The sequence below is a fragment of the Agromyces kandeliae genome (assembly GCF_009674665.1).
In the GTDB taxonomy this organism is placed as follows: Bacteria; Actinomycetota; Actinomycetes; order Actinomycetales; family Microbacteriaceae; genus Agromyces; species Agromyces kandeliae.
In genome coordinates, this window is the sequence record NZ_WKJD01000006.1 from 170,410 (window position 1) to 285,752 (window position 115,343).

Sequence of the window (115,343 nt, forward strand, 5' to 3'; positions counted from 1 at the left end):
CCGGGTCCTGGCGCGGCGCCCCGACGAGATGATCGAGTACGCCTCGGGCGTCTTCCGATCGGCGACGACGCTGCCCGAGATCGTCGCTCCGCCGCTCGTCGTCGCGGTCGTCGTCGCCGTGATCGGGCTGGTCGGCCGGCTCGTCATGCGACGGAGGCGGGCGTCGAGGTCCACCCCCGAACCGTCTGCACGTGCCGACGACACGTCTCGGTCCGTGCCGGAGGGCGACGGAGCATCCGACCCGCGCCCGTCGAACTCGGACTGACGGGCCCCCGCGTCAGTCGGCGTCGGGCCGCGCGCCGGCCGCGTCCGCCCACGCCTCGTCGGCCGGCCCGTCCTCGTCGCCGACGCGACCCGCCGCCCCGCGGCGCGGATGCGCCGGGTCTGCGAGGTCGATGACGATGGATGCGACCGTCCTCGGGTCGCTCGACGCATACGCGATGCGGTCCGCGGCATCCGCGGGCTCGCCGTCGACCGCGATCGCGATGTCCCACTCGTCGCGCAGGCGCTCCCGCAGCAGGAACCGGCCGTCCAGGACGAGGATCGCGTCGGCGGGGCCCGTGCGCCACCTCGGCTCGACCCAGGCGTCCCTCGCGAGGTCGAACCCGCGCGTCACGAACGCCGTCGACCCGGCCATGCGGAACGGCTCGACGAGCGTGCGCAGCAGGAGCGACTCGTCGATGCCGTAGCGCCAGTAGCGCTCGGGCGTGTCGGGCCCGTACTCCGCCTGGGCGTCGCGCGACCGGTGGAAGTCCTCCACGCTCGCCCGGAAGACCGAGCGGTCGCGCTCCCTCAGCACGTCGGCCAGGTCGTCGCCGAGCTGCGTCTTCCCGCTCCGGAGCGGACCGTCGATCGCGACGATCACCCGCCCGCGGCCCGTGCGGGCGAGGAACTCGTCGGCGACCTCGCGGAGGAACGCCACACGAGGCGTGGTGACCAGGCGCATGCTCCGAGCGTACGTCGCCCGCCTCGACCGCGTCGACCGACCGGCCGCCGTACGCTGGACGGATGCCGACCCTCGCCCGACCCACGGACGCCGCGCCGGCCGACGCGATCGCCGAGGCGGTGAACCGGTGGTTCGCCGGGGCCGCCCGGCCGCTGCCCTGGCGCGCCGCGGACGTCTCGCCGTGGGCGGTGCTCGTCAGCGAGTTCATGCTCCAGCAGACCCAGGTCGCGCGCGTGCAGCCGCGCTGGGAGGAGTGGATGCGCCGCTGGCCGACGCCCGCGGACCTCGCAGCCGCGCCGCCGTCGGAGGCCGTGCGGATGTGGGATCGACTCGGGTACCCGCGCCGCGCGCTGTGGCTGCACCGCGCCGCCACCGAGATCGTGGAACGCCACGGCGGCGACGTGCCTCGGGATCTCGATGCGCTCCTCGCGCTGCAGGGCATCGGGCCGTACACGGCGCGCGCGATCGCGGCCTTCGCGTTCGGCGAGCGGCACCCCGTCGTCGACACCAACACGCGCCGCGTGATCGCCCGCGCGGTCGACGGCATCGCCGAGGCCGGACCGCCGGCGACGAGGCGCGACCTCGACGCGATGGACGCACTCCTGCCCGACGACCACGCCGCGGCGCGCGTGTTCAACGCCGGCGCCATGGAGCTCGGAGCCACCGTGTGCACCGCACGGGCGCCGCGATGCGACGACTGCCCGATCGCCCCGCACTGCGCGTGGCGGGCGGCGAGCTACCCCGCCTACGACGGACCTCGACGCGCGCGGCAGGCCCGCTTCGCCGGCAGCGACCGCGAGGCACGAGGACTGGTGATGCGCGAGCTGCGCGCCGCCCATCGTCCCGTCCCCCACGGCGAGCTCGCACGCGTCGTCGCGGATCCGGATCGGCTGGCGCGGGCCGTCGACGGACTCGTCGCCGATGGCCTGGCGGCGCGCGTCGACGGCGGGCTCGCGCTGCCCGAGGCCTGACCGGTCGACCGGACCGCTCGCCGTCGGGGCCGCGTTCGCGGACGTGCCGCTACGCGTCGTCCAGACCGAGCAGCTCGAAGGCCTCGACCGGGGCCTGACGGCCCTTCACCTGGAGTGCGCCGAGGGGCCGGAGGACGGCCGATCCGCCGAGGCGCCTGGCCGTCTCCGCGCCGATCGCGACCCCGCCCACGGGAGCCGACCCCTCGAGCCGGGAGGCCACGTTCACGGCGTCGCCGATGACGGTGTACGTGCGGCCGCCACCCGTGCCGAGGATGCCGACGTTCGCCACTCCCGAGTTCACGCCGACCCTGAACCGCGGCCAGTCCGGATGCTCGTCCTGCACCGCGACCGCGGCCTGCTGGAGCGCGAGCGCCGCGCCCGCCGCCCGCCGAGCGTGCGACGAGCCGGTCGCGCCATCCTCGAACACGACCATGACCGCGTCGCCGATCAGCCGGTCCACGCGGCCACCGAACCGCTCCACGAGGGGCGGGATCACATCGGTGAAGTAGGCGTTGAGCGTCGCGGTGACCTCTGCCGGGTCGTGCGCCTCCGAGAAGCTCGTGAAGCCGGCGAGGTCGGCGAAGAGCACCGACACCTCGCGCTCCCCCGCGGCGGTGTCGCGCGTGTAGAGGCCCGACCAGCGCTCCTCGCGCCACGACCGCTGCGCCGCGACCACGATGAGGACGAAGGCGGCGAGCATGAGCACGTGCCACTCCCACCACGACAGGTGCCAGTTGCGGCCGAACACGACCGCGATCTCGGCCTCGGCGAGGAGGGTGAACGCCGCGGCGAACGCGAGCGGCAGCGGCGAGGCGGCGTGCCGCGGCATCCGGAGGTACCTGATGACCGCGAAGGCGTAGCAGGCGAGGCCGACGATCGCGAGCACGACGAACGGGCCCGTCATGCGCTCGGGCGGCGGGGCGGCGAGCGGTCCGGCCTCGAGCAGCGATGCGACCGCCCAGAGCAGCATCACCCCGACGAGCGCGGCCACGAGCCACGGCGCCAGCCGCAGCACCCGGGCGCCGTGCGCCCCGTCGAGGTCGGCGCTCGACCAGGCGGCGAACACCGCGGCGATCGTGAGGCCGACCGGCGTTGCGAGGGCGAACCCCGTGTTGCTGCCCGACAGGAGCACGCCCGGCGTGGCGAGCGCGTGGAGGGCGAGGAATCCCGCCGCGGCGAGGAACGACAGCGACACGAGCACCAGGCGCGCGTCGTGTCGCAGCCGTGCCGCGGCGGCGACCGCCCAGGCGAGCGCCGCATTGATGGCGCCGGCGGCGAGCACGAGCCAGAAGTGCGTCGGCTGGTGCTCCCACTCGAGGTCGAGCGTGGGCCGGGCGATCAGGAGGGCGAGGCCCGCGAGCGGGATCGCGAGGATCACGGTCGTCCACGCGACGCGCCCGGCGGTCGGCGGCGGTGCCGTCGGACCGGTGCCGGGCGCGAGGTCGGTCACGGCCCGGACGCCCCCGCGCCGGGTCGCGCCGCCGGCTCGGCCGTGCCGGCCTCAGGGGATGCGGGCGCCTGCGAGGGTGCGGGCGCCGGCGGGACCGCGGGCAGCTTCGCCGCGACCGGCGTCGCCGTGGCCGGCGGCTCGACCGCACCGGTCTCGACCTCCGCGATGCGCCGGTGCACCGACGACACCACGACCGAGCCCTCCCCCACCGCCGAGGCGACGCGCTTGACCGAACCGCGACGTGCGTCGCCGACGGCGAACACGCCGGGCACGCTCGTCTCGTGCGGGAACGGCTCGCGCTCGAGGGGCCAGTTCGCCCGTTCCCCCTCGGCGACGACCTCCGGCCCCGTGAGCACGTATCCCCAGCGGTCGCGCAGGATCTCGGGCGGCAGCCACTCGGTGCGCGGCGCCGCGCCGATCAGCACGAAGAGCCCGCCGCACTCCACGTCGCGCTCCTCCCCCGTGTCGCGATCCCGCACGCGGATCCGCTCCAGCACGCCGTCGCCGCCCCCGCCGACGACCTGGGCGCGCGTCCGCACGGCGACGCCCTGCGCGACGAGCTGGTCGATGAGGTACTGCGACATGCTGGCCGCCAGCCCGGTGCCGCGCACGAGGACCGTGACGGATGCCGCGTACCGGGCCAGGTGCAGCGCCGCCTGTCCGGCGGAGTTGCCGCCGCCGATGATCGTGACGTGTCGTCCCACCATGCCCTGCGCCTCGATCGCGGAGGCGCCGTAGTAGACGCCGGCGCCCTCGAACGGCTTCAGCTCGTCGACGTCGAGGCGTCGGTACGACACGCCGGTCGCGAGCACGATCGACGAGCAGCGGATGCAGTCCTCCGGCGCGACGCGCACCCGGAATCCGTCGCCGTCGCGCTCGATCCCGACCGCCTCGCGCGCGTGCGCGAAGCGCGCGCCGAACACCCATGCCTGCTGGTACGCCCGCTGGGCGAGCTCCGAGCCCGAGATGCCGCGCGAGAAGCCGAGGTAGTTGCGGATCAGGGAGCTCGAGCCGGCCTGCCCTCCGATCGACTCCCGCTCCACCACGAGGACGTCCAGTCCTTCCGAGGCCGCGTAGACCGCCGCGGCGAGTCCCCCGGGCCCGGCGCCGACCACGACCACGTCGGCCTCCCCGTCGAGCGTCGTGGTGAGCCCGTAGGCGGCCGCCAGCTCGGCGTTGCCCGGGTCGCGCAGCACCCGGCCGTCGAGGAGCAGCACGACGGGCACGTCCGGCACCTCGTCCTCGACGCCGACCGCCGCCAGCCGTTCGCGCGCGGCATCCGAGTCGGGCTCGAGCCACTCGTGCGGAATGCCGCCGCGGGCGAGGAGGCTCCGAAGCTCGTGCGTGCGCGGCAGTCCGGCCTTCCCGATCACCGCGACCTCCCTGGGCCGCAGTCCGATCGAGCGCTCCCACTCGAGCAGGAACTCGGTGATCGTGCGGTGGAAGTACTCGTCGGGCGAGTGCCACGGGCGGATCACGTAGTACTCCAGCTCGGCGGCGGCCATGAGCGAGAGGATCTCCTCGCGCACGGCGGCATCGCCCCACTGCCCCCACTCGATGAGCCGTCCGCGGCGGACGTCGGGGAACCGGCGTCGGGCGTGGGAGAACACGGTCCGCCCGTCGAGGTCGCCCGCGCGGTCGGCGAGGATCAGCGCGAGCTGGCCGCCTCCGTCGGCGAGTTCGTCGATGCGGGCGGCGGCCTCCTGCTCGTCGTTCGCGGCGACGACGGCGTAGTCGACTCGGTAGCGGCGCTCGAGCTCGGTCACGACGGAGGTGCGCGCGCCGACGTCCCGTGCGACCACGAGGATGACCGGTCGTGCGGCGCTCGTCATGCGATCTCCTCCCGTCGGCACGCCGGGACCACCCATTCGGGTCGTCGACCGGGTACCGCCGACGCCCGAAGTGTACCCGGGCGCCGCGGCCCACGACAGGGCCGTGGGGCCATCGGCGTGGCGCGCGGACGCCGGATGCCCCGGGGCGTCGGCCCCGGGGCATCCGTCTCGCAGCTCGGCGGCGCCGTGGCCGCGCGGGGCGGCCGACCGTCGATCGTGATCGCGCAGGCGATCGCGACGCGATCAGCGCGCCGCGGACTCCTCGTCGACCTCGTCCTCGTCCTCGTCGAGGTCGCGCGGGCTGAGGTACGGGTCCGCGTCGCCGGCGTACTGGGCGCCGGCCGCGAGCGCCGAGGTCTCGGCGTCGCGCTCGCGCGCCTCGCGGAGCAGTTCCTCGATGTGCTGGGCGTTCTCGGGGATCGCGTCCGCGATGAACTCGAGCGTCGGGGTGAGCCGGGCCGTGATGTTGCGTCCGACCTCGCTGCGCAGCATGCCGGTGGCGGCCTTCAGTGCGAGCGCCGAGTCGCGGCGCTCCTCGTCGGTGCCGTACACGGTGTAGAAGATGCTGGCGTGCTGGAGGTCGCCCGTGACACGGACGTCGGTGATCGTGACGAACCCGAGGCGCGGGTCGCGGAGGCCCTTGTCGAGGCGACGCGCCACGATCTCCTTGATGCGGTCGGCCAGCTTCCTGGCCCGCTGCGGATCGGCCATGATGGCCTGCCTTTCCGTTCCGCTCCGGATGCCGCGACTGCGGCGTCGCCCGGTGCGGTTCCTTCGGTTCTGGTGGAGGGGTCGGGGCCCCGCTCATCGCGTCGACGAACGGGGCCCCGCACCGAGGGCCTAGGCCCGCGGCTTCTCGCGCATCTCGATGGTCTCGATCTCGTCGCCGACCTGGATGTCGTTGTACTTGCCGAGGCCGATGCCCGCCTCGAAGTCCGTGCGGACCTCGGTGACGTCGTCCTTGAACCGGCGGAGCGACTCGATCGCGAGGTTGTCGCCGACCACGACGCCGTCGCGGATGACGCGCGCCTTGGCGTTGCGCGTGATCGTTCCCGACCGCACGATGACACCGGCGATGTTGCCGAACTTCGAGGAGCGGAACACCTCGCGGATCTCGGCCACACCCGACTGCACCTCTTCGAACTCGGGCTTGAGCATGCCCTTGAGCGAGTTCTCGATGTCGTCGATCGCGTTGTAGATGACGTTGTAGAAGCGCACGTCGACGCCCTCGCGGGCGGCGCGCTCGCGCGCCTTCACGTCGGGGCGGACGTTGAACCCGATCACGATCGCGTTGTCGATCGTGGCGAGGTCGATGTCGCTCTCGGTGACGGCACCCACACCGCGGTGGAGGATGCGCAGCTGGACCGAGTCGTCGACGTCGATCTTCATCAGCGACTCCTCGAGCGCCTCGACGGCACCCGACACGTCGCCCTTGATGATGAGGTTGAGCGCCTCGACCTTGCCCTCTTCCAGCGCACGCGTGAAGTCCTCGAGCGAGATGCGCTTGCGGGCCTTGGCCAGCTGCGCGTTGCGCTCCGCGGCCTCGCGCTTCTCGGCGATCTGGCGTGCGGTGCGGTCCTCCTCGGTGACGAGGAAGGTGTCGCCGGCGCGCGGGACGCTCGAGAGGCCCTGGACCTGGACCGGACGCGACGGGGTCGCCGCGGCGACCGAGTCGCCGTTCTCGTCGGTCATCGCACGGACGCGGCCGTAGGCCGTTCCCGCGACGATCGCGTCGCCGACCTTCAGCGTGCCCGACTGGATGAGCACGGTCGCCACGGCGCCACGCCCCTTGTCGAGCTTGGCCTCGATGGCCACGCCTCGCGCGTCCTTGTCGGGGTTGGCGCGCAGGTCGAGACCGGCGTCGGCGGTGAGGAGCACCGCGTCGAGCAGGTCCTGGATGCCGATGTTCTCGCGTGCCGAGACGTCGACGAACAGGACGTCGCCGCCGTACTCCTCGGCCACGAGCCCGAACTCGGTGAGCTGCTGGCGCACCTTGGCCGGGTTGGCGTCGGGCTTGTCGATCTTGTTCACCGCGACCACGATCGGCACGTTCGCCGACTGCGCGTGGTTCAGCGCCTCGACCGTCTGGGGCATGATGCCGTCGTCGGCCGCGACCACGAGGATCGCGATGTCGGTCACCTGCGCACCACGGGCACGCATGGCGGTGAACGCCTCGTGACCCGGGGTGTCGATGAAGGTGATGGCGCGGTCGATCCCGTCGTGCTCGGTGTGCACCTGGTACGCACCGATGTGCTGGGTGATGCCGCCGGCCTCGCCCGCGACGACGTTCGCGTTGCGGATGGCGTCGAGCAGTCGCGTCTTACCGTGGTCGACGTGGCCCATGACGGTCACGACCGGCGGACGCGCCTGCAGGTCCTCGTCGGACTCCTCCGCCTCCTCGGCGTCGAGGTCGATGTCGAAGCCCTCGAGGAGCTCCTTGTCCTCGTCCTCGGGGGAGACGACCTGGATCTTGTAGCCGAGCTCGGCGCCGAGCACCTCGAAGGTGGCCTCGTCGAGCGACTCCGTCGCCGTCGCCATCTCACCGAGGTGGAACAGCACGGTGACGAGCGAACCGGGGTTCGCGTCGATCTTGTCTGCGAAGTCGGAGATCGAGGCACCGCGGCGCAGGCGGATGACGGTGTTGCCGTCGCCGCGCGGGACGCTCACGCCGCCGAGCGACGGGGCCTCCCGCATCTCGAATTCCTGCCGCTTCGTCCGCTTGGACTTGCGGGCCTTGCTCTTGCCGCCGCCGCGACCGAAGGCACCCGCGGTGCCGCCGCCGGGGCCGCGACCACGGCCGCCGCCACCGCCGGGGCGCGGACCGCCGAAGCCGCCACCGGGCGCTCCGCCCGGACGGAAGCCGCCGCCGGCGCCGCCGGGACGCGGACCGCCGCCACCGCCGCCGCCGGGGCGCTGGAAGCCGCCGGGACGACCGCCGCCGCCACCGCCCGGACGCGGCGCGCCGGGGCGCGGCGAACCGGGACGCGGGGGCTGGGGCCGCGGGATGTTGCCGGGGGTCGGGCGCTGGCCCATGCCCTGGGAGCTCGAGAACGGGTTGTTGCCCGGACGCGGCTGGCTCGGGCGCTGGCCCATGCCCTGAGAGCTCGAGTAGGGGTTGTTGCCCGGACGCGGTGCACCGGGGCGGGGTCCGCCCGGGCGCGGTGCGCTCTGGCCGGGCTTCGGCGCACCCGGGCGCGCGACGTCGGCCTGCTTCGGCGCACCGGGCTTCGGCGCGGAACCGGGGCGCGGCGCCGACGGCGCAGCAGTCTCGGCGGACGCCGCCGGGGCGGGAGCCTTCTCGGGCGTCGACTTCTCCGCGGCCGCGGCCGCGGCCCTCTTCTCGGCCTCGGCCTGGCGCTCGGCGACGCTCATGGGAGCGTCGGCCGGCGGCGCGGCCGCGGGCTTCGGCGCCGGCTTGGGGCCGGGCTTCGCGCCGGCGGGCTTGGGTGCCGCGGCCGGCTTGCTCGCCGCGCCGGCGCCCTCGAGGGCGGCCCGGAGGCGACGTGCGACGGGGGGTTCGATCGAGGACGACGGGCCCTTGACGTATTCGCCCATCTCCTTCAGCTTCTCGAGCGCGACCTTGCTGTCGACGCCGAGTTCACTGGCGATCTCGTGTACGCGTGGTTTGGCAGCCACTTCTCTCCTGTTCCGGGTCCGACCCCGGGACAGGGGCGGACCATCAATGGCGGACGGGTCTCATTTCGAGCCGCTCATGAGTTGTCCATTAGCCGTTCAGCCTGTTCTCTACATCGGAAGTGTCCAGCTCGCCGCTCACGCGAAGCGCGCGCCCGAAGGCGCGCCGTCGCTGGGCGAGTCGGAAGCACTCGAGCGTCGGATGCAGCCATGCGCCACGCCCGGGGAGCACCGCCGACGTATCGGCGAGGACTCTGGTGTGCTGGGCGACGACCCTCAGAAGCGAGGACCGCGGGGCGCGCGAACGGCATCCGATGCACGTTCTGACCGGATCCATCTTACACCTCCACGCTGGGCGTCTTCCGACCGCCGCCCGGGCGGTCGGCGAGCCTCACGCCTGGTCGAGGATCGAATCCGGCTGGATGTCGATCTTCGCGCCCGTGAGCTTGGCCGCGAGGCGGGCGTTCTGGCCCTCCTTGCCGATGGCCAGCGAGAGCTGGTAGTCGGGCACCAGGGCTCGCACGGCACGGGTGCCCTCGTCGATCACGAAGGAGCTCGTCACCTTCGCCGGCGACAGCGCCGATGCGACGAACGTCGAGAGGTCCTCGTTCCAGTCGACGATGTCGATCTTCTCGCTGCCGAGCTCGGCGGTGACCGCGCGGACGCGCTGCCCGAGCTCGCCGATGCAGGCGCCCTTCGCGTTGACGCCGGGCTGGTTCGCGCGGACCGCGATCTTCGTCCGGTGTCCGGCCTCGCGCGCGAGCGAGACGATCTCGACGACGCCGGAGGCGATCTCCGGCACCTCGAGGGCGAAGAGCTTGCGGACGAGGGCGGGATGCGTGCGCGAGACCGTGATCGACGGCCCCTTCGCACCCTTGGCGACGCTCGTGACGTAGACGCGGATGCGCTGGCCGTGCGGGTACTCCTCACCGGGCACCTGCTCCTCGGGCGGCAGGATCGCCTCGACGGTGCCGAGGTCGATGTGCACCATGCGAGGGTTGGGGCCCTGCTGGATGACGCCCGCGACGATGTCGCCCTCGCGCCCGCGGAACTCGCCGAGGACGGCGTCGTCGGCGATGTCGCGCAGGCGCTGGTTGATGACCTGCTTCGCGGCGAAGGCGGCGATGCGGCCGAAGTCGCTCGGGGAGTCCTCGGCCTCGCCGACGACGTTCCCCTCCTCGTCGTACTCGGGGACGAAGACCGAGACGTGACCGGTCTTCCGGTCGAGGTGCGCGCGTGCGCCCTTCGGGTTCGCGTGGCCGTGCTGGCCGGGGTTGGTGTGCTTGAGGTAGGCCATCAGGATCGCCTGCTCGATGATCTGCACCAGTTCGTCGAACGGGATCTCCTTCTCGCGCTCCATCATGCGGAGCACGCTGAGGTCGATGTCCATTACGGCCTCCTCTATTCAGCTCTCGGTCCGCCTCCCCCTCTCGGGCGGAACACTCAAGCGTAGCGGATGACACGGGCTCCGTCCGAACGCGCCGACGACGTCGTCATCGCCGCGACCACGCCGATCGAACCGGGTTCCCGAGGTTCCCTCGCAGCGACTGCCATGCTTGCGGGATGGACGCGCTCAACGACCTCGTGCTCGCTGCGGGCGACACGCTCTGGACCTGGATCGTGCTGCCCGTCGTGGTGCTGCTCGGCCTCTACTTCACGGTGCGCTCCGGCGTCGTGCAGTTCCGCCTCATCCCCGAGATGTTCCGGACCCTCACGGACAAGACCCCGCGCGACGAGTCGGGCGAGCCGCAGTCGGTCTCCGCGTTCCAGGCGTTCACGATCTCCGCGGCATCGCGCGTGGGCGTCGGCAACATCGCGGGCGTCGGCACCGCGATCGCGATCGGCGGGCCCGGTGCGATCTTCTGGATGTGGCTCATGGCCTTCATCGGCGGCGCGTCGGCCTTCGTGGAGTCGAGCCTCGGCCAGCTGTTCAAGGTGCGCGACAAGGACGGATTCCGCGGCGGCCCCGCGTACTACATCGAGCGGGGGCTCAAGGCCCGCTGGGCCGGCATCCTCTTCGCGGTCATCCTCATCGTCTGCTTCCCGTTCGCGTTCTCGTCGCTGCAGGCGAACACGATCAGCGCGTCGCTGACGGGCGCGGTCGCGCCCGACGGCGGCGGCGAGTGGATCGCGTGGGTCGCCGGAGCGGTCCTCGCCGTGCTCACCGGGCTCGTCGTGTTCGGCGGCGTCCGCCGCATCGCCCACGTCACGCAGGCCGTCGTGCCCGCCATGGCGCTGCTCTACCTGCTCGTCGGGCTCATCATCGTCGCGATGAACATCACCCGGCTGCCCGAGGTGTTCGCCTCGATCTTCACGGAGGCGTTCGGCTTCAACGAGGTCGTCGGCGCGACGCTCGGCACGATCATCCTCACGGGCGTCAAGCGCGGCATGTTCTCGAACGAGGCGGGCCTCGGCTCGGCCCCGAACGCCGGCGCGAGCGCCGCGGTCACCCACCCGGTCAAGCAGGGACTCGTGCAGACGCTCGGCGTCTACTTCGACACGTTCCTCGTGTGCACGATCACCGCGTTCATCATCCTCGTCTCGAACCCCGACCTCGCAGGCGCGGAACGCGGCATCGGCCTCACGCAGGACGCGATGGTCGCCAACCTCGGGCCGTGGGCGAGCATCCTGCTCACGATCGTCGTGTTCCTGCTCGCGTTCAGCTCGATCCTCGGGAACTACTACTACGGCGAGTCGAACATCGAGTTCATCTCGCCGAAGCCGTGGCTGCTCACGACCTACCGCTCGCTCGTCGTCGTGGCGATCTTCGTCGGCTCGGTCGCCGCATCCGACCTCGTCTGGAACACCGCCGACGGGGTCATGGGCCTCATGGCGATCGTGAACCTCATCGCCATCGCGCTGCTCTCGGGCATCGCGTTCCGCCTCCTCCGCGACTACACGAGCCAGCGACGGCACGGGCGCGATCCCGTGTTCACGCGCGACCTGCTCCCGGATGTCTCCGGCATCGAGTGCTGGGTCGACGAGCGCTCGGTCACCGGCCCGATCGACGTGTCGACCGCGACGCACCAGGCCGACAAGCACCGCGACCACCTGCACCACGAGGACTGAGCCGCACAGCGGCGCGGCTCACTCGGGCGTCGGCGGCGAGTTCACCCAGACCAGCTCGGCACCCTCGTCGGCGGTGTTCGCGACGCGGTGCGGCGTACTGCTCGCGAACACGATGCTGTCGCCCGTGCCGAGTTCGTAGGCCTCGTCGCCGAGTTCGACGTGGACGTGGCCGCGCGTCACGAGGATGACCTCCTCGGAGTCGCCGTGGCGGTACTGCCGCGGCCCCGTCGACCCCCCGGGCTCGATCGTGACGGCGTACATCTCGACGTGCCCGTGCGGCGGCTCGGTGAGGAACCACTTCACCATGCCGCCGCTCGCGGAGAACCTGCGGCGATGCCGGGCGCGGACGACCCGCCCCGCGGGCACCGGCCCCGGGGCGACGAGGTCGCCGAGCGACACGCCGAGCGCGTCCGCGAGACGCCGGAGCGTCGCGACGCTCGCGTTCGCGCGGCCGGTCTCGAGCTGGCTGAGGAATCCCGAGGTGACCCCGACCTGCGCGCCGAGGGCGCGCTGCGACATCCGCCTCGCCGTCCGGTACCGCCGGACCTGCTCGCCGACGCCCTCATCGCCCACCGCCATCACCCCCGCGGCCCGGCCGGGTGTTGACGCCGGGCATGGATTGCTGCTCAATGGCACTACGCAACATGTTAAGCAGCACTCCTCCCCCACTTCACCGGATTGCGAGGCTCTCATCATGGCAGGACGAATGGGCACCACCCCCGCGTCGGCGCGCATCGGACGCATCATCCGTGCGCACGCCGAATCCGATCGCACGGGCGTTCCCGTCGAGGACGTGCTCGGCCGCGCGGACGACGGCCCTCCCGGCCTCTCGAGGCGCACGCTGCTCCGGGGCGGGGCGGCGATCGGCGCGGGCGCCGCACTCGCCATGGCGGGCCCCGCCCACGCTGCGAGCGCCGCGAAACCCGCCGCACCACGTGTCGCCATCGTCGGCGCCGGACTCGCCGGCGTTCGCGCCGCGCACTGGCTCTGGCGGGTCAAGGGCATCGCCTCGACCGTCTACGAGGCGGACACCCGCGCCGGCGGCCGCTGCTGGTCGCTCCGCGACCACTTCTCGAACGGGTTCGTCGTCGAGCACGGCGGGGCGCTCATCAACACCGACCACAACGCGACGCGCAACCTCGCCTCGAACCTCGGCCTGAGCCTCGACGTCGTCGCCGGCGGCAGCTACCGGGGCTGGGAGGACAAGTACTGGATCGACGGCGTCGACTACCCCTACGACGACGCGAACGAGGACTGGGGCGCCGTCTACCAGGCCTTCAAGGCCGACCTCGCGGCCGCGCCGTACTGCCAGACCTACGACGTGCAGACGGCGGCGGGGGTCGCGCTCGACAACATGACCGTCGACGAGTGGCTGGAGCAGAAGGTCCCGGGCGGCCTCGCGAGCCCGTTCGCCAAGCTCATGCAGTCGAACGTCATGGCCGAGTACGGCCTCGAACCACACGAGCAGTCCGCACTCAACCTCGTCTACCTGCTCGGCTGGAACTCGCAGAACAGCCTCGCGCCCGTGAACGGCGCGGACGAGAAGTACTCGGTGCGCGGCGGCAACGACCTGCTGGTCTCGCGGATGATCGACCAGCTCCCGGCCGGGACGGTGCAGTACGGCCGGGAGCTCGTGGCGGTCGCGCAGCTCGCGAACGGCACGGTCCGGCTCGGCTTCCGCTCGGGCAACTCGACCGTCGACGTGGTCGCCGATCGCGCGATCCTGGCGCTGCCGTTCACGACGCTCAAGGACTGCGACCTCTCGCAGTCCGGATTCTCGGCGTTGAAGCGCCGCGCGATCGCCGAGGTCGGCCTCGGCTCGAACGCGAAGATCCACGTCGAGCTCTCGCGCCGCCCCTGGGTCGAGCAGGGCTACGGCGGCGCGGCCTACACGAACAAGGAGGGCTTCCAGTGCGGTTGGGACGACACGGCCGACCAGCCGCTGCCCGCGGGAGTGTTCAACTTCTTCCCCGCCGGCGACCAGGTCGAGGCCTGGAAGGGGGACCCGTTCGGCGTCGCACCGGCGGGGCAGGTGGACGACTACCTGGCGCAGCTCGAGCCGATCTTCCCCGGCGTCACCGCCGCGTACACCGGTCGCTCGTACCGCGACTTCTGGCGGGCCAACCCGTGGTCCAAGGGCGCGTACACGTGCCAGCGGCCGGGCCAGTACACCGAGCTCTTCGGCGTGGCCGCTGTGCCCGAGGGCAACGTGCACTTCGCGGGCGAGCACACGAGCGTGTACTACTTCGGATTCCTGAACGGCGCCGTCGAGTCCGGCGAGCGCGCCGCGAAGGCGGTCGCGCTCTCGTGAACCGGCGAGTGCGACCGGTCAGGGCGCGTCGGGGCAGGTGCGCCGGTACGGCTCATCCCCGAAGTGGTCCGCCCATTCGGTCCTGGTGAGCTGGCGCGACGCGAGCGCGCACGCCGCGTCGCGCATCCCCTCGACGTCGCGGGCGGCGATCCCTCCGTCCGGGCGCCAACGCCGGATCGTGGCGGGATCGCGCGTCACCGTCACGATCTCGGAAGCACCGGCGACCCGATCCATCGTGGACGTCCACGACGGGAGCGGCTCCAGGATCCGGCGGAGCGGCTGCCCGGTGTCGAGGTCGTACGACCAGATCCCGTCGACGCGGCTGCAGAGGAAGCCCGATGCCGGAGGGACGAGGACCGTCCGGCATCGGAGGTCCGTCCGGACCCAGTTCACGTCACCCGATGGCACGCGGATCCGCGCCGCCCGGTCGGAGGACATCACCAGCAGTCCGCCGCTCCCGTCCGACGCCAGGAGGAGCGAGGTCATCGAGGCGTTCCCCTCGACGGGAAGGTCGATGACGTCGGTGAGCGCGAGCGTCTCGGTGTCGTAGGCACGGAGGTGGTCGCGGGCGCCGCCGTACAGTCGGTCGTCGACGAGCGCCAGCCGTTGGAGGCCGAGCCCGTGCTCGGACGCCGCAGCGGCCTCGGGAGGGCGGATGAGGCGGCCGGTCGACAGCTCGATCATCGCCGGCTCGCCGGCGCCCCGCAGGAGCAGGTAGGCGGCGCTGCCGTCACGGGCGAGCACCGGGCGATCGGCGAGGTCCACGCCCAGCGTCGTCGCCTCGAGCGCGAACCCGCTCGACCGCAGCGGCACCCCGACGAGGTCGCTCACGCAGCAGGACTCGGGCTCGGGCGACGAGGGGCGACGGGTGTGGATCAGCGCCGTCGATCCGTCCTCGCTGACGATCACCTGGCGGAACGGGGCCGCGGAGCGGCTCGCGCTGCGAGCCGCCTCGCCCCCGAGGGAGGTCAGGTCCACGTCCAGTTCGCGCAGGACCTCCCCGGTGGCGAGGTCGAGGATCATCGTGACGGGGCCGGCGCCGGCCTCACCGCCCTCCGCGGCCGGATCGACGGCGACGAGGGCCGTTCGGGTTCCGGGGACGACCGCCGCGGCGACGCTCACGGCATCGGGGAATCGCACCGTGCGCACCAGCCCGTCCGCGTTGCCGAGGGCCCCTTCCAGCGCGACCGCTGCACGCGGGTCCTCGGGCCAGCGCCGGTGGATCTCCGCGGCCACGAGCGCCGCGACCTCCCGGTCCGTCGCCGCACTCGAGGCCGTCGAGGTGAGCGCTTCGATGCGGACCTCCTCGGCGGCGGCCTCGGCGTCCGCACTCCGGACGACCGCCACGCCCGAGGCGATGACGGCGATCACCGCGAGGATCGCCGACACGGCGAGTGCGACGCGAAGCCTGCGATTGCTCGCTCGCTCCCGTTCCGCGCGCTCCGCCAGTTCGCGCATCTCATCGCGGTGCGCGGCGAGCGACGCCGCGACGTAGTCGGACTCGGCGCTCGTGAGCCCGGGAGCGGCGCGCTCCCGCCATTCCACGGTCGCCTGCAGGCTCGCACCGCGCATGAGCTCGTCGTCGGGTCGTCCGGCCGCGTCCCACGCGGCTGCGGCGGCTTCGGTCCGGCGCAGCATCCGGGCGTCCCCGGCATCCTCGTCGAGCCATGCGTCCAGCCGCGGCCAGGCGCGGCCCACGGCCTCGTGGGCGATGATCGCGGAGTCGCGGTCGATCGTGACCAGCCTCGCCGCGACGAGGGACTCGACGACGGCGCGACGCGTGGCCCCGTCGGCGAGCGTCTCCAGCGGCACGCGGCGTCGGACGGTCGCGCCCTCGGGGGTGCGCTCGACGAGTCGCATCATGAGTGAGCGGCAGACCTCCCGCCCCTCGGTGCCGAGGGCGCCGTACACCCGCTCCGCCGAACGGGCGATCGCGCCGGCGATCCCGCCGACGGCGTCGTATCCCTCGAGGGTGAGGGTCGCGCCGTCACGGCGGTCCCACGTCGCCGCCAGTGCATGCGACAGGGCCGGGAGGATGGCGGAGCGATGCCCGGCGTCGCGCAGGATCACCTCGACCAACCCCGTCTCGAGCGAGAGCCCCGCGGCCTCCGCAGGCCCCGTGCACGCGAGCCTGAGTCCGTCCTCGTCCATCGGGGCGAGGACGTAGACGTCCTGTCCGAGCGCCGCGCCGATCACCGGGACCGCGCTGGCCCGGTCGAGGAAGTCCGAGCGGAGCGTGAGGACCATGCTGCCGCCGGCATCGAGCCACGAGCGGATGGGCGCGCCGAGCTCGCGCAGCTCGTCGTCCGGCAGCTCGAGCAGTTCCTCCGCCTGGTCCACCGCGAGCGTGGCGGGCTCGCCCGACACCGTGTCCCGGAGGTCGGCCAGGCCCGACTCGTCGGGAGTGATGACGACCACGCGACGCCCCTGGTCGCGCAACCGCGGCACCACGCCCGCGCGCAGCACCGAGGACTTGCCGGAGCCGCTCGGGCCGACGATGGTCACGACCGCCAGCGGCCGGACGCGGGCGATGATCGCACCGATGTCGCGATCGCGTCCGAAGAACAGCGCCGCGTCGTCGACGTCGTAGGCGGCGAGTCCGCGGTACGGGCACGAGTCGTCCGCGCCGTCCGGCAGCCCGCCCGTGGGTCCTGCGTCCGGCTCGAGTGCGGGATCGTGGCGGAGGATGTCGACCTCGAGGCCGCGGAGCTCGCCGCCGAGGTCGAGTCCGAGCTCCTCGACGATCCGCACGCGCGCGGATCGGAGGACTCCGACCGCTTCCGCCTGGCGCCCGGCACGGTAGTTCGCGAGGGCGAGGACGGCCCAACGGTGCTCGCGCAACGGCGCCTCCCCGACCATCCGCTCGGCATCCGGGATGACCGCCGCGTCCTCGCCCAGCCGGAGTCGCGCGTCGAGCAACTCCTCCTCGGCGTCGGCGCGGATCTCGGCCAGGCGCGCCGCCTCGACGCGCGCGGGCGGCCAGTCGGGGACGTCCGGGTAGGGGTCGCCTCGCCACAGGTCGAGCGCGCGGCGATAGGCGGCAGCGGCGCGGTCGTGCGCGCCCTCCAACCCGAATCGCCGCGCACGGGACACCTCGCGCTCGAACGTCACGACGTCGACCGCGTCGTCCGGAATGCCCAGTCGGTAGCGGCCGCCGACCGTGAGCACGGCGTCCCTGCCGAGACGGGAGCGGATCCTCGCGATCGCGTTCTGCACCTGCTGCGTCCAGGTCTTCGGGAGCCGCTCTCCCCAGCACGCGTCGGCCAGCTCGTCCGGCGACACCGGCCGCGCGCGCCGCACGACGAGGGCGGACAGGATGATCCGCTCCCTCGGACTGAGCGCCGGCCCGCCGGTGTCGAGGGGACCGAGCACGCACACGGTCATGATGGCAGTGTGGGTCGGTGCGACCGACACGTCAACGGGGTCCGGTCACCGCTCGAGGACGGTGATCGCGACCATCGGCGGCGGGAAGGGACCGGGCCGCATCTCGAGCGCGACGACGAAGTCGTCATCGGCGAAGCCCCAGCGCTCGCCCTCGTCGCCGCCGCGGAGCGGGCCGTTCCAGACCTGCGGAACGATCTCGCCGATCCGCTCGGCCAGCTGCTCCGCCTGCTGCTCGGGTTCGTCGGTCTCGATGATCAGGTCCCAGACCCCGGGAGCCACGCTGGAGTAGACGAGTTCCCCGTCCGGAAGCGGGAACTGCGCGGGGAAGTCGTCGGCGACGCCGTCGATCTCCTCGACGTACTCGCCCTCCTCGCCGTAGGCCTCCCAGATCGGGTCGTCCCATTCCGCCTCGGCGGCGGCCTCCGATCCGGCGGTGGCGGTCGCCGCGGGCTGGCCGCCCTGGCCCCCGGAGGCGCACCCGGTGAGCAGCAGCGCGGCCGCCGTCGCCACTCCTGCGATCCGCCGGTGCACGGCCCTGCGATCAGTGGTCGCTTCGAACATCATTCTCTCCACCTCTCGGACTCTGCACGGGCGGCGTGCGATCGTCGCCCTCGGTCGGGGAACGCGGTGCGTTCTCCCCTCTCGTGCTCCGAGGCTGCATCAGGGCGCTATCCGTTCGCTATCCGGGCGGGTCGCACGGGTATCCGGCGGCCGCTCAGGGCCGATCCCTCAGGTAGGCGAGGCTCGCCGCGACGCGGCGGTGCGTGTCGGGCCCGGGCTGCAGCTCGAGCTTCTGGAAGATCGCGTTGACGTGCTTCTCCACAGCCGAGAGCGACACGTGCAGTTCGCGTGCGATCGCGGGGTTGCTGCGGCCGGCCGCGACGAGCGCGAGCACCGCGGACTCGCGGTCGGTGAGGCGATCGAGTCGCGCGTCGGGGCCCACGGCGCCGGCGGTGCGCGGCTCCGGTGCGGCGGCCCCCGCCTGCTCGGTCGGCAGCGCGCGCGACGCGGCCTCGAGCCGCGCGGCGATCGACTGGAGTTCCCGTCGCAGTCGACGGGCCTCCGCATCCGCATCGGCGTCGTCGTCCACGCGGGCACCGGCGATCAGGCCGACCGGCACGAGCGGCGAGGAGGCGAGGAACAGGGCCGTCGTGAGTCCCGTCGCGGTCGACTGGAACGCGGCGCCGACCGCGACGACCGCGGCCATCGCGGCGAGCGCCGCGAGCGGCCAGGCGAGCCGACGACGCAACGCCCGGTCGCCCCGCACGAGCCGGACCAGGCCGACGACGACGGATGCCGCCGGCAGCAGGAACACGATCGCGCTCGCGGCGGCGATCCAGACGGGCAGGACCTCGGCGACCGGTCCGAGCATCGTGGTGCCGTCGAGGACCGCCGGGGTCGGTCCGGCGAACGCGGCGAGCACGGGGACGGCCACGCCGGCGCCGAGGACGACGAGCGACCACGAGGGAGCGGGACCGTCGGGGTAGCCGGCGGCGAGGGGCACGAGCAGGCCGAAGCCGGCGACGAAGGCGACCTGGGAGACGAGATGCCAGGCGAGGCCCGGTCCGGGATCGGCCAGCGCGAGTGCCGAGGCGGCCAGGGCCACGAGGTGCAGCCCCCCGATCCCGGCGACGGCGGTGCATGTGAACGCGCTCCCTCGCCAGATCGGGCCGAGGAACCCGGCGAGCACGAACATCACGGGGACGATGAGCGTGGGGCCGGTCTCGGCGAGCGGGAGCGGTGACGCGACCATCACCGCGACCAGCGCGGCGCCGGCCGTCGCGGCGAGCACGACCGCACCGATCGCCGACCGCATCCGAGGCATGCCCGCAGTATCCCACCGATCGGCCACGCACGATCGTGCGGTCGACCGCAGCGGTCGTGCGGTCCACCGCACTGCGCTCGCACGGCGGGCCGCGAAAGGCTGACGTCGCCGGGAACGACCCGGATCAGCCGACCCGCCGCGTGGTTCGCGGTCACGAGAGGGGAACGACCATGTCCACTGCCCAGACCGACCTCGGAGGCATTGCCGGCGCAGGATCGGACGCCCGTGCGGTGTCCGCCCCCGATCATCGCGTGCGGCGCGGCGCGCGCGTCCGGACCGGGCAGGGGATCCTCGTCGCCCTGTTCGCCGTCGCCGCGGTGTTCGCCCTGTCGGTCCTGTTCGCCGACGACCCGTTCCCGGCATCGGCGACCGTGCTCATCGCCTCCTTCGGCGCCCTTTCGGCCGTGCTCGGCGTCATCGCGGTGATCGGCGGGCTCGGCTCGCGGGTCGTCCGCATCGGCCTCTGGGCGTTCCCGCTCTTCTTCGTCTGGCACGTCGCCGCGCTCGGCACCTGGATCCCCGACGCAACGTTCGCGGTCGCCTCGGCCGTCGGCGTCGCGCTCGTCTCCGGACCGCCTGCGCACCGACCCCGCCGAGCATGACGCGGGGGGGGTGACGGATGCCGCGGCATCCGTCACCGCCCCCTGGTCGGGCTGCTCAGCCCTTCCAGACCTGCACGACCGACGGCCGCGGCGCGGCGACCCGGTCGCCCGAGTGCGTCGCGACGTAGTCCGGGAAGTAGGACGTCTGCGCGCCGACCGCGCCGTTCTCGCCGGGGTGCTGCACCGCGACGAACACGAGGCCCTCGCGGTCGTGGATCACGGGACCGCACGTCTCGGCCTCGCGCGGGACCGCGAGGAACTGCTGCACGTTGCCCCGCTGGTCGCCCTCGAGCGGCACGCGGAACAGGCCGTCGTTGTAGCCGATCGTGCTCGGGGCGCCGTCGGTCGAGATCCAGAGGTTGCCCTCGGAGTCGAACGCGACGTTGTCCGGGCACGAGATGGGCGAGACGAGTTCCTTCGGGAAGCCCGCGAAGTAGGTGTAGTCGGTGACGGCGGGGTCGCCGCAGAGCAGCAGGATGCTCCAGCCGAACGTCTCGCCGGCCTGGCCCGACGTCTCGGTGAGCTCGACGACGTGGCCGAACCGGTTGCCCGTGATCGGGTTGACCTCGTCGAGCGTGGCGACCGTACGGCGGCTGTTGTTCGTCAGTGCGAGGTACACCTTGCCGGTGATCGGGTTCGGCTCGACGTCCTCGGGGCGGTCCATCTTCGTGGCGCCCACGAGGTCGGCAGCGAGGCGCGTGTAGACGAGGACCTGCTCGGTGGTCATGCCGGGAACGACGCTCTCGCCGTCGCGGGTGAGCGCGATCCACTCGCCGGTGCCGTCGAACGCGCCGTCGGAGGGGATGGCGCCGGTGCCCGTGATCTCGGCCGCCGGCGAATTCCCCGAGAAGCGCGCGACGAACAGGTCGCCCTCGCTGAGCAGGGTCATGTTCTTCCGACGCGCGCCCGTCGAGGTCGCCGCGGTGTAGCGACCCTTCGAGACGAACTTGTACAGGTAGTCGTTCCGCTCGTCGTCGCCCATGTACGCGACGACGCGGCCGTCCTCGGCGATCGTCACGTTGGCGCCCTCGTGCTTGAAGCGGCCCATCGCGGTGTGCTTCTTCGGCGTGGACGTGGGGTCGCTCGGGTCGATCTCGACGACGTAGCCGAAGCGGTTCGGCTCGTTGACGTAGCGCGCGTCGTGCGCGTCGAAGCGCTCGTCGTACTGCTCCCAGCCGGTCTCCGTCGCCGTCGTCGAGCTGCCGCTGTAGCGCCGCTGCTCGGCGGTGTCGGCGGCCCAGGCGAAGTAGCCGTTGAAGTTCTCCTCGCCCGAGAGCACGGTGCCCCACGGCGTCGTGCCGCCCGCGCAGTTGCCGAGGGTGCCCTTCACCCAGCGGCCCTCGGGATCGGCGGCCGTCCTGACGAGGTCCGAGCCGGCGGCCGGGCCGGTCAGCTCGAAGACGGACTCGACCGTGATCCGGCGGCTGCGCGCGCCGTCGACGACGTACTCCCACGGGTCGCCGACCCGGCGTCGCCTGACCTCGACGACGGCCATGCCCATCGCCGCCTTGTAGATCTCGCCGCGGCGGCGACGCTCCTCGGGGTCGGTCGTCGGGGGGAACATGAGGTCGGGGTTCACGTACTCGTGGTTGGTGACGAGCACGCCCGTCTTCCCGCTCGGGTCGGCGATGATGTCGAGGTAGTCGTTGTTGTACCCGAACTGCCCGGCCTGGGCATCGGCCGTCTGGTGATCGAAGTCGAACGCGGGAACCGACGAGAACAGCGGGTCGCCCCAGCGGATGATCGGCTGCCAGCGGTAGCCGGCCGGAACGGTGAACGCGTCGACGGTCCGGTCCACGGGCGCGATGGGGGTGAACGCGAGTCCTGCGGTGCCGGGCTTCGCCGCGAACGCGGGACCTGCGGTGCCGCCGGCGGCACCGCCGACCACGAGGCCGACCGCGCCCGCGACGCCGAGGCCGAGCACCGAGCGTCGCGAGATGGCCTGCGACGCGATGTCTCTGAAGTGGGCGTTGGAGGAGGTGTTGCACTCGGGGCCGAGGCACGCGTCGGCGCACTTGAGCCGGCAGGTCACCGGCGACCGCTTGCCGATCGCATGCGAGACCGGAGTGAGACGGAGTTCGGGGATGGTCATGGAGGCTCCTCGTTCAGTGCGCGGCCGCCCGCGCGTCGGGCCGGAGGGACGCGCCGAGCCTGTCGGGTCGGCATGACCGGCGATCGACGCGGCGGCGTCCACCGGGTGAACGACGGGGGACGCAGCGGGAGCCGCGACGCCCGGGCTCGCGCGGGCGACTACCACTCCCGATCCGCCGCGCGCAAGCACGGGCGGCGACCTCCCGCGCGCGGCCCTGCCGTGACTACGCTGTGCGGATGACGACGGATTCCGGAAAGGCCGCGGCGAGCGCGGCGCAGAACTCCCGTGCATTCCGAATCGCCGCGCGCGTCGGCTACGTGGTGCTCGGCATCGTGCACGTGGTCATCGGGGCGATCGCGATCTCGGTCGCGCAGGGAGCCGGCGGCGAGGCGGACCAGAGCGGCGCGATGCAGCAGGTGGCCGGCCTGCCCTTCGGCCTGCTGCTCCTCTGGCTGATCGCGCTCGGACTGTTCGCGCTCGCGATCTGGCAGGTCACGGAGGCGTTCCTCGAGCGCGATCCGGACACGAAGAAGAAGTGGGGCCACCGGATCAAGTACGTCGGGACGGCGGTCGCGTACGTGTCGATCGGCGCCACCTCGCTCGTGTACGCGCTCGGCGGCCGTTCCGACTCCGACCAGTCGTCGCAGACGCTGACCGCGCAGCTCCTCGCGGCGCCGGGGGGCGTCGTCCTCCTCGTCGTCGTCGGACTCGTCATCGTCGGCATCGGCATCGCGTTCGTCTACCGCGGAGCGACGCAGCGCTTCGCGAAGCACCTGTCCATGCCGGCCGACCCGGTCCGCAAGGGAGTACTCACCCTCGGCACCGTGGGCTACGTCGCCAAGGGCATCGCGGTCGGCGTCGTCGGCGTCCTCTGGCTCGTCGCCTCGCTGACGCAGGACGCGGAGAAGGCCGGCGGGCTCGATGCGGCGTTGAAGAGCCTCGCCGACCTGCCCTTCGGGACGATCCTGCTCTGGCTGGTCGGAGCCGGCCTGATCGTGTACGGGGCCTACTGCTTCGCCAGGGCGCGCTACGCGCGCATGTGAGGCGGCCGCACAGCGCGCGAGGGCCGGTGCGGAGCATCCGCACCGGCCCTCGCCGCGTCAGCCGCGGACGCTCAGCGTCCGAGCGCCGCGCGCACGCCGTCGATCGGGACGCTCGTGCGATCGCCCGTCGCGCGGTCCCAGATCTCGACGACGCCGTCGGCGACCCCGCGACCGGCGATCACGATCTTCGGCACGCCGATGAGCTCCGCGTCGGCGAACTTCACGCCGGGCGAGAGCTTCGGGCGGTCGTCGAACAGCACGTCGAGCCCGCCGGCCTCGAGGTCGCCGACGATGCGCTCTGCGGCCTCGAAGGCCGCCTGGTCCTTGCCGGTCGCGAGGACGTGCACGTCGAAGGGCGCGACCGACTCCGGCCAGACGAGGCCCTTGTCGTCGTTGTGGAGCTCGGCGATGATCGCGAGGATGCGGGTCACCCCGATGCCGTACGAGCCCATCGTCACGGTCGCGAGCTTGCCGTTCTCGTCGAGCACCTTGAGCCCGAGCGCCTCGGCGTACTTGCGGCCGAGCTGGAAGACGTGGCCGATCTCCATGCCGCGCGCGAGCTCGACGGGACCCGAGCCGTCGGGCGCCGGGTCGCCCGCGCGCACGTTCGCCGCCTCGATCGTGCCGTCGGCGACGAAGTCGCGACCGGCGACGAGGCCGAAGACGTGCTTCTCGTCGAGGTTGGCGCCCGTGATCCACTCGGTGCCGTCGACGATGCGCGGGTCGACGAGGTAGCGGATGCCGGTCGACGACTCAGCGCCGAGCACGGCGCCCTCGGGCGACCACGGGCCGATGTAGCCCTTCACGAGACCGGGGTGCTTCGCGAAGTCCGCCTCGGTGGCGGCCTCGACCTCGGCCGGGGCGAACGCGACCTCGACGCGCTTGGCATCGACGTCGCGGTCGCCCGGGATGCCGACGACGACGATCTCGCGCGTGTGGTCGGGGTGCGTGAGCGCGAGCACGACGTTCTTCAGCGTGTCGGCCGCGGTCCAGTCGCGACCGTCGGGCCGCGGGTACTCGAGGTTCGCGAGGTCGACGAGCGTGGCGATCGTCGGGGTGTTGGGCGAGTCGAGCACCTCGGCCGCGGGCAGGCCGTCGAACGGGATCGGCTCGGGCACCACGGTCGTGAAGGCCTCGACGTTCGCCGCGTAGCCGCCGGCCGACCGGACGAACGTGTCCTCGCCGACGGGGGTCGGGTGCAGGAACTCCTCGCTCTTGGAGCCGCCCATGGCGCCGGCATCCGCCTTCACGATGACGTAGTCGAGTCCGAGCCGGCTGAAGATGCGCTCGTACGCGTCGCGCTGGGCCTGGTACGACGCGTCGAGCCCGGCGTCGCTCACATCGAACGAGTACGCGTCCTTCATCGTGAACTCGCGCCCGCGGAGCAGGCCCGCACGGGGTCGCGCCTCGTCGCGGTACTTGTCCTGGATCTGGTAGATCGTGAGGGGGAGCTCCTTGTACGACGAGTACAGGTCCTTCACGAGCAGGGTGAAGACCTCCTCGTGCGTCGGCGCGAGGAGGTAGTCGGCCTCCTTGCGGTCCTTGAGGCGGAACAGCGCGTCGCCGTACTCGGTCCAGCGCCCGGTCTGCTCGTAGGGCTCCCGCGGCAGCAGCGCCGGGAAGTGCACCTCATGTGCGCCCGCAGCCTCCATCTCGTCGCGGACGACCCGCTCGATCTTCGCCTTGACCCGCAGGCCCAGCGGCAGCCACGCGAACACCCCCGGCGCCTGGCGCCGGATGTAGCCGGCGCGCACGAGCAGCTTGTGGCTCGCGACCTCGGCGTCGGCGGGGTCTTCGCGGAGCGTGCGGAGGAAGAAGTTCGTCAGGCGTGTGGGCACCCGACGATTCTATGCAGGGCGGATGCCGCGGACCGACGACCGGGTGGCCGAGGCCATCCGGCGGGTCACACGTTCCCGTCGAGGTCCTCCTCGTCCTCCATCGCGAACTCGTTCAGCTCGGTCTCCGTCGCGTCGGCGTCGTCCGCCTCGTCACCGGTCGACGCCTGCGCCTCCTCGGTGCCCTCGTGCAGGGTGCCCGTCCCGTCCGGGTATCCCGCCTCGTCCGGGTACTCGTAGCCGTCTCCGCTCATCGCCGTGCTCCCCACTGGCGCCTCCGGCGCCGTCGGGCTCGACGGTAGCGGAGCAGCGGCCGGCCCGACAGGGCCTTGCGACGATTCCGCCTGCTCCCTAGGGCGTGACGACGGTCGGCGAGCCGACCGGTGCGTCGGCGCCCATCTCGCCGGCGATGCGGTTCGCCTCGGCGATGAGGGTCTGGACGATCTCGCCCTCGGGCACGGTCTTGATGACCTCGCCCTTGACGAAGATCTGCCCCTTGCCGTTGCCGGATGCCACGCCGAGGTCGGCCTCGCGCGCCTCGCCCGGCCCGTTCACGACGCAGCCCATGACGGCGACCCGCAGCGGGACGCTCATGCCCTCGAGGCCGTCGGTGACGTCGTTGGCGAGCTTGTAGACATCCACCTGCGCGCGGCCGCACGACGGGCACGAGACGATCTCGAGCTTGCGCTCGCGGAGGTTCAGCGACTGCAGGATCTGCAGGCCGACCTTGACCTCCTCGACCGGCGGCGCCGACAGCGACACGCGGATGGTGTCGCCGATGCCCTCGGACAGCAGGATGCCGAAGGCCGTCGCCGACTTGATCGTGCCCTGGAAGGCGGGTCCCGCCTCGGTGACGCCGAGGTGCAGCGGCCAGTCGCCTCGCTCGGCGAGCATGCGGTAGGCCTTCACCATGACGATCGGGTCGTTGTGCTTGACCGAGATCTTGAAGTCGTGGAAGTCGTGCTCCTCGAAGAGGCTCGCCTCCCACACGGCCGACTCCACGAGCGCCTCGGGCGTGGCCTTGCCGTACTTCTGCAGCAGGCGCGGGTCGAGCGAGCCCGCGTTCACGCCGATGCGGATGGAGACGTCGGCCTCCTTCGCGCGGCGGGCGATCTCGCCGACCTGGTCGTCGAACTTGCGGATGTTGCCCGGGTTCACGCGCACGGCGGCGCAGCCGGCGTCGATCGCCGCGTACACGTAGTTCGGCTGGAAGTGGATGTCTGCGATGACCGGGATCTGGCTCTTCTTCGCGATGATCGGCAGCGCCTCGGCGTCGTCGCGGCTCGGCACCGCGACGCGCACGATGTCGCAGCCCGAGGCCGTCAGCTCGGCGATCTGCTGGAGGGTCGCGTTGATGTTCGGCGTGGGCGTCGTCGTCATCGACTGCACGCTCACGGGGGCGTCGCCGCCGACGAGCACCTTGCCCACCTTGATCTGCCGGGACTTGCGCCGGGGCGCGAGGACTTCGGGGACCTTGGGCATTCCGAGATTCACTGCAGGCACGTCTGCCAGTCTATGGCGGCCCCACTGGGCAGGGCCTCAATCGAACGGATGCCTCGACGGCCCCGGTCGATGGACGGCACGTGCGCGCAGCTAGGCGCACTCCTCCGTGGCGGGGACCGGTGCGCCGACCCTCGCGACGCGCGCGTCATCCGCCGTCGGACGGAAGTCCACCGCGATCGGGATCGAATACGCCCCTCCGTCGACGTTCACGCCCGTCAGCTCGACGAAGTCCACGTAGGGTCCGGAGCATCCCGTCGGGTTGGTCACGAGGCCCGGCTCGGAGAGGAGGTCGGACCACGGATCGCCCGCCTGGATCCCCTGCTGAGTCGTGAGCTCGACGCCGACGGCACTCGGACCCGTGAACTCGATCAGGAAGCGCGGATTGGTGATCGAGTACCCGACCGGCTCCCATCGGTCCACGTGGCGCTGCTCCCAGAGGACCAGCCCTTCCCAGCGGTACGAGGTGTTCGGCGGGAAGTGGCTGTTGCCCTCATGGTCCTCAGTGCTCGGGGTGGTCCCGAGCAGCTCCGAGAAGGCGCTCACGACCTCGGCCGGATCGTCGAGGTATCCGAACTCATCGACGACGGCACCCGTGGCGTCGCGCAGCTCGACCCACTCCGGACGCGCCACGATCGCGCTGATGGTTCCGTCGGGCTGGCCCGGGTCGCTCGAGGTCGGCGTCGAGGTCGCGGCATCCGCCGTCGGCGACGGCGGCGCCGTCGCCTGGGGCGGGGCTGCGGTGCATGCGCCGAGGAGCGCGGCGATGGGCACGAGCACCGCGCCGGCGATCGCGACGCGCAGGCCCCGGCGCGGCATCCGGGGCAGCGTGGCACCGCGCACGGGCGTTTCACCGGTCGCGAACGGTTCGGCGGGATTGCGCCTGGTCAACGGATCTCCTTCTGGCAGGGCGGTGGGGAACCGTCGATCACAGCCTGCCAGTCGCCGACCCTGGCGGTGTCGAAGGAGACATCACGGATCGGTATCGTTCCCCGCTTCCTCTTCGCTCGTCCGACGGATGCGACGACCGAGCTCGAGGTTGCGGCGGTGCCGCTCGGCGGCCTTCTCGATGCTGCGCGTGCCACGGGGCGGCATCCTGAGCCGCTCCTCGGCGGGGATCCCCGCCTGCAGCTGGCGGGTGCGTTCGAGCTCCGCGTTGAACTCGGCGCCGAGCAGCAGCGCGGCGTTCGTGATCCAGAGCCACAGCAGGAACACGACGATGCCCGCGAGCGATCCGTACGTGCGGTCGTAGTTGGAGAAGTTCGCGACGTAGAGCGCGAACCCGCCCGACGCGAGCAGCATGAGCACGATCGCGATCACGGCGCCGAGGCTGATCCAGCGGAACTTCGGCTGACGGGCGTTCGGCGTCGCGTAGTACAGCAGGGCGACCACCAGCACCACGACCGACGCGAGCAGGGGCCACTTCGCGACGTCCCACACCGCGCGCGGCGTCTCGCCGATGCCCAGCGCGTCACCGATGGCATCCGCGACCGGACCGGAGACGACGAGGATCACGGCGACGATCGTCACCAGCACGATGGCCCCGACGGTGATGAGGAGCTGGAACGACCGCAGTTTCCAGAACGGCCGACCTTCCTCGATCTCGAGGATGCGGTTCATGGCCCGCGTGAAGGCCGCGACGTACCCCGACGCCGACCACAGGGCGAGGGCCAGGCCCGTGAGGAAGCCGATGGTCGCCGCACGCGAACCCGCGAAGGCGCGCAGCGGCTCCTCGACGACCTCGAGCACCGGACCGGGCGCGACCTGCTGGGCGAGGCCGAGGATCTCCTGTATGGCACCGCCCTGCCCGATCAGCGCGAGCAGCGACGTGACCGCCAACAGCCCCGGGAACACCGACAGCGTGCCCCAGAACGTCAGCGCGGCCGCCGTATCGAGGCATTCGTCGTCGATGAACTCGCGGAACACGCGGCGCGCCAGGTACTTCCAGGCGCGCCGCGTGATCTGGAAGGGCGACGAGGGCTTGCGCGGATCCCTCGGATCCGCGAGGGGCACGTCCGGGTCGACTGGTGCGTCCTGCATGGCCTGGTCCTCCCTCACGGTTCGCGCTTCCATCCTGCGGCGGAACCACCCGTGATGGGAGGGGGTGGCGGCGAGCCTCCTCCTCGATCCCCGTCGCGATCCGTCGGCGACCGTAGGCCATTCGGGCGGTGGCGGAGTCGGGTTCGTGGTGGCCGCGAGCTGAAGCGGAGAAGCGAGATCGCTTCGTGATTCCGGGTGCTCGGCGCGATGCCCGGTCCCTGCCATGCTGAGGCCGACGGTTCCCCACCGCCCTACGAAAGGAATCCCGTTGACCCGACACCCTCGCCGTACCGGGCTGCCCGACCTGGTCCTCGCCGCCGGACTCGGCATCGTGCTGTCCGGGTGCGCGACGGCCGGCGAGCCGGAGCCGCAGCCCTCCGTCGATCCGCCGGCCGCGTCCGCGGCATCGACGTCGATCGCGGATCCGCTCGCGTCCGTCACCGCCGTGGTCATCCGCCCGCAGGGCCTCGATCTCGTCGACGACGGCGGAACGGCCGTGGCCACGCTCTCCTACGACGACGAGACCGTCCAGATCGTCGAGATCCTCTCGTCCGTGTTCGGCAGCGACGCCCGAGTCGAGGAGGACCCCGGAGCCTGCTGCGAGGCGGGCCGGGTGACCGACTACGTGTGGGACGGCTTCCGCGTCATCGACGACCACATGGGCCACTTCTCCGACGACGCGGAGCGCAACTGGATCGACGACGACGGCCCTGACGTCCACGACATGAACGTCCGCGTCGCCGCCGACTCGGCGGCCGTCGGCGAGGTCGCGGTGATCGCCGGAGACGGGTTCGCGATCGGCGACGACCTCGACGTGCTCGAGGGGCGAGTGGACCACCCGGGAGGTCCGGACTGGGTGCAGATCCCCCTCGAGACGGGTCCCGTGCTCGGTGCGGAGGTGATCGACGACACGCCGAACGCCTACTCGGTCATCGTGCAGGTGGCCGGCCCGGGCGCCGAGCCGCAGCTCGTCGCGCCGGTCAACCTCGGCGCGCACGCGATCTGATCGCGCGGTATGCGGGGGTGCGCCCATCGGCGCGCCCCCGCGTCCCGGCCCGGTGACGATCCGCGCTCAGGCGGGCGCGCTGCCCTCCGCCGTGATCTGCGCGACGAGCTCGGCGACGAACCGCTCGGGCTCCTCGAGGTGCGGGGAATGACCGCTCGCCTCGAACACGGCCTCGCGATACACGCCGCCGCGCTCGGCGTAGCGGTCGAGCACGTCGCGGGTCTGGGCGACCATCGGCTGCGCCGGCGCCGTCTCCTCGCCCGGCCAGCCGGGGATCACGCCCATCGCGCCCAGGTTGTTCAGGTCGAACAGCGACGCGTCCGAGACGATCACGTCGTTCGCGCCGCGCACCCAGAGGATGCGCGGCTTGTCGTCGAGGTCGACGATGCCGCTCGCGTCGAAGTGCGTCGGCGCCATGGTGTTGAGCACCCCGCGCGTGCCGGGCGCGAAGCCCGGCCAGTGCTCCGTGGCGGTCGCGTCGCCCGGGTAGTGGTCCTCGCCGATGGCCGTGGTCAGCATGGATTCGACCCAGAGGTCGTCGTGCTCCGAGGCGAAGCCGGGCGTGACGTACGTGCCGAGGTAGACCGAGCGGGGCGAGGCGGGGGCGTCGGCGCTCCGATCGCCGCCCTGGAGCCGCGCGATGAAGTCCGGGTTCGCTCCCCCGCCGCCGGCGCCCGCCGCGTCCGGGTTGAGCAGGCGGCCCGCGGCATCCGTCGCCCCGAAGCCGTACGGCGACACGGGGTTCACGAGCGTGACGGATGCCACGGGCAGCTCGTGCTCGAGGAGCGCCTGCATCACGACCCCGCCGCCCATGCTCCAGCCGACGAGGTGCACCTGGTCGAGCCCGAGCGCGTCGACGACGGCCGCGACGTCCTCGGCGTAGTCGCCGAGGCCCCGCGTCGCGTCGACCGGGCGGACCTCGCTGCCGCCGAATCCGCGCAGGTCGACGGCGAGCGCGCGGACGTCCGCCGGGAGGGCGAGCATCGTCGGCTGCCAGAAGAGCGACGACGACACGTTGCCGTGCACGAAGAGCACGGTCGCCCGCGGGGCGTCGGCGTCCGCGGCGGGACGTTCGAGCACCTGCGCGGTGTAGCGCGGCGTCGCGAGCTCGTGCGCGACGATGCCGGGGAGGATGTGGTCCATGTGGCGCTCCTTCGGGCCGTTCGGGGTGGTGCGGGTGGTGCGGTGGGTCTACGTGGCGAGCGCCGTGACGCCCGAGGTGTCGAGTGCGGGCTGGGTCTTCTCGACGACCTCGTCGACGGTGACGCCGGGCGCGAGCTCGACGAGCTTCAGCCCGTCGGGGGTCACGTCGATCACCGCGAGGTCGGTGATGATGCGGTCGACGACGCCCTTGCCGGTCAGCGGCAGCGAGCACGAGTCGACGATCTTCGGCGAGCCGTCCTTGGCGACGTGCTCCATGAGCACGATGCGCTTGCGCGCCCCGTGCACGAGGTCCATCGCGCCGCCAGGGCCCTTGACCATCTTCCCGGGGATCATCCAGTTGGCGAGGTCGCCGTGCCTCGACACCTGCATGGCGCCGAGGATGGCGGCGTCCACCTTGCCGCCGCGGATCATGCCGAAGCTCGTCGCGGAGTCGAAGTAGGCCGCGCCGGGAAGCACGGTCACGGTCTCCTTGCCGGCGTTGATCAGGTCGGGGTCGACCTGGTCCTCGGTCGGGTACGGGCCGACGCCGAGGATCCCGTTCTCGGACTGCAGCACGACGGTGACGCCGTCGGGCACGTAGTTCGGGACGAGGGTCGGCAGGCCGATGCCGAGGTTCACGTACGAGCCGTCGGCCAGCTCCTTCGCCGCGCGTGCGGCCATCTCGAGCCTGGTGAGCGCCATCTCAGTTCCCCTCTCGGACGGTGCGGCGTTCGATCCGCTTCTCGACGCCGGTGCCGACCTCGACGATGCGGTCGACGAAGATGCCGGGCAGGTGCACGGCGTCGGCGTCGATCTCGCCGGGCTCGACGAGCTCCTCGACCTCGGCGATGCAGATCCGGCCGGCCATCGCGCAGAGCGGCGAGAAGTTGCGGGCCGACTTGTCGAAGACGAGGTTGCCGTGCCGGTCGCCCTTCAGCGCGTGGACGAGCGCGAAGTCCGTCGTGATCGCCTCCTCGAGCACGAACTCGTGCTCCTCGCCGCGCATCGTGAAGGTCTGCACGGGCTTCGGCTTCGACGCGATCGCGATGGAGCCGTCGGCGGCGTACTTCTGCGGCAGGCCGCCCTCGGCGACCTGCGTGCCGACGCCCGTCTGCGTGAAGAACCCGGCGATGCCGGCGCCGCCCGCGCGGAGCTTCTCGGCGAGCGTGCCCTGCGGGGTCAGCTCGAGCTCGAGCTCGCCCGAGAGGTACCGCCGCTCGAACTCCTTGTTCTCGCCGACGTACGACGAGGTCATCTTGCGGATGAGCCCGGCTCCGAGCAGGACCCCGAGGCCCCAGTCGTCGACGCCGCAGTTGTTCGAGACGACCGACAGGTCGCCGACGCGGCGCTCCAGGAGGGCCTGGATCAGCACCATGGGGATGCCGCAGAGCCCGAACCCGCCGACGGCGAGCGACGCGCCGTCCGGGATGTCGGCGACCGCCTCAGCGGCCGATCCGACGGTCTTGTCCAGTGTCATCGTGTGACCTCCTCGTCAACGCGTCCCGACGGATGCCGCGGCGTCCGCCTCGGCCAGCCGCGGCGCGACGACCTCGGCGACCCGGGCGGCGCCCGCATCCGTCATGACGATGGTGTAGTGGTTGAGCTCCGCGACCTCGGTGACGCGGAGCGCCGGCATCCGTTCTGCGGTCGCCGCCACCCGTTCGGCAGGGTACAGCGCCTCGGGCTGGTCGAGCATCCCGCGCTCGGCGCGGAGGAAGTCGACGGGGGCGGGAAGTCCGAGCAGGTCCCCGAGGTAGCCGTCGCCGCCGTCGAGCTCGAGCACGTTCTGGGCGACCGCCTCGGAGCGCGACGAGCTGCGCAGCTCGGGCTCCGAGCCGACCAGGTCGTACGCGACGTAGTCGGCGACGCGCTCATCCCACGCCGGGCCGATCGCCGGGTGCGCCTTCCAGAAGTCGGCGTACGCGTCGTGGTCGGCGAACCGCATCTCCAGCCGGGCGATCGCGGGGCCGAGCACGGCGGCGGCCACCTCCTCGGGGTCGAGGCCCTCGGGGTGCGGGATCGGCAGGCCGCCGTCGACGAGCACGACCCCGGCGACGCGGTCGGGGTGCGCCGCCGCGAATCGGACGGTCACGAACGCACCCATCGAGTGCCCGACGACGAACGCCCGCTCGATGCCGAGGGCATCGAGCACGCGAAGCTGGTCGTCGGCATGGTCGCGGAGCGACCACGGTCCCGGGAGGTCGGCCGAGCGGCCGCGCCCCCGCAGGTCGGGTGCCACGATGCGCCGGTCGGGCAGCGCCGCGGCGACGTGGTGCCACGCGCGGTGGCTCGCCGTGATGCCGTGGATGGCGAGCATGGGCACGCCTGCGGCATCCGCCCGCCACTGCCCGCCGGCGAGGTCGCCGCCCCTGACCGGCACGGCGAAGGGATCGGGTCCGGTCATCGCGCGCTCCATCCGCCGTCCATCGTGTAGCTCGCGCCGGTCACCATGCGGGCGTCGTCGCTCGCGAGCCAGCGCACGAGGCTCGCCACCTCGGCGGGCTCCACGAGGCGCTTGATCGCCGACTCGGTGAGCATGACCTGCTCGACGACGTCCTCCTCGGGGATCCCGTGCACCTTCGCCTGGTCGGCGATCTGCTTCTCGACGAGCGGGGTGCGCACGTAGCCCGGATTCACGCAGTTCGACGTGACGCCGTGCGGCCCGCCCTCGAGCGCCGTCACCTTCGAGAGGCCCTCGAGGCCGTGCTTCGCGGCGACGTACGCCGACTTGTACGGCGAGGCTCGGAGGCCGTGCACGCTCGAGAGGTTGATGACCCGGCCCCAGCCGCGCTCGTACATGCCGGGCAGGGCGGCTCGGATGAGCAGGAACGGCGCCTCGAGCATGATGCGCAGGATCAGCGAGAAGCGTTCGGGCTCGAACTCCTCGATCGGGCGCACGTGCTGGATACCCGCGTTGTTGACCAGGATGTCGGCGTCGAGGGCGAGGTCGGCGAGCGCCCCGGTGTCCCCGAGGTCGACCTGCCAGGCCTCGCCGCCGATGCGCTCGGCCGCCGCGGTCGCCGCCTCGCCGTTGAGGTCGGCGATCGTCACGTGCGCGCCGGCCTCGGCGAACGCCTCGGCGCACGCGAGCCCGATGCCGCTCGCTCCCCCGGTGACGATCGCGCGTCGTCCGGCCAGTGCGGTCGATCCGGACGGTCCGGTCATGAGTCCTCCCCTTCGCCGCGGCGGTCGCCCCGTCCCAGGGCGCCGCCGATGAATCGCATCATCTCGTCGAGCACGTGCTCGGGGACCGCGTCGGTGCCCGAGGCGGTCGGATCGGCGTCGGCGCCGGGCCCGCCCGCGCCGTTGCCCCAGAGCACCCAGCGCATGCCGATCATCTCGCCGATGCCCATGAGCGCCCACGCGGCGACGGTCGGGTCGATGTCCGAGATCTCGCCGTCCAGTTGCGCCTGGCGCAGGCCGTCGATGTAGCCCTCGACGATGCGCGTGTAGTGCAGGCGCAGCGCACCCGGCGAGACGAACTCCGCCTCGCGCACCACCCGGTAGAGCGCCGGATGCTCGGCGGTGAACCGGAAGAACGCCGCGAATCCCTCGCGCTCGGCCTCGAGCCGGGTCGTCGCGCCGCGCGCGCCCTCGCTCATCGCCTGCCGCACCCGGTGGTTCAGGTCCTCGACGAGCTCGTCGAACACGTCGAGCTTGGAATCGAAGTACAGGTAGAACGTGCCCTGGCCGACGCCCGCCCGCTCGGTGATGCGCGAGACGGACGACTCGGTGTACCCGTGCTCGGCGAAGACGTGCTCGGCGGCCTCCAGGATCCGCCGCCGGGTCTGCTCGCCGCGCGCGGTGCGCGGTGCGGCGCTCATGCGTCGGCCCCCTCGGACTCGGCCTCGCGGAGGCGGACCGCGCGCTCCGCGAGCACCCTCCGCAGCGTCTTCGCGGCAGTGGAGCGCGGGATCTCGTCGATGAAGCGGATGTCGCGCGGGACCTTGTAGCCCGCGAGCGAGGACCGCGCGAACTCCGCCAGCTCGGCGGCATCCGTGATCGCACCCGGTCGGAGCACCACCCACGCCGAACCGACCTCGCCCCAGCGCGCGTCGGGCACGCCGACCACCGCGACATCGGCGACCGCGGGGTGCGCGATCAGCACCGACTCGACCTCGGCGGGCGAGACGCCCTCCCCGCCCGAGATGTAGACGTCGGTCAGCCGGTCGATGATCGTGAAGTAGCCGTCCTCGTCGCGGCGCACGAGGTCGCCCGTGTGCAGCCGGCCGTCGCGGAGCGCCGCGGCCGTGGCGTCCGGGTCGCGGAAGTACCCCGCGAACACGCCCGGCCCCGAGACCAGCAGCTCTCCCTCGGCCGCCCCGTCGAGGAGCTCGCCCGTCGCCGGGTCGGCGACGTCGACGTCGACGTGCGCGTACGGCAGGCCTGCCGAGCCGACACGCTCGCGCGCCTCGCGGTCGGGCAGGCAGAGCACGTTCGGCGACGCCTCCGTGAGGCCGTAGCCCTGGGTGAGGGCGACCCCGCGCGCGTGCCACGTGCGCAGCAGTGCCGGCGGCATGGGCGCACCGCCGACGACGGCGTGGCCGAGCCTCGAGAGGTCGGTGTGCGCGAAGTCGGGATGCTGCGCCAGGAACAGGTAGTTGGCGGGAACGCCCATCATGGTCGTGATCCCGCGCTCGGCGACGAGCCGCAGCACCCGTCCCGGGTCGAAGGTCCGCTCGAGCACCACGGTCGCGCCCGACCACCACGCGAGCAGCGGCTGGATGTTCCATCCGCCGACGTGGAACTGGGGCATGACCGCGAGCACGACGTCGTGCTCGGCGATCGCGATCGTCTTCGAGAGCGACAGGTTCGTCCAGAAGCAGTTCGCGTGGGTGAGCATGGCGCCCTTGGGGCGCGAGGTCGTCCCCGAGGTGAAGACGATGAGCAGGGTGTCGTCGTCGCGGACCTCGGTGCGGGTCGCCGGAGCGTCGCTCCGGGCGCCGGGGTGGGGCACCCGCTGCTCGACGCCGTGCGCACCGAGCGCCGCGACCGGGATGCGCCGGGCGAGCCGGGCGAGCGTCGCCCGCGAGAGCGTCTGGAACTCGTCCTCGACGAGGAGGATCACCGGATCGGCGATCTCGAGCTGCTCCGAGAGCTCGCGCGGCGACAGGCGCCACGAGAGCGGCACGAGCACGAGCCCCGCCTTGGCGCACGCGAAGAACAGCACGACGTGGTCGGCACTGTTGCCGGTGATGGTCGCGACGCGGTCGCCGATCGCGTAGCCCACCGCCCGGAAGGCCGCGGCCAGCCGCTCCGCGCGCTCGTCGAGCTCGCGATAGGAGATCGCGACGCCGCGGTCGTCGATCGCGATCGCGTCGGGCGTCGTGCGGGCGCGGTCCGAGGTCCAGCGGCCCAGGGTGCAGGCTCCGTCAGGCATCGACCGTCTCCTCCGGTTCGGCCGGGTGCTGCTTGCGGCCCGTGGCGATGCGGGCGGGCAGCCCGGCGATGCCCCCCGGGAGGAACAGCACCACGAGGACGAACAGCGTCCCCAGGATGAAGAGCGGCTCGGACAGCGGGACCCGGAGGATGTCGGGCAGGGCGGCGATCGCGTCCGACCCGGCGAGCGCCGTGAGGCGCTGGTCGAGCAGTGTGTAGACGATACCGCCCACGATCGCGCCCCACCGGGCGCCCACTCCGCCGAGCACGACGATGACCAGGAGCGTCAACGTGAAGTCGGCCGTCGCGATCCGCGGCGCCGCCCCGGACTGGAGCAGGAGGTAGCCCATGCCCGCGACCGATGCGAGGACGGAGGCCGCGATGAACACGAGGAGCTTCACGTTGTACGGGCGTATTCCGATGACGCGGACGCGGAGCTCGTTCTCGCGGATCGCCTCGGCGACATGGCCCGCGCGACTCTTCTCGACCCACAGCACGATGAGGTACACGAGCACGAGGATGCCGAGTGCGACCCAGTAGAGGTTGCGGGTGTCCACGACGCCGACGAGCTCGGGCGGGACGTGCGCGGTGTCGAGGGCGAGCCCCTCGTCGCCTCCCGTCGCGCTGCCGGGATTGCGGCGGATCAGCACCGACCCGGCCTGGGCGAACGCGAGCGTCACCATCGCGAACGAGATCCCGGTGACCCGCAGCGCGAGCGCCCCGACGGTCGCGGCGAGCACGAACCCGAGCACGAGCGTCGCCGCGATCGCGACGGTGAAGACCAGGGCGCTCGGCCATTCCGCCGGTCCGAAGGCCTCGAGCGTCATCGCGAGCCCGTAGGCGCCTGCGGCGAAGAACAGCGCGTGACCGAACGAGAGGAGGCCGGCCAGGCCGAACATCATGCGGTAGGTGAGCGCCAGCGCCGCGATCAGCAGTGCGAACGCGAGCAGCTGGAGCGTGCCCGGCGTGTAGGTCGGCCCCGGAAGGACGCCCGGGACGTCGATCGCGAGCAGCGGGAGGATCGCGAGTGCGACGACGAGCAGGATGCCGCCGATGACGAGGCGGAGCGACTTGGCGGTCATGCGGCCTTCCCCATGAGTCCACGCGGGCGGATGAGCAGGACGGCGGCGAGGAGCACGACGACGACGAGGTCGCCGGTGCCGCCGAGGTAGAAGTTCGCGAACTGCTGCAGCACCGCCACGAGCACCGAGGCGATCGCGGCGCCCGTGAGCGAGCCGAGTCCGCCGATGACGGTGACGATGAACGCGAAGATGAGCAGCACCGATCCGAGGTGCGCCGAGACGTACCCGTAGTAGACGGATGCCAGGACCCCGCCGAGCCCGGCGGCGGCACCGCCGATCGCGAACACGAGCGTGAACGAGCGGCGGACGTCGATGCCGAGGGCCGTCACCATGTGCCGGTTCTCGACGCCGGCCCTGATGATGAGGCCGTACCGGGTCCTGCGGAGGAACAGCACGATGCCGCCGAGCACGAGCACCGCGCACGCGATGAGCAGGAACCGGTCGTTCGGGATGCGGGCGCCGAGGATCTCGGTGGTCTGGGTGAGCCACGCCGGTCGGTCGGTGTAGATCGGGTCGGTGCCCCAGATCCCCTCGAACAGCGCGACGGCGGCCAGCGAGATCCCGACCGTGACGAGGGCCTGCTCGATGTGCCGCTCGTAGAGGCGGCGGATGATGAGCACCTCGGTCAGCACCGCGACCGTCGCGCCGACGAGGATGCCGACGAGCGCGGAGATCGCGAGCCCGGTCCAGGTGCCGTCGGAGATCCGGCGACCGGCCTCCCAGCCGAGGAAGGCGGCGATCGTGAGGAACGCGCCGTGCGCGAAGTTCAGCACGCCCATGAGGCCGTAGATGAGCGAGAGCCCGCTCGCGACCAGGAAGTAGAGGGCGCCGAGGCCGAGACCGGTGATGAGCAGGAGGACCAGGGTGTCCATCACGCGGCCTCCCGTTCGTCGTGCACGCCGAGGAAGCGCTGCACGCGGTCGTGGTCGTCGAGGAGTTCCTCGGCGGAGCCCGTGAAGACGACCCGGCCCGAGGAGAGCACCACCACGCGTTCGGCGAGGCGGCGCACGACGAGCAGGTTCTGCTCGACGAGGAGGATCGGGGCCGTGCGCGCGGCCTCGGCGAGTGCATCGGCGACCTCGTCGACGATGCGCGGGGCGAGTCCCTTGGTCGGCTCGTCGACGAGCAGCAACCGGTTCTCGTTCACGAGTGCGCGAGCGAGCGAGACCATCTGCTGCTGGCCGCCGGAGAGCGTGCCCGCGCGCTGCTCGCGTCGGGCCTCGAGGTCGGGGAAGAGGGATGCCACGAGCTCGCGCCGCGGCGAGCGGTCGCGCTCGGCCAGGCGCAGGTTCTCGGCCACGGTGAGCGAGCCGAAGACCTCGCGGTCCTCCGGCACGTACGCGACGCCGCGCTGCACGATGCGGTGCGTGGGCGCCCGGTCGATGCGCTCACCGGCCAGGCGCACCTCGCCGCTGCGGTCGATCAGGCCGAGGATCGACTTGATCGTCGACGTCTTCCCGACGCCGTTGCGGCCGAGGAGCGCCGTGACGCCGGTCGCCGGGACGTCGAACGAGACGTCCTCGACGACCTGCTGGCCGGCGATGCGGCCGTAGAGGTTCCGGACGCTCAGGATGGGTTCGTCCGCGACGGGCCCGCTCATGCGGCGGACCCGAGGTAGGCGGATTGGACGGTGGGGTTCGCCATGACGGCCTCCGGGGAGTCGGCGGCGAGCAGTTCGCCGTGGTGCATGACGGCGACCCGGTCGGCGAGACCGAGGACGACGTCCATGTGGTGCTCGACCATGAGCACGGTGCGACCGCCGCGATGGAGCCCGCGGATCACCTCGGTGAGCGCCGGGACGTCGGCCGAGCCGACGCCCGCCATGGGCTCGTCGAGGAGGATCACGCGCGGCTCCATCGCGATGAGCATCGCGATCTCGACCTTCCGCTTCTCGCCGTGCGAGAGCCCCGAGGCGCCGGCGCCGGCGCGCTGCGCCATGCCGACCTCCTCGAGGGCGGCGAGGGCTCGCCGGGTCGCGGCATCCGTGCGCCGCGGGGTGCGGAACACGGATGCCGCGCGGCCCTCGCGCACCTGGGCGGCCAGCCGCACGTTCTCGAGCACGTCGAGCGCCGGGAAGAGGCTCGAGGTCTGGAACGTGCGGCCGAGGCCGGCCGCGGCGCGGCGGTGCACCGGCTGGGTGGTCACGTCGGCGCCCGCGAGGCGCACTGCGCCCTCCGTGGGTCGCAGGACACCGGAGACGATGTTGAAGAGCGTCGTCTTGCCGGCGCCGTTCGGGCCGATGACGCCGAGCATCTCGCCCTCGGGCACGCTGAGCGACACGTCCTTGAGGATGTGGGCTCCGCCGATCCGGAGGGTGACGTGCTCGAGTTCGAGCGCCGCGTGGTCGGTCATGATCGCGTGTGCTTTCCGTTCCTGGTCGGTTCGGGTGGGTGGTGCGCTCAGCCGACGACCGGCGGGGCGACGGTCTCGGCGTCGATCGTCTCGATGAGCTCGGGGGCCCATCCGTCGGCGCCCTCGACGAGCCTGACCTGGTACATGGGCTGGATGAGCGCGTGGTCCTCGGCGCGCACGGTGACCTCGCCCTTGACCGACTCGAAGGTCCATCCCTCGAGCGCCTCGATCATGGCGTCGACGTCGTCGCCGCCCTCTCGGACGGCCTGCACGATCATCTGCGCGGCCACGAAGCCGTCGACCGAGAACAGGTCCGGAACGGCGCCGGCCTCCTCGAGGCGGGTGATCATCTCGTCCTCGATGTCGGTGCCCGCGGCACCGCCGAAGTAATGGTTGAGGAACGAGATGTCGCCGGAGGCGTCGCCGTAGGCCTGGTAGGTGGCGACGTCGCCGAGGCCGGTGACCACGGGGGCGCTCTCGAACACGCCCTGCTGCTGCAGCGCGGTCCACATGGCACCCGACGAGGCGCCGGCCCACGCGACGAAGACGAGGTCGGCGTCGGCGTCGATCAGCTGCTGGGCGAACGGCGTGAACTCGGTCGCGTCCTCGGCGACGAGCACGCCCTGCACGTCGGCGCCCTGGCCGCCGAGCACGGCCTCCACGCCGGCGAGGTTGCCCTGGCCGAACGCGGTGTCCTGGGCGAAGACGACGACCTTCTTGCCGGCGGGGTCGCCGATGAAGGTGCCCGCGGTCGCGACGTCCTGGTACGTCTGGCGGCCCGAGCGGAACGTGTACTCGTTGACACCGGTGATCGCGTCGGCCGCGGCGGGTCCGGAGACGTAGAGGATCTCGTTCTGCTCGGCCTGCTCGGCGAGCGAGAGCGCGATGCCGGAGGCGACCGTGCCGGCGAGCACCTTGGTGCCCTGGCCGATCAGGTCCTTGGCCTTGGCGACCGCGGTGTCGGGGTTGCCCTGGTCGTCCTCCCAGGTGATCTCGAGTTCGCGGCCGTCGACCTCCCCGGTGCCGTCCGTGGCGTAGTCGAGGCCGGCCTCGAAGCCCGCGACGTACGCCTCGCCGTACGCGGCGAGCGGACCGGTCTCGGACGTGATCATGCCGATGGCGACCGGAGCGGCGTCCGCCCCGTCGGCGTCGCCTCCCCCGGAGGCGGTGGTCGGTGCGCAACCGGCCAGGGTGAGCGCCGCGGCGGCGACGAGCGCCGGCGCGAGGTACTTCGGTGTAACTCGCATGCTGTGAGCCTCTCTGAGTGACGACGGTGTCAGAAACCTGACAGGTGGTTCAGGTCTCAGGAACGTACACTAGAGTCGATCGCGCACGACGCGCAACCCGGATCGGCGCACCGACCCCGTGCACCGACGCAGAGACGAAGGAGTCCCACCGAAATGAGCTTTCCCGACGTCGTCATCGTCGCCGGCGCCCGCACGCCGTTCGGCCGCATCGCCGGAACCCTCGGCAGTCGAACCGCCGTCGAGCTCGGCACCGTCGCCATCCGCGGCGCCCTCGAGAAGGCCGGGGTCTCCCCCGACGACGTCGACGCCGTGATCATGGGGCAGGTGCTCCAGGCCGGAGCCGGCCAGAACCCCGCCAAGCAGTCCGCGGTCGCGGCGGGCATCCCGTGGCGCGTGCCCGCGATCACGCTGAACAAGGTGTGCCTGTCGGGCCTGGTCGCCGTGGCGGACGCCGCGCGGCTGATCCGCCTCGGCGAGGCCGAGGTCGTCGTCGCGGGCGGCCAGGAGTCCATGACCAACGCGCCCCACCTGCTCCCCGGATCCCGGAAGGGGCACATGTACGGCAGCGTCGAGCTGCTCGACCACACCGCAGCCGACGGCCTCACCGACGCGTTCGACCACGAGTCGATGGGCGCCTCGACCGAGCGCTTCAACGAGCGCTACGGCCTCGGCCGCGCCGAACAGGACGAGATCGCCGCCGCCTCGCACGTCCGTGCCGGCCGAGCGCAGGCCGACGGCCTGTTCGACGACGAGATCGTGCCCGTCGAGATCCCCCAGCGCAAGGGCGACCCCGTGGTCGTCACGACCGACGAGGGCGTGCGCCCCGACTCCACGCCCGAGACGCTGTCGAAGCTCCGGCCCGCCTTCGCCGAGGGCGGTGCGATCACCGCCGGCAACTCCTCGCCGATCTCCGACGGCGCCGCGGCCGTCGTCGTCGCGAGCCGCGCATGGGCCGAGGAGCGGGGCCTGCCGTGGCTCGCGCTGGTCGGAGCATCCGGCCAGGTCGCCGGGCCCGACAACTCGCTGCACTCGCAGCCCTCCAACGCCATCGCGGCGGCGCTCGACCGGGCCGGCTGGGAGGCGGCCGACCTCGACCTCGTCGAGATCAACGAGGCGTTCGCCGCGGTGTCGCTGCAGTCGATGAAGGACCTCTCGCTCGACCGGGAGAAGGTCAACGTCCACGGCGGGGCGATCGCGCTCGGCCACCCCATCGGCGCCTCCGGCGCCCGCCTGGCGCTCCACGCCGCACTCGAACTCGCCCGACGCGACGGCGGCAGGGCGGCCGTGGCGCTGTGCGGCGGCGGCGGCCAGGGCGAGGCGCTCCTGCTCTCCCGCTGACACGCGCCGGCGGGCCCCTGCTGTGGTGGAATGAACCCCACGGCAGGGGCCCGCCCGGCGAGGAGGCGCAGATGAGCGAGACGACGACGGATGCCTCGGGGCGGCCGGCGCCCCGGCCGATGCGGCTCGACCACCGCCTCCGCCGGATGACCGGCCGCGACCCCGACGAGCCGCACCGTTCGGCCACCCCGCTCGAGCTCTTCTTCGACCTCGTCTTCGTCGCGGCGTTCAGCGCGGCGGGAAGCCAGACCGCGCACCTGCTCGAGCTCGGGCACTTCGGGGCGGCGACTGCGGGCTTCGTGTTCGCGGTGTTCGCGATCGCGTGGGCATGGATCAACTTCACGTGGCTCGCATCGGCCTACGACAACGACGACGTCTTCTTCCGCGTCGCCACGATGGTCGTGATGATCGGCGTCATCGTGCTCGCGCTCGGACTCCCCCAGGCGTTCCACTCGATCGACGAGGGCGGCGAACTCGAGAACGGCGTCGTGGTGATCGGGTACGTGATCATGCGCGTCGCGGTCGTCGCGCTCTGGATCCGCGCCGCGCGCCACGACCCGCCGCGACGGCGCACCGCCCTGACCTACGTCGTGCTCGTCTCGACCGCGCAGGTCGGCTGGATCCTGCTGCTCGTCGCGAATCCCCCGCTCTCGACGGTGTTCATCCTGTGGCTCGCGCTGGTCGCGTTCGAGATGGCGGGCCCGATGATCGCCGAGCGCGTCGGCGGCGGCACGCCGTGGCATCCGCACCACGTCGCCGAACGGTACGGCCTGCTCGTCATCATCACCCTCGGCGAGATCGTGCTGGGCACCATCCTCGCGATCAGCGCCGTCGTCGAGGAGCAGGGCTGGGACGTCGAGGCCGTGCTCGTCACCGTCGGCGGAACGATGCTCGCGTTCGGACTCTGGTGGGTGTACTTCGTCATGCCCTCGGGCGCAGTGCTCGCGAGGCACCGCGAACGCGGGTTCGTCTGGGGCTATGGGCACCTGGCGATCTTCGGCTCGCTCGCCGCGACCGGCGCGGGACTGCACGTCGCGGCGTACGTCATCGAGGGCGAGGCCCACATCGACGACACGACGGCGCTCCTCACCGTCGTCGTCCCGGTGGCCGTGTTCTCCACCGCGCTCTTCACCATCTACGCGGCGCTGCTGCGCGAGTTCGACCCGTTCCACATCGTGCTCTACGTCGGCAGCCTCGTCCCGCTCGTCGCCGCGGTGATGGCCGTCGCCGGCGGCGCGAGCATGGGCCTCGGCATCGTGATCGCGTCGCTCTCGCCCGTCGTCGTGATCGTCGGGTACGAGACCATCGGGCATCGGCACCAGGCGTCCGCACTCGAGCGCGCGCTGGCCTGAGCGGTCGAGCCCGAGCGGTCGGACCCGGACCCCGCCTCGCGAACGCGTGGGAATCCGCACCGTACGGCCGCGGGTCGGCACGCGGTGCGGATTCCCGTGCGTCCTGCTCGTGCGGACGGCCTCAGCCGTTCGGACGGTTCGCGCGCAGGACCTCGAGCCGCGCACGGTACTCCGTCTCGTCGACGTCGCCCTGGGCGAAGCGCTCGGCGAGCGTGGACTCCGCCGATGCCGTCCGCGCCCACGGCGGGCCGTCGGGACCGCCCCAGTCGCGTCGGCGGCGCGTGACGAGGAACACGACGAGCCCGATCACGAGGATCCAGAGGATCGGGACGAACAGGAACGCCCAGCCGAATCCGGCGGCCCACGGGCCGGCGTGGGCGGCCGCGGATGCGGCGGCGAGGGAGGTGAGCATGTCGGGACTCCTTGATCGTGCGGCCCCGGTGCGGGCCGTCGATCACAGCCTCGCCGCGGGGTCCTCCCAGCGCATCCGCCACCGGGTGACACTCGGGCTGCTCCTCGGGGAGCACGGCGCCGGTCCGCGACGTCACTGCCAGCCGGGCGCGACGAGCCCGGTCTCGTAGGCCACGACCACGAGTTGCACCCGGTCGCGCGCGTGCAGCTTCGACATGATCCTCGACACGTGGGTCTTCGCCGTGAGCGGGCTGAGCACGAGTCGCCCCGCGATCTCGTCGTTCGTGAGCCCCTGCCCGACGAGCCGGAGCACCTCGCGCTCGCGGTCGGTGAGCGCCGCGAGGGCACCGGCGTCGGGCGCGTCGCGGAGGCCGACGGCCATCCGTTCGAGCAGGCGCCGGGTGACGCCGGGCGACAGCAGCGCCTCGCCGGCGGCGACCACCCGCACGGCGCGGATGAGGTCCACCGGTTCGGTGTCCTTCACGAGGAATCCGCTCGCGCCGGCCCGGACCGCCCGCGCGACGTACTCGTCGAGCTCGAACGTCGTGACGACGACCACGCGCACTCCCGCGAGCGACGGGTCGGCGGCGATCCGCTCGGTCGCCCAGAGGCCGTCGCCCCCGGGCATCCGGATGTCCATGAGCACGACGTCGACGGGCTCGGCGCGCACGAGCGCCAGCAGGTCCTCGCCCGTCGAGGCCTCACCGACGACGGCGACGTCCGGCTCGGCTTCGAGCAGGGCGCGGAACCCCGCCCGGACCAGCACCTGGTCGTCGGCGAGCGCCACCCGGATCATGCGCCGGCTCCCCACGGGAGTCGCGCCGCGACCCGCGTGCCGCCGCCCGGGGAGCGCTCGACCTCGACGGTTCCGCCCAGCAGGGCGGCGCGTTCGCGCATGCCGAGGATGCCGCTTCCCTCGGTCGCTCCCCGCATGCCGTGGCCGTCGTCGTCGACGGTCAGGAGCAGTTCGTCGTCCAGCCGTTCGACGGCCACGATCGCTCGCGTCGCGTCGGCATGCCGCACCACGTTGGTGAGCGCCTCCTGGGCGATGCGATAGACGGCGAGCTGCACCGCGCGGGGCGGCGCGTGATGCAGCCGATCGACGAGCTCGGCCTCGAAGCCGGGCGCGGCGACCCCTGCCACGAGTCGCGGGAGCGCCGCGAGGTCGGGCTGCGGCGCGAGCGGCGTGGCTTCGCCGCCTTCGGCGTCGCCCTCGCCCCGGATCACGCCGAGCACGCTGCGCACCTCCTCCAGCGCGGACTTCGAGGTCGACTTCACGCTCTCCAACGCGCTCCTCGCCTGGTCGGGATCGCGGTCCATGAGGTGCAGGCCGACGCTCGCCTGCACGTTGATCTGCGAGAGCGCGTGCCCGATGACGTCGTGCAGTTCCCGGGCGATCCGCATCCGCTCGCGCTCCTCGGCGGTCCGTCGTCGACGGGCGAGGTCGGCGCGGTACGCCGCCGCACGCTCGCGGCGCACGCGGACGAAGGTGCCGATGCCGAAGCAGGCCGCGAGGAGCGCCGTGGTGGCCGCGACGCGGAGCGGGTGCCAGTCGGGGCCGAAGCTCGACGCCAGCACGATCGCCGCGACCCAACCCGACACGACCGACACGACGGCCCAAGCCAGGGCACCGCGGGCGACGGCGAGGACGATCGCGAATGCGAGCGCGACGTACGGCGGCCCGACGTCCGGCGGGAGGAGCAGGTCGGCGAGCGCGAGCGCGCTGATCGCGGCGACCGTCGGGCCGGGCGCGCGCCGCGCTGCCAGGAGGGTGAGCGGGCCGGCGATCGCCAGCCCGACGTGCAGGACCTCGAGGCTCGCGGGGAGCCGCGTCCACACTGCGATGGCGATCGCGGCGGGGACCTGGACGATCGCGCTGACGACCACCGGGGCGACGAGCACGGCGGTCGGCGAGGGCCGGAATCGCTCGGGTCGTCCGCCCCGGGGGGCGGCGCCGTCCCAGGTCGGCGCGGGCATCTCCCGATCGTATCCCCGGGCGGCCGACGCGGGATCGACCCGGGGATGCGACCGCACCTGCACCCCCGGGAGTACGTCCCGCGCGCACGGTGCAGCGCCGACCGGCTCAGAGCACGCTGATCGGCTTCACGATGTCGGCGTAGATGAGCAGCGCGCTCATGCCACCGAGGATGATCACCATCGCGAACGTGAGCGGCATCAGCTTCGCGAGGTCGACCGGCCCCGGGTCGGGTCGGTTCCTGAGCTTCGCCCAGCCCCGACGGATCGCCTCCCACAGGGCGCCGGCGATGTGTCCGCCGTCGAGCGGCAGGAGCGGGATGAGGTTGAAGACGAAGAGGGCGACGTTGAGCGACGCGAGGATGCCGACGAGGCCCGCCGCACGCGAGGCGATCGGAATCTCGTCGAGGCTCGCGATCTCGCCCGCGACGCGGCCGACGCCGACCACCGAGATCGGGCCGTTCGGATCGCGCTCCTCCGGTCCGAACGCGGCGTTGGCGACGTCCACCAACCGCTGCGGGAGGTTCACGATGATCCCGGCGACCGCCTGGACGTTCTCGCCGACCATCGGCAGCACTGCCGACGCCGGCTGTCGCACCGTCTCGGCGGCGGGCCCGATGCCCACGAAGCCGACCTGGTCGGTGATCGGCTCGCCGTCGGCGCCGTCGACGATCCGGCCCTGCTCGTCGAGCACGTAGCGCTCGCTGAGCAACGGCGTCACCGAGAGCGTGACCTCCTCCCCGTCGCGCTCGACGACGACCGGGATCTCCTCATCCGGGTGCGCCCGGATGATCGCGGTGGACTCCGCCCACGTCTGGATCGGCTGGCCTGCGACCACGAGGAGGGAGTCGCCGGGCTGGATGCCCGCTTCGGCGCCCGGTGCCGCCGGGTCGCCGGGCTCGCACGTCTGGCGCTCGCTCGTCGCGGGCAGTGCGCATTCCGACACCGATCCGATCGTCGTGGAGGGCTGGGCGATGCCGAAGCCCATGAGCAGCACGCCGAAGAGCACGATGGCGAGGACGAGGTTCATGAACGGCCCGCCGAACATGACGACGATCCGCTTCCAGACCGGGAGCCGGTAGAACGCGCGGTGCTCGTCGCCGGGGGTGATGGAGTCGGCGCTGGAGTCGCGGGCGTCCTGGACGAGCGTGCGGAAGAAGCCCGTGCTGTCCTCCTTGGCGTGACCGTCCTTGCCGGGCGGGAACATTCCGATCATGGCGATGTAGCCCCCGAGCGGGATCGCCTTGACCCCGTACTCGGTCTCGCCCTTCCGGCGCGACCAGATGGTCGGCCCGAAGCCGATCATGTACTGGGTCACCTTGACGCCGAACAGCTTGGCGGGCACGAGGTGCCCGATCTCGTGCAGGCCGATCGAGACGGCGAGGCCGACGACGATGATGGCGACGCCGATCACGAACAGGAGCACGGATTCCACCCCGTCATCGTAGGGGCGATCCCTTGGTGCGCGCTGTCCGCGGACTGTGAACGGGACCCGTGGGCCGACGTTCGGCGCGGCCGCCCGGACGCGGCCGCGCGGGCCGGCCGCCGGCCCCTAGGCCCGCGCGATGCGCAGGTCGGCCGCCCGGCGCGCGGTCCGCTCCGCCTCCGCGAGCGAGTCGACGGTGAGGACGCCCGAGGGCGACTCGTGGGTGTCGACGACCGCCTTCACGGTGTCGACGATCTCCGTGAACCCGATGCGCCCCGCGTGGAACGCGGCGACGGCCTGCTCGTTGGCCGCATTGAACACCGCCGGGTACTCGCCGCCCGCGCGGCCGACCTGCTTGGCGAGCTTCACGGCCGGGAACGCGGACTCGTCGAGCGGCTCGAAGCCCCACTGCTGCGCGCTCGTCCAGTCCAGCGGCTTGCCGGCCGCCGCCACGCGGTTCGGCCAGTCGAGCCCGAGCGAGATCGGGAGGCGCATGTCGGGCGGGGACGCCTGCGCGATCGTGGAGCCGTCCACGAACTCGACCATCGAGTGCACGATCGACTGCGGGTGCACGACCACTTCGATGCGGTCGTAGTCCACCGAGAACAGCAGGTGCGCCTCGATCACCTCGAGGCCCTTGTTCACCAGCGTCGCCGAGTTCGTCGTGACCACGAGCCCCATGTCCCAGGTGGGGTGCGCGAGCGCCTCGGCCGGCGTGACGTCCGCGAGCTCCTCGCGCCGACGACCTCGGAACGGGCCGCCGGAGGCCGTGAGTACGAGGCGCCGCACCTCGTCGTGGGTGCCGGAGCGCAGTGCCTGGGCGATGGCCGAGTGCTCGGAGTCGACGGGCACGATCTGGCCGGGGGCGGCGAGCCGGGTCACGAGGTCGCCGCCCACGATCAGCGACTCCTTGTTCGCCAGCGCGAGGGTCATGCCCCGTTCGAGGGTGGCGATCGTCGGACCGAGCCCGACCGAGCCGGTGATCCCGTTCAGCACGACGTCGGCGTCGACGCTCCGGACCAGCTGCACCGCCTCGTCGATGCCGACCGCGGTGTGCTCGACGCCGAACTCGTCGGCCTGCCGCTCGAGTTCGGCGCGGTTCGACCCGACGGCGAGCCCCACGACGTCGAAGCGGCGCGGGTTCGCTCGGATGACGTCGAGCGCCTGCGTGCCGATGGAACCGGTGGACCCGAGGATGATGACGCTGCGCACAGGGCCACTCTATGGCGCATGCCTCAGCGGCGAGGGAGCAGGGCGACGGATGCCGCGACGCGGCCGGGCACCGCGACGTCCATGATCCGCACGTCACCCCAGCTCGACCCGAGCTCGGGCACGCTCCTCGCGATGCGCGCGTCGCCGTGGTCGTCGCCGGGGAGCGTGAGGGCGATGCGCGAGGGCTCGAGGACCTCGAGGTGGCCGATCGCCCGCAGCAGCGCGGACTTGCGCGCCCACACCTGTGCGCGCACCAGCGCTCGCGCGGAGGGGTCCACGTCGTCGAGCCGTGCCCGCTCGATCGGGTGCAGCGCGGCGGCGTCGAGGGCGGGGGCCGGCTCGTCGGTCGCGGCCTCGATGCCGACTCCGACCGGATGTCTCGTGCCGACGGCCGCGACGACCACTCCGGCGCCCGCCGCCGCGTCCGCGAACCACGACCCGCCCGACGGCGTCGTCGGGTACCGCACGACGGGGCTGCCGTGCCGCACGCCGCACACCGGGCACGCATGGACGAGTTCGACGTCGTCGGCGGGGACGCCGGCCGATGCGGCGAGGTGCGCGCGGAGCACCGATTCGACCCCGGCGCCACGCCTGCCGCCCGCGGCGACCATCACGCGCACCCCGGTGTCCTCCAGCTCGACGACCTCGGCGGATGCGATGTCCATGCGCCCATGATGTCGCACTCGCCCGCGTGCGCCGACCCCGCACCATATTCCGAGGCTCGCATACGGCCTGACGTAGCGTCGGAGGGTGAGTGAGATCGAGGCCGACGCCGTCCCCGCCCCGCGGTCGAAGCCCGGGCCGGTGTACGGGCTCGTCCGGGGCATCCTCCGGCCGCTCGTCCGGATGATCTACCGGCCGACGATCACCGGTGCCGAGCACGTCCCGCGGACCGGTCCCGTGATCCTCGCCTCGAACCACCTGTCCTTCGTCGACAGCATCGTGATCCCGCTCGCCGCTCCGCGTCCGGTGCAGTTCCTGGCGAAGTCGCACTACTTCACGGGCAGCGGGTTGAAGGGGTGGATGTCCCGCACGTTCTTCACCGCCATCGGCGCGGTGGGGGTCGAGCGCGGCGCCGGTGCGCAGGCGCAGGCCGCCCTCGACCAGGGGCGCCGGATCCTCGACTCCGGCAGCGCCTTCGCGCTCTACCCGGAGGGCACGCGCTCGCTCGACGGCCGCTTGTACCGTGGGCGCACCGGAATCGCCTGGCTGGCGCTGACGACCGGCGCGACCGTCGTGCCCGTCGGACTCATCGGCACGCAGGAGATCCAGCCCGTCGGCTCGTCGGTCCCGCGCGTGCGCCCGGTCACGGTGCGCTTCGGCGAGCCGCTCGACCTCAGCAGGCACGGCGCGCCCACGTCGGGACGCGCCCGGCGCGCGGCGACCGACGAGGTCATGGCGGCGATCCACGCCCTCACGGGCCAGGAACTCGCCGACGCCTACAACGAGGCGCCGCCGCACGGCGCGCTCGCGAAGCTCGCCGACCGCGTCGCCCCGCGCGAACGCGTGTAGCCGCGCTCCGGGACCGGGCGCTCGCGACGCGCCGGAGTCGGGGCGCCTTCCCAGCGACCGGTGGGCGGGCGCGGGTATCGTCGGCCCGATGAGGACGACCTCTCGTGCGTGGATCGCGGCGGTCGCAGCGGCCGCGGCCCTGCTGCTGGCGGGGTGCGTGCCGACGACCGGGATCGAGCGCGATCCGACCTCCGCCGATCGACGCATCCCGTCGACCGATCGGTTCGATCCCGGGTTCATCGTGAGCGACGACGCGTTCTACGACTCGACGGCGATGAGCGTGCGCGACATCCAGGTCTTCCTCGAGTCGCGCGACTGCCGGCCCGTCGACGCCGTGCCGTGCCTCGCCGAGTACACCGAGGACGTGGCGGCCGTCCCGGCGGTCGGGCCACGGCACTGCGCCGCCGTCCCGGGCGGCCCGGCCGTCCCCGCGAGCCGCATCATCAGCGAGGTCGCCGCCGCCTGCGGCGTGAGCCCGCAGACGCTCCTCGTGCTGCTGCAGAAGGAGCAGTCGCTGCTCACGAGGCCGAGCGCTCGCGGCTACGAGCGCGCCACGGGATACGGCTGCCCGGACACCGCCGACTGCGACGCGCGCTACTTCGGGTTCTTCAACCAGGTGTACCGGGCCGCGTGGCAGTTCCGGCAGTACACGGCCGAACCCGTCCGGAAGTTCCACGTCGGGACGGTCGACGTCGGATTCCACCCCGACGCCGCGTGCGGCGCGTCGACCGTGCGGATCCGCAACCAGGCGACCGCGAACCTCTACAATTACACGCCCTACCAGCCGAACGACGCCGTCCTCGCAGACCCGTCGGCCGGGGACGACTGCTCGGCCTACGGCAACCTGAACTTCTGGCGCATCTGGAACCGGTGGTTCGGCGACCCGCACGACGAACGCCTCCCGGCGTACTTCCCTCCGTGCTCGCGCCTCGTCGGCGGCTACCCCTGCCCTGCGCCCGCCCCGCCCGGCACCGCGCTCGCGCCGACCCAGTCGCTTCCCTGATCCGCCGTCGTCCCGCCTCTCAGAGGCCGCGGACGAGCGTCGTCGGCTCGTGCCGCACGGGGAAGGCGACGGATGCCGCGATGAAGCACTTCTCGGACGCCTCGTGATGAAGCGACTCGGCGAGCGCGCGCATCGACGGGTCGGCGACCGTGACCCGCGGGCGCAGGACCGCGACCTCGAGGCGACCTCCGCCGCGGCCGTCCTCGCGCATCGTCGCAGTCGCGGCATCCTTGTAGCCGACCACGACGATCCCGTGGTTCACCGCGACATGGAGGTAGGAGAGCATGTGGCATTCGCTGAGCGCGGCGAGCACGAGCTCCTCCGGGTTCCAGCGATCCCGGTCGCCGTGGAAGGCGCGGTCGCTCGATCCGGCGATCTCGTGGAGCTTGCCGGACGCGCGCACGGCATGCTGGCGGCCGTACGACCGGTACGACGTCGTGCCCTCGCCGCGGTCGCCCTGCCACTCGAGTTCGATCGCGTAATGGTGCTCGCCGAGCATGTCGCTCCCTCCCGTGGTGCGGTGCGGACACCGCCCGCCGCCGTCGATCCTGCACCCGGCCGCCGACCTCGCGCCCCGGCCCCGGGTTAAGCTGGTCCGATCATGACTGACACCTGGATCCCCGTCGAATCCGTGCCCGCCGAGTCGGCCGAATCGGCCACCGTGCCGCAGGAGCGACGGATCGTCACCGCCGTCCCCGGTCCCCGCTCGCAGGAGCTCCAGGCGCGCCGCACCGCCGTCGTGTCGGCTGGAGTGTCGAGCGTCCTCCCCGTCTACATCGAGCGTGCGCACGGCGCGGTCCTCGAGGACGTCGACGGCAATCGCTTCCTCGACTTCGGCGCCGGCATCGGCGTGACGACGGCCGGCCACACGCCCGCACGAGTCGTCGAGGCCGCCGCCGCGCAATCGCGCGACGTGCTGCACACGCTGTTCACGATCACGCCGTACGAGGAGTACGTGCACGTCGCGGAGCTGCTCGCCGCGCACACGCCGGGCGACTTCGCGAAGAAGTCCGTGCTCGTGAACTCGGGCGCCGAGGCCGTCGAGAACGGCGTGAAGATCGCCCGCAAGCACACCGGCCGCCGCGCGGTCGCGGTGCTCGACCACGCCTACCACGGGCGCACGAACCTCACGATGGCGATGAACTACAAGGCGATGCCGTACGCGACCGGCTTCGGCCCGCTCGCCGGCGACGTGTACCACGCGCCGAGCTCGTACCCATATCGCGACGGCCTCACCGGCGAGGAGGCCGCGGCCCGCACGATCGGCTACCTCGACAAGGTCGTCGGTGCATCCGACCTCGCCTGCCTCGTCGTCGAGCCGATCCAGGGCGAGGGCGGCTTCATGGTCTACGCCGACGGCTACCTGCCTTCGCTGCAGGGGTGGTGCACGGCGAACGGCGTGGTCATGATCGCCGACGAGATCCAGTCGGGGATGGCGCGCACCGGCGCCTACTACGCGTCGGAGCACTTCGGTTGGACGCCCGACCTGGTGCTCACGGCGAAGGGCATCGCCGCGGGCTTCCCGCTCGCCGCCGTGACCGGCCGTGCCGAGATCATGGACGCCTCGCACCCCGGCGGCCTCGGCGGGACCTTCGGCGGCAACCCGGTCGCGTGCGCGGCGGCCGTCGCCGTCTTCGAGACGATCGAGGAGGAGGGCCTCCTCGCCGAGGCCCGGCGCATCGAGGCCACGCTCACCGCCGGCCTCGAGCGGCTGCGCGCGAAGTACGACGTGATCGGCGACATCCGCGGACGCGGCGCGATGATCGCGATCGAGCTCGTCGAGCCGGGAACCGCCGAGACGACCAAGGCGCCGAACGCGGGCGCGGTCTCCGCGATCGTGGCCCACGCCGCACAGCAGGGCGTGCTGTTCCTGAGTGCGGGCACCTGGGGCAACGTGCTCCGGTTCCTGCCGAGCCTGCGCATGACCGACGAGCTCATCGAGGACGCGCTCGGCGTGCTCGACGACGCGTTCGCGGCCCTCGACTGACCCGTGGGCGAGACCTTCACGGCATCGGCCGCCGCCCAGCTCGCCGTCGTCGAGCGCGGGGGCTTCGTCGAGTCGCGCCACGTCGGCTCCGCCGTCGTCCTCGCGCCCGAGGGCGAGGTGGTGCGCGAACTCGGCGACGCCACCGCTCCGGTGCTCCCCCGCTCCAGCATGAAGCCGTTCCAGGCGCTCGCCGTGATGACCTCGGGGGTCACGCTCCGAGGCGAGGACGCCGCGATCGCGACCGCGAGCCACAGCGGAACGCCGCAGCACGTCGCCCTCGTGCGCGGCCTGCTCGCGCGCGCGAGCCTGCCCGCGTCGGCCCTGCGCTGCCCTGCCGAGTTCCCGACCGACCGCGCGTCCCGCGACGAGCTCGTGCGGACGGGCATGCGACCCGAGCCGATCACGATGAACTGCTCGGGGAAGCACGCCGCGATGCTCCTCGCCTGCCACGCGAACGGATGGCCGATCGGGGACTACCTCGACCTCGACCACCCGCTCCAGAAGCGCATCCTCGACGTGTTCGAGCGCCTCACCGGCGAGCGGCCGTCGGCGACCGTGATCGACGGCTGCGGCGCACCGGTCCACGCGGTGGGGCTCACCGCGCTCGCGCGGGGCATCCAGAAGATCGCGTCCTCGTCGACGTCGTCGCCGTTCGCGCTGTTCCGCGAGGGCGCCGCGCTGGCCGAGGGCGTGCGGGCGAACGGGTGGGCGATCGCCGGTCCCGGGCGACCCGACTCGGTCGCGATCGACCACCTCGGCGTGTTCTCCAAGTTCGGGGCCGAGGGCGTCCAGGTCATGACCGCCCCCGACGGCACCACCGTCGCGCTCAAGATGCTCGACGGCTCGCCCCGCGCGTCCGCCGTCGTCGCCGCACGGCTCCTCGTCGGGGCCGGCTCGCTCGAGGCGTCCGCCGTCGATGCCATCGAGCCGGAGCTTGGTCTCGAGGTGCTCGGCGGCGGGCGCGTCGTCGGACGCATCCGCGCCACGGTCTAGCATCGATCGGGCTCGACGGCCCGCTCGTCGAAGCGGAGAGGCCGCGACCCGTCGGGTCGCGGCCTCCCTCGTCGGGCGCGCCGGTCAGGTCATCTCGGCTGCGAGCCGCTTCGCGCGTGCCGCACGCGACACCTGCGCGATGACGACGATCGCGAGCGCGACGATGAACACCGCCGATGCGATCACGTTCGCCTCGGCCGGGATGCCGCGGGACGCCGAGATGTAGATGTACTTCGGGAACGTCGTCACCGAACCGGAGTTGAAGTTCGTGATGATGAAGTCGTCGAAGCTCAGTGCGAACGACAGCAGCGCGGCCGCCATGATGCCGGGCGTCAGCAACGGGAACGTGATGCGCCAGAACACCTCGCGCGGCGAGCCGTACAGGTCGCGCCCGGCTTCCTCGAGCGCCGGGTCGAGGCTCGCCACGCGGGCCTTGACCGTGACGACGACGAAGCTGATGCAGAACATCGTGTGCGCGAGGATGATCGTCAGCATGTCCTTCGGCACGCCGACGGCGAGGAACTGCGCCGCGAGGCCCGCGCCGAGGACCACCTCGGGCGTCGCCATCGGCAGGAACAGCAGGAGGCTGATCGACGAGCGCGCCCGGAAGCGGTACCGGACGAGCGCGATCGCGATCATGGTCCCGAGGGTCGTCGCGACCACCGTCGACACGAGGCCGATGATGATGCTGTTCCCGAAGGCCTCGCACACCGCTCCGCCCTCGACGTTGCAGACGTTCAGCCACTTGTCGAAGGTGAACCCTCGCCAGGCGATGTTCGACTTCAGCGAGTCGTTGAACGAGAACACGAAGGTGTACGCGATCGGGATCAGCAGGAAGATGAACGCGAGCGTGACGTAGACCGGCAGCAGCCAGTCGCCGAGCCCGATCCTGCGTCGACGCGGCCGCTGCGGCCCGCGCCGGTCCTCGAGCTCCTCGCTCTCGGTGAGGCCGCCGAGGACGGCGGCCGCCTGGACTTCGCCGCTCACAGCAGGTCCTCCGTTCCGGATCGCTTCACGTAGATGCCGACGAGCACGAGGATCGCCGCCATCAGGACGATCGAGAGCGCCGCGGCCGCCGGGTAGTTCAGCAGCACGAGGAAGTTCGCCTCGATCACGTTGCCCATCATCTGGGTGTCCGGACCTCCGAGGAAGTCGCGGCTCGCGTTGATGTAGTCACCCGCCGCCGGGATGAACGTGAGCAGCGTTCCGGCGACGATGCCCGGCATCGAGAGGGGGATCGTGACCTTGCGGAACACCGTGAACGAGTTCGCGTACAGGTCACTGCCCGCCTCGAGGTACCGCGTGTCGAGTCGCTCGAGCGCCGTGTAGAGCGGCAGGGTCATGAACGGGATGAAGTTGTACGTCAGGCCGAAGACGACGGCGAACGGCGTTCCGGCGAAGTACGCGTCCGGTGCGAGCAACGAGAGTGCCTTGAGCGACGTGATGATCAGCGACTCGTCCGACAGGATCTGCTTCCACGCGAGCGTGCGCAGCAGGAAGCTGATGAAGAACGGGGCGATGACGAGCACCAGCAGCAGGCTCTGCAGGAGCGGACGACGCCGCGCCTTGACGCCGATGAAGTACGCGATCGGGTAGCTGAACAGGAGCGCGAACACCGTGGCGAGCAGGGCGTAGCCGAACGAGCGGAGGATGTGCGGCCAGTAGCTCTCGATGACGGCGACGTAGTTCTGCCAGTTGAACGCGTAGTCGTAGACCCCGATGTCTCCGAACTCGCTCGGGGCCTGCAGCGAGGTCAGGATCAGCGAGATCAGCGGCGTGAGGAAGAACAGGACGAGGTAGAGGATGCCGGGGAGGAGGAGGAAGAGCGCGATGGGGCTCTTCCTCCGTGCCGTCTGCGGCTGCGCCTCCGTCGTCGCGAATGCTGCGAAGGCCATGGCTCAGCTGCCCTCGAGCTCCGTGAGGAGCGCCTCCCGGCGCTGCACCGCGATCGACTGCGTGTCGGCGTCCGCCGGGAACCGCGACGATTCGTCGGGTTCGTCGGAGAGTCCGAAGCCGTGCTCGACGTCCCAGCTGAGCCAGACCTCGGAGCCCTCGTGGGCGACGGGACCGAAGCTCATGTTCTGGGCGAACACCGAGATCGTGGCCACGCCCGGAACGGCGACGATGTACTCGGTGCTGACCCCGGCGAACGAGACGTCGATCACCCGGCCGGGCCCGAGCAGGTTGCGACCGGCGACTTCGTCGGGCTGCTCCGCGTGGAGCGTGACCTTCTCGGGCCGGACGCCCACCGTGACGAGCCCCTGGTGGCGCTGCGCGCGCGCCGTCGCGATCGTGATGCGGTGGCCGGCCGCATCGACGGTCATCGCCGTGTCGGTCGTGCCGACGACGTCTCCGGTGAACAGGTTCGACTTGCCGAGGAAGTTCGCGACGAACGCGGTGCGAGGCAGCTCGTAGAGCTCCTCGGGCGCGCCCATCTGCTCGATCGCGCCCTTGTTCATGACCGCGACCGTGTCGGCCATGGTCATGGCCTCCTCCTGGTCGTGCGTGACGTGGAGGAAGGTGAGGCCGACCTCCTCCTGGATCGTCTTGAGCTCGAGCTGCATCTGACGTCGGAGCTTCAGGTCGAGCGCGCCGAGCGGCTCGTCCAGCAGGAGCAGCGCGGGCCGGTTGACGATCGCTCGGGCGAGCGCGACGCGCTGCTGCTGCCCGCCGGAGAGCTGCGCCGGACGTCGCTGCGCGAGGTGGTCGAGCTCGACGAGCTTCAGCGCCTCGTGCGCCTTGGACTCGGCGTCTCCGATTCGGCGGCGCTTCAGGCCGAACGCCACGTTGTCGATGATCGACATGTGCGGGAAGAGCGCGTAGCTCTGGAACACCGTGTTCACGGGGCGCTGGTGCGCCTTCGTGTCGGTGACGTCCTTGCCGCCGATGAGGATGCGACCGGCGGTCGGCTCCTCGAGCCCGGCGACGAGGCGGAGGGTCGTCGTCTTGCCGCAGCCGGACGGGCCGAGCAGTGCGAAGAACGACCCGGCCGGGATCGTCAGGTCGAGCTCCTCGATCGCCGTGAAGCCCGGGAACCGCTTCTGGATGCCGACGAGCTCGAGGTCGGCGCCGCTCTCGGCGAACTCTCGGATCGACATCACGAACCCAGGAGGATCTGCTGGAACTGCGTCTGGTACTTCTGCTCCTCGGCACCGGAGAGCGCGCGGAAGATGAACGCGTTCGAGAGCGTCTCCTCGTTGGGGAAGATCAACTGGTTCTCGGCCAGCTCGGGGTCGATCGCGACCGCGGCCTCCTGCGCCCCGACGACGGGCGTGATGTAGTTCACCCACGCCGCGACCTCGGCCGCGACCTCGGGCTCGTAGTAGTAGTTGATCAGCGTCTCGGCGTTCGCCTTGCGGGGGGAGCCGATGGGGATCAGGAAGTTGTCGTTCCACAGCGTTCCGCCTGCCGCGGGAATGGCGAACTGCCACTTGTCGCCGGCCTCGGCGTTCAGGACCGTGATGTCGCCCGACCAGCAGATGGCCGCGAGCGTGTCCTCGCTCTTGAGGTCCTCGAGGTAGGAGTTCCCCTTGATGTTGCGGATCTGGCCGTTCGCGACCTGCTCGTCGAGGATCTCGATCGCGGCATCGAACTCGGCGTCGCCCCAGTCGGGGCTGGCGATGTCCACGCCGTTCTGGAGCATGATGAGCCCCATCGTGTCGCGCATCTCGGAGAGCACGCCGACACGGCCCTTCAGCTCGGAGCTCCAGAGGTCCTGGACGGTCTCGAGACCGCCCGGCACCTTCTCGGTGTTCCAGCAGATGCCGGCGAAGCCGCCCTGCCACGGGAGCGAGTGGGCGCGGCCCTCGTCGAAGCTCGGGTTCGCGAGCGCGGGCGCGAGGTTGGCGATGTTCGGGATGTTCCCGTGGTCGAGCTCCTGCGTGTACCCGAGGCGGATCCAGCGCGAGACCATCCAGTCGGTGAGGCACACCGTATCGGCCCCGATGTCCTGGCCCAGCGCGAGCTGGTCCTTGACCTTGCCGTAGTACGTGTTGTTGTCGTCGACCGCGACCTCGTAGTTGACCTCGATGCCGGTCTCCTCGGTGAACCGGACGAGCGTGGGGTAGTTCCCGTCGTCGTCCTCGTCGATGTACGCGGCCCAGTTGGCCCAGTTGAGGGTCTTGTCCGTGTCGGACGTGTCCGTCGCGGCGGTCGGCCTGGCCTGGCCGCCGCCGGTCGAGCAGGCGGCGAGCGCGAGCGCGGATGCGCCGGCTCCCGCTCCGGCGAGCAGGCCGCGGCGCGTCAGCTGCGCCTGGCGGGCCTGCGCGACGAGGGCGCGGACGACGGGGTCCTGGGGAAGGGGACGGCTGCTCACGAGGTCTCCAATCGACATGCATGCGCGTGCAGGGGTGCGAAGATACTGACACACTGCGTGGCGGAACGCAGCAGATGATGTCCAAATCGTTAATTTCTGCGAACATCACGCACGGAATCAGTACCCATTCAGGCTTTCGACGGACGGAATCCGTCGTCATTCGGTCGGCCATGCCGCGCGTTCCGTCGTCCGGTCGGTGCGGATGCGCCAGCACTGGTCGCGATCGACGTCGAGGAGCGGCGGGAGGCCGGCGTCGCGGACCACGGCGCGCAGTTCCCGACTCCCTCCGTGGACCACCAGCTCCGCCCTCGCCCGCGCGGTGGCCGCGAGGCTCCAGTTCGCCGTCCAGGCGTCGGCGTCGCCGACCACGATCACGCCGCCCGCAACGGACGACCCGTCGATCGCGTGCTGGGCTCGCAGCACGGCGTCGGGGCCGTCGGCGAGGCGGATGAGTTCGGTCCCCGGGGCGATCCGACCGATCCTGTCGGCGTCGGCACCCGGTCGCGCGGAGACGAGCGCCACCGGGCGCGCGATGTCGAGGCGAAGCGGTGGCGCCTCGATCCTCGGCGCGACCGCTGCCGTGCGGTCCGCGCGCAGGAACTGCGCCGCGTGTCCGAGCCACTGACCGGCGCCGGGAGGCGCGTCGGCCCGATGCAGGCGGCCGTCGCCGCCGGCGTGCACCAGGTCGGCGCGACTCGGGTGCCGCAGCAGCACGTGCCGCGTCACCGCGTCCCTGAGTCCCGGGCCGAGCGCGGCGGTGCGACCTGCCGCGAGGGCGAGTGCGGGCCCTCCCCCGCGGGCGAACCGCATGAGCTCCGCGAGCGTCTCCAGCGCGGCGAGGCGATGCTCCTCGGGCCACCCCGAGAAGCACAGGTCGACGTCGTCGACCACCACGAGTCGCACGGCCCGTCCCGGTTCGTCGGACCGATCCGATCCCGCCACGTGCCGTCGGATCATCGCGAGCGCATCCCACACCACGCTGCGGGTGCCCTCGAGGCGCAGCACGGCGGCCTCGCCGCGGCGACCCGCGACCTGGGCCGCGATCGCGTCCAGGAGGGCCGTCCGCCCGGACCCCGGTGCACCGAGCACCATGAGCGGGCCGTCGACCTCGGGGGTCCACTCCACCGCAGCACGACGCTGGGCCGCAGGCTCATCGGCGACACCGAGGAGCAGCCGACCCGACGCGATCGGGTCGGCCCGGGCTGCGTCGACCGCGCCCGCGCCGAGCACCGCGTCGACGTCATCCAGGGTGATGCACGGCGGCAGCGGATCGAGCCACGGCCGGCGCGGCGGCGCTGCCCGGGCATGCCCGGCGGCGACCCGGGCGATCACCGCCCGGTCCGCGAGCGCCGACTGGAACTCGACCACCCGAGCATCACCGACATCCACGAGCGCACGCCCGGGGCGTGCCGGATCGAGCCGAGCCGCGCGCTCGACGCCGAGCACCGCGACGCTGTCCGCGCGCTCGAGGACGCGCAGCGACACGCGGATGCCGCAGTTGGCGCTCACCTGCTCGCGGACGACGCCGTTCGGGCGCTGTGCCGCGAGCACGAGGTGCACGCCCAGTGATCGACCGCGCGCCGCGACATCCGCCATGACCGCGCCGAGTTCGCCGAAGCGCTCGATCATCGCCTGGAACTCGTCGACGACGACGACCAGTCGCGGGAGCACGGCCTCAGCGGGCAGCTCCACGATGCTCCGCACGCGTGCGGCGGCCAGCACCCGCTCGCGATGACGCAACTCCGCCCGGATGCTCTCGACCGCACGGGCGGCCTCGTCCTCGTCGAGATCGGTGACCAGGCCGGTCACGTGCGGCAACCCGCGCACCGGCTCGAACGACGCTCCGCCCTTGAAGTCGACGAGCAGGAACGCCACCCGGTCCGGCGCGTAGCGTGCGGCCATGGCCGCGATCCACGCGACGAGCAGTTCGCTCTTTCCACTGCCGGAGGTCCCCGCGACCAGCGCGTGCGGGCCCGAGACGAGGTCGATCACGAGCGGGCCGGCGGTGCCGACGCCGACCGTCGCGGCGAGGCTCGATCGGTCCGCAGTCGGATCCGGGGCGGGCAGGAGCTCGCCGAGTCCGATCGAGTCCGGCAGGACCGGCGGACCCGATGCGACGCCGGCACGCGCCGCGACCCGTGCGAGCCGATCCGCCGCGCTGCGCGCCTCGGCCGTCGAGAGGAGTTCGGGCTCGATCGCGCGCGGGGCGGCGCCGGTGACCTGGACGAGCGCGTGCCGGGGTGCCGTCACGTGGACGACGCTGCGCAGCCCGGGCGGGAGGCACGCCGCGTCGGATGCGATCGCGATCAGGTCGCCATCGCCGTCGTCACGGGCGTCCGCTCGAACACGCGTCGACGCCGCGTCCGCGCGCTCGCACGCGGGATCCGTCTCGACGACGCGGAGGACGGCGGCGCCGTGCGTCGAGGCCCGATGCGGCAGGACGGTGAGCCAGTCCCAGGCCGCCGGGGGCCCGATGACGCGGCAGTTCGCCGGGTCGGTCGCCTCTGCGACGTGCAGGACCGCGGCGCGAGCCGCCGCTCGGGCGAGCGCGGGCTCCCCGATGAAGCCGATGCCGCCCTCGAGCGTCACGCGCACGGGTGCGTCCGCGAGCAGTGCGGCCTCGGCGACCATGCGGAGGGCATCGGCATCCTCGCCCGGCGCGCCATCGACCGACACGCGGCTCGCGACCGTTCCAGACCCGACCACCACCGCCTGCGGCGGCGTCGAGGACCAGACCGGAGCGCCGCGTGCCGGCAGCGAGCGCACGGCGGGCGTCTCCCGCCAGGCCGCCGCTCGCTCGAGGTCGTGACGCCGTGCCACCTCAGACCTGACCCGGCCGAGCGCCTCTTCGCGCTCGACGCGCTGCATCCGACGCGCCCGTCGTGCGGTCCGTCGCGCGTCGAGCGTGGCGGCGATGGCGACGAGCGGGCCGAGCGCGGCGAAGGCCAGCGAGAGGGCCGACCCGGTGAACGCCCAGATCGCGACCGCCCCGGCGACCGGCGCGGCGGACGCGATCCACGGGAACGGCGGACGCGGCGGCTCGGGCGGGACTGGAGGGAGGTGGAGCGCCGGCAGTGCGTCGAGACTCGTCGCTGCGGCATCCGTCATGTTCCGAGCAGACCAGACCCCGGGCGGGGCCTTCGGATCGCTTCGGCATCGCGCGGATTCCCGAGACGGCGCGGCCGCCCGTGGAGGACGGGTCGGCCGGGTCAGGCCACGACGAAGGCCTGCTCGCCGATCTCGACGCGACTGCCCCTCGGGACGAGCACGCGACGTCCCGGCTCGCACCGGACACCGCCCTCGCCCGGCCGCCGGACGACGGTGCCGTTCGCCGAGAACCGATCCGCGACCCACAGGTCGCCCTCGTGCTCGCCGAACTCGAGGTGGGTCTTCGAGACCGACAGCCCCCGATCGACGATCTGCACGAGGTGGTCGAACGACTCCCCCGGCTCGGCGAGCGGGCGGCGCCCGACGAGCCCGCTGCCCCGGATGGTCACCACCTCGCCGGTCGTGAAGGTCAGGACGAAACGGGCGGACGACCCCGTCTCGGACTCGGTCGGCGGCGCCGACGCGTCCGGCGCCGACGACTCCGCGTGCACCTCGGGAGCGTGGACGTCGTCGGCGTCCCGCTCCCCGTCGTCGGCGGTCTCGCCGAGCGGGACGCTCAGCACGCCGGAATCGGAACGGCGGATGACGTACGTGTCTCCCGGCCGGGGGTCGAGCGGCCGCCGCGATTCGGGCGTCGCGGAGGTCGAGCTTCCGCACTCGCCGCAGAACATCGCCCCGTCGGGCAACGTCGCATCGCAGATCCGGCAGTTCACGTCCCGGCTCCCTTCCGCGAGCCAGCGTACCCGCCGAGCGACCCGATCGAGACGCGCGCCCGCGCCCGTTCCAGCCAGGAGCGCGGCTCGTCCATGCGTCGCTGCAACTCGCCGACCGCGGCCCAGACGCGTTCGTCGTCGCCGTCTCCGGGCCCGTCGGGCCCGAACACGGCCCGATCCACCACCGAGGCCAGCACCGCGGGGCCCAGGCCGCCGACGACGGCCGCCTGCTCGGCGCGCGTCGCAGTCTGCGTCATCGGGTAGCCGTAGTCGGTCGCCTGGTCGGCGAACTCCTCCCAACCGCCCTCGATGCGCTCCTCGAGCGTCCGCGCCCGTCGGCGCAGGCGACGTCGACGGGCCTTCGCAGCGACGACCGCGAGGAACGGGCTGGCCAGCAGCGCGAGCGCGGCGAGCACGATGCCCGCGATGCGCAGGACGGCCAGGATCGCGTCGAGCCATCCCGCACCCCGATCGGGATCGTCGGAGCCCGAGTCCGGCTCGGCGGCGAGGTCCTCGACGGGCGTCGGGTCCTCCGGGGGCGGGAGGGCGGACTGCGGCCGCGAGACCACCGTCGGTTCGTCGGGCTGCCGCTCCGGGATCGGCCTGACCTCGGGATTCGGGTCGACCGCGATCCACGCGCCGTCGTCCGCCTGGACCTCGATCCAGGCCTGCAGGTCCGGGCTGCGGAAGGTCACCTCGCCGTCGTCGGCCGCGTCGTCGCCGGACGGGAGATAGCCGACCACGACGCGCGCCGGGAAGCCGATCGACCGGGCGAGCATCGCCGCCGCGACGGCGTACTGCTCGCCGTCGCCGACCATGGGCTTCGCAGTGGCGAGCTCCGCGATCCGGTCGAGGGCGTGGCCGGAACGACTGGGCACGTCTTCCTCGCCGATGCCGTGGCTCACGTACCCCTCGCGGTGGAAGCCCTCGACGACGCCCGCGAGCCGCACGCCGGGCTCGTCGGACGATCTCGTCCAGCGGTCCAGCAGCCTGAGCAGCGCGTCCGGTGGATCCGGGGAGTCGGGGAGGACGGCGCCGCCCGGACGGAGTTCGGCGAGGTCGACCGGTTCGATCCAGGCGATCGAGTCGGCCGCGTACCGATCCTCCCGTTGGAGGCCGGACCGCACCCCCGCGGTTCCGGTCACGTCGTTGTAGGCGAACTCGTCCTCGAGGGTGCTCGCCCGCGCGCCCGCGAAGGCGATCCGCTCGAGCTGGCCGACACCGGGCACCCAGACGTCGTCGTACGCGAGCACGGCGACGTCGAGCCGAACCTCCTCGCCCGGCGTCGCGGACTGGTCCAGTCGGTAGGGCAGCCGCGAGAACTGCCCGGATGCCCCTGAGCGGTCGCTGTCGCCGACCGAGTAGACGATGCCGTCGTAGGTGTCGAGCGTGGCGATCCGCAGCCCCGCGCCGGCGGGCAGGCCCGTGACCCGGAGCATCTCGACGTCGGCGACCTCGGGCTCGAACGCCGCCCTGAACGCCGCGAGCGGACTGTCGTAGTCGCTCGGCTCGAACGGCGGGCGCAGCTCCGCACGGACGACGTCTCGCTGCCCCGTCGGGAGCACGAACGTGGCCGCGGTCGCGCCCACGAGGGCGACGGCCGCGACGATCGTCGCGCCGATGATCCGCCGCACGTCCACGAGTGCGGATTCGCCGGACCGGTCGACGACGGCGGCCCGGCGCTCCGCGATGCCCACCCTCACGAGCCAGGCGATCGAGGCCACGAGGAATGCGACACCCGCCTCGAAGGCCACCTCGTCGTGCACGACACCGAGCACGATGCCGACGACGAGCAGCAGGGCGGGAGGGAGCAGCGCCGACGAGGGTCGAGCCGTGCGCAACGCGATGGTCACGGCCGTCGCCGTGACGATCAACCCGAGGAGGAAGGGCGGGACGAGCAGCGACTGGTAGGAACCGACCGGGACGGAGATCGTCACGAGCTGCTTCCAGGACAGCGCCACCGCGGCGACGAGTTCCACGAGTCCCTCGGCGGTCGGCAGGACCTCCGCGTATGCGCTGGACGGGACGGCCACGGGCACTCCGAGCACGAGGTAGGCGGCCGCGATCGCGGATGCGACCGCCCAGGAGGGCCAGGCCCACACCGCTCCGGCGAAGCCGATCGCCGCTCCGGTGATGATCGCCACCCCGGCGGCGTGGACGAACGCCGGGCTCTCGTAGATCGGCCACCACGGGAGCATGGCCGTCGCCGCGACCGCCACGATCATGACCGTGCTCACGATCGCGGAACCGAGGCTCCCGCCCGGGATCCGGGCGCGCGCCCGACCCCGGGCGGAGCCCGCGCGGCGTGCACCGGCTGTCGTGCTCATGCGACGGACGCCGTCCTCGCGAGCATCGCGGTCAGGTCCTCGAGGTAGCCGATCCCGTAGACCGACAGTCCGCCGATCGATCGTGCCGCCGCCTCGCCCTCCGCCGAGGCCCGCACCGCCACGGCCTCGATGCCGAGCGGGAGGCGCGACGCCGCCTGCCTGAGGTCGGCGACCGAACGCGCGCCGCCGGTGACGACGAAGGCGAGCGACACACCGGAGACCGACTCGGCCGCCGCGCGCGCGGTGTCGGCGAGGCTCGAGGCGCGATCGTCGGCCTCGACGAGGCAGAGGGCGTCGAGCAGCCGGTCGCGCGACGCCGTCGGCAGTTCCGCGATGGCCGCATGCCGGCGTCGGGGCGCGCCGCCGGTGCCGACCGCTGTCGGGGCAGGAGCGCGGCTCGCGCCCGGTTCGCTCCTCGTGGCGGGCTCCCGCCGGAGGCGCTCCCGGCCGGAGACCACGAACGCGAGGCTCCTGGCGTCGCGGATGGCACGCGCGCCGATGGATGCCGCCACGCTCACCGCGAGCTCGAAGTCCTCCTCGTCCTCGTACGCGTCCGCCGCGAGGTCGAGCAGCACCATCAGGCGACTGCGTCGCGTCTCCTCGAACTGGCGGACCATGAACGTGCCGGTCTTGGCGGAACTCCGCCAGTGGATGTAGCGGCGGTCGTCACCGGGCTGGTACTCGCGCAGCGCGTGGAACGCGATGTCGCTCGCCGTGAGGTCGCGCGTCGGCGAACCCTCGAGGTCGCGCAGGAAGCCGGTGCTGAGCGCGGACACCGCGATCGTGCGGGGGTGCACGTGCAGCATCCGCACGTCGGACCAGACGATCTCGCGTCGCATCAGCCCGACCGGGTCGGCGCGCACCGTGCGCACCGGGCCGACCTCGACCACTCCGCGCCGTTCGGTCGGGATCGCCACGCGTTCGTCGAACGTTCCGCCGCGTGGCAGCGCCGGGACGAACCGCGACACGACCCTCCGCCCCACCGGGATCTCGATCCGCGCCCCCGAGAAACGTCGGCGCCCGGGGTTGTGCGCGACGAGGCGTGCCTCGGCGGACTCCCCGACGGCCACGCGCGGCACGGGCAGCGTGAGCTCGATGGCGCCGGCACCGCGGCCGACGAGCCACGCCGATGCGGCGGCGAGTGCGACCACGGCGCCCCACCCCAGGATCGCGAGCTCGAGCCATCCGAGCCCGTATCCGAGGACGAGGGCGACGACGGATGCCGCGAGCACGCCCCAGCCGAGGGGCGTCACCACGCTCCGCCCCGCGCGCGTCCACCGCTCGACGACGGATGCCGCCCCCCGGACCGCGACGACCACGCGCGCGATCGCCACCGCGAGGAAGCCCTGCTTCGCGGCCTCCTCCGGGATCGACGTGCGGGTCTGGAAGGTCACCCGGCCTGCCTCGCTGAGGGCGGCGGCGTCTCGATCAGCACCTGGGCGATCATGTTCGATGCCGTCACGCCGTCGAACTCCGCCTCGGGATCGAGGATCAGTCGGTGCGCGAGCACGGGCTCGGCGAGGGCCTTGACGTCGTCGGGCACGACGTAGTGCCGTCCTCGCCCGGCCGCGTGGGTCTTCGCGGCACGCACGAGGGAGAGTGCCCCTCGGACGCTCACCCCGAGCCGGACCTCGGTCGCGCTTCGGGTCGCGTCGACGAGACGGGACACGTAGTCGTTGATGGTGGGGTCCACGTACACGGTGCGGGCCATCGCAGCCATCTCGACGATCTGGTCGGCGTCCAGGCGCGGCTCGACCCTGTGGTCGTGCGCTCGCTGGTCGGTCCCCTCGAGGATCCGGATGGTGGACGCATGATCGGGATATCCGATCGAGGTCCGCATGAGGAACCGGTCGAGCTGCGCCTCCGGCAGCCGGTAGGTCCCGGCCTGCTCGACCGGGTTCTGCGTCGCGATGACCATGAACGGCTGGCCGGCGCGATGGGTCTGGCCGTCGACCGTGACCTGCCCCTCCTCCATGACCTCGAGCAGTGCCGACTGCGTCTTCGGGCTCGCTCGGTTGATCTCGTCCGCGAGCACGATGTTCGCGAACACGGGACCCGGGTGGAACTCGAAGACGCCCGACCGCTGGTCGTAGACGGAGACGCCCGTGATGTCGCCCGGGAGCAGGTCGGGCGTGAACTGCACCCGGTTGCTCGAACCCGCCACCGACTGCGCCATGGCGCGCGCCAGCGACGTCTTGCCGGTGCCGGGCACGTCCTCGAGCAGCAGGTGCCCCTCGCTGAGGAGCGCGGTGAACGCGAGGCGGATGACGCGGTTCTTGCCGAGCAGGATCTCCTCGACCGCTCCGACGAGCTCATCGAGGTTCGACGCGAAGCGGGTGGCGTCCTCGGGGGTCATGGTCATGCGGTGCTCCTCGTGGGACTCATCGGGACTCGAACCTCGCGGTGACGCCCGCGACCTCAACATCCAACCAGACGAGGTCGCCGGGCTTGGCGCCGTTGACCTGGCAGGAGGTCGGGCTCTGGGCCGTGCGGCCGACCCGGTCGCCGTCGGCACCGCAGCGGAACGCGGCCGGGAGGCCGTTGTTCGCGGGTGCGGCCGTCCAGGACCAGGTCGCCGACGCCCCGTCGTACGTTCGCCCCGGGAGCGCGAACGTCAGGGACGGCGACTCCTCGCCCGGGAACGTGCCGGACCACGGGCCGCAGGAGCCCCACACGGTGCAACTGCGGACCTGGAAGCGCGCCGTCTGCCCGAACGGACGATTGAGCAGCTGTCGCAGCCATCCGGAACCCGAGAACTCCTTGGGCGAACCGACCTGGGCGCCGGACGCGTCGACCGCGATGATCTGCAGTCGCTTCGTGCCGCCGTCCACGTCGTCGATGTACCGGTCCCACGTCTCGAGGTTGGACCAGTCCATCCCGCTCCGGACACCGGCGATCGCTCCCGGCGCCGGACGGACCACGGTCGACGCCACGTCGGTGGACACGCAGCCGGCTCGGTTCCAGCCCCAGACGACGAAGCCGTATCGCGCCGCCTCGACGTTGGTGCCGGTGAACTGGACGCTCGAGGCACCGGGGCCGACGCTGACCATCTCGGCCACCGAGCCGCCGACCGTCGGGGCGACCACGGTGCCTGGCGCGGGGCTCGTCACCGAACAGGCCTGCGCTCCCCCGGGGACCGCGGTCTCGCCCTCGACGAGGCGCTGCACGAAGTACCCGCCCATTCCGTCGCCGTTGCCGTCGAAGGGCGGCCACGAGACCACGACGGTCCCGGCGGCGGGATCGGAATCGACCGAGATGCCCCCGGCGATCGGTGCGCCGAAGGGCGTGCCGGTCGTGCTGGCCTCGGTCCATGCGGCGAGCGCGGGCAGCGCCCCGTTCCGGGCGCTGACGGTGATGCCCACCGAACTGCCGTTCGCCAGGCCCTGCGACTCGACGGAGCAGACCGACGCCGTGCAGGCGCGATCGGCGTCGACCTCGATCGGCGAACCGGCGATCCAGACGACGTACGTGCTGACGGGGCTGCCCGACCCGGTCGCCACGGGCACCCATTCGACCCGGAGCCGGCCGTCGAGCGGCACCGCGCGGAGACCCGACGCCGCAGGCGGGATGACATCCGACCAGACCGGGGTCGGGAGCTGCACCGGATCGCCGAGCCCGATCGCGTTGCGCGCCTGGATGCGGACCACCACCGCGGCACCGGGACCGTTGCCGAGCGTGGGCACGGTGCAGGTGGTCGCCCCGCACTCCGACGCGGCGAGCTCCTCACCGCCGTCGGGGTCGAGCAGGCTGATCCGATAGGCCTCGATCGGCGAGTTGTTCGATGCTCCCGCACCGAATGCGATGTCCAGCTCGCCGTCGCGGAACGCCGTCAGTCGTGCCTCGGTGACGGGATCCGGCCGGTCCTGGACCGAGATCGTCACCGTTCCCCATGCGTAGCGGCTCGAGTCGTTCGTGGCATCGGCGACCTGGTACTCCAGCGTGGTGTTCACGGGTTCGGCACCGGGCGAGACCGTCACCGAGAGGCGCGACCGATCCGCATCGGGGACGACCGCCAGGCCGGCGGGCAGGTTCTCCGCGCCCAACCCGCGAACGCGGATGACGCGGAGCGGCGTGCCCGGGAACGGATTGCCCGCAGCGTCGTTGTCGAGCACGTCGACCGAGGTCGTGAGCCCGCGCGGTGCCACTGCGAGATCCGGCGCGGGTCGGGCGATCGGCCGAGTCGACGGGACGACGCGCAACTCGATGCGACCGGGGGTCCCCTCCACCCCGTCTGCCGAGACGCCGACCGTGATGGAGGTGCGCGTGCCCTGCGACGTCGACTCCGAGGCGCGGACGCGCAGTTCGGTGGCCTCGAGGGCGGCGCCGAATCCATCGGGCAGGTCGCCGATGATGCGGTACTCGAGTTCGGCGTCCTCGGAGCCGGGCAGGCTCGTCAGGCGTTCGAGGTCGATCGCCTTCTCCTGTCCGGGCTCGAAGTCGATCACTCCCCCGTCGAACGCGGGCGGCTGCCCCTCCCTCGGAGTGACGTCGATCGGGATGACGATGGTGCCGGTGCGGCCCTCGGGATCGTCGGCGGAGTCGCCGTCCGTCACCGTGAAGGAGATCGACGCCGGCCCGAAGTAGCCGGCCTCGCTGCGGAACCGCACCGTGTCGGCGTCGACCGCGAGGTCGCTCCCGTCGGAGTGGGACGCGCGCACGGTCGCGGCGTCGGTGAGCCGGACGGGGCGGCCGGATGCGGCGACGACGTAGTCCTCCAGGTCGAGGACGACCTCCTCGCCGGTCGTCACCTCGACCGGAGGAGCGTCCCTGCGGAGCTGCGGCAGCGCGTCGTCCCGCCCGGGCACCCAGATGAACGCGTAGGCGCGCACCTCCGGGTCGTCCGGGTGGGCGACGGAGAACGGCACGATGCGGCGCCGGTCCTGGACCTCGACGTGCACGGTGCCGCCGGAGACGCGGGCCCCGTCGGCGTATCCCGGAACGAGGGCGACGTCCGCGTCGGCGGCATCCGCATCGGCGATGAAGACCTCATCGAGGACGTCGACGTCGACCTCCTCCTCGTCGAGCACGTCGGTGAGGCTCAGGACGACGTCGGCCGCCTCCGGCCGGCTGAGCGGTGCGTCGGGGTCGGCGGTGATGCGCACGTAGCTCGACGCACTCGCCTGGCGCTCGTTCTCGATCGTGTAGATCGCACCGTGCACCCCCGGACCGCTCGGGACGTCGACGACGACCATGTCGTCGACCCGCTCGACCGCCGTCCCCGGGGTGTTCGCCTCGACGTCCACGAGCCGCAGCGCCGACCCGTCCGGGTCGGTGTCGTTCTCCAGGACGCGGACGGCGATCGTCCGGCCCGGCCGCACCGTGATCTCGTCCTCGATGGCCACCGGACGCCGCGCGCCCTCCAGGCCCGGCGCGACGCCCACCCGCACGGTGCCCGTCGCCCGTGCTCCGAGGGCGTCGACGACCGTGTACGCGAACGTGTCCGTACCCGCCGAGTACTCGCCGGCCCGGTACTCGAGCCAGTCCGAACCGCGATCGACGACGGTGCCGCGCTCGGGGTTGGACTCCTGGCCGATGAGCTGCACCGAGTCGCCGTCGGGATCGATGCCCCCGAGGGCGATCGGGATGCGCACGGTCCCGCCCGCGAGGACGCGCGCCGTCGCGGTGCGCGGAACCGGGGGCGAGTTGCTCTCAGCGTCCGCGTCGCGGACCGTGATGCGCACCGACGCCGTCCCGAACTGGCCGTCGGGTCCCTCTACGCGGTACACGGCCTCGAACTCGCCGGGCCGATCGGGTGCGTGATAGCGCAGGCGCGATCCGGAGGTGAAGAGCAGGCCCGCGCCGGGTTCCTCGACCAGCGTGGGCGAGAGCGTCAGCCGGTCGCCGTCGGGATGCTCGTCGTTGTCGAGCACCGGGATGTCGATGACGTCGCCGGTCCGCGCGGACGCGGTGTCGGCCACGGCGACCGGCGGCTGGAACCGATCGGGCCGCGGCACCTCGACGACCGTGACCGACCCCACGGTGTCGGCGAGGCCGTTGCTCACGCGGTAGTCGAACGTCGTGGAGCCGGTCGCGAGCGGCTGCATGAGCGTGACCCGGAGGATGCGATGCTCCACGACCTCGACACGGAGCGCGGGGTCGAGCGGATCAGCGAGTCCGGTGATGATGAGCAGGCCGCCGGTCGGGTCGATGTCGGAGGCGAGGACGTCGACCTCCATCGGCTGCTCGAGGCGGAGGAAGGCCGTGTGCGGCACCGTCACCGGGGTCGTGTCGCGCTCGGGCGGTGCCGAGACCTCGACCCGGATGAGACCGGTCGCCGTGCGGCCCTCGTCGGTGACGGTGTACTCGAGGTAGTGCGTGCGGACGTCGTCGGTCCGGAAGCGGAAGGTCCCGGCGTCGAAGTCGGGTGTGATGACGGCCCCGGGCTTCGAGGGCACGGCCGTCAGGTGCGGCATGCCGGTGCCGCCGCGCACGTGGCGGAGCGGTTCGAGCTCGATCTCCTCCCCTGCCGTGGCGAGCGCCACGAACGACTCGGCCACGAGCGGCGCCTCGCCGGGCGCTCGCACGGCCACCACCATGGCCCCGACGCCCTCGTCGCGGCCGTCCGAGACCGCCAGTGAGACGGTTCGCAACGCGCCTTCGCCCGCCTCGTCGAACACGACGACCCCGTCGGCGGTCGACGACACCCGGTCGGGGGCGTCCACGCTCGCGCGTCGGAGGAAGATCGGGTCGCCGTCGGGGTCGACCCACTCGCCGAGCACGGCCGTCGTGACGCGCCCGCCCTGCTCGACCATCGCCCGGCTCTCGCGGACCTGCCTGGGCGCCTCGTTCTCGTCCGGGAGGCGGACGGTGATGCCGACGATCGCTCGCGCGCTCCCGCCTCGCCCGTCGTCGATGGTGTAGCCGAACTCGAACGAGCCCTGGGCCGATTCGCCGAGGGTCACCTGGACCTGCTGTCGGTCGGCGACGAGGTCGAGCCGGGCCCCGTCGGGCAGTTCGCCGTCCACGGCCGAGACGACGAGGACGTCGCCGTTGGCGTCGTAGTCGTTCAGCAGCACCGGCAGCAGCGTCGCGCGCCCGGGTCGGGCGCCGAACTCGTCGTCGAGTGCGACCGGCGCCACCTGGGCCTTCTCGATCGTCGGCGTCGCATCCGGATCGTTCTGCTCGACGGTCTCGTCGTCGCGCTCGATCGCGAGGAGGTCGTCCCAGTTGTCGATCAGCCCGTAGTCGCCGGATGCCGCCCAGGTCGAGCCCGACCGCCGGTCGTTCAGCACGACGGTCTCGCCGTTGGCCCGGAAGTCCGGCGAGAGCACGCCGTCGGCGCCGAGCAGGCTGACCTGGGAGCCGGCCCCGCCGTCGCAGTCCCGCCAGGCGGTGCCGTCGCCCCACGCCGCGTGGCGGCAGTCCTCGTGGACGAGCGGTGCGGCGGGCTCCCCGCTGTGGTCGCCCGAGTACTCCACGGGTCCGGAACCGTCGAACGGGAGTTCGAGCAGTCGTTCGCGCGTGGCCAGCAGCACGGCATCGCCCGTCGTGGCCGGTCGCTGCAGGACCGGATCGTCACCCGCATCCGCGAGTCCCTCGAGGGACGTGCTCGCGCCGCCCTCGAACGTCACGACGCCGGCCTCCTCGTCGAGGATCGCCCACCTGCCCGCGACCGAGGTGATCTGCGTCGCGGCGTCCTCGTCGAGCGGCTGGAGCTCCCACGTGGCCTGCGTCCGGTCGGGGTCCGCGGCAGAGACGCGCGAGACGACGCCGGTGGTCGGCGTGAACGCGAGGATGCGCCCCGTCGCGTCGACCGACGCGACCGACCCGGCCCCGAACGACAGCGAGGGGTCGGCCTCCGCATCGAAGCCGGCGAACTCGTCGACCGGCCAGACCCAGAGGTCGCCGCCCGCGGTGACGACCACGCGATCGCCGGCCAACGCGAGTTCGGCGTCGCCGGGGACGGCGACCGTGGCCGTGACCGTCGACGTCGTCGGGTCCACGATGCCGACGCTGGCGCGATCGCGGTCCATGACCAGCACCGTGGCCCCGCTCTGGACGACCTCGGATCGCGCGCCACCGGTGTCGACCACGGCGTTCAGCTCGTGCACCGCCGTGTTGGCGCGTCCGACCGTCTGCAGCCCGTCGTTGGACACCCACACCGAGGCATCCCCGAGGTCGATCCGCTGCGCCGTGTAGCCACCGGACGCCACGGCGATCCCGGCCACGAGCGCGACGACCGCTGCGACCGACGCACCGGTCACGATCGCGGAACGCCGCCGCGCCCAGAGGCTCCGGAGGTTCACCGCGGCACCTCGTCGACCTCGGCGCAGCGCTCCGCGCTCGGCTCACCGGTCCTGCCGTCGCGCCAGACGGTCACCGTGGCGCAGACCGTGCCCGGATCGTCCAGGCTGACGGCGTACTCGGCCGCCCTCTGGGGCGCGGACGACTCGCCCTGCACGGTGACGATGTAGGCGTCGCCCTGGCGCAGGCCCGGGTCGTCCCACGCGAACTCGACCGTGGCGCCGTCCGTGCTGGCGCGGACGTCCGCGACCACCGGGATGTCGCCGGCGCTTCCGGCGACCGTGAGGAGTCCGGCGACGACGAGGCCCACGAAGACCGCGGCGGCGATCGCGACGCCGAGGATGAGCCGCCCCGTCGACGGCGGCGCGCTGCGACCTCGGCCTGACAGCGATCCCTGCGAATGCGGGTCGAGGCTGCGCGTCACGGGACGGGCGGATGCCCCGGCCCGGCGGCGCCGCGACCGTCCCGACGACGCGGCCACGCTCGTGCCGGCGCCGATGCGCGTGCGCTCGTCGAGGTCGACCGCGGTCGCGAGCGCCCAGTCGTCCATCGCGACCTCGAGCGGCGTCTGCGGGAGCGCGAGCTCCTCCTCGACCGCCTGCAGGTCGCGGATGAACTCGAGGGCGCTCCCCTGCCGGTCGGTGGGTCGCTTGGACATCGCGCGGGCGAGCACGGCTTCGAGGTTTCGCGGGACGTCGGGTCGACCGGTCGGCGGGACCTTGGCCCGCTCGATGCGACCGACCAGGGCGACCGTGCCGTTGTCGCCGCCGGGCACCTCGAACGGGCTGCGCCCGGCCAGGAGCGAGTACACCGTCGCGCCCAGCGACCAGACCTCGCTCGCAACGGTCCCGGCGACCTCGTCGAGGAGCACCTCCGGGGCCGACCACGGCACGGAGAGCCCGACGGCATCGCTCGCCTCCGCCTGCCCCAGGGTGGCCGCGATCCCGAAGTCCGAGAGCACGGGATGGCCGTAGGCGGTCGTCAGGATGTTGGATGGCTTGATGTCGCGGTGGAGCACGCCCTGACGGTGCGCGGTCTCGACGGCGCTCGCGATCCGTACGCCGATGGAGAGCACTTCGGCCAGCGGGAGCTGCACCGCCCGGTAGCGCTGCCCGAGCGTCGCCGAGCAGTACTCCATGACGAGGTACGGCCGACCGTCGGCGGCGACGCTCGCCTGGTAGACGGTGAGGATCGACGGATGGCTCGACAGCTGGGCCATCAGGTTCGCCTCGGCCTGGAACATCTGCCGCACCTCGTCGTTGACGACCTCGGCGAGGAGCACCTTCACCGCGACGAGCCGCCGCGGCATGTTCTGCTCGTAGAGGAACACGTCGGCGAAGCCGCCCGAACCGAGGACCCGGATGAATGAGAACCCGGGCAGGTTGGGCGGCGTCGACGGCAGTCTCCTCGACACGATCCTCCCGCCAGCCTCTGTGCGATACGTGCCCTCGGCGCCTGGACGCGTCGGGTGTCGCCCCCAATTCTAGGGTCGGGCGCGTCGTGCGGGATCAGACCTCGTCGGCGGTTGTGGACGGTCGGAGCACCCGAAGCACGTCGACCACGACGACCGTGACGTTGTCGCGTCCGCCGTTGCCGACCGCCGCCTCGACCAACTGGCGCACGGCCTGCTCGGGCGAGCGACCCGAGATGAGGAAGTGACGGATGCCGTAGGGGGTGAGCTCCTTCGTCAGGCCGTCGGAGCACACCAGGATGCGCATGCCCTCCTCGAGCGGGATCGCCCGGTAGTCGGGGATCGGCGCCTCGTGGAACCCCACCGCCCGCGTGATCACGTTCGAGTGCGGGTGCGTCTCCGCCTCCTCGCGCGTGATCTGCCCGGCGTCGACCAGCTCCTGCACGATCGAGTGGTCGACCGTGAGCTGCTCGAGCACGCCGCCCACGAGTCGGTACACGCGCGAGTCGCCGATGTTGAAGACGATCCACGCCGCCTCGTCCCCGATGACGCCGAGGGCGACGCCCGTCACCGTCGTGCCGCTCCCCTCGTCGGTGACCCCGGCCCCGCGCCCCATGTCGCGCACCGCGAGCCTCAGCGCGGCGTCGATGTCGGCGGTCCCGATCGAGGTCTTGCCGCCGTGCTCGGCGAGCCGCGTGACGACCGCGGCGCTGGCGAAGTCGCCGGCCGCGTGACCGCCCATCCCGTCGGCGACGGCGAACAGCGGCACCTGCGCGACGAAGCTGTCCTCGTTGACGGCGCGCCGCAGGCCGGTGTCGGTCGCGGCCGCCCACGCCAGTGTCACCTCGGTGCCGTCGGGCAGCACGACCGCGTGACGGCTGTTGCCGTTGCCGATCTGCGTCACCCGGTCCCCCAGTGTCCGATCGAGTTCATGCGTCGACGCTCCCGAGCGCCGGGAGGATCTCGACGATCGTATCCCCTCCGAGCTGCAGGCTCGTGCCCGGCGTGACCACGAGCGACTCGCCGGAGCGCAGCCTGCGCTGCCCCGCAGACGTCCGGACGACCGTGCCGTTCGTCGAGCGGAGGTCCGCCGCGACCAGTCGGCCGCCCTCCATCCGGAGCTCGAGGTGCGTCGCGGAGACCACCCCGGCCGGGGAGTGGACGCGGACGAGTGCGACCTCGCCGGCGGACATCCGCGGGGCGCTGGGGCTCCGGCCGATGAGGACCGGGACCGACACCTCGCCGACCTCGCCTCCCACGACCCGGTAGCGCAGCGTCGGCTGCCCGCGCTCGGCGGGGACGCGAGCGTCGGCGGCCGGAGCATCCGCCTGGCCGTCTGCTTCGCGCCGGTCGGCGAGCTGCGCCCGAGCCGTGCTCGTGAGGACCGTGTCGGCGTCGGCGGCGTTCCCCCGGACGAACCGGACGGTGTCGTCGTCGACGACCTGCATGGGCGCCGTGGGGACCCCCGACATGGGCCCGCGCCGTTCGCGGGTCGCACGTGACGGCCGCGCCAGCCTCGTGTCGACATCGGGGTCGCCGGCGCGCGAACCGGGTCGGGCGGGGGCGTCCCGCCACGACCATTCCACGGCCGAGGCCCGGAAGGAGGCGCGCCCGGCGGGCACCGGCGTGCCGCGGAGGCCGGCCTGCCGCACCTCGTCGAGCGGCGATGCGGCACCCGCGATGCGCAGGCGGGTCACGGCGGTGAACTCGGCGAGGTGCCAGGGAGTGATCCCGCGCGAATCGAGTCGACGGGCGCCGCCCGGTGACGCGAGGTCGATGACGGCGTCGCCGCGGACGATCGCGGTGATCGGGTCGCCGGATTCCGGCCACCAGACCAGCGCGAAGTGCTCGACCCCGCCCGCGCCCATCGGGATCCCCGCCACGAGCTCCTCGAGCTCGAGCGGGTCGAGGCCCGCGCACTCGGCGAGCCGGGTCAGGACCCGATCCGGCGCGGGCGCCGCGACCGCTGCGATGAAGCGGGAGCCCACCACGACGTCCCACTCGGGGGAACCGGGCTCCTCCCGGCGGCGCACCGCACCATCGACCATGGGGTCCAGTCTGGCACCGCGACGCGGGTTCAGCCGATGAAGCTCATCACGTGCTTCAGGCGCGTGTAGTCCTCGAACCCGTACTGCGAGAGGTCCTTGCCGTACCCGGAGTGCTTGAACCCGCCGTGCGGCATGTCGGAGACGAACGGGATGTGCGTGTTGATCCACACGCAGCCGAAGTCGAGGTGCTTGGCGAACCGCATGGCTCGACCGTGGTCGCGCGTCCACACGGACGCGGCGAGCGCGTAGTCGACGCCGTTGGCCATGGCGAGCGCGTCGCGTTCCTCGCGGAAGGACTGCACCGTGAGGACCGGCCCGAAGATCTCGCGCTGCACGGCCTCGTCGTCCTGGCGCAGGCCGGTGACGACGGTGGCCTCCCAGAAGTAGCCGCGATCGCCCTGGCGCCGACCGCCGACGGCGAGGTCGGCGTGGTCCGGCAGGCGATCGATGAACCCGGAGACGTTCGCCAGCTGCGTGGGGTTGTTGAGCGGCCCGTAGAAGACGCCGTCCTCCCGCGGACCGCCGGTGCGCGCGCTGGTGCGGATGCGCTCGACGAGCGCCGCGACGAGCTCGTCGTGGACGGATTCGTGCACGAGCACCCGCGTCGCGGCGGTGCAGTCCTGCCCGGCGTTGAAGTACGCGGCCGAGACGATGCCCTCGGCGGCCGACTCCAGGTCGACGTCGTCGAACACGATCGCGGGCGCCTTGCCGCCGAGCTCGAGGTGGACGCGCTTGAGGTCGGATGCCGCGGCACGAGCGACCTCCATGCCGGCGCGGACCGAGCCGGTGATGGCGACCATCTCGGGGGTCGCGTGCTGGAGCAGGGCCGCACCGGTGGCGCGGTCGCCGGTCACGACGTTGAGCACGCCCGCCGGGAGGAACTCGGCGGCGACCTCGGCGAGCTTCAGCGTCGCGAGCGGGGTGGTGTCGGAGGGCTTCAGGACGACGGTGTTCCCGGCCGCGATCGCGGGCGCGATCTTCCATACGGCCATGTTCAGCGGATAGTTCCACGGCGCCACCTGCCCGATGACGCCGATCGGCTCGCGACGGACGTACGAGGTGTGGTCGGCCAGGTACTCGGCGGCCGCTCGGCCTTCGAGGTTCCGGGCCGCGCCGCCGAAGAACCGGAGCTGGTCGACCGACTGCAGGATCTCGTCGGCGACCAGCGTCGCGCGAGGCTTGCCGGTGTCCTGCGACTCGAGGTCGGCGAACTCCTCGGCGCGTTCCTCCATCGCATCGGCGATGCGGAACAGCGCGAGCTGGCGCTCGGCGGGCGTCGTCTCGCCCCACTGCTCGAACGCCGACGAGGCGGCGTCGTAGGCGGCGTCGATGTCGGCACCGGTCGAGATCGGCGCGCTCGCGTAGACCTCCTCGGTCGCGGGATCGACGAGGTCGAGGGACTCATCGGCGCGCGTGTCGACGTAGGCGCCGCCGATGAAGTTGCGCAGGAGCTCGGTCACGGGATTTCCTCCGTCGGGATGTCGTGTTCGGCCGGTCGGCCGGTTCGAGGGCACGCCGGCGATGTCGGGCGCGGGTGCCGACCATGCTGACACAGGAGCGGTCCGAAGGGAAGCGCCCAGACGATGGAATCCGTGGTGATCGCCCGCAGAATCGACGGAATCGCTTGTGATTCGATGAGCGCACTGTCATGATCGAACGCATGACGAACGGGAACCGCCCGACGGGCCACCGGCCGGTGCAGCTCGACGACGTCTCCAAGGCGATCATCGAGCAGCTCCAGGCCGACGGTCGGCGTTCCTACGCGGACATCGGCAAGGCGGTGGGCCTCAGCGAGGCGGCCGTCCGCCAGCGTGTCCAGCGACTCACCGAGGCCGGCGTGATGCAGATCGTCGCCGTCACCGACCCCATGCAACTGGGCTTCACGCGGCAGGCCATGATCGGCATCCGCGCGACGGGCGACACCCGCGTGCTCGCAGAAGAGCTCGCGGCCATCCCCGAGATCGACTACGTGGTGCTCACCGCGGGCAGCTTCGACCTGCTGGCCGAGGTGGTCTGCGAGGACGACGACCAGCTCATCACGCTGCTCAACTCTCGCATCCGCAACCTCGACGGGGTCCAGACCACGGAGACGTTCGTCTACCTGAAGCTGCAGAAGCAGTTCTACAACTGGGGCACCCGCTGACCGCGGTGTCGCCCGGAAGGAGATCCCGATGACCACCCTCGACGCGCCTGCGCGCCTCGGCACCGCCGGCTTCGACGACGCCGCGCTGCAGCAGAAGGCGAAGGACCATCTCTGGATGCACTTCGCGCGCCAGTCCACGATGGAGGAGCACGGCGTGCCCATCATCACGCGCGGCGAGGGCCACCACGTGTTCGACGCGCAGGGCAGGAAGTACTTCGACGGACTGTCGGGCCTCTTCGTCGTGAACGCCGGACACGGCCGTCGGCGTCTCGCCGAGGTCGCGGCCAAGCAGGCCGAGGAGCTCGCGTTCTTCCCGATCTGGTCGTACGCCCATCCTGCGGCGATCGAACTCGCGGACCGCCTCGCCGACTACGCGCCGGGCGACCTCAACCGGGTGTTCTTCTCCACCGGCGGCGGCGAGGCCGTCGAGACGGCGTTCAAGCTCGCGAAGTACTACTGGAAGCTCCGCGGCATCCCGACCAAGCACAAGGTCATCTCGCGCTCGGTCGCGTACCACGGCACCCCGCAGGGCGCCCTCGCGATCACGGGCATCCCCGCCATGAAGCAGATGTTCGAGCCGATCACGCCCGGGGGGTTCCGCGTTCCGAACACCAACTTCTACCGCGCGGCCGAGATGGGCGGACCGACGGACGACCTCGAGGCGTTCGGGCTCTGGGCGGCCGACCGCATCGAGGAGATGATCCTCTTCGAGGGTCCTGAGACGGTCGCGGCCGTGTTCCTCGAGCCGATCCAGAACTCGGGCGGATGCTTCCCACCTCCTCCCGGCTACTTCCAGCGTGTGCGCGAGATCTGCGACAAGTACGACGTGCTCATGGTCTCCGACGAGGTCATCGCGGCGTTCGGACGCATCGGGCACATGTTCGCATGCGACGCGTACGGGTACGTGCCCGACATGATCACCTGCGCGAAGGCGATGACGTCGGGCTACTCCCCGATCGGCGCGACGATCGTGTCGGAGAAGATCTACGAGCCCTTCAAGACCGGGACGACGAGCTTCTACCACGGCTACACCTTCGGCGGTCACCCGGTCTCGGCCGCCGTGGCGCTGGAGAACCTCGACATCTTCGAGGAGGAGCGGCTCAACGAGCGCGTGCGCGAGAACTCGCCGCTGTTCCGCGCAGAACTGGAGAAGCTCCTCGACATCCCGATCGTCGGCGACGTCCGCGGGGACGGGTACTTCTTCGGCATCGAGCTCGTCAAGGACAAGTCCACGCGCGAGACGTTCGACGACGACGAGTCGGAGCGCCTGCTCCGCGGGTTCCTCTCCAAGGCGCTCTTCGATGCGGGACTCTACTGCCGTGCCGACGACCGCGGCGACCCCGTCATCCAGCTCGCGCCGCCGCTGACGATCGGCCCGGCCGAGTTCCGCGAGATCGAGCAGATCCTGCGCGGCGTGCTCACCGAGGCGGCGAACCGCCTCTGACGCCTCCGCGCGACGATCCACCGGACGTCGCGCATCCACGCCGCCGTCGAAGCGCCCGGGCCCTCGAGGTCCGGGCGCTTCGGCGTCCCGTCGTCGATTCGGACTCCCATCACGGGGGCGCTATGCGGTGTCGTCCGCGGCTGCGCCCGATTGCGGCAGCGGCCTCGAGAACGCCCACTCCGGCAGCTCGCCGAGCCCGAGGAAGCGATGGAGGAGCCCGGCCATGGTGTGGTCCGGCTCCTCCGCCAGGGCGAGGTCGATGAACGCACCAGCGGCAGATCCACGGCCGAGCGACCACGACAGCCACGCGGCGATGCAGAGTGCTCCCGTGCGGCGGCCCACGGGTGCATTGCCGGCGGCGGTGGCGAGCACCTCGAGCACCACGCGCACGCGATCCGCATCCGGCCGGATCGTCGAACGTCCGAGCATGAGTCGCGAGAGGAAGCCGTCGACGCTCTCCTGCTCGTCCGGGCCGGGCGTGCGGGGCGACGCTCGACCGCCGGTCTGCCGATCGGACAGGTCCGCAGCCCGAGCGGGCCGCTCGTCCTCGCCCGAGTCCAGCGCGAGTTCGCCGATGACCGGGCCGAACGCCGCTTGGAGCATGATCGCGTCCCGGATCACCGGCTGCGAGGCGAGATGGAGGATCCAGGCCAGCTCCTCCACCGTGCCGCAGCCGCGCTCCGCAGCGATCCGTTCCACGAGGACGATCGGATCGACCGCGTCGCCGAGGGCGCGTTCGATGCGGTCACCGGTGGGCTCGGCGACCGCCGGGTTCCGGTCCACGATCCCGTCGAGGATCTCGCGGATGCCGGCGGCGATCGTGGAGTCGGAGTCGGGGATGCGGACCAGACCGGCGGCAGTGCCGGCGACACCCGCGGCGAGCTCCACCGCTTCCGGCGGCACGGCCGCGACGGCCGCGCTCTCCTCGATGAGGCTGAGCGGCCTTCCGCCGACGGGGAGCTCGGCGTCGAAGAGCGATCCCCAGCCGTTCGGTGCGACCGACAACGCGTCCCGGACGACGAATCCCGCACGCTCGGCTCGCTCTACGACGCGCCCGAGCAGATTCCCGTGCGGCAGGCCGTCATCGTCGAACGGTCGGTCGCCGTAGGCGACGGCGGCGATCCCGTCGATCCCCGGGACCCGGCAGAGCGTGCCGAGCAGCGATCCCGCCAGGGCGTCGGCGTGCGCGTCGTCCGGGAGGTCGTGCCGGAGCACCGCGGACGTCCGGTTGCCCTCGAACGCGATGCAGACGAGGGATCGGGCGGGCCGATAGCCTGCGAGGACGGGGACGAGGGCGAGGAAGTCGTGCGCGGCGTCGGCGCGGATGATGGTCGTCATGGGATGAGCGTCCTCCGGCCCGCGGCACGCCGCGGCGCCGCCCGCGGACACGGTGGAGCCATGCCCCATCGCCTGCCTGTGGAGGACGGCTTCGGGTGTCGGACACGGCCGAGCCGTCCTCCACATCGACGCGGTCCGCCCGGGACCGTGCGGTGTCCGATTCCCGCCAGTCGATGACGGATGCCACGCCTATCCTCGAACCATGGACTCCCCGTACCTCATCCGTCTCACCAGCCCGATCGGGCGGATCGAACTCCAGGCCGATGACCGAGCGCTCACCTCGCTCGCGATCGAACGCGACGGCACCCTTCCGCACGACGACCTCCCGGAGCGCACCTCGCCGCTGCTCGAGTCGGCACGCATTCAGCTCGAGGAGTACTTCGACGGACGACGCACGACCTTCGACATTCCCGTGCGACTCGACGGCACGCCGTTCCAGCGCGCCGTGTGGGCGGAACTCCGACGACTGGGCTGGGGCGAGGCGACGTCCTACGGCGCGCTCGCCGCGGCCGTCGGCCGACCGGGCTCGGCCCGCGCCATCGGCGGTGCCGTGGGCGCCAATCCGATGCCGATCATCGTCGGCTGTCACCGCGTGCTCGCGTCGGACGGTCGGATCACCGGCTACTCGGGTGGCGAAGGGATCCCGACGAAGCTCTGGCTGCTCGGCCACGAGCAGATCGGCTTCGCGGCGTGACCGGGCCCGACCGGCCCGACGTCGTCGTCGGCGACGACGGCCTGGCCCGATGCGCCTGGGGCGCCTCGGATCCCGAGTACCGCCGGTACCACGACGAGGAATGGGGCACCCCGCAGCACGACTCCGATGTGCTGTTCGAGAAGCTCTGCCTCGAGGGGTTCCAGGCCGGGCTCTCGTGGATCACGATCCTGCGACGCCGTCCGGCCTTCCGCGAGGCGTTCCACGGGTTCGACCCCGAACGCGTCGCCGCGATGGACGCGGGCGACGTCGAGCGGCTCCTGGGCGACGCGCGCATCATCCGGCATCGCGGCAAGATCGAGGCCACGATCTCCAACGCGCGAGCGACGCTCGACCTCGACGGTACGCTCGACGAACTGCTGTGGGGTTTCGCGCCGCAGCCGCGACCCGCGCCGCTCGTGAGCCTCACCGAGGTCCCTGCCACGACCGCGGAGTCGACGGCGCTCAGCCGGCGTCTGCGCTCACTCGGCTTCCGATTCGTCGGCCCGACCACGATGTACGCGCTCATGCAGGCGATGGGGATGGTCGACGACCACCTCGCCGGATGCCATCGTTCCGCGCGGGCGGGAGACCGTGGGTCGGGGGCCGCTCCGTCGGCGATGGCCGCGGATGCCGTCTGATCAGGCGACCGCGATCAGGCGACGAGCTCGATCTCGGCGGGCGAGGAGGGCCGCTCGGCGCCGAGTTCGAGCCGGAACCCTGCGTCCGAGGACCACGCCAACAGGTCGTCGCGCGTGTTCAGGGTGGGGCGCGTCTCCAACAGGGCGCGGGTGAAGAGGCCCTTCGCCCGCTTGTTGAAGTGGTTCAGTGCCCGCCGGCGACCGCCGGAGTCGACCGACACGACGCGGAGGAAGACCGAGTCGGGGCGGACGGGAGCAGGACCGAGCTCGACGTAGCCCTCGGAGCGAAGGTCGACGATCAGTCCGGTGTGCCCGGCGAGCACGCTGCGGATCGGCTCACGCCAATGCCCCTTGAGACGGAGCCCCGGCAGTCGAGAGTCGTGCGAGAGCCGGTAGGCGGGGATGGGATCGTCGGCCCCGACGATCCCGAAGAGCGCCGAGTGCACGGCGACGTGCTCGGCCGCATAGGCGCGCGCCGCGCGGTCGAGGCTCACGGCATCGAGGGCGTCGTACAGGACGCCCGTGTAGCGGTCGAGCGCGGGCATGGTGGGCGACGTCGACAGCCGGCGATTGCGATCGACCTCCGCGGCCTGTCTCGGGCCGAGCTTGAGTGCGCGCATCATGGCGTCGGCATCCGCAGCCAACTCCGACGTCGCCGTGAGCACCTCGTCCCTCGCATCGCGAAGCGAGGAGAACGAGAGCGCATCGAGCGACAGGGCGATCGGGTCCCCTCCGTCGCGCTTGGTCTCGGAGGGCGGGAGCAGGACGAGCACTACTCGGCGATGAAGGCCAGCGCGGCCTCGACGTTCACGCCAAGCGCCTCCACGCTGTCGATGGTCACCCGCGGGAGGGCCGAGGACGGTCCCGACCACGGCGCATACCCATCGAGGCTCTGCTCGACGGCACGCCAGGTGGTCTCGTCGAGGTGCGGAAGATTGCGCTCGCGCTTCTCCAGTCGCTGCTTGTGCACCGCTGCGTCGGAGCACACGACCTCGATGACGCGGAGGCGCACCTCGGCGCGCTCAGCGAGGTCGCGCCACTGCAAGCGGGCCGACTCGGCCGCGTTCACGGCATCGACGATCACGGTACGGCCGGAATCGAGTTCCTTCTCCGCGATCTGCTCCGCCACCAGGTAGGCGGCGAGTCCCGTCGGCTGGTCGGCGTCGATCCCCGCCCGCAGGATCGCGGACTCGATCGGATCGACCGACACGACCGTGGCACCGAGGCGGGCGCCCACGATCTCGCCGATCGTCGACTTGCCCGCTCCCGGAAGCCCGGCCATGACGATCAGCTGCGTGACGCTCAGGTCATCGAACTGGCGGTCGAACGGCTGCTCCCCCTGCATCCGCGCTCCCTCAGGCGAGGGCGGCGCGCGACGCGACGACCTGCACCGCGTCGGACTGCACCGAGAGGAACCCGTCCTCGGCGTTCGCGGTGATCTTCTCACCGCCGGGCAGGGTGACGCGCACCTCGCCGCCGGCAAGGATCGCGAGCATCGGCTCGTGACCCGGCAGGATGCCGATCTCGCCTTCGACGGTGCGCGCCACCACCATGGCCGCCTCGCCCGACCAGACTTCCTGGTCGGCCGAGACGACGCTCACATTGAGGGCGGCCATGCTCAGCCGTTCTCCTTCTGGATCCGGGCCCAGTTCTCCTCGACGTCGGAGATCGGGCCGACGTTGAAGAACGCCTGCTCCGCGACGTGGTCGAAGTCGCCCCGGGCGATCGCGTCGAACGACTCGATGGTGTCCTTGAGCGGAACGGTCGAGCCCTCGACGCCCGTGAACTTCTTCGCCATGTAGGTGTTCTGCGAGAGGAACTGCTGGATGCGGCGCGCACGCGACACCGTGATCTTGTCCTCTTCGGAGAGCTCGTCGACACCGAGGATCGCGATGATCTCCTGCAGTTCCTTGTTCTTCTGGAGGATCTGCTTGACCGTGGTCGCGACGCGGTAGTGGTCCTCGCCCAGGTAGCGCGGGTCGAGGATGCGCGACGTCGAGGTCAGCGGGTCGACCGCGGGGTAGAGGCCCTTCGACGCGATCTCGCGCGAGAGCTCGGTGGTCGCGTCGAGGTGCGCGAACGTGGTCGCCGGCGCCGGGTCAGTGTAGTCGTCGGCGGGGACGTAGATCGCCTGCAGCGAGGTGATCGAGTGACCGCGCGTCGACGTGATGCGCTCCTGCAGGATGCCCATCTCATCGGCCAGGTTCGGCTGGTATCCCACCGCGGAGGGCATGCGGCCGAGCAGCGTCGACACCTCGGAGCCCGCCTGCGTGAAGCGGAAGATGTTGTCGATGAAGAGGAGCACGTCCTGCTTCTGCACGTCACGGAAGTACTCGGCCATCGTGAGCGCCGAGAGCGCGACGCGCAGACGCGTCCCCGGGGGCTCGTCCATCTGGCCGAAGACGAGCGCGGTCTTGTCGAAGACGCCCGCCTCCTCCATCTCGTGGATGAGGTCGTTGCCCTCACGCGTGCGCTCGCCGACGCCCGCGAACACGGACACGCCGCCGTGGTCCTGCGCCACGCGCTGGATCATCTCCTGGATGAGGACGGTCTTGCCGACGCCCGCACCACCGAAGAGGCCGATCTTGCCGCCCTGCACGTACGGCGTAAGGAGGTCGATGACCTTGATGCCGGTCTCGAAGAGCTGGGTCTTGGACTCCAGCTGGTCGAAGCTCGGCGGCTTGCGGTGGATCGGCCAGCGCTCCGTGATCTCGATGGTCTCGCCGGGCTCGCCGTTCAGCACATCGCCGATGACGTTGAAGACCTTGCCCTTGGTGACATCGCCGACGGGCACCGAGATCGGAGCACCGGTGTCGTGCACCTCCTGGCCACGCACGAGGCCGTCGGTGGGCTTCAGGGCGATGGCACGGACGACGTCGTCGCCGAGGTGCTGGGCGACCTCGAGCGTCAGCTCCGACGTCTCCTCGGCGATGGTGATCGTCGTCTTCAGCGCGTTGTAGATCTCGGGGATCGAGTCGTGCGGGAACTCGATGTCGACGACGGGGCCGGTCACGCGCGCGATGCGGCCGACGGCGCCCGTCTTCTCCTGGACTGGCGCGGTAGCGGTGTCAGTCATGTTCTCTTCCTTCTGGATGAATCTTGGCTACTTCGAGGAGGAGAGCGCGTCCGCTCCACCCACGATTTCTGCGATCTGCTGCGTGATCTCGGACTGGCGGGCCTCGTTGGCCAGCCGCGTGTAGTCGGTGATCAGCTTGTCGGCGTTGTCGGTGGCCGACTTCATGGCCTTCTGCGTGGCCGCGTGCTTCGCGGCGGCCGACTGCAGCATGGCGTTGAAGATGCGGCTCTCGATGTACACCGGGAGCAGTCCGTCGAGGACCGTCTCGGCGTCGGGCTCGAACTCGTAGAGCGGGAAGACCTCGGCCTTGCCGGACGGCGCGACCTCCTCCTCGGCCTCGACGACCTCGAGCGGCAGCAGTCGCGTGACGACCGGAACCTGCGTGATGCGGCTGACGAACCGGTTGTAGACGATGTGGATCTCGTCGACCCCGCCGTCGGCGCTGTCGCGGAGGAACGCCTCGAGCACTGCGTCCGCGACCTCCTTGGCGGTGTCGAACTCGGGGCTGTCGGTGCCGCCGATCCAGCTGCGCTCGTAGTCGCGCCGCCGGAACGAGAAGTACCCGACCGACTTGCGGCCGATCAGGAAGTACACGACCTCCTTGCCCTGGCTGCGAAGCAGCTCGGCGAGCTCCTCCGACTCACGCAGGACCTGCGAGTTGAACGCGCCCGCGAGGCCGCGGTCCGAGGTGAAGATCACGATGGCCGCACGGTCGACCCGCTCCGGCTCGGTCGTGAGCACGTGCGAGACGTTCGAGTAGCTCGCCACCGCGGACACCGCACGCGTGATCGCGTCGGAGTACGGCGTCGACGCGGCGACACGCGCCTGCGCCTTCTGGATCCGCGAGGCGGAGATGAGCTCCATCGCTCGCGTGATCTTCTTGGTCGTCTGCGCCGACTTGATCTTCTGGCGGTAGACCCGAAGCTGCGCTCCCATGTTTCTCCTGTGTCCTGGCTTCCTGTTCCCGAGGCTCTCGGTGCGGCCGATGCGGCCCGTCCCCGAGAGCCTCAGGGACGGCGGAATCGACTAGCGACGACCCTTGACGATCTTCTCCTGGCCGACCTCTTCCTCGTCGATCGCCTCGAACTTCTCGCTCCCGACCGAGGCGAGCGGCTTGCCCTCGCCGGTCTGGAACTCGAGCTTGAACTTGTCGACCTCGGACTCGAGGGTGGCGACGGTCTCGTCGCTGAGCACGTTGGTCTCGCGGAGGTCCGAGAGCACCGACGTGTTGCGGCCGAGGTAGTCGAGGAACTCGCGCTCGAAGCGCAGGATGTCCTCGACGGGGACCTCGTCGAGCTTGCCGTTGGTGCCGGCCCAGATCGAGACGACCTGCTCCTCCACCGGGTACGGCGAGTACTGGGGCTGCTTGAGCAGCTCGGTCAGGCGCGCGCCGCGCTCGAGCTGGCGGCGGCTGGCCGCGTCGAGGTCGGATGCGAACATCGCGAACGCCTCGAGCGAGCGGTACTGCGCGAGCTCGAGCTTCAGCGTTCCCGAGACCTTCTTGATCGACTTGACCTGTGCGTCGCCACCGACTCGGGAGACCGAGATACCGACGTCCACCGCGGGACGCTGGTTCGAGTTGAACAGGTCGGACTGGAGGAAGATCTGGCCGTCGGTGATCGAGATCACGTTGGTCGGGATGTACGCCGAGACGTCGTTCGCCTTGGTCTCGATGATCGGCAGCCCGGTCATCGATCCTGCGCCGAGCTCGTCGGAGAGCTTCGCGCAGCGCTCGAGCAGGCGCGAGTGCAGGTAGAAGACGTCGCCGGGGTACGCCTCGCGGCCCGGCGGGCGACGGAGGAGCAGGGACACGGCACGGTAGGCCTCGGCCTGCTTCGACAGGTCGTCGAAGATGATCAGGACGTGCTTGCCGTCGTACATCCAGTGCTGGCCGATCGCCGAGCCCGTGTACGGAGCGAGGTACTTGAAGCCCGCGGGGTCGGATGCCGGTGCGGCGACGATGGTGGTGTACTCCATCGCGCCCGCGTCTTCCAGCGCGCCCTTGACCGAGGCGATGGTCGAGCCCTTCTGGCCGATCGCGACGTAGATGCAGCGCACCTGCTTGGTCGGGTCGCCCGACTCCCAGTTCGCCTTCTGGTTGATGATCGTGTCGATCGCGATCGCGGTCTTGCCGGTCTGGCGGTCGCCGATGATGAGCTGGCGCTGGCCGCGGCCGACCGGGATCATCGCGTCGATGGCCTTGATGCCGGTCTGGAGCGGCTCGTGCACCGACTTGCGCTGCATGACGCCGGGCGCCTGGAGCTCGAGCGCGCGGCGGCCCTCCGTCGCGACCTCGCCGAGACCGTCGATCGGGTTGCCCAGCGGGTCGACGACGCGGCCGAGGTACCCCTCGCCGACGGGCACCGAGAGGACCTCGCCCGTGCGGGTCACCTCCATGCCCTCCTCGATGCCGGTGAACTCGCCGAGCACGACGACACCGATCTCGTCCTCGTCGAGGTTGAGCGCGAGGCCGAGCGTGCCGTCCGCGAACTTGACGAGCTCGTTCGCCATCGCCGAGGGGAGGCCCTCGACGTGGGCGATGCCGTCAGCCGCGTCGGTGACGTACCCGACCTCGGTCTTCTGCGCCGCGCCCGGCTCGTAGTCGCGGGCGAACTCCGAGAGAGCCGAACGGATCTCGTCGGGGCTGATGGAGAGTTCTGCCATTGCCATTTCCTTTTCTGAAGGGCCAGGCCCTTTTCTGTACCGCTTGTACAGCTACTGGTGTGTCGCGGCGCAGGACGCCGGTCGTTGTCGTCCGGCGTCAGCCGGCAAGCTTCTGCCTCAGGTCCGTGAGGCGGCTGGCGACGCTGCCGTCGATGACGTCGTCGCCGATCTGCACCCGGACGCCGCCGAGGACCGCTGGGTCCACGATGGCGTCGAATCGGATGCGGCGGCCGGCCTGGGCCCCGAGCGTGCGCTCGAGGCGGGCGATCTGGTCGTCGGTCAAGGGTGCGGCCGACGTCACGGTGGCGACGTCGAACCCTCGCTGGTCGGCGACGACGGATGCCGCGCCTCGCAGCATCTCGCCGATGCGGCGGCCTCGCGGCGACTGCACGAGGTGACGGACGATCAGCGTCGTCGCCGGCGCGGCCTTCGAGCCGAGCAGCTGCTCGACGAGCGCGACCTTCGCCTCGGACGAGCCGAGCTTCGAACCGAGGGCCAACTCGAGCTCGGCGTCGGACGCCACCGTGCGCTGGAACGCGTACAGCTCACCGTCGACCTCCACGTCACCCGCGGCGTCCGCGGCGACGCGGAAGCCGAGCTCCTCGAGCCCGTCGAGGAAGTCGGCCGCGGACGACCACCGCTGCGACGCCGCGCTCACGAGGAGCGACGCCGCGGCGGGGGCGACCCTTCCACCGAAGACCCGCTGCACGAGCTCGGTCTTCTGGGCGAGGTCGGCCTCGTTGTCGGTGAGGGCGGTCCGCAGCTGCGGGGTGGCCGCGATCACCCGGGTCGCGGCGAGGAGGTCGCCGGCCACCGGGAGCTCGGCCCGGCCGACCGCCGCGAGCTCGGCTCGCGTGCCGGCCAGGGCCTCTCTCGTAGCGCTGCCCATGGGTTACTTCTTCCCCCCTGCGGCGGCCTGCTCGGACGCCTCGAGGTCGGCGAGGAAGCGGTCGACCACGGCCTTGGCCTTGGCGTCGTCGGAGAGCGACTCGCCGACGACACCCGAAGCGAGGTCGATGGCGATGGTGCCCACCTCGGAGCGGAGCGACACGAGCGCCGTCTGGCGCTCGGCCTCGATCTGCGCCTGTGCGCTCGCGTTGATGCGGGCGGCCTCGGTCGACGCCTGCTCCTTGGCCTCGGCGACGATCTTCTTGCCGTCCTCGCGGGCGGTCTCCCGGATCTTGCCCGCCTCGGCGCGCGCATCGGCGAGCTGGGCGGTGTACTCCTCGAGGGCGGCCTCGGCCTTGCGCTGGGCCTCGTCGGCCTTCGCGATGTTGCCCTCGATCGCCTCGGCGCGCTCGTCGAGCAGCTTCTGCATGCGCGGAAGCGCGTACAGCCAGAAGAAGACGAGGATGATGGCGAAGCAGACCGCCGACCAGACGATGTCGTAGGTCGCCGGAAGCACCGGGTTGTGAGTCTCGCCCTCGGTTGCAGCTCTCAGCACTGCGTGAAGCACGTTGGCCTCCTCAGTTGGGACGGGACGATCAGACGAAGATGAAGTAGGTCGCGATACCGATGAAGGCGAGCGCCTCGGTGAAGGCGATACCGATCCACATCAGGACCTGGAGGCGGCCGGCGAGCTCGGGCTGGCGAGCCACGCCCTCGATGGTCTTGCCGACGACGATGCCCACGCCGATGGCCGGGCCGATGGCGGCGAGGCCGTAGCCGACCGTTGCGATGTTGCCGTTGATCTCAGCGAGAACGGTGGTTGCGTCCACGTTGGGTTTCCTTTCTTGGGGTTTCTTCGGGCGGGCGCCCTGGCTCAGTGCTCCTCCGCCACCGCGAGCTGGATGTAGACCGCGGTGAGGAGCGTGAAGACGTAGGCCTGCAGGACGGCGACGAGGATCTCGAACAGCGTGAACACGAAGCCGAAGGCGAGCGTGCCGACGCCGAGCAGCGTGTACCAGCCGCCGAGGGTGAAGATGAAGAACTGCGTCGCCGCGAAGAAGAGCACGAGGAGCAGGTGGCCGACGATCATGTTCATCATGAGTCGCAGCGTCAGCGTGACGGGGCGGATGACGAACGTCGAGATGAGCTCGATCGGCGTGACGATGATGTACACCGGCCACGGCACGCCCGAGGGGAAGAGCGAGTTCTTGAAGAAGTTCTTGGGGCTCTGCTTGATGCCTGCGTAGATGAACGTGACGTACGACACGATCGCGAGCACGAGCGGGACGCCGATGACCGACGTGCCCGCGATGTTGAGGCCCGGGATGATGCCGGTGATGTTCATGAACAGCACCATGAAGAAGATGGACGTCAGGATCGGCAGGAACCGCTTGCCGTCCTTCTTGCCGAGCAGGTCGTCGGCGACGCCGACGCGGATGAAGTCCAGGCCCATCTCGACGATGCTCTGGAACCGGCCCGGGACGATGCGCATGCTGCGCGTGCCGAGCCAGAAGACCAGGAGCAGCGCCGCGACCGCGACGAAGCGCACCAGCATGATGCGGTTGATCTCGAAGGCCGTGCCCTCGAACAGGAGGGCGCCGGGGAAGAACTCCTCGATCGACGGCCCGTGGAATTCACCATCATCGGTTGAAATCGGAACCAGCAGGTTCACAGCGTTAGCTAGCAGCGCTATCTCCTGTTTCGGGGCGTGGAGCTGGGCTCTCGCGTCGACGAACATGGAAACGGTTCGTGCCCATGCCTGAGCAGGGCGGAACCGTGGGGGATCGCCCCTACTGTAGCAAGACTTCGGCGCTCCGACGAATCGCCACACGATGTAGAAGTGCGCGCCGACCGGGGAGCATGCCGATCGGCGCATGCCACGGCGGATGCGGCCCCGCGGCACTCCCCCACGGTCCCGCTCCGAACCGGGGCCCGCCCCCGGCGGACGCGTCGCGGAACGACCCCCGGAAACGAGGAACGCCGCCCCGCGGGGCGGCGTTCCGGTCAGTCGTCCGAGGGCGGTGGCGGCAGGTGCGCGTCGCTCGCATACGGCAGCCGGGAGCGCGCCACGACGAGGACGTCGACCACGAGCGAACCGATGACGCCCGCCACGATCGACAGGAAGAGCACGACGGGGTCGAGCCAGTCGACACCGCGCAGCAGCACCACGAGCACGATGAACACGATGAACTTCAGGAGCCATCCGCCGAGCACGATGCCGAAGAAGGCCCCCACGAAGAGGTCCGAACCGGCGAAGCGGTTGGCGAGGAGGATGCTCGCCCCTGTGATCCCCATGAACACGACGGCGAGGAGCGTGCCGAGCAACGCGCTCACGAGCCCCTCGGGTCCGGCGAAGGCGAAGCCGAGGATGCCGCCGACGACGGCGATGGCGGCGGCGATCGCCCCGCCCCAGACGAGGGCGCGGCGAAGGACGGGGTTCGAGGTCGGCGTGCGGTCCGCGGGGTCGCGGGGTGCGGTGGTCATCGGGCTCCTGTGGTGTGGTCGTCCGGTGCCGGACGATCGGGGACGGGTCGGGGGTCGGCGTCGACGCGGAGGTCGGTGGCGGCGAGCTCGTCGAATCCGGACGTCGAGGCGACGCCCGCGGCATCCGCCTCCGCCGCCACGGTCTGGCGCTTGCGCCGGCCGAGGGGCGCCAGGGTGATCGCGGCGAGGACCACGAAGCCGACGCCGATGAACAGGAACGCCCAGCCCGAGTCGACGCCGAAGTAGACGGGCAGCACGAAGGCCAGGAGGCATCCGAACGAGGCCACCGCGGTCCAGCCGTAGAAGATGAGCACCGCGTGCAGGTGGGAGTGCCCCATGTCGAGCAGGCGGTGGTGCAGGTGCTTCCGGTCGGCGGCGAACGGCGACTTGCCCGCGCGCAGGCGGCGGACGACGGCGAGGCCGAAGTCGAGCAGCGGGATCAGGAGCACGGCGAAGGGGATGATGATCGGGATGAAGGCCGGGAACAGCTCATCGGTGCCGAGCTGGGACGGGTCGACCTGACCCGTGACCGCGATCGCCGACGTCGCCATGAGCAGGCCGACGAGGAGCGCGCCGGCGTCGCCCATGAAGAGCTTCGCGCGGTGCCAGTTGAGGGGCAGGAAACCGGCGCACGCACCGACGACCACCACGGCGAGCAGCGACGCGAGGTTGAAGTAGTTGGTGGGCGAGGTCTGCTGCACGAGCAGGTAGGAGTACAGGAAGAACACGCCGCTCGAGATGAGGGCGACCCCGGCGACGAGCCCGTCGAGCCCGTCGATGAAGTTGATCGCGTTCATCACGAGCACGATCGTGAAGACCGTCACCGTCGCGCTCATCCACGACGAGCCGACGGTGATGCCGCCGTCGGGGGCGCCGATCGGCAGCGAGACGATCGACACGCCCTGCCAGGCGATCACGCCGGCGGCGATGAACTGTCCGGCGAGCTTGGTCAGCCAGTCGAGGTCCCAGATGTCGTCGGCGACGCCGATCGCGACGATGAGTCCCGCCGCCAGCAGGATCGCGAGCACCTGGAACGGGTCCTGGAACACGATCTGCAGGTTGGCGAAGCGCGCGATGCCGAGCGAGGAGATCCACGCCGCCGCGGCGAACCCGACGAGGATGCCGAGGAACATCGCGATGCCGCCGAGTCGCGGCGTCGGCCGGGTGTGCACGTCGCGCTCGCGGATCTTCGGGTAGAGCCGGTACCGCAGGCTCAGCTTCCAGACCACCAGCGAGCCGGCGAACGTGACGATCGCCGTGACGAGCGCGAGCAGGACGAACAGGGTCATGACGTGGCGGGATCCGTCCGCTCGGTCGGGGCGGCGGCTGCGTCGACGGATGCCTCGGGAGCATCGCCCGTGTCGGGCGCGTCGACCGCGTCGCCCGGGTCCGTCGCGTCGCCCGCGGTCGTGGCATCCGCCTCGCCTGCCACCGGCGCCTCGTCGGCCGCCGACGCGTCGCCGGAGGCCGCCGGGGTCGGCTCGCCCTCCGGGGCGAGCGCCTCCTCGCCCACGACCGCCGCGATCCGCTCGCGAGAGATCACGCCGGCGCGGACGATGCGGAGCACGCCCGCGCCATCGGCGCCGACTCCGGTCGCGTCCACGATCGTGGACGACGTGTCGCCGGGCCGCTCGCCGATCGCCTCGTAGCCGGTGCCCGCGGCTCCGCCGTCGAGGTACACGGACACGCGATCGCCGAGCATGTCGGCGGCCTCGCCCGCGGTCGTCGCGGACGGCATGCCCGAGAGGTTCGCCGACGACACCGCCAGCGGGCCCGTCTCGGAGAGCAGCTCGAGCGCGATGCGGTGGTCGGGCATGCGGAGCGCCACGGTGCCGCGGGTCTCGCCGAGGTCCCAGTGCAGCGAGGGCTGCGCGCGGAGGATGACGGTGAGTCCGCCGGGCCAGAACTCGGCGACGAGGGTGCGCACGGCGTCGGGCACGTCGGCCGCGAGGGCGTCGAGCGTGGGGATGCCCGGCACGAGGACCGGCGGCGGCGAGGTCCGCTCGCGCCCCTTCGCATCGAGGAGGCGCTGGACGGCCGCTGCGCTGAACGCATCGGCGGCGACGCCGTAGACGGTGTCGGTGGGGATGACGACGAGCTCGCCGCTGCCGATGGCGCGACGGGCCAGGCGCATGCCGGCGAGGAGCTCGGACTCGACCGAGCAGTCGTGGATGAGTGTCATGACCGCTCGATTCTAGACGCGACCGAGGGTCGGAGGCTGGGCGAACGGATGCCTCGGCGTCAGCGGCGCGCGGTCGTCACCCGGTCGCGGCCGGTGAGGTCCCGGTGGTGCGCGACGGCGTGCCATCCGTCGGCCTTCAGGATGTCCGCGATCTCGGCGGACTGGGTCTCGCCGTGCTCGATCATCAGGGCGCCGCCCGGATGCAGCAGCTCGAGCGCTCGCCGCGAGAGCACGCGCACGACGTCGAGGCCGTCCGGTCCGCCGTAGAGCGCGTGCTCCGGGTCGTGCAGGCGCACCTCGGGGTCGCGCGGGATCGCGTCGTCGGGGATGTAGGGCGGGTTCGACGCGACGACCGCCACGCGGCCGTCGAGTTCGGGCAGCGCCTCGGCGAGGTCGCCGAACACGAGCTCGAGGTTGGGCGCGGCGACCTCGTCGACGTTCCGCCGCGTCCACGGGAACGCCTCCGGGGAGTTCTCGACGGCGTGGACGCGCGCGTGCGGCACCTCGGTGGCCATCGACAGCGCGATCGCCCCGCTTCCGGAGCCGAGGTCGACGCCGATCGGCTCGGGCTCCGCGGCGGCGCGCAGCGCATCGATCGCGAGCTGCGCGAGCAGCTCGGTCTCCGGCCGCGGGACGAACACGCCGGGTCCGACGGCGAGCTCCAGCGAGCGGAACGCCGCACGGCCGGTCAGGTGCTGCAGGGGCTCGCGGCGCGCACGGCGCGCGACGAGGAGGTCGAGGCCCGCGGCATCCGCCGTCGACATCACGTCGCCGATCACGAGGCGCGCGTGCACCCCGCCGCGCGAGAGGCCGAGCACGTGCCCGATGAGGAGGTCGGCGTCGACCTCGGCGTCGGCGATGCCCGCCGCCTGCAGCGTGCGGACCGTCGCGTCGCGCACCTCGCGGAGCGGTCGGGGCGCTGGCTCGTCGGACGTCGCATTCACGCAATGGAATGTAACCCACTCCCGGCGCGTTCCCCCCGTCCGTATGCTGGTGCGCGGCACGACGCCGCCGTCACGAGAGGGAACGAGATCATGGCCCAGGTCTACGAGAACATCACCGACGTCTTCGGGCGCACCCCGCTCGTCAAGCTGAACCGCGTGACGGATGGCGCCGGCGCGACCGTGCTCGCCAAGCTCGAGTTCTACAACCCGTCGGCGAGTGTCAAGGACCGCCTCGGCATCGGCATCGTCGACGCCGCCGAGGCCTCCGGCGAGCTGCAGCCCGGCGGCACGATCGTCGAGGGCACGAGCGGGAACACCGGCATCGCGCTCGCGATGATCGGCGCCGCGCGTGGCTACCGCGTCGTGATCGCCATGCCCGAGACCATGTCGAAGGAGCGGCGCGCGCTGCTGCGCGCCTACGGCGCCGAGCTCGTGCTCACGCCGGGGTCCGAGGGCATGAAGGGCGCGGTCGCCCGCGCCGAGCAGATCGCCGCCGAGACCCCCGGCGCGGTGCTCGCCCGCCAGTTCGAGAACCAGGCGAACGTCGACATCCACCGCCGCACCACCGCCGAGGAGGTCTGGGACGACACCGACGGCGGCGTGGACATCTTCGTGTCGGGCATCGGCACCGGGGGCACGCTCTCCGGCGTGGGCCAGATCCTCAAGGAGCGCAAGCCCGGGGTGACGATCGTGGGCGTCGAGCCGCTCGAGTCGCCCATCCTGAACGGCGGCCAGCCCGGCCCGCACAAGATCCAGGGCATCGGGGCGAACTTCGTGCCCGCGATCCTGGACCGCGACGTGTACGACGAGATCATCGACGTGAACATCGACCAGGCCGTCGCGACCGCGCGACGCCTCGGCATCGAGGAGGGCATCCTCGGCGGCATCTCCTCCGGTGCGACGGTGTACGCGGCCGCCCAGCTCGCGCAGCGGCCCGAGAACGCCGGCAAGACGATCGTCGTGATCGTGGCGAGCTACGGCGAGCGCTACCTCTCGACCGTCCTCTACGAGGACCTGCTGGACTAGGCGCTGCAGGCGATCTGGTTGACTGGACGGGTGGGAATCCTCGGCCGCCTCAGGGAAGACATCGCGACGGCCCGGTCCCACGACCCCGCCGCGCGCAACCGCATCGAGATCGTGCTCGCCTACTCGGGCCTGCACGCGATCTGGGCGCACCGCCTCGCGCACCGCATGTGGCGGGTCCCGGTGCTCCGTCTGCCCGCCCGCGTCGTCTCGCAACTCGTGCGCTTCCTCACGGGGATCGAGATCCATCCGGGGGCGACGATCGGCCGGCGGTTCTTCATCGACCACGGCATGGGCGTGGTCATCGGCGAGACGGCGATCGTCGGCGACGACGTCATGCTGTACCACGGCGTGACCCTCGGCGGAAAGGCGCCGCGGGGTGCGCCTCGCGGCGCGAAGCGGCATCCGACGCTCGGCGACGGCGTCACGGTGGGCGCGGGTGCGAAGGTGCTCGGCGACATCGAGATCGGTTCCGGCAGTGCCATCGGCGCCAATGCCGTCGTCACGAGGGGCGCTCCACCGCACTCGCTGCTCGTCGGGATCCCCGCGGTCGCGAAGCCGCTCTCGCCGGCGACGGCGGATGCCGCGCGCGGCATGCACGACTGGCACGTCGACTTCCACATCTAGGCGCGCGAGACGACCCGTCCCGTGCCCGCGACGCGTCCGGCGTGCGGACGGATCGCGGGATCGCTCACTGGTCGCCGAGATCGGCGAGTCGCGCCTCCTCGTCGGCGTGGATCGCCGACTCGATGATGGGCTCGAGCGCGCCGTTCATGACCTGGTCGAGGTTGTAGGCCTTGTACCCGGTGCGGTGGTCGGCGATGCGGTTCTCGGGGAAGTTGTACGTGCGGATCCGCTCGGAGCGGTCCATCGACCGGATCTGCGACTTGCGCGCGTCGGACGCCGCGGCCGCGATCTCCTCCTGCTGGCGCGCGAGCAGGCGCGCGCGCAGCACGCGCATCGCGGCCTCGCGGTTCTGCAGCTGCGACTTCTCGTTCTGCATGGCGACGACGATGCCGGTCGGGACGTGCGTGATGCGCACGGCGGAGTCCGTGGTGTTCACGGACTGGCCGCCCGGGCCCGACGAGCGGTAGACGTCGATCTTGAGGTCGTTCTGGTTGATCTCGACCTCTTCGGGCTCGTCGACCTCGGGGAAGACGAGCACGCCGGTCGTCGACGTGTGGATGCGCCCCTGGGTCTCGGTGACCGGCACGCGCTGCACGCGATGCACGCCGCCCTCGTACTTCAGGTGCGCCCAGACGCCCTGCGACGGGTCGGAGGCGTTCGACTTGATCGCGACCTGGACGTTCTTGTAGCCGCCGAGGTCGGACTCGTCGCGTTCGAGGAGTTCGGTCTTCCACCCCTTCGACTGCGCGTACTGGATGTACATGCGAAGCAGGTCCGCCGCGAAGAGGGCGCTCTCGGCGCCGCCCTCGCCGCCCTTGATCTCCATGATCACGTCGCGGCCGTCGTCGGGGTCGCGCGGGATCAGGAGTCGGCGAAGCCTCTCCTGCGACTCCGCGAGGTGCTCCTCGAGCCCGGGGACCTCCTCGGCGAACGCCTCGTCCTCCTTGGCGAGCTCACGCGCCGCCTCGAGGTCCTCCTCCGCCTGCCGCCACGCGTCGTGCGCGGCGACGATGCGGCTGAGCTCGGCGTAGCGCCGGTTCACCCGCTTCGCACGCGCGGCGTCGGCGTGCAGCGCCGGGTCGGCCAGCTCGTCCTGGAGCGAGGCGTGCTCGGTGATCAGTGCCTGGACGGACTCGAACATCGATCAGCGGTGGTCGGACTCGTGGCCGTGCCCGTTCCCGTTGCCGCCGACCGGCGCCGACTTCTGCATGAGCAGGAGGAACTCGGTGTTCGACTGCGTCTCGCGAAGGCGTCCGAGCACGGCCTCGAGGGCCTGCTGCGGCTCGAGGCCGGCCAGCGCGCGACGCAGCTTCCACGTGATCTTCACCTCGTCGGGCGAGAGCAGCATCTCCTCGCGACGCGTCGACGAGGCGTTCACGTCGACCGCGGGGAAGATGCGCTTGTCCGCGAGGTGCCGCGACAGGCGCAGCTCGGAGTTGCCGGTGCCCTTGAACTCCTCGAAGATGACCTCGTCCATCTTGGAACCGGTCTCGACGAGCGCGGTCGCGAGGATGGTCAGCGATCCGCCGTTCTCGATGTTGCGCGCCGCGCCGAAGAACCGCTTCGGCGGGTACAGCGCCGACGCGTCCACGCCGCCCGAGAGCACGCGTCCCGATGCGGGCGCGGCCAGGTTGTAGGCGCGGCCGAGGCGGGTGATCGAGTCGAGCAGCACGACCACGTCGTGGCCGAGCTCCACGAGGCGCTTCGCGCGCTCGATCGCGAGCTCGGCGACCGTGGTGTGGTCCTCTGCCGGGCGGTCGAACGTCGAGGCGATCACCTCGCCCTTGACCGTGCGCTGCATGTCGGTGACCTCTTCGGGGCGCTCGTCGACGAGCACGACCATGAGGTGGACCTCGGGGTTGTTGGTGGCGATGGCATTCGCGATCTGCTGCAGCACGATCGTCTTGCCCGCCTTCGGCGGTGCGACGATGAGGCCGCGCTGGCCCTTGCCGATCGGGGCCACGAGGTCGATGATGCGCTGCGTGAGCTTCGTCGGCTCGGTCTCGAGGCGGAGTCGGTCCTGCGGGTAGAGCGGCGTGAGCTTCTGGAAGTCGACGCGCGCCGCGGCCTCGTCGGCCGTCTGGCCGTTGACCGAGTCGATCTTGACCAGCGCGTTGTACTTCTGGCGGCTGCTGCCCTCGCCCTCGCGCGGCTGCTTGATCGATCCGACGACCGCGTCGCCCTTGCGCAGGTGGTACTTCTTCACCTGGCCGAGCGAGACGTACACGTCGCTCGGTCCGGGCAGGTACCCGGTCGTGCGGACGAACGCGTAGTTGTCGAGCACGTCGAGGATGCCGGCGATCGGGATGAGCACGTCGTCGTCGAGGATCTCGGGCTCGACCTCGTCGCCCTGGCCCTGCCCGCGGCGCTTGCGGTCGCGGTAGCGGTTGCGGCGTCCGCCGCCCTCGCCGTCGGCCGGCTGCTGGTCGCCGCCACGGCCCTGCTGGTCGCCACGGCCCTGCTGGTCGCCACGGCCCTGCTGACCACGACCTCCCTGCTGGTCCTGCTTGCCCTTGTCGGATTCGCCGCCCTGGCGACCCTTCTCGGACTCGGACTGGCGGCCCTTGTCGCCGTCGGCCTGCTCGTCGGCACGGCGTCCGCCCTGCTGCTCGGCCTTCTGCCCGTCGCCGCGGTCGGCGCCGCCGCGACGACCGCGGTTGCGGCTGCGACCCTGACGCTGTTCCTGCGCGGGCTGCTCGGCCTTGCCGTCGCCCTCGCCCTCGCCCTCGCCCTGGCCTTCGCCCTCACCGGTGTCGCCCTTGCGGCCGCCGGCGGTCGCTGCGGCGAGCTGCTCGCGCACGGCCGCTCGGGCGGCCTCGCGGGCCTCGTCGTCGGACGAGCCGGCGGCGGGCGCCTCATCGGTCGGAGCGTCGGCGGGCACGAGCTCGACACCCGTCGTGCCCGCGTTCGCGTGGGCTGCGGCGGCCGTGGCGCTCGTGGCGCGACGCGGCTGGCGGCCACGCCGGGCCGGCTCGGCGGCCGGAGCCTCGGCGGCCGGGGTCTCGGCGGTCGGGGCCTCGGCGGTCGGCTCGTCGACGGCCGGTGCGGATGCCTCGGCGGGGGCCGCGGCCTCCGCGGCCTCGACGGGGGCCGGCTCGACGACGTCGTCGGCCTCGACGGCCGCGGTGCCGTCGGTGTGGGCGGAGATCAACTCCACGAGTTCTCCTTTTCGGCGCTTCGAGGCGCCCGCGATGCCGAGCGAGGACGCGAGCTCCTGGAGCTCGGCGACCTTCATGGTCGACAGGCGGGGGCGGTCCACGCGCTCCGCGTGGTCGGTTCCGTTGGTCACTGGGATTGTCCTTTCCCCTGGCCAGGCATTGGGGGTTGGCCGAGGAGAGCTGATCGCGGCACGTCGCAGACGTGCGCGCGAGGCGCAGATCTGCGCGATGGCGAAAGCATGAGATGCCGGGAATCGCACCGAACGGCGACGGCGCGAGTGGTGCAGCGCCGACCGGGTGCGGGCTTCAGTCTAGCACCCGGCGGTCCGCGCTCGGACCACGCGCCACGCGGTCCGGCGCGGATCCCGAGCGGGATCCGCGCGTGCGCCGCTCAGTCGCCGTCGACCGGCGTCACCGTCGCTCCGAGGAAGTCGACGGCCAGCGGGAGGGCCTGCCAGGCGGTGTCGGCCGTCTCCTCGACGAGGCCCGTGGCATCCGCCCGCTCGCTCGGATCGCTCGCGAGCACGAGGATCGACGGGCCGGCCCCCGACACGACCGCGGGATGTCCCGCCTCGCGCAGGCGCCGGATGAGTCGATCGGTCTCGGGCATCGCCTCGGCCCGGTAGCTCTGGTGGAGCTTGTCCTCGGTGGCCGCGAGCAGCAGCTCTGGGCTCTGGATCAGCGCCGCGACGAGCAGGGCCGAACGCGACACGTTGAAGACGGCGTCCTCGTGGGGCACCGACTGCGGCTGCAGGCTGCGTGCGAGCGCCGTGGACATCTCGTGCTCGGGCACGAGCACGAGCGGCGACACCCCGCGGTGCACCATGAGCTTCTTGTGGCGCGGGCCCTCAGGCGTGACCCAGGCGATCGTGAGCCCGCCGAAGAGCGCCGGCGCGACGTTGTCGGGGTGTCCCTCGAGTTCCGTCGCGACCTCGAGCAGTCCGTCCGGGGAGATCTCGACCTCGGGCGCGAGGAGGCCCTTCGCCGCCATGACGCCCGCCACGATCGCCGCGCCGGACGAGCCGAGGCCCCGACCGTGCGGGATGGAGTTGTGCGCGACGAGCCGGATCGGCGGGAGTTCGCGGCCGAACCGCGCGAACGTGTGCGCCATCGCACGCACCACGAGGTGCGACGCGTCGAGCGGGACCTCGCCTTCGCCGACGCCGTGCACCTCGATCTCGAGCCCGGAGCCGACGACCTCGACCTCGACCTCGTCGTACTGCGCGAGCGCGAGCCCGAGCGTGTCGAAGCCGGGGCCGAGGTTCGCCGAGGTCGCCGGGACCTTGACGTGCACCTTCCGCCCGAGCAGGACGTCGTCCGTCGAGGGCGTCGCCTCCGCCGCGGCGGAGGCGCTCATGCGCCGAGTCCCAGCACCTCGGCGACGTGCGCCACGTCGGCGGGGACGACCGTCGGCGCGACCTCGGAGCCGTCGGGACGACGGAGCGCCCACTGCGGGTCCTTGAGTCCGTGCCCGGTGACCGTCAGGACGACCTTCGCGCCTGCCGGCACCTGCCCGGCCTCGGCGCGCTCGAGCAGGCCCGCGACGCTGATCGCGGAGGCCGGCTCGACGAAGATCCCGACCTCGGCCGAGAGGATCCGCTGCGCCTCGAGGATCTTGTCGTCCTCGATCGCGCCGAAGTAGCCGTCCGTCAGGTCGCGCGCCTCGAGCGCGAGGTGCCACGACGCCGGGTTGCCGATGCGGATGGCGCTCGCGATGGTCTCGGGGTTGCGGACCGGCTCGCCGCGCACGAGCGGCGCCGACCCGGCGGCCTGGAAGCCGAACATGCGCGGCAGCCTCGTCGCGTTGCCCGCCGCGATGTCCTCGCGGTACCCGCGCGTGTACGCCGTGTAGTTGCCCGCGTTGCCGACCGGGATGAAGTGGAGGTCGGGTGCGTCGCCGAGCACCTCGACGACCTCGAACGCGGCGGTCTTCTGGCCCTCGATGCGGTCGTTGTTCACCGAGTTCACCAGGTGCACCGGGTAGTTCTCGGCGAGGTCGCGCGCGATGTCGAGGCAGTCGTCGAAGTTGCCCTGGATCTGGATGAGCTGGGCGTCGTGCGCGATCGCCTGGCTGAGCTTGCCCATCGCGATCTTGCCCTCGGGGACGAGCACGGCGGCCTTGATGCCGGCGTGCGTGGCGTACGCGGCGGCCGAGGCCGACGTGTTGCCGGTCGAGGCGCAGATGACGACCTCGGCGCCACCCTCGACGGCCTTCGTGACGGCCATCGTCATGCCGCGGTCCTTGAACGAACCGGTCGGGTTCATGCCCTCGAACTTGACCCACACGTCGGCGCCGGTCCGGCGCGAGAGCGCCGGTGCGGGCAGGAGCGGCGTGCCGCCCTCGCCGAGGGTGACGATCGGGGTGGCGTCGGTCACGTCGAGGCGGTCGGCGTACTCCCGGATGACGCCGCGCCACTGGCGCGACGGCGCCTTGGTTGCCTGGTGGTTCACTCTGCTCCTTCGACTCGGATGACGGATGCGACGGAGGTCACGACCGGGCTGTCGGCGAGCGCGGCGACCGTCTCGGCGAGCGCGGACTCACGCGCCTCGTGGGTGCCGATCACCAGCGTAGCCCGGCCGTTCTCGTCGTTGATGGTCTGCTCGAGCTCGCCGACCGAGACGCCGTGGTCGGCGAACACGTGCGCGATCGTCGCGAGCACGCCCGGCTGGTCGGCGGCCTCGATCGTGATGGCGTAGCGGGTCGTGATGCGGCCGATCTCGAGGACGGGGAGCTCGGCGTGCGTCGACTCGGCCGTGCCCGGACCGCCGAGCACGTGACGACGCGCGATCGCGACGAGGTCGCCGAGCACGGCCGAGGCGGTCTGCACGCCGCCCGCGCCGGCGCCGTAGAACATGAGGGGGCCGGCTGCGGCGGCCTCGACGAAGACCGCGTTGTTGGCGCCGTGCACCGCGGCGAGCGGATGGCTCCGGTGCACCATCGCCGGGTAGACGCGCGCCGAGACGCCCTCCTCCCCCGTCTCGGGGTCGGCGAGGCGCTCGCAGATCGCGAGGAGCTTCACGACGTAGCCGGCGCGCTTGGCCGACTCGACCTGGGCGGCGGTGACGCCCGTGATGCCCTCTCGGTGCACCCTGTCGACGGGCACGCTCGTGTGGAACGCGAGGCTCGCGAGGATCGCGGCCTTCTGCGCGGCGTCGTAGCCGCCGATGTCGGCCGTCGGGTCGGCCTCGGCGTAGCCGAGCTCGGTGGCCGTCGCGAGCGCGTCCTCGAGCGAGGCCCCCGTGGTGTCCATCCGGTCGAGGATGAAGTTCGTCGTGCCGTTGACGATGCCGAGGATGCGGTCGATGCGGTCGCCCGCGAGGCTGTCGCGGAGCGGCCGGATGATGGGGATGGCGCCGCCGACGGCGGCCTCGTACGAGAGCTGCGCGCCGACCTGCTCCGCCGCGGCGAACAGCTCGGGGCCGTGGGTGGCCAGGAGCGCCTTGTTGCCCGAGACGACGTCGGCACCCGACGACACGGCCTTCAGGATCAGCGTGCGCGCCGGCTCGAGCCCGCCCATGAGCTCGATCACGATGTCGGCGCCGAGGATCAGCGACTCCGCGTCGGTCGTGAGCAGCTCGCGCGGCAGCGCGACGTCGCGCGGCGCATCGACGTCGCGGACGGCGATGCCGACGAGCTCGATCCTCGCGCCGATGCGATTGGCGAGCTCGTCGCCCTGCTCGAGCAGCAGCCGGGCGACCTGGGAGCCGACCGAGCCGGCGCCGAGCAGCGCCACGCGGATGGAACGGTATTCGATCATGCGGTGACTCCGTGTGCGTCATCGTCGTGGTCGGGGAGGCCGGCGTCGCGAGCGAGGAGGTCCTCCTCGCTCTCGCCGCGCACGATCACGCGCGCGGCACCGCCGGAGACGGCCACGACCGGCGGTCGTGGCACGTGGTTGTAGTTGGACGCCAGCGACCAGCAGTACGCACCGGTCGCGGCGACCGCCACGAGGTCGCCGGGGGCGACGTCGTGGGGAAGCCAGTCGTGGTCGACGACGATGTCGCCGGACTCGCAGTGCTTGCCGACGACGCGCACGAGCGCCGCCGCCTCGTCGGACACCCGCGACGCGAGGCGCACCGTGTACGACGCGCCGTACATCGCGGTGCGGATGTTGTCGCTCATGCCCCCGTCGACGGACACGTAGTGGCGCCAGCCCTCATCGGTCGGCACGGGCTTCACGGTGCCGACCGTGTAGAGCGTGATGCCGGCCGGCCCGATGATCGAGCGGCCCGGCTCGAACGCGAGTCGCGGCACCGGCACGCCGAGCCGCGCGCTCGCGGCGGCGACCGCATGCGCGATGCCGTCGGCGATCTCCTCGATCGGAGCGGGCCGGTCGAGCTCGGTGTAGGCGATGCCGAACCCGCCTCCGAGGTTGAGCTCGGGCACCGGCGCGACCGCGGACAGCTCGGCGTGCACGGCGAGCAGCCGCTCGGCCGACTCCGCGAAGCCGGCGGCGTCGAAGATCTGGGACCCGATGTGGCAGTGCAGCCCGACGAAGTCGAGCGAGTCGTGCGAGCGGATGCCGGCGACCACGCGCCCGGCGTCGCCGAGCGCGATGCCGAACTTCTGATCCTCGTGCGCGGTGGCCAGGAACTCGTGCGTCGACGCGTGCACGCCCGAGTTGACGCGCAACCGGACGCGCTGGACGCGGCCGGCGCGCGCCGCGGCATCCGCGACCCGGAGCACCTCGACCTCGCTGTCGATGATGATCGTGCCGACGCCCGCGGCCACGGCGCGTTCGATCTCGCGCACCGACTTGTTGTTGCCGTGGAAGCCGATGCGCGCGGGGTCGGCGCCCGCGGCGAGGGCGACGGCGAGCTCGCCGCCCGTCGCGACGTCGATCGCGAGGCCCTCGTCGGTCATCCAGCGGACGACCGCGCCGGACAGGAACGCCTTGCCCGCGTAGTAGACGGTCGCCGAGGTGCCGACGGATGCCGCGGCCCGCTCGAACGCGGCGCGGGTCCGACGGGCGCGCGAGCGCGCGACGTGCTCGTCGACGACGTACAGCGGGGTCCCGAAGCGCGTCGCGAGGGTCTCCACGTCGACGCCGCCGACGACGATGCGGCCGACCTGGTCGCGGTGCGCGCCCTCGGGCCACACGGTGGGATCGAGCGCGTCGGCGTCCGCGGGCGCGCCGCGCAGCGCGGGGACGGATGCGCTGGATGACACGGGGAACCTCACGGGACGATGGAACGACGGATCGCTCGGACGGCGAGCGAACCCGGATCGGTTCCTGAAGCCTCGGTGCGGACCGCCCTTGTGGGGCGGCGTATGGGCGAGTCTACCGACGCCGGTCGCGGCGGCCGAATCGACGACGACACCCGGCGACGTGCTCGCGACGTCGTGGCGGCGGACCCGTGGGTCAGGCGCAGGTGCCCGTCGTGGCGAGCGTCTCCTCGACGAGCGGGAGGCCGCTCGCCTCGAGCCGGACCGTCACGCGATCGGGCGCGACCTCGATGCCGGAGAGCTCGACCCCCTCGGGCAGGCGGTCGGCGACGCAGATCGGGACCGGGTCGCCGCCGAGCACGCGATCGACGAGCCCGGAGGCGTCGAAGCTGCCGCCCCCGGCGTTGATGTCGGCCGCCACGGGCTGGAGCAGCACGCGGTCGCCCGCCGCCGAGGGCTCGGCCGTGATCGAGAAGCCGATGGGGATGCCGAGGAAGGTGGTCTCGTCCTCGTACGCGACGGTGCCGTCGCCGAGGGTGAGACCGCCGGTGATCCCCTGCGACGCGGCGATCTCGTCGACGGCGTCGCCGTCGATCGACGCCTCGGCCTCGCCGCGCCCGAGCGTCCCGCCCTCGGCGAGCGGGACGTCGTACGCCGTGACCGTCACGTCGACCGGGACGCCGTTCACCACGAGGTCGGGCGCGGTGGCGACCATCTCGTCCATGCTCCCGGTCATCGCCTGCCAGAGCGCGGAGAACCCCCTGATCTGGACGCGGACCTCGCCCTCGACGCCCTCCGGCAGCGACCGCTCGATCGAGTCCGCGACGTTCCGCTCGGCGATCCCCCGCCCGACGGTCTCGACGAGGACCAGCAGCGCGGCGATCACCGCGAGCACGACGAGGACGACGACCGCGACGCGGCCTCCCCTGCGCCGGCGGGGCGGCGCGGCGCCCGCCCCGCCGACCGGGTCGACGGGAACCGTGTCGGCGTCGCGTGAGCTCATGCGGGCGAGGCTACATGCGCTCCGGCGCCGACACGCCGAGCAGGTCGAGGCCGTTGCGGATGACCTGCCCGGTCGCGTCGTTCAGCCACAGCCGCGTGCGATGCAGGTCGCCGACCGGCTCGTCGCCGAGCGGGAGGACGCGGCAGTTGTCGTACCAGCGGTGGTAGAGCCCCGCGAGCTCCTCGATGTAGCGGGCGATGCGGTGCGGCTCGCGGAGTTCCGCGGCCTGGGCGACGATGCGCGGGAACTCCTGCAGCGCCCCGAGCAGGGCCGACTCGGTCTCGTGCTCGAGCAGTTCGGGAGCGAACGACGAGCGGTCGACGCCGGATGCTGCGGCGTTGCGGGCGACGGCGGCCGTGCGCGCGTGCGCGTACTGCACGTAGAACACGGGATTGTCGTTCGTCCGGCGGCGCAGCTGCTCGGGGTCGATCGCGAGCGGCGAGTCGGCCGGGTAGCGGGCGAGCGTGTAGCGCAGCGCATCGGTGCCGAGCCAGGCCTGCAGGTCGTCGAGCTCGATGATGTTCCCCGCGCGCTTCGAGAGCTTCGCGCCGTTGATGCTCACGAGCTGCCCGATGAGCACCTCGATGTCGCGTTCCGGGTCGTCGCCCGCCGCGCCCGCGAGCGCCTTCAGGCGGTGCACGTAGCCGTGGTGGTCGGCGCCGAGCAGGTAGATCTTGTGCTCGAACCCGCGGTCGCCCTTGTCGAGGTAGTACGCGGCATCCGCGGCGAAGTAGGTGTAGACGCCGTTGGCGCGGCGGATGACGCGGTCCTTGTCGTCGCCGAAGTCGGTCGTGCGCACCCACACCGCGCCGTCCTCGTCGAACACGTGGCCCTGCGCCCGCAGCCGCTCGACCGCGGCGTCGATCGCCGAGACGCCGTCGTCGTCCTTCGCGTGCAGGGCGCGCTCGCTCGTCCAGACGTCGAAGTGCACGTTGAAGCGCTCGAGCGATGCGCGGATCTCGGCGAGCTGCAGCTCGTACGCGATCTCGCGCGCGGTGTGCAGCGCCACCTCGTCGTCGAGCTCGAGCAGGTGCGGCTCGCGTTCGAGCACGCGCGCGGCGAGGTCGGCGATGTACCGGCCCGGGTAGCCGTTCTCGGGCGTCGGCTCGCCCTTCGCGGCCGCGATGACCGAGGCGCCGAAGTTGTCCATCTGGTTGCCGGCGTCGTTGATGTAGTACTCGTTCGCGACCTCGGCTCCGGCGGCGCGCAGCACGCGGCCGATCGAGTCGCCCAGCGCCGCCCAGCGGGTGTGCCCGATGTGCAGCGGACCGGTCGGGTTCGCCGAGACGAACTCGAGGTCGATCACGCGACCCGAGAGCGAGTCGCCACGACCGTACGCGGTGCCGGCGTCGACGATCGCCTTCGCGAGCGCGCCGGCGGCCGCGGCGTCCAGCCGGATGTTGATGAAGCCGGGACCGGCGACCTCGGCGCTCGCGACGCCGTCGACGCCCGCGAGGCCGGCCGCCAGCTCGGTCGCGAGCTCGCGCGGGTTGGCGCCGAGCGGCTTCGCGATGCGCAGGGCGATGCTCGACGCCCAGTCGCCGTGCTCGCGGAGCTTGGGACGCTCGAGCGTCACGGCGTCGGGGGCGAGGCTCAACTCGACGTCGGCACCCCCCTCGCGTCGCCGCGCGACCAGGGCGATCACGAGGTCGTACAGGGCACGCGAGAGGTCGGCGGGAGTCACTCGAAGATCCTACCGGGCGGCGTTGCTATCGTTTCCCGCATGCCGCGCCCGAACGCCCCGCTCCCCCGACTCCGCCCGGCCGTGCTCGCCGCGGCCGGCGCGACCGCGCTCGCCCTCGTCCTGTCCGCGTGCACGGTCCCGTCGGCCTCCCCGGCCGAGACCACGGCGCCGCCCGCGGCGACGGGTTCCGCTGCGGCGACGGTGCCGGCGGAACCGACGATCGAGCCCGAGCCGACCGAGGAGCCGATCCCGTTCGAGGTCGCGTGCGACGAGCTCCTCACGCCCGACCAGGTGTACGCGTTCAACCCGAACTACGGCACCGCGCCCGACTACGCCCCCTCGGCCGCGACGATCGCCGCCGTGGTCGCCGCGTCGGGCACGGCCTGCGGGTGGAGCAACCAGACGAGCGGCGAGGTGATCGAGGTCGGCGTGGCCGCGCTCCCCGAGCACGCCTACGAGCTGCAGGTCGGCGACGCGGCGATGCACTCCAACCCCGTGCCCACGTACGGCACCCCGCCCGAGGTCGAGGGCTTCTTCCGGCAGTCCGGCGGCGTCGGGCAGGCCCAGGTGTTCGCCGACGGATACTGGATCGTGGTCGAGTCCCCCGTCCTGTTCGAGCCCGGCGACGCGCAGGGCCTCGTCGCCGACGTCGTCGCGAACGTGGTCGGCTGAGCCGTTCTCCGGGGGGTTCGGCGTGCGCCGAGCGACCCGCGCAGGTGGTAGTGTTTCCTGCTGTGCGCCTCCGTAGCTCAGGGGATAGAGCGCCGGTTTCCGGTACCGTAGGTCGGGGGTTCGAATCCCTCCGGGGGCACGTCGTGAAGAGCCCGGTCCACTCAGTCGCCTGAGGGTCCGGGCTCGTTCCGTATCCGGGCGCCGTCACCTCCCCCGCGGTCGGATCGACCGCGGGCCGTGCGCTGCTGAGCGTCCGCCCGGAGTCGTGGACGCTCGTCGGAGCGCCCCAATAGACTCCAGACATCGGCTCCGAGGGGAAAGGCACTGTCGCATGCGGTCGGTTGGCAGGGCTTCGATCGCGGGCGCCGTCCTCATCGGGCTGACCCTGCTCCAGGTGCCCGCGGTCGCGAACGCCGAGCAGCCGGTCGAGTTCGGGGAGAGCCCGATCGTCGACACGGTGGAGGCCGTGACGCCCGACGAGGCGCGCGACGTCGTGGCGGCGATCGAGGAGGCGGCAGACCGGAGCGGGCGTCAGCTGTTCGTGGCCTACGTGAGCGAGTTCGAGGACCCGGCCGACGCGGGGTCCTGGGCGACCGAGACCGCCAACGACAACAACATGGGCAGCGAGGACTACCTGCTCGCGGTCGCGATCGACGGTCGCGCCTACCACCTGTCCGCCGCCGAGGACGCCTCGCTGTCGGCGACCGACATCGACCGCATCTCCGTCGAGGTCATCGAGCCCCACCTGCGCGACGGCGACTGGGCCGCCGCCGCGATCGCCGGCGCGGAGGCGATCGGCGGGGGCGGCGGCTCGGGCGGGGGCGGCGCCTGGCTCTGGATCGCGCTCCTCGTCGTCGCCGCAGCCGTGATCGTCGTCGTGGTCGTGCTCGCCCGGCGGCGCGCTCGGCGCCGTGCGGCGCCCCCGGCGGGCCCGCCCGCGGTCCCGATCGAGGAGCTACGGCGGCAGGCCGGCGGCGCGCTCATCGATGCGGACGACGCGCTGAAGACCAGCGAGGAGGAGCTGGGCTTCGCCGTCGCCTCCTTCGGCGATGAGGCGACGGCCGACTTCCGGGCCGCCCTCGCCGCGGCGAGGGCGAAGGTGCGCGAGGCCTTCGGCCTGCAGCAGCGACTCGACGACCACGAACCCGACACCGAGGCCCAGCAACGCGAGTGGTACGCGGGCATCCTCCGCCTCACCGACGAGGCGGAGGCGGCGCTCGACGCGCAGGCCGAGCGCTTCGACGCCCTGCGTGCGCTCGAGCAGAACGCGCCGCAGGCGCTCGCACGGGTCGAGGAGGCGGTCCGGGCCGCCGAATCGGCGATCGGGCCCGCCTCCGCACGGCTGCAGGCCCTGTCGCCGCAGTACGCGCCGGCGGCGCTCGCCTCCGTCGTCGACAACGCCGAGCAGGCGCGTGCGCGCATCGCGTTCGCCCGCGACTCCGCCGCGGAGGCCGCTGCCGCGATCGGACGCGGCGAGACGGGCGCGGCCGCCGTCGACATCCGCGCGGCGGAGGAGGCCGCGGACCAGGCCCGCATCCTCGCCGCGGCGGTCGAGCGGCTCGCGGCCGACCTCGACGACGGGGACCGGGCCGTCGCCGCCGGTATCGCCGACCTCGAATCCGACGTGCGCACCGCGCGAAGCATGTCCGACGCCGCACTCGACGCACTCGCCGACCGGGTCGAGGCCGAGGCGAGCGCGCTGCGCGCCGACCTCGGCCGCGCCGGCCGGTCGCCGCTCGAACTCGCTGCGCGACTCGACGCGACCAACCGGGAGATCGACTCCGCGATCCAAGGGGCCCGCGACGCCGCGGTGCAGGCTCAGCGCACGCGAGCCGAGCTCGATCGCACGCTCCTCGCCGCCCGTTCGCGGGTGCAGGCTGCCGAGGACTACCTGGTCGCGCGACGCGGCGCGATCGGCGCCGAGGCGCGCACGCGGCTCGCCGAGGCCGGCCGGCTCGTCGTCGAGGCCCAGTCCCTCACCGCGACCGACGCCGCACGGGCGCTCGCCGCGGCGCAGCGCGCGGACCGGCTCGCCGGCCAGGCGATGACCCTCGCCCAGCAGGACGTCGGCGGGTTCGCGGGAGGCCACGGCGGAACCGCGGCATCCGGCGGCTTCGGCGTGCCGCCGGGTCGGGGTGGGAGCGGGGGCGAGGTGTTCGGCGCCGTCCTCGGCGGCATCCTGATCGACTCGATGCTCGGCGGCGGACGGCGCGGCGGAGGATTCGGCGGGGGCTTCCCCGGGGGATCCGGCGGCCGCCGCTCGTCGGGCGGATCCGGCGGCCGACGCGCTCCGGGCAGCTTCGGCGGATCCGCGACCCGCTCGAGGCGCGGGAGCGGAGGCCGCTTCTGACGCTGCCCACCGACCAGCACGACCCCGTTCGATCACCACACGGAAGGACACCATGATGGCCAAGCAGTCCATCTTCGGACGCATCTCGCAGCTGCTGCGAGCCAACGTCAACGCGCTCATCGACCAGGCCGAGGACCCCGAGGTCATGCTCGACCAGATGGTGCGCGACTTCACGAACTCGATCGCCGATGCCGAAGCCGCGATCGCCGAGACGATCGGCAACCTGCGGCTGCTCGAGGACGACCATCGCGAGGACCTCGAGGCGGCCCGTGAGTGGGGCGACAAGGCGCTCGCCGCGAGCCGCAAGGCCGACGAACTGCGAACCTCGGGCGACACCGTCGACGCGGACAAGTTCGACAATCTCGCCAAGGTCGCCCTCAGCCGCCAGATCTCGTCGGAGAACGAGGCCCGAGCCGCCGAGCCGCAGATCGCGGCGCAGACCGAGGTCGTCGACAAGCTGAAGGCCGGACTGAACGGCATGAAGCAGAAGCTCGTCGAACTGCAGAACAAGCGAGCGCAGCTGATCGCACGCGCGAAGACCGCGGCCGCGCAGCAGCAGGTGCACGCAGCGGTGAAGTCGATCGACATCCTCGACCCGACCAGCGAGATCGGCCGCTTCGAGGACAAGGTCCGTCGCGAGGAGGCGAAGGCGCGCGGCCAGGCCGAGCTGGCGGCGTCGAGCCTCGACGCCCAATTCAACGAACTCGACGACCTCGGGGAGCTCACCGAGGTCGAGGCACGGCTCGCCATGCTGAAGGCCGGCGGCGCACAGGGACAGATCTCCGGCTCCTGACCCGGACGGATGTCGCGGGGCCGCAGCACGGACTGCACCCCGCGGCATCCGCTTCACCGCCGGCCGTGACGATCGCGCACCCGGTACGGGCACTCCGGCCACGAGGAGGTGCGGGGCATGACTCCCGACGAGGCGGCGCGCGTGCTCGGAGTCGACCGCGACGCCGACCAGCCGGCCCTCGATCGCGCGTACCGACGCCTCGCGCGCGAGCTGCACCCCGATCGCTTCGTCGGGGCGCCGGAGCCGGAGGTCCTCGCGGCGAGCGCTCGCTTCGTCGAGGTCGGTCGCGCGTACCGGCTGCTCTCCGAGTCGAGGTCCGACGCGGGCGTCGACGGCGCGTCCGGTCCGATCTTCGCCCAGGCCCGATCGCCGGGCGCCGCGCGCGCCGTGCCCCTCCGGCCGTTCAGCGCGCGACTGTTCGCGACGTGGGTCGCCCTCCTCCTCCTCGGCGCGCTCCTGTCGACGTCGACCGATCCGATCCTCACCCCCCTCGACCTCTGGGGGCGGCTCGCGCTGCTCGTCACCGCGGCGCTCGCGACCGGACTCACTCGCCGCCGGTGGGCGTGGTGGGCGACCCTGGTGCTCCTCGGGCTCAGCGGGGTCGCGGTGATCGCGTCGACGACCGTCGCGTCGCTCCTCGGGCTCGGCTTCATGGCGGTCGCCTCCGTGGGCATCGCCGTCCAAGCGGGGCTCGTGCGCTTCCCGGACCAGGGCTGAGGGCGGAGCGCCGCCGCGGGCGCGTCGGCCCGACGTCCCCGACGCGGTCCGGTCGGCCCCCCGGCGACGCTCGCGCCGGGTTGCCGCGAGGCACATACTGGGACCATGCCGGCCGCCTTCGTCGTCGTCCCCGAATGGCAGGGTTCCGTCTCCGCGCGTGCGATGAGCCATGCGGACGGAGCGCACGCCATCAGCGGGGACCTCCCCTCCGCTTCCACCGTGCTCGTCGACGTGCCCGTCGAGGCGGGCGACTCGCTCGGCACGGGCGTGCACCGCTACAGCGCGCTGCGGAGGGTCGGCGATCGCATGCGCGCGGCGATGCAGGGGCTCGGACGGACGCCGATCGCGATCGGCGGCGACTGCGGCATCGCACTGGCCTCGGTGGCGACCGCGGCCGCGGGCGATGCCGACTCGCTCGCCGTCCTCTGGCTCGATGCCCACCCCGACCTCAACTCGCCCGACACGAGCCCGTCCGGCGCGTTCAACGGGATGGTGCTCCGGGCCATCGCGGGCGACGGCGCGGAGGGCCTCGCGCTGCGCGACGGCGAGCGGGTCGCCCCCTCGAGGCTGGTCCTCGGCGGCGTGCGGTCGCTCGACGAGGGCGAGCAGGCGTTCATCGACGAGCACGGGATCGCGATGGTCGACGTCGACCGCTTCCGGGAACCCGCGGCGATCGTGGAGGCGATCCTCGCGACGGGGGCGTCGCGCGTGTACGTCCACGTCGACCTCGACGTGCTCGATCCGTCCGCGATCGCAGGCCTGTCCTACCCGCTCCCCTTCGGCGCGGACCCGGACGACCTGGTGGCGCTGGTGCGCACCGTCGTCGCCGACGTCCCGCTCGCCGGAGCGTCGATCGCCGGATTCGCACCGTCCTCGCCCGAGGCGGCGCTCGACGACCTGCCGACGATCCTCCGGCTCATCGGCGCCCTCGCCTCCGGAGCGCGCTGACCCGACGACCACGCGGCTCGCGCGGTGCACGTCGGGTCGGAACATGTCGTTCCGCTCGCGGCCCCCGCTCCCTAGGCTGTCGTGGGGGCCGGACGCGATCCGGCGGGAAGGGGGCCCGCATGGCCAGGGAGTTCGACCTCATCGTGCTCGGCGCGGGGGCGGTCGGCGAGAACGTGGCCGACCGAGCCCGTGCCGCCGGCCTCGAGGTCGCCGTCGTCGAGCACCAGCTGGTCGGCGGCGAGTGCACCTTCTGGGCGTGCGTGCCCTCGAAGACGCTGTTGCGCAGCGGGCTCGCGCTGCGCGCCGCGCAGCGCGTCCCGGGTGCGGCCGAGGCCGTGACGGGGAGGCTCGACGCCGAAGCCACGTTCCGGCGTCGCGACTACTGGACCTCCGAGTGGCGCGATGCCGGCGGCGTGCACTGGCTGACCGGCATCGGCGCGGTGCTCGTGCGAGGCCACGGGCGGCTCGCCGGCGAGCGGCGGGTCCTCGTGACGCCCACCGACGGCGGCCCGGAGGAGGAGCTCCTGGCGCGGCACGCGGTGGCCGTCTGCACCGGGTCGGATCCAGTGGTCCCGGACATCCCCGGACTCGCCGATGCCGGACCCTGGGTGAGTCGCGACGCCACGAGTTCGCACCGGGTGCCCGGCCGCCTGGCGATCATCGGCGGCGGCGTCGTCGCCGTCGAGATGGCGACCGCCTACGCGGGCCTCGGCTCCGAGGTGACGATGCTGGTCCGGCACGGGCTGCTGGGTTCGCTCGAGCCCTTCGCCGCCGAGGCGGTCGGCGAGGGCCTCGCGGACCTCGGCGTCGAGGTCCGCTTCGGGGTCAGCGCGCGCCGCGTCGAGCGGAACGGATCGAACGAGGTCGTGCTCGACCTCGACGACGACTCGACCCTGACCGCCGACGAGGTGCTCGTGGCGACCGGGCGCCGGCCGCGCTCCACGGGGCTGGGCCTCGAGACCGCGGGCCTCGAACCGGGGTCGCCGATCGAGGTGGACGACACCCTCGCCGCCACCGCGGTCCCCGCCGTCGACGGGGCGCCGTGGCTGTATGCAGCCGGCGACGTGGTGGGGCGCGCCGAGTTCACGCACCAGGGCAAGTACCAGGCGCGCGCTGCGGGCGACGTCATCGCCGCTCGCGCTCTCGGCCGCCCGGTGGACGCGGGCCGCTACGGCGTGCACGCGGCGACGGCCGACCACACGGCCGTGCCGAGCGTCGTGTTCTCGGACCCCGAGGTCGGCAGCGTCGGCCTCACGAGCGCCGAAGCGGCGGATCGGGGCCTGGCGGTGCGCACGCCCGAGGTGCCGTTCTCGAGCGTGAGCGGCGCCGGCATCCTCGCCGACGACTACCGCGGACGAGCCCGTCTCGTGATCGACGCGGACCGCGACGTCGTGGTCGGAGCGACGTTCGTCGGGCAGGGCGTCTCCGAACTCGTCCAGCAGGCGACGATCGCGATCGTCGGCGAGGTGCCCGTCTCGCGCCTGTGGCACGCGGTCCCGGCATTCCCCACGCTGAGCGAGGTGTGGTTGCGGCTGCTCGAGGCCGACGGCCGACCCGAGGTCGCCGAGTGAGCCGGATGGTGCGGGTCCGCCTGACCGACTCCCCCATCAGCAGCGCGGGCTACTGGTGGGCCACGGCGGTCGGCTTCGCGTGGGGCTTCCTGTGGAGCCGTGGGCGCGTCGAGGTGCGCCACGGACTCGTCGTGTTCCGAGGGATGCCGCGCTGGACGTTCGGTCGCGGCGGCTCGTGCGTCGGCGGCTGCTACCTGACCGACCGGAACGACTCCGACGCGGTGCTCGGACACGAGGTCGTCCACCGGGAGCAGTGGCGTACGTACGGACTGCTCTTCCCGATCCTGTACTGGATGTCGGGGCGGAACCCGCTGACGAACCGGTTCGAGATCGAGGCCGGGCTCGAGGCCGGCGGCTACCTCCCGCGGAAGCGCACTCGGTCCGCCGACCGCTGAGACCCGATCGCCCGACGTCGCGGCGGTCGGCCCGAGACGGGACGAGGCGGGCCGGTCTCCTCGTGGGAGTCCGGCCCGCCGCCCACGCTCAGCGCGTGGTCACTGCTCGACGACGCCCGAGATCGCCCCGACGAGCGAGGGCAGCCCGCCCTCCCAGTCGAAGCTCAGCGCGGTGGGCGGCGACACCGACGAGACCGTCACGGGGTCGAACACCTGGGCGACGGCGCCCGCCGCGACCGCCGGGATGGCCTGCAGCTCGGGCTTGGCGAGGAAGGCGTCGGCCTCCTCCTTGCTGCCGTGGTAGCTGACGATGACGTCGGCGTCGAGCTGGTCGAGCTGCTCGTAGCTCAGCTCGTAGTAGAAGCCGCCGTCGCTCGTGTCGAGCTCGGAGACGCTCGGGGCGACCTCGAGTCCCAGTTCGGTCAGGACCTCGATGCGGGAGTCCGCGGCGGTGTAGACGTAGACGAATCCGTCGCCGTCCCACACGCCGGCGAAGGTCGTGCCGGCGAAGTCGGGGTGCGCGGCCGCCTGCTCCGCGAGGCCGTCGGAGATGTCCTGCAGCACCGCGGCGCCCTCGTCCGGCCTGCCGAGCGCCTCGGCCGTGATCTCGATCACCTTGTCCCA

Annotated in this window: 100 protein-coding genes and 1 tRNA gene (2 of these 101 only partly in view); 27 read left to right on the forward strand and 74 right to left on the reverse strand. The window is 72.2% G+C overall.

Annotated features, from left to right (window positions below; translation table 11 throughout):
* A protein-coding gene (locus GJR97_RS03165) for a hypothetical protein (RefSeq protein ID WP_154345062.1) crosses the window boundary here: on the forward strand, positions 1-265 show its 3' end. 803 nt of this gene lie to the left of the window's left edge; the window shows 265 of its 1,068 coding nt (coding positions 804-1,068); the start codon falls outside the window, past its left edge; the stop codon is at positions 263-265.
* Positions 266-277: 12 nt separating this feature from the next.
* Here the strand turns inward: GJR97_RS03165 and GJR97_RS03170 are convergent, their stop codons facing one another.
* Complete coding sequence (locus tag GJR97_RS03170; RefSeq protein WP_154345063.1) at positions 278-946, reverse strand: nucleoside/nucleotide kinase family protein; 669 nt, start codon at positions 944-946, stop codon at positions 278-280.
* A 62-nt stretch (positions 947-1,008) separates the two neighbouring features.
* Between GJR97_RS03170 and GJR97_RS03175 the strand changes: the two genes are divergently transcribed.
* On the forward strand, positions 1,009-1,917 hold the full coding sequence (locus tag GJR97_RS03175; protein WP_154345064.1) for an HhH-GPD family protein: 909 nt from the start codon (positions 1,009-1,011) through the stop codon (positions 1,915-1,917).
* Positions 1,918-1,966: 49 nt separating this feature from the next.
* Here GJR97_RS03175 and GJR97_RS18660 read toward each other — a convergent pair whose 3' ends face one another.
* The 6 genes from GJR97_RS18660 to nusA form a co-directional block, all read right to left on the reverse strand.
* Positions 1,967-3,367 carry an adenylate/guanylate cyclase domain-containing protein gene (locus GJR97_RS18660; RefSeq protein ID WP_154345065.1) on the reverse strand — a complete coding sequence of 467 codons (1,401 nt, stop codon included), beginning with the start codon at positions 3,365-3,367 and terminating at the stop codon, positions 1,967-1,969.
* Positions 3,364-5,199: an FAD-dependent oxidoreductase gene (locus GJR97_RS18460; RefSeq protein WP_154345066.1), complete on the reverse strand. Its 1,836-nt coding sequence runs from the start codon at positions 5,197-5,199 to the stop codon at positions 3,364-3,366. Before GJR97_RS18460 ends, GJR97_RS18660 begins: the two co-directional genes overlap by 4 nt.
* 243 nt (positions 5,200-5,442) lie before the next feature.
* Entirely contained in the window at positions 5,443-5,910 is a 468-nt protein-coding gene (gene rbfA / locus GJR97_RS03190; RefSeq protein WP_154345067.1) for a 30S ribosome-binding factor RbfA, read from the reverse strand.
* 129 nt (positions 5,911-6,039) lie between these two features.
* Positions 6,040-8,835 carry a translation initiation factor IF-2 gene (gene infB / locus GJR97_RS03195; RefSeq protein ID WP_324613091.1) on the reverse strand — a complete coding sequence of 932 codons (2,796 nt, stop codon included), beginning with the start codon at positions 8,833-8,835 and terminating at the stop codon, positions 6,040-6,042.
* A gap of 88 nt (positions 8,836-8,923) precedes the next feature.
* Entirely contained in the window at positions 8,924-9,169 is a 246-nt protein-coding gene (locus tag GJR97_RS03200) for a YlxR family protein (protein WP_154345069.1), read from the reverse strand.
* Between the two features lie 54 nt (positions 9,170-9,223).
* Positions 9,224-10,222: a transcription termination factor NusA gene (nusA, locus tag GJR97_RS03205; RefSeq protein WP_154345070.1), complete on the reverse strand. Its 999-nt coding sequence runs from the start codon at positions 10,220-10,222 to the stop codon at positions 9,224-9,226.
* A 173-nt stretch (positions 10,223-10,395) separates the two neighbouring features.
* On the opposite strand from nusA, the gene GJR97_RS03210 reads away from it, so the two are divergent.
* A complete protein-coding gene (locus GJR97_RS03210; protein ID WP_154345071.1) occupies positions 10,396-11,901 on the forward strand; it encodes an alanine/glycine:cation symporter family protein in 1,506 nt (501 codons plus the stop codon).
* A gap of 18 nt (positions 11,902-11,919) precedes the next feature.
* On the opposite strand, the gene GJR97_RS17820 is transcribed toward GJR97_RS03210, so the two are convergent.
* Positions 11,920-12,474: a helix-turn-helix domain-containing protein gene (locus GJR97_RS17820; RefSeq protein ID WP_195760595.1), complete on the reverse strand. Its 555-nt coding sequence runs from the start codon at positions 12,472-12,474 to the stop codon at positions 11,920-11,922.
* Positions 12,475-12,607: 133 nt separating this feature from the next.
* On the opposite strand from GJR97_RS17820, the gene GJR97_RS03225 reads away from it, so the two are divergent.
* The gene (locus tag GJR97_RS03225) at positions 12,608-14,212 is read left to right on the forward strand and encodes a flavin monoamine oxidase family protein (RefSeq protein ID WP_195760596.1); all 1,605 of its coding nucleotides are present in this window, start codon (positions 12,608-12,610) and stop codon (positions 14,210-14,212) included.
* A gap of 18 nt (positions 14,213-14,230) precedes the next feature.
* Here GJR97_RS03225 and GJR97_RS03230 read toward each other — a convergent pair whose 3' ends face one another.
* The 3 genes from GJR97_RS03230 to GJR97_RS18040 form a co-directional block, all read right to left on the reverse strand.
* Positions 14,231-17,596 (reverse strand): nSTAND1 domain-containing NTPase, encoded by a 3,366-nt coding sequence (locus GJR97_RS03230; RefSeq protein WP_154345073.1) that lies wholly within the window; start codon positions 17,594-17,596, stop codon positions 14,231-14,233.
* Between the two features lie 45 nt (positions 17,597-17,641).
* Positions 17,642-18,160: a hypothetical protein gene (locus tag GJR97_RS03235; RefSeq protein WP_154345074.1), complete on the reverse strand. Its 519-nt coding sequence runs from the start codon at positions 18,158-18,160 to the stop codon at positions 17,642-17,644.
* Between the two features lie 151 nt (positions 18,161-18,311).
* Positions 18,312-19,421 (reverse strand): helix-turn-helix transcriptional regulator, encoded by a 1,110-nt coding sequence (locus GJR97_RS18040; protein ID WP_229275944.1) that lies wholly within the window; start codon positions 19,419-19,421, stop codon positions 18,312-18,314.
* Between the two features lie 170 nt (positions 19,422-19,591).
* On the opposite strand from GJR97_RS18040, the gene GJR97_RS03245 reads away from it, so the two are divergent.
* On the forward strand, positions 19,592-20,023 hold the full coding sequence (locus GJR97_RS03245; protein WP_154345075.1) for a hypothetical protein: 432 nt from the start codon (positions 19,592-19,594) through the stop codon (positions 20,021-20,023).
* A gap of 55 nt (positions 20,024-20,078) precedes the next feature.
* Here the strand turns inward: GJR97_RS03245 and GJR97_RS03250 are convergent, their stop codons facing one another.
* Positions 20,079-22,115 (reverse strand): PhoX family protein, encoded by a 2,037-nt coding sequence (locus tag GJR97_RS03250; protein ID WP_154345076.1) that lies wholly within the window; start codon positions 22,113-22,115, stop codon positions 20,079-20,081.
* A 236-nt stretch (positions 22,116-22,351) separates the two neighbouring features.
* On the opposite strand from GJR97_RS03250, the gene GJR97_RS03255 reads away from it, so the two are divergent.
* Positions 22,352-23,158, forward strand: coding sequence for a DUF1206 domain-containing protein (locus GJR97_RS03255; RefSeq protein WP_154345077.1), 807 nt, complete (start codon positions 22,352-22,354; stop codon positions 23,156-23,158).
* A gap of 71 nt (positions 23,159-23,229) precedes the next feature.
* On the opposite strand, the gene GJR97_RS03260 is transcribed toward GJR97_RS03255, so the two are convergent.
* From GJR97_RS03260 to GJR97_RS03280, 5 genes are all read right to left on the reverse strand, one after another.
* Entirely contained in the window at positions 23,230-24,996 is a 1,767-nt protein-coding gene (locus tag GJR97_RS03260) for a proline--tRNA ligase (protein ID WP_324613092.1), read from the reverse strand.
* Positions 24,997-25,061: 65 nt separating this feature from the next.
* Positions 25,062-25,247 carry a hypothetical protein gene (locus GJR97_RS03265; protein WP_154345078.1) on the reverse strand — a complete coding sequence of 62 codons (186 nt, stop codon included), beginning with the start codon at positions 25,245-25,247 and terminating at the stop codon, positions 25,062-25,064.
* Between the two features lie 97 nt (positions 25,248-25,344).
* The gene (ispG, locus tag GJR97_RS03270) at positions 25,345-26,475 is read right to left on the reverse strand and encodes a flavodoxin-dependent (E)-4-hydroxy-3-methylbut-2-enyl-diphosphate synthase (protein ID WP_154345278.1); all 1,131 of its coding nucleotides are present in this window, start codon (positions 26,473-26,475) and stop codon (positions 25,345-25,347) included.
* A gap of 111 nt (positions 26,476-26,586) precedes the next feature.
* Complete coding sequence (locus GJR97_RS03275; RefSeq protein WP_154345079.1) at positions 26,587-27,384, reverse strand: hypothetical protein; 798 nt, start codon at positions 27,382-27,384, stop codon at positions 26,587-26,589.
* 81 nt (positions 27,385-27,465) lie between these two features.
* Positions 27,466-28,533 carry a YihY/virulence factor BrkB family protein gene (locus tag GJR97_RS03280; RefSeq protein ID WP_154345080.1) on the reverse strand — a complete coding sequence of 356 codons (1,068 nt, stop codon included), beginning with the start codon at positions 28,531-28,533 and terminating at the stop codon, positions 27,466-27,468.
* Positions 28,534-28,801: 268 nt separating this feature from the next.
* Between GJR97_RS03280 and GJR97_RS03285 the strand changes: the two genes are divergently transcribed.
* Positions 28,802-29,539, forward strand: coding sequence for a hypothetical protein (locus GJR97_RS03285; RefSeq protein WP_154345081.1), 738 nt, complete (start codon positions 28,802-28,804; stop codon positions 29,537-29,539).
* A gap of 66 nt (positions 29,540-29,605) precedes the next feature.
* Here GJR97_RS03285 and GJR97_RS03290 read toward each other — a convergent pair whose 3' ends face one another.
* The 12 genes from GJR97_RS03290 to GJR97_RS03345 are packed head-to-tail and all read right to left on the reverse strand — an operon-like array spanning position 29,606 to position 40,742.
* Positions 29,606-30,682 carry an alpha/beta fold hydrolase gene (locus tag GJR97_RS03290; protein ID WP_154345082.1) on the reverse strand — a complete coding sequence of 359 codons (1,077 nt, stop codon included), beginning with the start codon at positions 30,680-30,682 and terminating at the stop codon, positions 29,606-29,608.
* Between the two features lie 48 nt (positions 30,683-30,730).
* Complete coding sequence (locus GJR97_RS03295; RefSeq protein WP_195760597.1) at positions 30,731-31,384, reverse strand: CoA transferase subunit B; 654 nt, start codon at positions 31,382-31,384, stop codon at positions 30,731-30,733.
* Position 31,385: 1 nt separating this feature from the next.
* Positions 31,386-32,159, reverse strand: a complete 774-nt coding sequence (locus tag GJR97_RS03300) for a CoA transferase subunit A (RefSeq protein ID WP_154345083.1) — start codon at positions 32,157-32,159, stop codon at positions 31,386-31,388.
* Between the two features lie 15 nt (positions 32,160-32,174).
* Complete coding sequence (locus GJR97_RS03305) at positions 32,175-33,086, reverse strand: alpha/beta hydrolase (RefSeq protein WP_229275945.1); 912 nt, start codon at positions 33,084-33,086, stop codon at positions 32,175-32,177.
* The gene (locus tag GJR97_RS03310; protein WP_154345085.1) at positions 33,083-33,847 is read right to left on the reverse strand and encodes a 3-hydroxybutyrate dehydrogenase; all 765 of its coding nucleotides are present in this window, start codon (positions 33,845-33,847) and stop codon (positions 33,083-33,085) included. The genes GJR97_RS03305 and GJR97_RS03310 overlap by 4 nt, the downstream gene beginning before the upstream one ends.
* Positions 33,844-34,506 (reverse strand): TetR/AcrR family transcriptional regulator, encoded by a 663-nt coding sequence (locus GJR97_RS03315; RefSeq protein WP_154345086.1) that lies wholly within the window; start codon positions 34,504-34,506, stop codon positions 33,844-33,846. Before GJR97_RS03315 ends, GJR97_RS03310 begins: the two co-directional genes overlap by 4 nt.
* Positions 34,503-36,062: a class I adenylate-forming enzyme family protein gene (locus tag GJR97_RS03320; RefSeq protein ID WP_154345087.1), complete on the reverse strand. Its 1,560-nt coding sequence runs from the start codon at positions 36,060-36,062 to the stop codon at positions 34,503-34,505. Before GJR97_RS03320 ends, GJR97_RS03315 begins: the two co-directional genes overlap by 4 nt.
* Positions 36,055-37,143 (reverse strand): branched-chain amino acid ABC transporter permease, encoded by a 1,089-nt coding sequence (locus GJR97_RS03325; protein ID WP_154345088.1) that lies wholly within the window; start codon positions 37,141-37,143, stop codon positions 36,055-36,057. The genes GJR97_RS03320 and GJR97_RS03325 overlap by 8 nt, the downstream gene beginning before the upstream one ends.
* On the reverse strand, positions 37,140-38,015 hold the full coding sequence (locus GJR97_RS03330) for a branched-chain amino acid ABC transporter permease (protein WP_154345089.1): 876 nt from the start codon (positions 38,013-38,015) through the stop codon (positions 37,140-37,142). The genes GJR97_RS03325 and GJR97_RS03330 overlap by 4 nt, the downstream gene beginning before the upstream one ends.
* Complete coding sequence (locus GJR97_RS03335) at positions 38,015-38,743, reverse strand: ABC transporter ATP-binding protein (RefSeq protein ID WP_154345090.1); 729 nt, start codon at positions 38,741-38,743, stop codon at positions 38,015-38,017. Before GJR97_RS03335 ends, GJR97_RS03330 begins: the two co-directional genes overlap by 1 nt.
* Positions 38,740-39,495 carry an ABC transporter ATP-binding protein gene (locus GJR97_RS03340; protein ID WP_154345091.1) on the reverse strand — a complete coding sequence of 252 codons (756 nt, stop codon included), beginning with the start codon at positions 39,493-39,495 and terminating at the stop codon, positions 38,740-38,742. Before GJR97_RS03340 ends, GJR97_RS03335 begins: the two co-directional genes overlap by 4 nt.
* Before the next feature lie 47 nt (positions 39,496-39,542).
* Entirely contained in the window at positions 39,543-40,742 is a 1,200-nt protein-coding gene (locus GJR97_RS03345; protein ID WP_154345092.1) for a substrate-binding domain-containing protein, read from the reverse strand.
* A gap of 153 nt (positions 40,743-40,895) precedes the next feature.
* On the opposite strand from GJR97_RS03345, the gene GJR97_RS03350 reads away from it, so the two are divergent.
* Entirely contained in the window at positions 40,896-42,080 is a 1,185-nt protein-coding gene (locus tag GJR97_RS03350; protein ID WP_154345093.1) for an acetyl-CoA C-acetyltransferase, read from the forward strand.
* A 71-nt stretch (positions 42,081-42,151) separates the two neighbouring features.
* On the forward strand, positions 42,152-43,432 hold the full coding sequence (locus GJR97_RS03355) for a low temperature requirement protein A (protein WP_229275946.1): 1,281 nt from the start codon (positions 42,152-42,154) through the stop codon (positions 43,430-43,432).
* Between the two features lie 121 nt (positions 43,433-43,553).
* Here GJR97_RS03355 and GJR97_RS03360 read toward each other — a convergent pair whose 3' ends face one another.
* From GJR97_RS03360 to GJR97_RS03385, 6 genes are all read right to left on the reverse strand, one after another.
* Entirely contained in the window at positions 43,554-43,844 is a 291-nt protein-coding gene (locus tag GJR97_RS03360) for an SHOCT domain-containing protein (protein ID WP_154345094.1), read from the reverse strand.
* Between the two features lie 132 nt (positions 43,845-43,976).
* Positions 43,977-44,639 carry a response regulator gene (locus tag GJR97_RS03365; protein WP_154345095.1) on the reverse strand — a complete coding sequence of 221 codons (663 nt, stop codon included), beginning with the start codon at positions 44,637-44,639 and terminating at the stop codon, positions 43,977-43,979.
* Positions 44,636-45,820 carry a sensor histidine kinase gene (locus tag GJR97_RS03370; protein ID WP_154345096.1) on the reverse strand — a complete coding sequence of 395 codons (1,185 nt, stop codon included), beginning with the start codon at positions 45,818-45,820 and terminating at the stop codon, positions 44,636-44,638. The genes GJR97_RS03365 and GJR97_RS03370 overlap by 4 nt, the downstream gene beginning before the upstream one ends.
* A 106-nt stretch (positions 45,821-45,926) precedes the next feature.
* A complete protein-coding gene (locus GJR97_RS03375; RefSeq protein ID WP_324613093.1) occupies positions 45,927-47,252 on the reverse strand; it encodes a M50 family metallopeptidase in 1,326 nt (441 codons plus the stop codon).
* A gap of 117 nt (positions 47,253-47,369) precedes the next feature.
* On the reverse strand, positions 47,370-48,455 hold the full coding sequence (gene dxr, locus GJR97_RS03380; protein ID WP_324613094.1) for a 1-deoxy-D-xylulose-5-phosphate reductoisomerase: 1,086 nt from the start codon (positions 48,453-48,455) through the stop codon (positions 47,370-47,372).
* A gap of 23 nt (positions 48,456-48,478) precedes the next feature.
* Positions 48,479-49,120, reverse strand: a complete 642-nt coding sequence (locus GJR97_RS03385; protein WP_154345097.1) for a 4'-phosphopantetheinyl transferase family protein — start codon at positions 49,118-49,120, stop codon at positions 48,479-48,481.
* Positions 49,121-49,205: 85 nt separating this feature from the next.
* On the opposite strand from GJR97_RS03385, the gene GJR97_RS03390 reads away from it, so the two are divergent.
* Together GJR97_RS03390 and GJR97_RS03395 are read left to right on the forward strand one after the other, a co-directional pair.
* Complete coding sequence (locus GJR97_RS03390) at positions 49,206-49,967, forward strand: lysophospholipid acyltransferase family protein (RefSeq protein ID WP_407643566.1); 762 nt, start codon at positions 49,206-49,208, stop codon at positions 49,965-49,967.
* An 88-nt stretch (positions 49,968-50,055) separates the two neighbouring features.
* The gene (locus GJR97_RS03395; protein WP_154345098.1) at positions 50,056-50,970 is read left to right on the forward strand and encodes a hypothetical protein; all 915 of its coding nucleotides are present in this window, start codon (positions 50,056-50,058) and stop codon (positions 50,968-50,970) included.
* 19 nt (positions 50,971-50,989) lie between these two features.
* On the opposite strand, the gene GJR97_RS03400 is transcribed toward GJR97_RS03395, so the two are convergent.
* A complete protein-coding gene (locus GJR97_RS03400; protein WP_154345099.1) occupies positions 50,990-51,469 on the reverse strand; it encodes an OsmC family protein in 480 nt (159 codons plus the stop codon).
* 102 nt (positions 51,470-51,571) lie between these two features.
* On the opposite strand from GJR97_RS03400, the gene gabT reads away from it, so the two are divergent.
* A complete protein-coding gene (gene gabT / locus GJR97_RS03405) occupies positions 51,572-52,957 on the forward strand; it encodes a 4-aminobutyrate--2-oxoglutarate transaminase (protein WP_154345100.1) in 1,386 nt (461 codons plus the stop codon).
* Between the two features lie 3 nt (positions 52,958-52,960).
* On the forward strand, positions 52,961-53,950 hold the full coding sequence (locus tag GJR97_RS03410) for an asparaginase (protein WP_324613095.1): 990 nt from the start codon (positions 52,961-52,963) through the stop codon (positions 53,948-53,950).
* An 84-nt stretch (positions 53,951-54,034) separates the two neighbouring features.
* Here the strand turns inward: GJR97_RS03410 and GJR97_RS03415 are convergent, their stop codons facing one another.
* The 14 genes from GJR97_RS03415 to GJR97_RS03480 form a co-directional block, all read right to left on the reverse strand.
* The gene (locus tag GJR97_RS03415) at positions 54,035-54,838 is read right to left on the reverse strand and encodes an ABC transporter permease (protein ID WP_324613141.1); all 804 of its coding nucleotides are present in this window, start codon (positions 54,836-54,838) and stop codon (positions 54,035-54,037) included.
* Between the two features lie 95 nt (positions 54,839-54,933).
* Positions 54,934-55,845, reverse strand: coding sequence for an ABC transporter permease (locus GJR97_RS03420; protein ID WP_154345101.1), 912 nt, complete (start codon positions 55,843-55,845; stop codon positions 54,934-54,936).
* A 3-nt stretch (positions 55,846-55,848) separates the two neighbouring features.
* The gene (locus tag GJR97_RS03425; protein WP_154345102.1) at positions 55,849-57,048 is read right to left on the reverse strand and encodes an ABC transporter ATP-binding protein; all 1,200 of its coding nucleotides are present in this window, start codon (positions 57,046-57,048) and stop codon (positions 55,849-55,851) included.
* Entirely contained in the window at positions 57,048-58,265 is a 1,218-nt protein-coding gene (locus GJR97_RS03430; protein ID WP_324613096.1) for an ABC transporter substrate-binding protein, read from the reverse strand. The genes GJR97_RS03425 and GJR97_RS03430 overlap by 1 nt, the downstream gene beginning before the upstream one ends.
* Before the next feature lie 156 nt (positions 58,266-58,421).
* Positions 58,422-61,373, reverse strand: coding sequence for an FtsK/SpoIIIE domain-containing protein (locus tag GJR97_RS03435; RefSeq protein WP_154345104.1), 2,952 nt, complete (start codon positions 61,371-61,373; stop codon positions 58,422-58,424).
* A gap of 101 nt (positions 61,374-61,474) precedes the next feature.
* A complete protein-coding gene (locus GJR97_RS03440; protein ID WP_154345105.1) occupies positions 61,475-61,936 on the reverse strand; it encodes an FHA domain-containing protein in 462 nt (153 codons plus the stop codon).
* 146 nt (positions 61,937-62,082) lie between these two features.
* Entirely contained in the window at positions 62,083-64,323 is a 2,241-nt protein-coding gene (locus GJR97_RS03445) for a transglutaminase-like domain-containing protein (RefSeq protein ID WP_154345106.1), read from the reverse strand.
* Positions 64,324-64,409: 86 nt separating this feature from the next.
* The gene (locus tag GJR97_RS18665) at positions 64,410-65,807 is read right to left on the reverse strand and encodes a DUF58 domain-containing protein (RefSeq protein ID WP_324613097.1); all 1,398 of its coding nucleotides are present in this window, start codon (positions 65,805-65,807) and stop codon (positions 64,410-64,412) included.
* Positions 65,804-66,775, reverse strand: coding sequence for an AAA family ATPase (locus GJR97_RS03455; RefSeq protein ID WP_154345107.1), 972 nt, complete (start codon positions 66,773-66,775; stop codon positions 65,804-65,806). The genes GJR97_RS18665 and GJR97_RS03455 overlap by 4 nt, the downstream gene beginning before the upstream one ends.
* Before the next feature lie 19 nt (positions 66,776-66,794).
* Positions 66,795-72,659, reverse strand: a complete 5,865-nt coding sequence (locus tag GJR97_RS03460) for an Ig-like domain-containing protein (protein WP_154345108.1) — start codon at positions 72,657-72,659, stop codon at positions 66,795-66,797.
* On the reverse strand, positions 72,656-74,071 hold the full coding sequence (locus tag GJR97_RS03465; protein WP_324613098.1) for a serine/threonine-protein kinase: 1,416 nt from the start codon (positions 74,069-74,071) through the stop codon (positions 72,656-72,658). Before GJR97_RS03465 ends, GJR97_RS03460 begins: the two co-directional genes overlap by 4 nt.
* A 94-nt stretch (positions 74,072-74,165) precedes the next feature.
* Positions 74,166-74,972 (reverse strand): PP2C family protein-serine/threonine phosphatase, encoded by an 807-nt coding sequence (locus GJR97_RS03470; RefSeq protein WP_324613099.1) that lies wholly within the window; start codon positions 74,970-74,972, stop codon positions 74,166-74,168.
* 25 nt (positions 74,973-74,997) lie between these two features.
* Positions 74,998-76,116, reverse strand: coding sequence for an FHA domain-containing protein (locus GJR97_RS03475; RefSeq protein WP_195760598.1), 1,119 nt, complete (start codon positions 76,114-76,116; stop codon positions 74,998-75,000).
* A gap of 29 nt (positions 76,117-76,145) precedes the next feature.
* A complete protein-coding gene (locus GJR97_RS03480) occupies positions 76,146-77,576 on the reverse strand; it encodes an aminobutyraldehyde dehydrogenase (RefSeq protein ID WP_324613100.1) in 1,431 nt (476 codons plus the stop codon).
* A gap of 200 nt (positions 77,577-77,776) precedes the next feature.
* Here GJR97_RS03480 and GJR97_RS03485 point away from each other — a divergent pair, with 200 nt between their 5' ends.
* A complete protein-coding gene (locus GJR97_RS03485; RefSeq protein WP_154345110.1) occupies positions 77,777-78,259 on the forward strand; it encodes an Lrp/AsnC family transcriptional regulator in 483 nt (160 codons plus the stop codon).
* A gap of 28 nt (positions 78,260-78,287) precedes the next feature.
* Complete coding sequence (locus tag GJR97_RS03490; protein WP_154345111.1) at positions 78,288-79,703, forward strand: aspartate aminotransferase family protein; 1,416 nt, start codon at positions 78,288-78,290, stop codon at positions 79,701-79,703.
* A 120-nt stretch (positions 79,704-79,823) separates the two neighbouring features.
* Here the strand turns inward: GJR97_RS03490 and GJR97_RS03495 are convergent, their stop codons facing one another.
* The gene (locus GJR97_RS03495) at positions 79,824-81,041 is read right to left on the reverse strand and encodes a DUF4192 family protein (protein ID WP_195760599.1); all 1,218 of its coding nucleotides are present in this window, start codon (positions 81,039-81,041) and stop codon (positions 79,824-79,826) included.
* 202 nt (positions 81,042-81,243) lie between these two features.
* On the opposite strand from GJR97_RS03495, the gene GJR97_RS03500 reads away from it, so the two are divergent.
* On the forward strand, positions 81,244-81,735 hold the full coding sequence (locus GJR97_RS03500) for a methylated-DNA--[protein]-cysteine S-methyltransferase (protein WP_154345113.1): 492 nt from the start codon (positions 81,244-81,246) through the stop codon (positions 81,733-81,735).
* A complete protein-coding gene (locus GJR97_RS03505; RefSeq protein ID WP_324613101.1) occupies positions 81,732-82,373 on the forward strand; it encodes a DNA-3-methyladenine glycosylase I in 642 nt (213 codons plus the stop codon). Before GJR97_RS03500 ends, GJR97_RS03505 begins: the two co-directional genes overlap by 4 nt.
* A gap of 14 nt (positions 82,374-82,387) precedes the next feature.
* Here the strand turns inward: GJR97_RS03505 and GJR97_RS03510 are convergent, their stop codons facing one another.
* From GJR97_RS03510 to prmC, 14 genes are all read right to left on the reverse strand, one after another.
* Positions 82,388-83,146 (reverse strand): YaaA family protein, encoded by a 759-nt coding sequence (locus GJR97_RS03510; RefSeq protein ID WP_324613102.1) that lies wholly within the window; start codon positions 83,144-83,146, stop codon positions 82,388-82,390.
* Complete coding sequence (locus GJR97_RS03515) at positions 83,146-83,718, reverse strand: AAA family ATPase (protein WP_154345114.1); 573 nt, start codon at positions 83,716-83,718, stop codon at positions 83,146-83,148. Before GJR97_RS03515 ends, GJR97_RS03510 begins: the two co-directional genes overlap by 1 nt.
* 10 nt (positions 83,719-83,728) lie before the next feature.
* Positions 83,729-83,989 carry a F0F1 ATP synthase subunit epsilon gene (locus tag GJR97_RS03520; RefSeq protein WP_067947101.1) on the reverse strand — a complete coding sequence of 87 codons (261 nt, stop codon included), beginning with the start codon at positions 83,987-83,989 and terminating at the stop codon, positions 83,729-83,731.
* 2 nt (positions 83,990-83,991) lie between these two features.
* Positions 83,992-85,449, reverse strand: a complete 1,458-nt coding sequence (atpD, locus tag GJR97_RS03525; RefSeq protein WP_154345115.1) for a F0F1 ATP synthase subunit beta — start codon at positions 85,447-85,449, stop codon at positions 83,992-83,994.
* Positions 85,450-85,476: 27 nt separating this feature from the next.
* Positions 85,477-86,385: a F0F1 ATP synthase subunit gamma gene (locus tag GJR97_RS03530; protein ID WP_154345116.1), complete on the reverse strand. Its 909-nt coding sequence runs from the start codon at positions 86,383-86,385 to the stop codon at positions 85,477-85,479.
* 90 nt (positions 86,386-86,475) lie between these two features.
* On the reverse strand, positions 86,476-88,113 hold the full coding sequence (gene atpA, locus GJR97_RS03535) for a F0F1 ATP synthase subunit alpha (protein WP_154345117.1): 1,638 nt from the start codon (positions 88,111-88,113) through the stop codon (positions 86,476-86,478).
* A gap of 97 nt (positions 88,114-88,210) precedes the next feature.
* Positions 88,211-89,002: a F0F1 ATP synthase subunit delta gene (locus GJR97_RS03540; protein ID WP_154345118.1), complete on the reverse strand. Its 792-nt coding sequence runs from the start codon at positions 89,000-89,002 to the stop codon at positions 88,211-88,213.
* 3 nt (positions 89,003-89,005) lie between these two features.
* Positions 89,006-89,569, reverse strand: a complete 564-nt coding sequence (locus GJR97_RS03545) for a F0F1 ATP synthase subunit B (protein ID WP_324613103.1) — start codon at positions 89,567-89,569, stop codon at positions 89,006-89,008.
* Positions 89,570-89,597: 28 nt separating this feature from the next.
* Positions 89,598-89,831 carry an ATP synthase F0 subunit C gene (atpE, locus tag GJR97_RS18050; RefSeq protein WP_022888426.1) on the reverse strand — a complete coding sequence of 78 codons (234 nt, stop codon included), beginning with the start codon at positions 89,829-89,831 and terminating at the stop codon, positions 89,598-89,600.
* Positions 89,832-89,875: 44 nt separating this feature from the next.
* Positions 89,876-90,673 carry a F0F1 ATP synthase subunit A gene (gene atpB / locus GJR97_RS03555; RefSeq protein WP_324613104.1) on the reverse strand — a complete coding sequence of 266 codons (798 nt, stop codon included), beginning with the start codon at positions 90,671-90,673 and terminating at the stop codon, positions 89,876-89,878.
* 332 nt (positions 90,674-91,005) lie between these two features.
* Positions 91,006-91,485 (reverse strand): hypothetical protein, encoded by a 480-nt coding sequence (locus GJR97_RS03560; RefSeq protein ID WP_154345120.1) that lies wholly within the window; start codon positions 91,483-91,485, stop codon positions 91,006-91,008.
* Positions 91,482-92,774: an MraY family glycosyltransferase gene (locus GJR97_RS03565; protein WP_154345121.1), complete on the reverse strand. Its 1,293-nt coding sequence runs from the start codon at positions 92,772-92,774 to the stop codon at positions 91,482-91,484. The genes GJR97_RS03560 and GJR97_RS03565 overlap by 4 nt, the downstream gene beginning before the upstream one ends.
* The gene (locus GJR97_RS03570; protein WP_154345122.1) at positions 92,771-93,667 is read right to left on the reverse strand and encodes an L-threonylcarbamoyladenylate synthase; all 897 of its coding nucleotides are present in this window, start codon (positions 93,665-93,667) and stop codon (positions 92,771-92,773) included. The genes GJR97_RS03565 and GJR97_RS03570 overlap by 4 nt, the downstream gene beginning before the upstream one ends.
* Before the next feature lie 59 nt (positions 93,668-93,726).
* Positions 93,727-94,611 (reverse strand): peptide chain release factor N(5)-glutamine methyltransferase, encoded by an 885-nt coding sequence (gene prmC, locus GJR97_RS03575; RefSeq protein ID WP_407643567.1) that lies wholly within the window; start codon positions 94,609-94,611, stop codon positions 93,727-93,729.
* 90 nt (positions 94,612-94,701) lie between these two features.
* Here prmC and cysK point away from each other — a divergent pair, with 90 nt between their 5' ends.
* Both cysK and epsC read left to right on the forward strand, forming a co-directional pair.
* Complete coding sequence (gene cysK / locus GJR97_RS03580) at positions 94,702-95,637, forward strand: cysteine synthase A (RefSeq protein ID WP_154345123.1); 936 nt, start codon at positions 94,702-94,704, stop codon at positions 95,635-95,637.
* A 30-nt stretch (positions 95,638-95,667) separates the two neighbouring features.
* Positions 95,668-96,261, forward strand: a complete 594-nt coding sequence (epsC, locus tag GJR97_RS03585; RefSeq protein WP_324613105.1) for a serine O-acetyltransferase EpsC — start codon at positions 95,668-95,670, stop codon at positions 96,259-96,261.
* A gap of 64 nt (positions 96,262-96,325) precedes the next feature.
* Here the strand turns inward: epsC and prfA are convergent, their stop codons facing one another.
* From prfA to GJR97_RS03625, 8 genes are all read right to left on the reverse strand, one after another.
* Positions 96,326-97,402, reverse strand: a complete 1,077-nt coding sequence (prfA, locus tag GJR97_RS03590; RefSeq protein WP_154345125.1) for a peptide chain release factor 1 — start codon at positions 97,400-97,402, stop codon at positions 96,326-96,328.
* 3 nt (positions 97,403-97,405) lie between these two features.
* The gene (gene rho, locus GJR97_RS03595) at positions 97,406-99,496 is read right to left on the reverse strand and encodes a transcription termination factor Rho (RefSeq protein ID WP_229275972.1); all 2,091 of its coding nucleotides are present in this window, start codon (positions 99,494-99,496) and stop codon (positions 97,406-97,408) included.
* Between the two features lie 314 nt (positions 99,497-99,810).
* Positions 99,811-100,776: a homoserine kinase gene (thrB, locus tag GJR97_RS03600; protein WP_154345126.1), complete on the reverse strand. Its 966-nt coding sequence runs from the start codon at positions 100,774-100,776 to the stop codon at positions 99,811-99,813.
* The gene (gene thrC / locus GJR97_RS03605; RefSeq protein WP_324613107.1) at positions 100,773-101,870 is read right to left on the reverse strand and encodes a threonine synthase; all 1,098 of its coding nucleotides are present in this window, start codon (positions 101,868-101,870) and stop codon (positions 100,773-100,775) included. Before thrC ends, thrB begins: the two co-directional genes overlap by 4 nt.
* The gene (locus GJR97_RS03610; protein WP_154345127.1) at positions 101,867-103,177 is read right to left on the reverse strand and encodes a homoserine dehydrogenase; all 1,311 of its coding nucleotides are present in this window, start codon (positions 103,175-103,177) and stop codon (positions 101,867-101,869) included. The genes thrC and GJR97_RS03610 overlap by 4 nt, the downstream gene beginning before the upstream one ends.
* Entirely contained in the window at positions 103,174-104,589 is a 1,416-nt protein-coding gene (gene lysA, locus GJR97_RS03615; protein ID WP_324613108.1) for a diaminopimelate decarboxylase, read from the reverse strand. Before lysA ends, GJR97_RS03610 begins: the two co-directional genes overlap by 4 nt.
* A gap of 193 nt (positions 104,590-104,782) precedes the next feature.
* On the reverse strand, positions 104,783-105,589 hold the full coding sequence (locus GJR97_RS03620; protein WP_154345128.1) for an LmeA family phospholipid-binding protein: 807 nt from the start codon (positions 105,587-105,589) through the stop codon (positions 104,783-104,785).
* A 10-nt stretch (positions 105,590-105,599) separates the two neighbouring features.
* A complete protein-coding gene (locus GJR97_RS03625; protein WP_324613109.1) occupies positions 105,600-107,273 on the reverse strand; it encodes an arginine--tRNA ligase in 1,674 nt (557 codons plus the stop codon).
* A gap of 39 nt (positions 107,274-107,312) precedes the next feature.
* On the opposite strand from GJR97_RS03625, the gene GJR97_RS03630 reads away from it, so the two are divergent.
* The 8 genes from GJR97_RS03630 to GJR97_RS03665 all read left to right on the forward strand — a co-directional run bounded on the left by GJR97_RS03630 (position 107,313) and on the right by GJR97_RS03665 (position 114,719).
* Positions 107,313-107,945 (forward strand): iron ABC transporter ATP-binding protein, encoded by a 633-nt coding sequence (locus GJR97_RS03630; RefSeq protein ID WP_154345129.1) that lies wholly within the window; start codon positions 107,313-107,315, stop codon positions 107,943-107,945.
* Positions 107,946-108,011: 66 nt separating this feature from the next.
* Positions 108,012-108,084, forward strand: a tRNA-Arg gene (locus GJR97_RS03635).
* A gap of 192 nt (positions 108,085-108,276) precedes the next feature.
* Positions 108,277-110,295 (forward strand): TPM domain-containing protein, encoded by a 2,019-nt coding sequence (locus GJR97_RS18465; RefSeq protein ID WP_154345130.1) that lies wholly within the window; start codon positions 108,277-108,279, stop codon positions 110,293-110,295.
* 55 nt (positions 110,296-110,350) lie between these two features.
* Positions 110,351-111,088, forward strand: coding sequence for a PspA/IM30 family protein (locus GJR97_RS03645; protein ID WP_154345131.1), 738 nt, complete (start codon positions 110,351-110,353; stop codon positions 111,086-111,088).
* A 117-nt stretch (positions 111,089-111,205) separates the two neighbouring features.
* A complete protein-coding gene (locus GJR97_RS03650) occupies positions 111,206-111,805 on the forward strand; it encodes a J domain-containing protein (protein WP_154345132.1) in 600 nt (199 codons plus the stop codon).
* Between the two features lie 105 nt (positions 111,806-111,910).
* Positions 111,911-112,753, forward strand: a complete 843-nt coding sequence (locus GJR97_RS03655) for an arginase family protein (RefSeq protein WP_154345133.1) — start codon at positions 111,911-111,913, stop codon at positions 112,751-112,753.
* A 119-nt stretch (positions 112,754-112,872) separates the two neighbouring features.
* On the forward strand, positions 112,873-114,324 hold the full coding sequence (locus GJR97_RS03660; protein ID WP_154345134.1) for a dihydrolipoyl dehydrogenase family protein: 1,452 nt from the start codon (positions 112,873-112,875) through the stop codon (positions 114,322-114,324).
* A 5-nt stretch (positions 114,325-114,329) separates the two neighbouring features.
* Positions 114,330-114,719, forward strand: a complete 390-nt coding sequence (locus GJR97_RS03665; protein WP_154345295.1) for a Fe-S oxidoreductase — start codon at positions 114,330-114,332, stop codon at positions 114,717-114,719.
* Positions 114,720-114,818: 99 nt separating this feature from the next.
* Here the strand turns inward: GJR97_RS03665 and GJR97_RS03670 are convergent, their stop codons facing one another.
* Positions 114,819-115,343: the 3' portion of an iron-siderophore ABC transporter substrate-binding protein gene (locus GJR97_RS03670; protein WP_324613111.1), read on the reverse strand. 507 nt of this gene lie beyond the right edge of the window; only the last 525 of its 1,032 coding nucleotides appear in the window; its start codon lies off the right edge, out of view; the stop codon is at positions 114,819-114,821.

Bases quoted from the DNA above. Each gene is read 5' to 3' on its own strand.
- GJR97_RS03300 (WP_154345083.1), bottom strand. From the start codon at position 32,159: ATGACACTGGACAAGACCGTCGGATCGGCCGCTGAGGCGGTCGCCGAC.
- cysK (WP_154345123.1), top strand. From the start codon at position 94,702: ATGGCCCAGGTCTACGAGAACATCACCGACGTCTTCGGGCGCACCCCG.
- GJR97_RS03665 (WP_154345295.1), top strand. From the start codon at position 114,330: ATGGTGCGGGTCCGCCTGACCGACTCCCCCATCAGCAGCGCGGGCTAC.
- GJR97_RS03345 (WP_154345092.1), bottom strand. From the start codon at position 40,742: ATGCGAGTTACACCGAAGTACCTCGCGCCGGCGCTCGTCGCCGCCGCG.
- GJR97_RS03570 (WP_154345122.1), bottom strand. From the start codon at position 93,667: ATGACACTCATCCACGACTGCTCGGTCGAGTCCGAGCTCCTCGCCGGC.
- GJR97_RS03385 (WP_154345097.1), bottom strand. From the start codon at position 49,120: ATGGACATCGCATCCGCCGAGGTCGTCGAGCTGGAGGACACCGGGGTG.
- thrB (WP_154345126.1), bottom strand. From the start codon at position 100,776: ATGAGCGCCTCCGCCGCGGCGGAGGCGACGCCCTCGACGGACGACGTC.
- GJR97_RS03370 (WP_154345096.1), bottom strand. From the start codon at position 45,820: ATGCCCGCGCCGACCTGGGACGGCGCCGCCCCCCGGGGCGGACGACCC.
- atpD (WP_154345115.1), bottom strand. From the start codon at position 85,449: ATGACTGACACCGCTACCGCGCCAGTCCAGGAGAAGACGGGCGCCGTC.
- GJR97_RS03350 (WP_154345093.1), top strand. From the start codon at position 40,896: ATGAGCTTTCCCGACGTCGTCATCGTCGCCGGCGCCCGCACGCCGTTC.
- GJR97_RS03305 (WP_229275945.1), bottom strand. From the start codon at position 33,086: ATGACCGGACCCGATCCCTTCGCCGTGCCGGTCAGGGGCGGCGACCTC.
- GJR97_RS03360 (WP_154345094.1), bottom strand. From the start codon at position 43,844: ATGCTCACCTCCCTCGCCGCCGCATCCGCGGCCGCCCACGCCGGCCCG.
- GJR97_RS03455 (WP_154345107.1), bottom strand. From the start codon at position 66,775: ATGACCATGACCCCCGAGGACGCCACCCGCTTCGCGTCGAACCTCGAT.
- GJR97_RS03225 (WP_195760596.1), top strand. From the start codon at position 12,608: ATGGGCACCACCCCCGCGTCGGCGCGCATCGGACGCATCATCCGTGCG.
- GJR97_RS03245 (WP_154345075.1), top strand. From the start codon at position 19,592: ATGTCCACTGCCCAGACCGACCTCGGAGGCATTGCCGGCGCAGGATCG.
- GJR97_RS03475 (WP_195760598.1), bottom strand. From the start codon at position 76,116: ATGGTCGATGGTGCGGTGCGCCGCCGGGAGGAGCCCGGTTCCCCCGAG.
- GJR97_RS03425 (WP_154345102.1), bottom strand. From the start codon at position 57,048: ATGTCGATCCGAGAGTTCGCCGAGAGCGGCGCCGACCTCGAGCTCGTC.
- rho (WP_229275972.1), bottom strand. From the start codon at position 99,496: ATGAAGGTCGCCGAGCTCCAGGAGCTCGCGTCCTCGCTCGGCATCGCG.
- GJR97_RS03295 (WP_195760597.1), bottom strand. From the start codon at position 31,384: ATGGCGCTCACCAGGCTCGAGATGGCCGCACGCGCGGCGAAGGAGCTG.
- rbfA (WP_154345067.1), bottom strand. From the start codon at position 5,910: ATGGCCGATCCGCAGCGGGCCAGGAAGCTGGCCGACCGCATCAAGGAG.
- GJR97_RS03520 (WP_067947101.1), bottom strand. From the start codon at position 83,989: ATGGCCGCCCTCAATGTGAGCGTCGTCTCGGCCGACCAGGAAGTCTGG.
- GJR97_RS03540 (WP_154345118.1), bottom strand. From the start codon at position 89,002: ATGGGCAGCGCTACGAGAGAGGCCCTGGCCGGCACGCGAGCCGAGCTC.
- GJR97_RS03530 (WP_154345116.1), bottom strand. From the start codon at position 86,385: ATGGGAGCGCAGCTTCGGGTCTACCGCCAGAAGATCAAGTCGGCGCAG.
- GJR97_RS03320 (WP_154345087.1), bottom strand. From the start codon at position 36,062: ATGCCTGACGGAGCCTGCACCCTGGGCCGCTGGACCTCGGACCGCGCC.
- GJR97_RS03620 (WP_154345128.1), bottom strand. From the start codon at position 105,589: ATGAGCTCACGCGACGCCGACACGGTTCCCGTCGACCCGGTCGGCGGG.
- ispG (WP_154345278.1), bottom strand. From the start codon at position 26,475: ATGCCCAAGGTCCCCGAAGTCCTCGCGCCCCGGCGCAAGTCCCGGCAG.
- GJR97_RS18040 (WP_229275944.1), bottom strand. From the start codon at position 19,421: ATGCCTCGGATGCGGTCGGCGATCGGTGCGGTCGTGCTCGCCGCGACG.
- GJR97_RS03420 (WP_154345101.1), bottom strand. From the start codon at position 55,845: ATGGCCTTCGCAGCATTCGCGACGACGGAGGCGCAGCCGCAGACGGCA.
- GJR97_RS03330 (WP_154345089.1), bottom strand. From the start codon at position 38,015: ATGGACACCCTGGTCCTCCTGCTCATCACCGGTCTCGGCCTCGGCGCC.
- GJR97_RS03650 (WP_154345132.1), top strand. From the start codon at position 111,206: ATGACTCCCGACGAGGCGGCGCGCGTGCTCGGAGTCGACCGCGACGCC.
- GJR97_RS03630 (WP_154345129.1), top strand. From the start codon at position 107,313: ATGCCGCGCCCGAACGCCCCGCTCCCCCGACTCCGCCCGGCCGTGCTC.
- GJR97_RS03610 (WP_154345127.1), bottom strand. From the start codon at position 103,177: ATGATCGAATACCGTTCCATCCGCGTGGCGCTGCTCGGCGCCGGCTCG.
- GJR97_RS18460 (WP_154345066.1), bottom strand. From the start codon at position 5,199: ATGACGAGCGCCGCACGACCGGTCATCCTCGTGGTCGCACGGGACGTC.
- GJR97_RS03325 (WP_154345088.1), bottom strand. From the start codon at position 37,143: ATGACCGCCAAGTCGCTCCGCCTCGTCATCGGCGGCATCCTGCTCGTC.
- GJR97_RS03485 (WP_154345110.1), top strand. From the start codon at position 77,777: ATGACGAACGGGAACCGCCCGACGGGCCACCGGCCGGTGCAGCTCGAC.
- GJR97_RS03565 (WP_154345121.1), bottom strand. From the start codon at position 92,774: ATGACCCTGTTCGTCCTGCTCGCGCTCGTCACGGCGATCGTCACGTTC.
- GJR97_RS03175 (WP_154345064.1), top strand. From the start codon at position 1,009: ATGCCGACCCTCGCCCGACCCACGGACGCCGCGCCGGCCGACGCGATC.
- GJR97_RS03395 (WP_154345098.1), top strand. From the start codon at position 50,056: ATGAGGACGACCTCTCGTGCGTGGATCGCGGCGGTCGCAGCGGCCGCG.
- GJR97_RS03230 (WP_154345073.1), bottom strand. From the start codon at position 17,596: ATGACCGTGTGCGTGCTCGGTCCCCTCGACACCGGCGGGCCGGCGCTC.
- GJR97_RS03290 (WP_154345082.1), bottom strand. From the start codon at position 30,682: ATGGACCACATCCTCCCCGGCATCGTCGCGCACGAGCTCGCGACGCCG.
- GJR97_RS03490 (WP_154345111.1), top strand. From the start codon at position 78,288: ATGACCACCCTCGACGCGCCTGCGCGCCTCGGCACCGCCGGCTTCGAC.
- GJR97_RS03560 (WP_154345120.1), bottom strand. From the start codon at position 91,485: ATGACCACCGCACCCCGCGACCCCGCGGACCGCACGCCGACCTCGAAC.
- GJR97_RS03655 (WP_154345133.1), top strand. From the start codon at position 111,911: ATGCCGGCCGCCTTCGTCGTCGTCCCCGAATGGCAGGGTTCCGTCTCC.
- GJR97_RS03280 (WP_154345080.1), bottom strand. From the start codon at position 28,533: ATGCAGGACGCACCAGTCGACCCGGACGTGCCCCTCGCGGATCCGAGG.
- GJR97_RS03315 (WP_154345086.1), bottom strand. From the start codon at position 34,506: ATGAGCGCCGCACCGCGCACCGCGCGCGGCGAGCAGACCCGGCGGCGG.
- GJR97_RS03335 (WP_154345090.1), bottom strand. From the start codon at position 38,743: ATGAGCGGGCCCGTCGCGGACGAACCCATCCTGAGCGTCCGGAACCTC.
- GJR97_RS03495 (WP_195760599.1), bottom strand. From the start codon at position 81,041: ATGACGACCATCATCCGCGCCGACGCCGCGCACGACTTCCTCGCCCTC.
- GJR97_RS03200 (WP_154345069.1), bottom strand. From the start codon at position 9,169: ATGGATCCGGTCAGAACGTGCATCGGATGCCGTTCGCGCGCCCCGCGG.
- gabT (WP_154345100.1), top strand. From the start codon at position 51,572: ATGACTGACACCTGGATCCCCGTCGAATCCGTGCCCGCCGAGTCGGCC.
- GJR97_RS03310 (WP_154345085.1), bottom strand. From the start codon at position 33,847: ATGACCGGACCGTCCGGATCGACCGCACTGGCCGGACGACGCGCGATC.
- GJR97_RS03265 (WP_154345078.1), bottom strand. From the start codon at position 25,247: ATGAGCGGAGACGGCTACGAGTACCCGGACGAGGCGGGATACCCGGAC.
- GJR97_RS03250 (WP_154345076.1), bottom strand. From the start codon at position 22,115: ATGACCATCCCCGAACTCCGTCTCACTCCGGTCTCGCATGCGATCGGC.
- GJR97_RS03500 (WP_154345113.1), top strand. From the start codon at position 81,244: ATGGACTCCCCGTACCTCATCCGTCTCACCAGCCCGATCGGGCGGATC.
- GJR97_RS03235 (WP_154345074.1), bottom strand. From the start codon at position 18,160: ATGATGTTCGAAGCGACCACTGATCGCAGGGCCGTGCACCGGCGGATC.
- GJR97_RS03660 (WP_154345134.1), top strand. From the start codon at position 112,873: ATGGCCAGGGAGTTCGACCTCATCGTGCTCGGCGCGGGGGCGGTCGGC.
- GJR97_RS03400 (WP_154345099.1), bottom strand. From the start codon at position 51,469: ATGCTCGGCGAGCACCATTACGCGATCGAACTCGAGTGGCAGGGCGAC.
- GJR97_RS03170 (WP_154345063.1), bottom strand. From the start codon at position 946: ATGCGCCTGGTCACCACGCCTCGTGTGGCGTTCCTCCGCGAGGTCGCC.
- GJR97_RS03515 (WP_154345114.1), bottom strand. From the start codon at position 83,718: ATGCAGGGGGAGCAGCCGTTCGACCGCCAGTTCGATGACCTGAGCGTC.
- GJR97_RS03435 (WP_154345104.1), bottom strand. From the start codon at position 61,373: ATGACGGATGCCGCAGCGACGAGTCTCGACGCACTGCCGGCGCTCCAC.
- nusA (WP_154345070.1), bottom strand. From the start codon at position 10,222: ATGGACATCGACCTCAGCGTGCTCCGCATGATGGAGCGCGAGAAGGAG.
- GJR97_RS03255 (WP_154345077.1), top strand. From the start codon at position 22,352: ATGACGACGGATTCCGGAAAGGCCGCGGCGAGCGCGGCGCAGAACTCC.
- atpA (WP_154345117.1), bottom strand. From the start codon at position 88,113: ATGGCAGAACTCTCCATCAGCCCCGACGAGATCCGTTCGGCTCTCTCG.
- prfA (WP_154345125.1), bottom strand. From the start codon at position 97,402: ATGTTCGAGTCCGTCCAGGCACTGATCACCGAGCACGCCTCGCTCCAG.
- GJR97_RS03645 (WP_154345131.1), top strand. From the start codon at position 110,351: ATGGCCAAGCAGTCCATCTTCGGACGCATCTCGCAGCTGCTGCGAGCC.
- GJR97_RS18465 (WP_154345130.1), top strand. From the start codon at position 108,277: ATGCGGTCGGTTGGCAGGGCTTCGATCGCGGGCGCCGTCCTCATCGGG.
- GJR97_RS03340 (WP_154345091.1), bottom strand. From the start codon at position 39,495: ATGACCGACCACGCGGCGCTCGAACTCGAGCACGTCACCCTCCGGATC.
- GJR97_RS03210 (WP_154345071.1), top strand. From the start codon at position 10,396: ATGGACGCGCTCAACGACCTCGTGCTCGCTGCGGGCGACACGCTCTGG.
- GJR97_RS03365 (WP_154345095.1), bottom strand. From the start codon at position 44,639: ATGATCCGGGTGGCGCTCGCCGACGACCAGGTGCTGGTCCGGGCGGGG.
- GJR97_RS03355 (WP_229275946.1), top strand. From the start codon at position 42,152: ATGAGCGAGACGACGACGGATGCCTCGGGGCGGCCGGCGCCCCGGCCG.